Origin of the sequence: Henriciella marina (assembly GCF_027213945.1) — a bacterium.
Taxonomy (GTDB): Bacteria; Pseudomonadota; Alphaproteobacteria; order Caulobacterales; family Hyphomonadaceae; genus Henriciella; species Henriciella marina_A.
On record NZ_JAPWGW010000002.1, the window covers coordinates 229,479 to 342,745 of the forward strand.

111 protein-coding genes, 2 tRNA genes and 1 pseudogene (2 of these 114 cut by a window edge) are annotated in these 113,267 nt (G+C 58.6%); 47 read left to right on the forward strand and 67 right to left on the reverse strand.

Annotation, left to right across the window (positions count from 1 at the left end; all coding sequences use genetic code 11):
* Positions 1–941: the 5' portion of a circularly permuted type 2 ATP-grasp protein gene (locus O4G74_RS07495; RefSeq protein WP_269402015.1), read on the reverse strand. 487 nt of this gene lie to the left of the window's left edge; the window shows 941 of its 1,428 coding nt (coding positions 1–941); it begins with the start codon at positions 939–941; its stop codon lies beyond the left edge, outside the window.
* Between the two features lie 270 nt (positions 942–1,211).
* Between O4G74_RS07495 and O4G74_RS07500 the strand changes: the two genes are divergently transcribed.
* The 5 genes from O4G74_RS07500 (at position 1,212) to O4G74_RS07520 (ending at position 8,278) form a co-directional block, all read left to right on the forward strand.
* Complete coding sequence (locus O4G74_RS07500; protein ID WP_269402016.1) at positions 1,212–2,534, forward strand: glycosyltransferase family 4 protein; 1,323 nt, start codon at positions 1,212–1,214, stop codon at positions 2,532–2,534.
* Positions 2,535–2,753: 219 nt separating this feature from the next.
* Positions 2,754–3,434 carry a polysaccharide biosynthesis/export family protein gene (locus O4G74_RS07505; protein ID WP_269402017.1) on the forward strand — a complete coding sequence of 227 codons (681 nt, stop codon included), beginning with the start codon at positions 2,754–2,756 and terminating at the stop codon, positions 3,432–3,434.
* An 82-nt stretch (positions 3,435–3,516) separates the two neighbouring features.
* The gene (locus O4G74_RS07510) at positions 3,517–5,721 is read left to right on the forward strand and encodes a GumC family protein (RefSeq protein WP_269402018.1); all 2,205 of its coding nucleotides are present in this window, start codon (positions 3,517–3,519) and stop codon (positions 5,719–5,721) included.
* Positions 5,722–5,780: 59 nt separating this feature from the next.
* Complete coding sequence (locus O4G74_RS07515; RefSeq protein ID WP_269402019.1) at positions 5,781–6,875, forward strand: hypothetical protein; 1,095 nt, start codon at positions 5,781–5,783, stop codon at positions 6,873–6,875.
* A gap of 131 nt (positions 6,876–7,006) precedes the next feature.
* Entirely contained in the window at positions 7,007–8,278 is a 1,272-nt protein-coding gene (locus O4G74_RS07520; protein ID WP_269402020.1) for an O-antigen ligase family protein, read from the forward strand.
* A gap of 192 nt (positions 8,279–8,470) precedes the next feature.
* Here O4G74_RS07520 and O4G74_RS07525 read toward each other — a convergent pair whose 3' ends face one another.
* Together O4G74_RS07525 and nusG are read right to left on the reverse strand one after the other, a co-directional pair.
* A complete protein-coding gene (locus O4G74_RS07525) occupies positions 8,471–9,631 on the reverse strand; it encodes a sugar transferase (protein WP_269402021.1) in 1,161 nt (386 codons plus the stop codon).
* A gap of 172 nt (positions 9,632–9,803) precedes the next feature.
* Positions 9,804–10,310 carry a transcription termination/antitermination protein NusG gene (nusG, locus tag O4G74_RS07530; RefSeq protein ID WP_269402022.1) on the reverse strand — a complete coding sequence of 169 codons (507 nt, stop codon included), beginning with the start codon at positions 10,308–10,310 and terminating at the stop codon, positions 9,804–9,806.
* A gap of 283 nt (positions 10,311–10,593) precedes the next feature.
* Between nusG and O4G74_RS07535 the strand changes: the two genes are divergently transcribed.
* The 22 genes from O4G74_RS07535 to O4G74_RS07640 all read left to right on the forward strand — a co-directional run bounded on the left by O4G74_RS07535 (position 10,594) and on the right by O4G74_RS07640 (position 33,438).
* Entirely contained in the window at positions 10,594–11,361 is a 768-nt protein-coding gene (locus O4G74_RS07535) for a metallophosphoesterase (protein WP_269402023.1), read from the forward strand.
* Between the two features lie 114 nt (positions 11,362–11,475).
* On the forward strand, positions 11,476–11,970 hold the full coding sequence (locus tag O4G74_RS07540) for a hypothetical protein (RefSeq protein ID WP_269402024.1): 495 nt from the start codon (positions 11,476–11,478) through the stop codon (positions 11,968–11,970).
* A 289-nt stretch (positions 11,971–12,259) separates the two neighbouring features.
* Positions 12,260–13,132 (forward strand): hypothetical protein, encoded by an 873-nt coding sequence (locus tag O4G74_RS07545; RefSeq protein WP_269402025.1) that lies wholly within the window; start codon positions 12,260–12,262, stop codon positions 13,130–13,132.
* Positions 13,133–13,302: 170 nt separating this feature from the next.
* Entirely contained in the window at positions 13,303–14,415 is a 1,113-nt protein-coding gene (locus tag O4G74_RS07550; RefSeq protein ID WP_269402026.1) for a glycosyltransferase family 4 protein, read from the forward strand.
* 284 nt (positions 14,416–14,699) lie between these two features.
* On the forward strand, positions 14,700–15,065 hold the full coding sequence (locus tag O4G74_RS07555; RefSeq protein WP_269402027.1) for a MarR family EPS-associated transcriptional regulator: 366 nt from the start codon (positions 14,700–14,702) through the stop codon (positions 15,063–15,065).
* 28 nt (positions 15,066–15,093) lie between these two features.
* On the forward strand, positions 15,094–16,122 hold the full coding sequence (locus tag O4G74_RS07560) for an NAD-dependent epimerase/dehydratase family protein (RefSeq protein ID WP_269402028.1): 1,029 nt from the start codon (positions 15,094–15,096) through the stop codon (positions 16,120–16,122).
* A gap of 6 nt (positions 16,123–16,128) precedes the next feature.
* Positions 16,129–17,403, forward strand: a complete 1,275-nt coding sequence (gene tviB, locus O4G74_RS07565) for a Vi polysaccharide biosynthesis UDP-N-acetylglucosamine C-6 dehydrogenase TviB (protein WP_269402029.1) — start codon at positions 16,129–16,131, stop codon at positions 17,401–17,403.
* On the forward strand, positions 17,403–18,758 hold the full coding sequence (locus tag O4G74_RS07570; protein ID WP_269402030.1) for a flippase: 1,356 nt from the start codon (positions 17,403–17,405) through the stop codon (positions 18,756–18,758). The genes tviB and O4G74_RS07570 overlap by 1 nt, the downstream gene beginning before the upstream one ends.
* A 60-nt stretch (positions 18,759–18,818) precedes the next feature.
* Positions 18,819–19,511 (forward strand): FkbM family methyltransferase, encoded by a 693-nt coding sequence (locus tag O4G74_RS07575; RefSeq protein WP_269402031.1) that lies wholly within the window; start codon positions 18,819–18,821, stop codon positions 19,509–19,511.
* 61 nt (positions 19,512–19,572) lie between these two features.
* Complete coding sequence (locus O4G74_RS07580) at positions 19,573–20,448, forward strand: hypothetical protein (protein WP_269402032.1); 876 nt, start codon at positions 19,573–19,575, stop codon at positions 20,446–20,448.
* Positions 20,445–20,954: a class I SAM-dependent methyltransferase gene (locus O4G74_RS07585; RefSeq protein ID WP_269402033.1), complete on the forward strand. Its 510-nt coding sequence runs from the start codon at positions 20,445–20,447 to the stop codon at positions 20,952–20,954. The genes O4G74_RS07580 and O4G74_RS07585 overlap by 4 nt, the downstream gene beginning before the upstream one ends.
* A 6-nt stretch (positions 20,955–20,960) precedes the next feature.
* Entirely contained in the window at positions 20,961–22,088 is a 1,128-nt protein-coding gene (locus tag O4G74_RS07590) for a polysaccharide pyruvyl transferase family protein (protein ID WP_269402034.1), read from the forward strand.
* Positions 22,085–23,272: a glycosyltransferase family 9 protein gene (locus tag O4G74_RS07595; RefSeq protein ID WP_269402035.1), complete on the forward strand. Its 1,188-nt coding sequence runs from the start codon at positions 22,085–22,087 to the stop codon at positions 23,270–23,272. Before O4G74_RS07590 ends, O4G74_RS07595 begins: the two co-directional genes overlap by 4 nt.
* Entirely contained in the window at positions 23,269–24,327 is a 1,059-nt protein-coding gene (locus O4G74_RS07600) for an acyltransferase family protein (RefSeq protein WP_269402036.1), read from the forward strand. The genes O4G74_RS07595 and O4G74_RS07600 overlap by 4 nt, the downstream gene beginning before the upstream one ends.
* A gap of 30 nt (positions 24,328–24,357) precedes the next feature.
* Positions 24,358–25,167: a class I SAM-dependent methyltransferase gene (locus O4G74_RS07605; RefSeq protein WP_269402037.1), complete on the forward strand. Its 810-nt coding sequence runs from the start codon at positions 24,358–24,360 to the stop codon at positions 25,165–25,167.
* Positions 25,168–25,264: 97 nt separating this feature from the next.
* Positions 25,265–26,128, forward strand: a complete 864-nt coding sequence (locus tag O4G74_RS07610; RefSeq protein ID WP_269402038.1) for a glycosyltransferase — start codon at positions 25,265–25,267, stop codon at positions 26,126–26,128.
* Complete coding sequence (locus O4G74_RS07615) at positions 26,125–27,099, forward strand: glycosyltransferase family 2 protein (RefSeq protein WP_269402039.1); 975 nt, start codon at positions 26,125–26,127, stop codon at positions 27,097–27,099. Before O4G74_RS07610 ends, O4G74_RS07615 begins: the two co-directional genes overlap by 4 nt.
* Before the next feature lie 4 nt (positions 27,100–27,103).
* Complete coding sequence (locus O4G74_RS07620; protein WP_269402040.1) at positions 27,104–27,904, forward strand: hypothetical protein; 801 nt, start codon at positions 27,104–27,106, stop codon at positions 27,902–27,904.
* A complete protein-coding gene (locus O4G74_RS07625; protein WP_269402041.1) occupies positions 27,897–28,991 on the forward strand; it encodes a glycosyltransferase family 4 protein in 1,095 nt (364 codons plus the stop codon). Before O4G74_RS07620 ends, O4G74_RS07625 begins: the two co-directional genes overlap by 8 nt.
* Positions 28,988–30,157: a non-hydrolyzing UDP-N-acetylglucosamine 2-epimerase gene (gene wecB, locus O4G74_RS07630; RefSeq protein ID WP_269402042.1), complete on the forward strand. Its 1,170-nt coding sequence runs from the start codon at positions 28,988–28,990 to the stop codon at positions 30,155–30,157. Before O4G74_RS07625 ends, wecB begins: the two co-directional genes overlap by 4 nt.
* 111 nt (positions 30,158–30,268) lie before the next feature.
* Entirely contained in the window at positions 30,269–32,242 is a 1,974-nt protein-coding gene (asnB, locus tag O4G74_RS07635; protein WP_269402043.1) for an asparagine synthase (glutamine-hydrolyzing), read from the forward strand.
* A 119-nt stretch (positions 32,243–32,361) separates the two neighbouring features.
* Positions 32,362–33,438, forward strand: a complete 1,077-nt coding sequence (locus O4G74_RS07640) for an EpsG family protein (RefSeq protein ID WP_269402044.1) — start codon at positions 32,362–32,364, stop codon at positions 33,436–33,438.
* A gap of 47 nt (positions 33,439–33,485) precedes the next feature.
* On the opposite strand, the gene O4G74_RS07645 is transcribed toward O4G74_RS07640, so the two are convergent.
* A tRNA-Lys gene (locus tag O4G74_RS07645) sits at positions 33,486–33,561 on the reverse strand.
* 114 nt (positions 33,562–33,675) lie between these two features.
* On the opposite strand from O4G74_RS07645, the gene O4G74_RS07650 reads away from it, so the two are divergent.
* The gene (locus O4G74_RS07650; protein ID WP_269402045.1) at positions 33,676–34,395 is read left to right on the forward strand and encodes a hypothetical protein; all 720 of its coding nucleotides are present in this window, start codon (positions 33,676–33,678) and stop codon (positions 34,393–34,395) included.
* On the opposite strand, the gene tgt is transcribed toward O4G74_RS07650, so the two are convergent.
* The 6 genes from tgt to O4G74_RS07680 form a co-directional block, all read right to left on the reverse strand.
* Entirely contained in the window at positions 34,340–35,485 is a 1,146-nt protein-coding gene (tgt, locus tag O4G74_RS07655; RefSeq protein ID WP_269402046.1) for a tRNA guanosine(34) transglycosylase Tgt, read from the reverse strand. The two genes, O4G74_RS07650 and tgt, sit on opposite strands and share 56 nt — an antisense overlap.
* Positions 35,486–35,530: 45 nt before the next feature.
* Positions 35,531–36,583 carry a tRNA preQ1(34) S-adenosylmethionine ribosyltransferase-isomerase QueA gene (gene queA, locus O4G74_RS07660; RefSeq protein WP_269402047.1) on the reverse strand — a complete coding sequence of 351 codons (1,053 nt, stop codon included), beginning with the start codon at positions 36,581–36,583 and terminating at the stop codon, positions 35,531–35,533.
* 9 nt (positions 36,584–36,592) lie between these two features.
* Complete coding sequence (locus O4G74_RS07665; protein WP_269402048.1) at positions 36,593–37,489, reverse strand: peptidylprolyl isomerase; 897 nt, start codon at positions 37,487–37,489, stop codon at positions 36,593–36,595.
* A complete protein-coding gene (coaD, locus tag O4G74_RS07670; protein ID WP_269402049.1) occupies positions 37,486–37,980 on the reverse strand; it encodes a pantetheine-phosphate adenylyltransferase in 495 nt (164 codons plus the stop codon). Before coaD ends, O4G74_RS07665 begins: the two co-directional genes overlap by 4 nt.
* A 54-nt stretch (positions 37,981–38,034) precedes the next feature.
* On the reverse strand, positions 38,035–40,806 hold the full coding sequence (gene gyrA, locus O4G74_RS07675; protein WP_269402050.1) for a DNA gyrase subunit A: 2,772 nt from the start codon (positions 40,804–40,806) through the stop codon (positions 38,035–38,037).
* Positions 40,807–40,960: 154 nt separating this feature from the next.
* Positions 40,961–42,196, reverse strand: a complete 1,236-nt coding sequence (locus tag O4G74_RS07680) for an acyl-CoA dehydrogenase family protein (protein ID WP_269402051.1) — start codon at positions 42,194–42,196, stop codon at positions 40,961–40,963.
* 179 nt (positions 42,197–42,375) lie between these two features.
* Here O4G74_RS07680 and O4G74_RS07685 point away from each other — a divergent pair, with 179 nt between their 5' ends.
* Genes O4G74_RS07685 through O4G74_RS07695 form a run of 3 tightly spaced genes read left to right on the forward strand, consistent with a single transcriptional unit; the run spans position 42,376 to position 44,616 of the window.
* Positions 42,376–43,398: a Kelch repeat-containing protein gene (locus O4G74_RS07685; RefSeq protein WP_269402052.1), complete on the forward strand. Its 1,023-nt coding sequence runs from the start codon at positions 42,376–42,378 to the stop codon at positions 43,396–43,398.
* Between the two features lie 30 nt (positions 43,399–43,428).
* On the forward strand, positions 43,429–44,061 hold the full coding sequence (locus O4G74_RS07690) for a YitT family protein (RefSeq protein ID WP_269402053.1): 633 nt from the start codon (positions 43,429–43,431) through the stop codon (positions 44,059–44,061).
* A 27-nt stretch (positions 44,062–44,088) separates the two neighbouring features.
* Positions 44,089–44,616 carry a GrpB family protein gene (locus tag O4G74_RS07695; protein WP_269402054.1) on the forward strand — a complete coding sequence of 176 codons (528 nt, stop codon included), beginning with the start codon at positions 44,089–44,091 and terminating at the stop codon, positions 44,614–44,616.
* A gap of 3 nt (positions 44,617–44,619) precedes the next feature.
* Here O4G74_RS07695 and O4G74_RS07700 read toward each other — a convergent pair whose 3' ends face one another.
* The 3 genes from O4G74_RS07700 to ssb form a co-directional block, all read right to left on the reverse strand.
* On the reverse strand, positions 44,620–45,111 hold the full coding sequence (locus O4G74_RS07700; RefSeq protein ID WP_269402055.1) for a hypothetical protein: 492 nt from the start codon (positions 45,109–45,111) through the stop codon (positions 44,620–44,622).
* A 179-nt stretch (positions 45,112–45,290) separates the two neighbouring features.
* Complete coding sequence (locus O4G74_RS07705; protein ID WP_269402056.1) at positions 45,291–46,733, reverse strand: amidohydrolase family protein; 1,443 nt, start codon at positions 46,731–46,733, stop codon at positions 45,291–45,293.
* Position 46,734: 1 nt separating this feature from the next.
* Positions 46,735–47,220 carry a single-stranded DNA-binding protein gene (gene ssb / locus O4G74_RS07710; RefSeq protein ID WP_119380989.1) on the reverse strand — a complete coding sequence of 162 codons (486 nt, stop codon included), beginning with the start codon at positions 47,218–47,220 and terminating at the stop codon, positions 46,735–46,737.
* 213 nt (positions 47,221–47,433) lie between these two features.
* Here ssb and uvrA point away from each other — a divergent pair, with 213 nt between their 5' ends.
* Positions 47,434–50,349, forward strand: coding sequence for an excinuclease ABC subunit UvrA (uvrA, locus tag O4G74_RS07715; RefSeq protein ID WP_331283522.1), 2,916 nt, complete (start codon positions 47,434–47,436; stop codon positions 50,347–50,349).
* Positions 50,350–50,361: 12 nt separating this feature from the next.
* Here the strand turns inward: uvrA and O4G74_RS07720 are convergent, their stop codons facing one another.
* The 5 genes from O4G74_RS07720 to O4G74_RS07740 all read right to left on the reverse strand — a co-directional run bounded on the left by O4G74_RS07720 (position 50,362) and on the right by O4G74_RS07740 (position 53,808).
* Positions 50,362–51,330: a hypothetical protein gene (locus tag O4G74_RS07720; RefSeq protein ID WP_269402058.1), complete on the reverse strand. Its 969-nt coding sequence runs from the start codon at positions 51,328–51,330 to the stop codon at positions 50,362–50,364.
* Positions 51,331–51,364: 34 nt separating this feature from the next.
* On the reverse strand, positions 51,365–52,246 hold the full coding sequence (locus tag O4G74_RS07725; protein WP_269402059.1) for a hypothetical protein: 882 nt from the start codon (positions 52,244–52,246) through the stop codon (positions 51,365–51,367).
* A gap of 135 nt (positions 52,247–52,381) precedes the next feature.
* A complete protein-coding gene (locus O4G74_RS07730; protein WP_269402060.1) occupies positions 52,382–52,654 on the reverse strand; it encodes a hypothetical protein in 273 nt (90 codons plus the stop codon).
* A 32-nt stretch (positions 52,655–52,686) separates the two neighbouring features.
* The gene (locus O4G74_RS07735; RefSeq protein WP_269402061.1) at positions 52,687–52,995 is read right to left on the reverse strand and encodes a hypothetical protein; all 309 of its coding nucleotides are present in this window, start codon (positions 52,993–52,995) and stop codon (positions 52,687–52,689) included.
* 75 nt (positions 52,996–53,070) lie between these two features.
* The gene (locus O4G74_RS07740) at positions 53,071–53,808 is read right to left on the reverse strand and encodes a fused DSP-PTPase phosphatase/NAD kinase-like protein (protein ID WP_269402062.1); all 738 of its coding nucleotides are present in this window, start codon (positions 53,806–53,808) and stop codon (positions 53,071–53,073) included.
* Positions 53,809–53,944: 136 nt separating this feature from the next.
* On the opposite strand from O4G74_RS07740, the gene O4G74_RS07745 reads away from it, so the two are divergent.
* Positions 53,945–54,775, forward strand: a complete 831-nt coding sequence (locus tag O4G74_RS07745; RefSeq protein ID WP_269402063.1) for a hypothetical protein — start codon at positions 53,945–53,947, stop codon at positions 54,773–54,775.
* On the opposite strand, the gene O4G74_RS07750 is transcribed toward O4G74_RS07745, so the two are convergent.
* Complete coding sequence (locus O4G74_RS07750; RefSeq protein ID WP_419715376.1) at positions 54,736–55,344, reverse strand: Maf family protein; 609 nt, start codon at positions 55,342–55,344, stop codon at positions 54,736–54,738. The genes O4G74_RS07745 and O4G74_RS07750 overlap by 40 nt on opposite strands.
* 2 nt (positions 55,345–55,346) lie before the next feature.
* Positions 55,347–55,565, reverse strand: a complete 219-nt coding sequence (gene infA, locus O4G74_RS07755) for a translation initiation factor IF-1 (RefSeq protein ID WP_018147535.1) — start codon at positions 55,563–55,565, stop codon at positions 55,347–55,349.
* A gap of 191 nt (positions 55,566–55,756) precedes the next feature.
* On the opposite strand from infA, the gene O4G74_RS07760 reads away from it, so the two are divergent.
* Positions 55,757–56,797 (forward strand): HWE histidine kinase domain-containing protein, encoded by a 1,041-nt coding sequence (locus O4G74_RS07760; protein WP_269402065.1) that lies wholly within the window; start codon positions 55,757–55,759, stop codon positions 56,795–56,797.
* On the opposite strand, the gene O4G74_RS07765 is transcribed toward O4G74_RS07760, so the two are convergent.
* From O4G74_RS07765 to O4G74_RS07790, 6 genes are all read right to left on the reverse strand, one after another.
* Positions 56,794–57,279 carry a UPF0262 family protein gene (locus tag O4G74_RS07765; protein ID WP_269402066.1) on the reverse strand — a complete coding sequence of 162 codons (486 nt, stop codon included), beginning with the start codon at positions 57,277–57,279 and terminating at the stop codon, positions 56,794–56,796. The two genes, O4G74_RS07760 and O4G74_RS07765, sit on opposite strands and share 4 nt — an antisense overlap.
* The gene (hisD, locus tag O4G74_RS07770; protein ID WP_269402067.1) at positions 57,269–58,579 is read right to left on the reverse strand and encodes a histidinol dehydrogenase; all 1,311 of its coding nucleotides are present in this window, start codon (positions 58,577–58,579) and stop codon (positions 57,269–57,271) included. Before hisD ends, O4G74_RS07765 begins: the two co-directional genes overlap by 11 nt.
* Before the next feature lies 1 nt (position 58,580).
* Positions 58,581–59,039 carry a DUF2948 family protein gene (locus O4G74_RS07775; RefSeq protein WP_269402068.1) on the reverse strand — a complete coding sequence of 153 codons (459 nt, stop codon included), beginning with the start codon at positions 59,037–59,039 and terminating at the stop codon, positions 58,581–58,583.
* 14 nt (positions 59,040–59,053) lie between these two features.
* On the reverse strand, positions 59,054–60,337 hold the full coding sequence (gene murA, locus O4G74_RS07780) for a UDP-N-acetylglucosamine 1-carboxyvinyltransferase (RefSeq protein ID WP_269402069.1): 1,284 nt from the start codon (positions 60,335–60,337) through the stop codon (positions 59,054–59,056).
* A gap of 91 nt (positions 60,338–60,428) precedes the next feature.
* On the reverse strand, positions 60,429–61,631 hold the full coding sequence (locus tag O4G74_RS07785) for a cytochrome P450 (RefSeq protein WP_269402070.1): 1,203 nt from the start codon (positions 61,629–61,631) through the stop codon (positions 60,429–60,431).
* Entirely contained in the window at positions 61,631–61,774 is a 144-nt protein-coding gene (locus O4G74_RS07790) for a hypothetical protein (protein ID WP_269402071.1), read from the reverse strand. Before O4G74_RS07790 ends, O4G74_RS07785 begins: the two co-directional genes overlap by 1 nt.
* 77 nt (positions 61,775–61,851) lie before the next feature.
* Here O4G74_RS07790 and O4G74_RS07795 point away from each other — a divergent pair.
* Positions 61,852–61,926: transfer RNA gene (locus tag O4G74_RS07795), tRNA-Thr, on the forward strand.
* Positions 61,927–62,106: 180 nt separating this feature from the next.
* Here the strand turns inward: O4G74_RS07795 and O4G74_RS07800 are convergent.
* Positions 62,107–64,131: an alpha/beta hydrolase family protein gene (locus O4G74_RS07800; protein ID WP_269402072.1), complete on the reverse strand. Its 2,025-nt coding sequence runs from the start codon at positions 64,129–64,131 to the stop codon at positions 62,107–62,109.
* A gap of 271 nt (positions 64,132–64,402) precedes the next feature.
* Between O4G74_RS07800 and O4G74_RS07805 the strand changes: the two genes are divergently transcribed.
* Positions 64,403–67,321, forward strand: coding sequence for a TonB-dependent receptor plug domain-containing protein (locus O4G74_RS07805; protein WP_269402073.1), 2,919 nt, complete (start codon positions 64,403–64,405; stop codon positions 67,319–67,321).
* Positions 67,322–67,387: 66 nt separating this feature from the next.
* On the opposite strand, the gene O4G74_RS07810 is transcribed toward O4G74_RS07805, so the two are convergent.
* The 4 genes from O4G74_RS07810 to O4G74_RS07825 form a co-directional block, all read right to left on the reverse strand.
* Positions 67,388–67,858 carry a hypothetical protein gene (locus O4G74_RS07810; RefSeq protein WP_269402074.1) on the reverse strand — a complete coding sequence of 157 codons (471 nt, stop codon included), beginning with the start codon at positions 67,856–67,858 and terminating at the stop codon, positions 67,388–67,390.
* Positions 67,846–68,334, reverse strand: coding sequence for a D-Ala-D-Ala carboxypeptidase family metallohydrolase (locus tag O4G74_RS16435; RefSeq protein ID WP_419715371.1), 489 nt, complete (start codon positions 68,332–68,334; stop codon positions 67,846–67,848). Before O4G74_RS16435 ends, O4G74_RS07810 begins: the two co-directional genes overlap by 13 nt.
* A 72-nt stretch (positions 68,335–68,406) precedes the next feature.
* Positions 68,407–69,390, reverse strand: a complete 984-nt coding sequence (locus O4G74_RS07820) for an NAD(P)H-dependent flavin oxidoreductase (RefSeq protein WP_269402076.1) — start codon at positions 69,388–69,390, stop codon at positions 68,407–68,409.
* A gap of 95 nt (positions 69,391–69,485) precedes the next feature.
* Positions 69,486–70,232 (reverse strand): hypothetical protein, encoded by a 747-nt coding sequence (locus tag O4G74_RS07825; RefSeq protein ID WP_269402077.1) that lies wholly within the window; start codon positions 70,230–70,232, stop codon positions 69,486–69,488.
* Positions 70,233–70,317: 85 nt separating this feature from the next.
* Between O4G74_RS07825 and O4G74_RS07830 the strand changes: the two genes are divergently transcribed.
* Positions 70,318–71,136 carry an SDR family NAD(P)-dependent oxidoreductase gene (locus O4G74_RS07830; RefSeq protein WP_269402078.1) on the forward strand — a complete coding sequence of 273 codons (819 nt, stop codon included), beginning with the start codon at positions 70,318–70,320 and terminating at the stop codon, positions 71,134–71,136.
* Positions 71,137–71,230: 94 nt separating this feature from the next.
* Here the strand turns inward: O4G74_RS07830 and O4G74_RS07835 are convergent, their stop codons facing one another.
* A complete protein-coding gene (locus O4G74_RS07835; protein WP_269402079.1) occupies positions 71,231–72,523 on the reverse strand; it encodes an NADH:flavin oxidoreductase/NADH oxidase family protein in 1,293 nt (430 codons plus the stop codon).
* Positions 72,524–72,708: 185 nt separating this feature from the next.
* Between O4G74_RS07835 and O4G74_RS07840 the strand changes: the two genes are divergently transcribed.
* Positions 72,709–74,304, forward strand: coding sequence for an ABC-F family ATP-binding cassette domain-containing protein (locus O4G74_RS07840; RefSeq protein ID WP_269402080.1), 1,596 nt, complete (start codon positions 72,709–72,711; stop codon positions 74,302–74,304).
* A gap of 9 nt (positions 74,305–74,313) precedes the next feature.
* Positions 74,314–75,267 (forward strand): hypothetical protein, encoded by a 954-nt coding sequence (locus O4G74_RS07845; protein ID WP_269402081.1) that lies wholly within the window; start codon positions 74,314–74,316, stop codon positions 75,265–75,267.
* On the opposite strand, the gene O4G74_RS07850 is transcribed toward O4G74_RS07845, so the two are convergent.
* The gene (locus O4G74_RS07850; RefSeq protein ID WP_269402082.1) at positions 75,213–75,566 is read right to left on the reverse strand and encodes a HigA family addiction module antitoxin; all 354 of its coding nucleotides are present in this window, start codon (positions 75,564–75,566) and stop codon (positions 75,213–75,215) included. The genes O4G74_RS07845 and O4G74_RS07850 overlap by 55 nt on opposite strands.
* Positions 75,567–75,577: 11 nt before the next feature.
* Positions 75,578–76,147 (reverse strand): carboxymuconolactone decarboxylase family protein, encoded by a 570-nt coding sequence (locus O4G74_RS07855; protein ID WP_269402083.1) that lies wholly within the window; start codon positions 76,145–76,147, stop codon positions 75,578–75,580.
* A 177-nt stretch (positions 76,148–76,324) separates the two neighbouring features.
* Here O4G74_RS07855 and O4G74_RS07860 point away from each other — a divergent pair, with 177 nt between their 5' ends.
* Positions 76,325–77,074 (forward strand): pyridoxine 5'-phosphate synthase, encoded by a 750-nt coding sequence (locus O4G74_RS07860; RefSeq protein WP_269402084.1) that lies wholly within the window; start codon positions 76,325–76,327, stop codon positions 77,072–77,074.
* Positions 77,075–77,569: 495 nt separating this feature from the next.
* On the opposite strand, the gene O4G74_RS07865 is transcribed toward O4G74_RS07860, so the two are convergent.
* The 4 genes and pseudogenes from O4G74_RS07865 to O4G74_RS07880 form a co-directional block, all read right to left on the reverse strand.
* A complete protein-coding gene (locus tag O4G74_RS07865) occupies positions 77,570–77,926 on the reverse strand; it encodes a hypothetical protein (RefSeq protein WP_269402085.1) in 357 nt (118 codons plus the stop codon).
* Positions 77,923–78,570 (reverse strand): annotated as a pseudogene (locus tag O4G74_RS07870) (RHS repeat-associated core domain-containing protein); the annotation flags it as partial. The pseudogene O4G74_RS07870 and the gene O4G74_RS07865, both read right to left, overlap by 4 nt.
* 65 nt (positions 78,571–78,635) lie before the next feature.
* Positions 78,636–79,262 carry a hypothetical protein gene (locus O4G74_RS07875; protein ID WP_269402086.1) on the reverse strand — a complete coding sequence of 209 codons (627 nt, stop codon included), beginning with the start codon at positions 79,260–79,262 and terminating at the stop codon, positions 78,636–78,638.
* 224 nt (positions 79,263–79,486) lie between these two features.
* Positions 79,487–79,714, reverse strand: a complete 228-nt coding sequence (locus tag O4G74_RS07880; RefSeq protein WP_269402087.1) for a hypothetical protein — start codon at positions 79,712–79,714, stop codon at positions 79,487–79,489.
* Positions 79,715–79,892: 178 nt separating this feature from the next.
* Between O4G74_RS07880 and O4G74_RS07885 the strand changes: the two genes are divergently transcribed.
* Genes O4G74_RS07885 through O4G74_RS07900 form a run of 4 tightly spaced genes read left to right on the forward strand, consistent with a single transcriptional unit; the run spans position 79,893 to position 85,411 of the window.
* Positions 79,893–81,833, forward strand: a complete 1,941-nt coding sequence (locus tag O4G74_RS07885; protein ID WP_269402088.1) for a methylmalonyl-CoA mutase family protein — start codon at positions 79,893–79,895, stop codon at positions 81,831–81,833.
* The gene (scpA, locus tag O4G74_RS07890; protein WP_269402089.1) at positions 81,830–83,986 is read left to right on the forward strand and encodes a methylmalonyl-CoA mutase; all 2,157 of its coding nucleotides are present in this window, start codon (positions 81,830–81,832) and stop codon (positions 83,984–83,986) included. The genes O4G74_RS07885 and scpA overlap by 4 nt, the downstream gene beginning before the upstream one ends.
* Before the next feature lie 21 nt (positions 83,987–84,007).
* On the forward strand, positions 84,008–85,012 hold the full coding sequence (locus O4G74_RS07895) for an endonuclease/exonuclease/phosphatase family protein (protein ID WP_269402090.1): 1,005 nt from the start codon (positions 84,008–84,010) through the stop codon (positions 85,010–85,012).
* A gap of 45 nt (positions 85,013–85,057) precedes the next feature.
* Positions 85,058–85,411 (forward strand): metallopeptidase family protein, encoded by a 354-nt coding sequence (locus O4G74_RS07900; RefSeq protein WP_269402091.1) that lies wholly within the window; start codon positions 85,058–85,060, stop codon positions 85,409–85,411.
* Positions 85,412–85,431: 20 nt separating this feature from the next.
* Here O4G74_RS07900 and O4G74_RS07905 read toward each other — a convergent pair whose 3' ends face one another.
* Positions 85,432–86,133 carry a hypothetical protein gene (locus O4G74_RS07905; RefSeq protein WP_269402092.1) on the reverse strand — a complete coding sequence of 234 codons (702 nt, stop codon included), beginning with the start codon at positions 86,131–86,133 and terminating at the stop codon, positions 85,432–85,434.
* A gap of 191 nt (positions 86,134–86,324) precedes the next feature.
* Between O4G74_RS07905 and O4G74_RS07910 the strand changes: the two genes are divergently transcribed.
* Positions 86,325–87,758 carry an amidase gene (locus O4G74_RS07910; RefSeq protein ID WP_269402093.1) on the forward strand — a complete coding sequence of 478 codons (1,434 nt, stop codon included), beginning with the start codon at positions 86,325–86,327 and terminating at the stop codon, positions 87,756–87,758.
* Positions 87,759–87,765: 7 nt separating this feature from the next.
* The gene (locus O4G74_RS07915) at positions 87,766–88,158 is read left to right on the forward strand and encodes a GFA family protein (RefSeq protein ID WP_269402094.1); all 393 of its coding nucleotides are present in this window, start codon (positions 87,766–87,768) and stop codon (positions 88,156–88,158) included.
* Here the strand turns inward: O4G74_RS07915 and O4G74_RS07920 are convergent.
* The 12 genes from O4G74_RS07920 to O4G74_RS07975 all read right to left on the reverse strand — a co-directional run bounded on the left by O4G74_RS07920 (position 88,155) and on the right by O4G74_RS07975 (position 100,891).
* Positions 88,155–88,694 (reverse strand): periplasmic heavy metal sensor, encoded by a 540-nt coding sequence (locus O4G74_RS07920; protein ID WP_269402095.1) that lies wholly within the window; start codon positions 88,692–88,694, stop codon positions 88,155–88,157. The two genes, O4G74_RS07915 and O4G74_RS07920, sit on opposite strands and share 4 nt — an antisense overlap.
* A complete protein-coding gene (locus O4G74_RS07925; RefSeq protein WP_269402096.1) occupies positions 88,687–89,166 on the reverse strand; it encodes a hypothetical protein in 480 nt (159 codons plus the stop codon). The genes O4G74_RS07920 and O4G74_RS07925 overlap by 8 nt, the downstream gene beginning before the upstream one ends.
* A complete protein-coding gene (locus O4G74_RS07930; protein ID WP_269402097.1) occupies positions 89,163–89,783 on the reverse strand; it encodes a sigma-70 family RNA polymerase sigma factor in 621 nt (206 codons plus the stop codon). Before O4G74_RS07930 ends, O4G74_RS07925 begins: the two co-directional genes overlap by 4 nt.
* Before the next feature lie 20 nt (positions 89,784–89,803).
* Positions 89,804–90,310, reverse strand: a complete 507-nt coding sequence (locus tag O4G74_RS07935; RefSeq protein ID WP_269402098.1) for an EF-hand domain-containing protein — start codon at positions 90,308–90,310, stop codon at positions 89,804–89,806.
* 50 nt (positions 90,311–90,360) lie between these two features.
* Entirely contained in the window at positions 90,361–93,087 is a 2,727-nt protein-coding gene (locus tag O4G74_RS07940) for a bifunctional [glutamine synthetase] adenylyltransferase/[glutamine synthetase]-adenylyl-L-tyrosine phosphorylase (protein WP_269402099.1), read from the reverse strand.
* Between the two features lie 10 nt (positions 93,088–93,097).
* Positions 93,098–94,501, reverse strand: coding sequence for a sensor histidine kinase (locus O4G74_RS07945; protein WP_269402100.1), 1,404 nt, complete (start codon positions 94,499–94,501; stop codon positions 93,098–93,100).
* Positions 94,498–95,172, reverse strand: a complete 675-nt coding sequence (locus O4G74_RS07950; RefSeq protein ID WP_269402101.1) for a response regulator transcription factor — start codon at positions 95,170–95,172, stop codon at positions 94,498–94,500. Before O4G74_RS07950 ends, O4G74_RS07945 begins: the two co-directional genes overlap by 4 nt.
* 23 nt (positions 95,173–95,195) lie before the next feature.
* Positions 95,196–96,731, reverse strand: a complete 1,536-nt coding sequence (locus O4G74_RS07955) for a Do family serine endopeptidase (RefSeq protein WP_269402102.1) — start codon at positions 96,729–96,731, stop codon at positions 95,196–95,198.
* Positions 96,732–96,808: 77 nt separating this feature from the next.
* The gene (locus O4G74_RS07960; RefSeq protein ID WP_269402103.1) at positions 96,809–98,080 is read right to left on the reverse strand and encodes a bifunctional alpha/beta hydrolase/OsmC family protein; all 1,272 of its coding nucleotides are present in this window, start codon (positions 98,078–98,080) and stop codon (positions 96,809–96,811) included.
* An 80-nt stretch (positions 98,081–98,160) separates the two neighbouring features.
* The gene (locus tag O4G74_RS07965; protein WP_269402104.1) at positions 98,161–98,568 is read right to left on the reverse strand and encodes a cytochrome c-type biogenesis protein; all 408 of its coding nucleotides are present in this window, start codon (positions 98,566–98,568) and stop codon (positions 98,161–98,163) included.
* Positions 98,565–100,469: a heme lyase CcmF/NrfE family subunit gene (locus O4G74_RS07970; RefSeq protein ID WP_269402105.1), complete on the reverse strand. Its 1,905-nt coding sequence runs from the start codon at positions 100,467–100,469 to the stop codon at positions 98,565–98,567. Before O4G74_RS07970 ends, O4G74_RS07965 begins: the two co-directional genes overlap by 4 nt.
* Positions 100,466–100,891, reverse strand: a complete 426-nt coding sequence (locus O4G74_RS07975; RefSeq protein ID WP_269402106.1) for a cytochrome c maturation protein CcmE — start codon at positions 100,889–100,891, stop codon at positions 100,466–100,468. Before O4G74_RS07975 ends, O4G74_RS07970 begins: the two co-directional genes overlap by 4 nt.
* Positions 100,892–101,001: 110 nt before the next feature.
* Between O4G74_RS07975 and O4G74_RS07980 the strand changes: the two genes are divergently transcribed.
* Positions 101,002–101,346 carry a nuclear transport factor 2 family protein gene (locus O4G74_RS07980; protein ID WP_269402107.1) on the forward strand — a complete coding sequence of 115 codons (345 nt, stop codon included), beginning with the start codon at positions 101,002–101,004 and terminating at the stop codon, positions 101,344–101,346.
* Here O4G74_RS07980 and O4G74_RS07985 read toward each other — a convergent pair whose 3' ends face one another.
* The 16 genes from O4G74_RS07985 to O4G74_RS08060 form a co-directional block, all read right to left on the reverse strand.
* On the reverse strand, positions 101,347–101,940 hold the full coding sequence (locus tag O4G74_RS07985) for a tetratricopeptide repeat protein (protein WP_269402108.1): 594 nt from the start codon (positions 101,938–101,940) through the stop codon (positions 101,347–101,349).
* Positions 101,937–103,367, reverse strand: coding sequence for an ATP-binding protein (locus tag O4G74_RS07990; RefSeq protein WP_269402109.1), 1,431 nt, complete (start codon positions 103,365–103,367; stop codon positions 101,937–101,939). Before O4G74_RS07990 ends, O4G74_RS07985 begins: the two co-directional genes overlap by 4 nt.
* Positions 103,360–104,043: a response regulator transcription factor gene (locus O4G74_RS07995; protein WP_269402110.1), complete on the reverse strand. Its 684-nt coding sequence runs from the start codon at positions 104,041–104,043 to the stop codon at positions 103,360–103,362. Before O4G74_RS07995 ends, O4G74_RS07990 begins: the two co-directional genes overlap by 8 nt.
* A gap of 10 nt (positions 104,044–104,053) precedes the next feature.
* Positions 104,054–104,365 (reverse strand): PepSY domain-containing protein, encoded by a 312-nt coding sequence (locus O4G74_RS08000; RefSeq protein ID WP_269402111.1) that lies wholly within the window; start codon positions 104,363–104,365, stop codon positions 104,054–104,056.
* A 76-nt stretch (positions 104,366–104,441) separates the two neighbouring features.
* A complete protein-coding gene (locus O4G74_RS08005; protein ID WP_269402112.1) occupies positions 104,442–105,299 on the reverse strand; it encodes a J domain-containing protein in 858 nt (285 codons plus the stop codon).
* 42 nt (positions 105,300–105,341) lie between these two features.
* The gene (locus O4G74_RS08010) at positions 105,342–109,019 is read right to left on the reverse strand and encodes a baseplate multidomain protein megatron (protein ID WP_269402113.1); all 3,678 of its coding nucleotides are present in this window, start codon (positions 109,017–109,019) and stop codon (positions 105,342–105,344) included.
* A gap of 5 nt (positions 109,020–109,024) precedes the next feature.
* A complete protein-coding gene (locus O4G74_RS08015; protein WP_269402114.1) occupies positions 109,025–109,456 on the reverse strand; it encodes an NlpC/P60 family protein in 432 nt (143 codons plus the stop codon).
* On the reverse strand, positions 109,453–110,094 hold the full coding sequence (locus O4G74_RS08020) for a DUF2163 domain-containing protein (RefSeq protein ID WP_269402115.1): 642 nt from the start codon (positions 110,092–110,094) through the stop codon (positions 109,453–109,455). The genes O4G74_RS08015 and O4G74_RS08020 overlap by 4 nt, the downstream gene beginning before the upstream one ends.
* A 12-nt stretch (positions 110,095–110,106) precedes the next feature.
* Positions 110,107–110,727, reverse strand: a complete 621-nt coding sequence (locus O4G74_RS08025; protein WP_269402116.1) for a DUF2460 domain-containing protein — start codon at positions 110,725–110,727, stop codon at positions 110,107–110,109.
* Positions 110,724–111,095 (reverse strand): phage tail tape measure C-terminal domain-containing protein, encoded by a 372-nt coding sequence (locus O4G74_RS08030; RefSeq protein ID WP_269402117.1) that lies wholly within the window; start codon positions 111,093–111,095, stop codon positions 110,724–110,726. The genes O4G74_RS08025 and O4G74_RS08030 overlap by 4 nt, the downstream gene beginning before the upstream one ends.
* Positions 111,088–111,255, reverse strand: a complete 168-nt coding sequence (locus O4G74_RS08035) for a phage tail assembly chaperone (RefSeq protein ID WP_269402118.1) — start codon at positions 111,253–111,255, stop codon at positions 111,088–111,090. Before O4G74_RS08035 ends, O4G74_RS08030 begins: the two co-directional genes overlap by 8 nt.
* A 1-nt stretch (position 111,256) precedes the next feature.
* Complete coding sequence (locus O4G74_RS08040) at positions 111,257–111,547, reverse strand: GTA-gp10 family protein (RefSeq protein ID WP_269402119.1); 291 nt, start codon at positions 111,545–111,547, stop codon at positions 111,257–111,259.
* Entirely contained in the window at positions 111,544–111,963 is a 420-nt protein-coding gene (locus tag O4G74_RS08045; RefSeq protein ID WP_269402120.1) for a phage major tail protein, TP901-1 family, read from the reverse strand. Before O4G74_RS08045 ends, O4G74_RS08040 begins: the two co-directional genes overlap by 4 nt.
* The gene (locus tag O4G74_RS08050) at positions 111,960–112,394 is read right to left on the reverse strand and encodes a DUF3168 domain-containing protein (protein WP_269402121.1); all 435 of its coding nucleotides are present in this window, start codon (positions 112,392–112,394) and stop codon (positions 111,960–111,962) included. Before O4G74_RS08050 ends, O4G74_RS08045 begins: the two co-directional genes overlap by 4 nt.
* Complete coding sequence (locus O4G74_RS08055; RefSeq protein ID WP_269402122.1) at positions 112,391–112,939, reverse strand: head-tail connector protein; 549 nt, start codon at positions 112,937–112,939, stop codon at positions 112,391–112,393. The genes O4G74_RS08050 and O4G74_RS08055 overlap by 4 nt, the downstream gene beginning before the upstream one ends.
* Positions 112,940–113,048: 109 nt before the next feature.
* Positions 113,049–113,267, reverse strand: partial view of a phage major capsid protein gene (locus O4G74_RS08060; RefSeq protein ID WP_269402123.1) — the final stretch only. It continues 957 nt past the right edge of the window; 219 of the gene's 1,176 nt are visible here — the last part of the coding sequence; its start codon lies beyond the right edge, outside the window; its stop codon occupies positions 113,049–113,051.

Below are 113,267 nucleotides of genomic sequence, written 5' to 3' on the forward strand. Positions count from 1 at the left end.
CCCGGCGCATTGGCGATGGTGATCCCCCCTGCCCGGTAAACGTCCAGAATGCCCGGCACACCGAGCATGGATTCTGGATTGAAGTTCAGCGGATCGAGAAAGGCGTCGTCCACACGCCGATACAGAACATCGACCGGTGTGTAGCCTTGCGTCGTACGCATAGCGACACGGCCGTTTACGACGCGAAGATCATGTCCCTCAACCAGCTCGGCGCCCATCTCATCAGCCAGGAAGGCATGTTCAAAATAGGCGGAGTTGTGGATACCGGGCGTCAGAACAGCGATCACCGGCTTGCCGTCACAAGCTGGTGGCGCACAGGCAGCCAGTGAGCGGCGCAAGCGTTTTGGATAGGTTGAAACGGGGCAGACGCGGTTCTGGATGAACAGCTCAGGAAACATTTCGAACATCGTCTCGCGGTTTTCGAGCATGTACGAGACACCCGATGGCGTGCGGGCATTATCCTCCAGAACGAAAAACTCATCCTCGCCCGTACGGACGATGTCAGTGCCAACGATATGAGTGTAGATGCTGCCGGGCGGCTCCACGCCGATCATCTTAGGCAGGTACGCTTCATTATTGCTGATCATATGCGCGGGAATACGCCCCGCCTTCAGGATCTCCTGCCGATGATAGATATCATGCAGGAAGGCGTTCAGCGCGCGAACCCGTTGCTCGATACCTTCGGACAGCTTCTTCCATTCGCGGTTTGAAAGAACATGCGGGACAATATCGAACGGGATAAGACGCTCATTGGCCTCTTCGCGCCCATACACATTGAACGTAATACCCGTACGCCGGAACGCCTGCTCGGCTTCTTCGGCTTTCCTACGGAGGCGGGCATTCTGCTCACCTTCGAACCACTTATGATAGGACTTGTACGGTTCACGAGGCTCATCGCCTGTTCCGAACATCTCATCGAAGGGCAAGTTGTCTTTCGACATGCGTCTCGCTTCTACCTTTCCACAGTTCTCTATCACACCTAGCTGCCGCAAAATTCGGAGGCAATGGCACACGGGCTGACAAGACCGACTTAGATTGCGAGTGATACAAAACCAGTCACGAATCCAAGCCTTTAAGCTTCAAAGCTGAAAACCACGATCCTCCACCGGGAGGGCGTTCAGCGGGCACAACTGTGATTGGAAAGCAACACTGATCCCTACCACCTGCAAACACGAATGCAACCGTTAACCGCATTTCACGTTTCGGTCTGCATGAGACAGATGCAACACACCAATCCGATCGCGCCGGTTGAGGGGCCGGAAGAGAACCCACCCCTTGAGGTCGCGCTGCTGACTTGGGAGTATCCGCCCATTCCAACGGCGAAAGGCCGCGTTGCCTGCGAAGTCGCGCACGGTCTTGCACGTCACGGCGTAAACGTCCGTGTTTTCACGATGGACCGCGACGATGTCGTCCGCACCGATCATGAGCGCATTGAGGTCATTGGTTGCGCCGGCCGCATCACGGGCCTTCGCCGCCTGATGCGCAAGATCCCGGGCCTAGAGTTCGCGGCAACCGCCGCGGCCTTCCGCGAATGCGTACATGAAGAGCATGAGCGCCGCCCATTCGATCTGATCGAGGCATCGAATTGGGGCGCACCCGCCGCCATGCTGATGGATTGCGGCCTGCCGATCGTAATACGCAATTCCGCGCCGCACGGAATTGATGAGGCGAATGCCAGTACACTGGGTCAACGTATCTCCAACCGTATTGTCAGCGGCATGGAAGCGCGTTGTAACCATAGCGCCGATGCCATCATCTCCAACAGCCGCAGCCACGCGAACGCGATCCGCGACTGGTATGACATCACGCCGGGCCTGATTCACATGGTCACGCCGCTTTCAGTTGACCCTGTGATCCGGAAGGCCGGTATCTCTGCCCAGTTCCCTCCTGCCCACGCCCGGCTTCGCCTCGCCTATATGGGCGACGATAGCGAACGTAAGGGCTTCGACGAAATGCTCCTAGCCTTCCAGAAGGTCAGTGAGCAGCTCCGTGATCAGGGTGAGCCCCTGCCCGAGCTTCATCTGATGGGCTTGGAAAGCGGTGCCCTCGATGCCCGTGCCTCACAGCTTGGCGTGTCGACAAGCCTGCTCGAACAAGTATTCGACTATGGCCGCGTTACCGATGAGTCGATGACGCACATTCTGGCACGCTGCCAGGCCGTGCTCGCGCCATCGCGCTATCAGTCTTTCGGATCGGTGTATCACGAGGCCGCTGCATTCGGCCGCCCGCTCATCGCTTGCGCCGAAGATCCAGCGGCCGTCGAGCATATCCATCGCTACGGTTGCGGCCGATTGGCAGAAGCCTGCACGCCGGACGCGATCGCTGAAACCGTACTCGACCTCTTTAACGACCGCCACGCCATGCTCGAAATGCGCAAGGCTGGTCTCGAAGCGGCCAAATCCTGGACGCGCGAAGAACTCGGCGCCCGCACACTTCAGATATATCGCCGCGCCATGCGTCTGGAAGCGATCGACATCCCTGGCAGCCAGCTGGGCCGAGGCTATCAAGGCGCACTAGAGAAAATCCGCGTTTAAGTTCAACCGCATAGCAATTGTTGCCCCGCGTCCCATCCGGTCGCGGGGCTTTTTCTTGTCACACGCATAGATCCGTCCGTCTCAGAATTGGCATGGGAATTGCTCAAATCGATCCGAACCAGGCGAGCATTATTGCATATCAGTGCGAATCGCCCAGTTGCGCCAGAACGAGTAGACTGTAGAAGTTAATACGTATTGGCTGTTGAGAGGGATCGACGAATGAAACATTTTCTTTCCTGGCTCGCTGTGGCCTTCTCGATCGCAGCCACAGGTTGCGGCGGCAACCAGCCCGCCGCGGTATCTGGCCAGATGCTACCTGCCCCCGACCGGACAGTCGCGGCTGAGGTCGGTGAACTTGAGATTGCGCCTGGTGATAGCGTCCAAGTGAAGGTTTTTGGCGTAAACCAACTTAATGGTACTTACGAAGTCGACCATCGCGGACTCATCAAGATGCCTCTCATTGGGGAGGTGGACGCCCTCGGCAATACGGCACTCCAACTTGCAGCGGTGCTCGAGGAGAAGCTTGAGGATAACTACCTTCAAGATGCGGACGTAACTGTAACCCTGCAACAAAGCCGGATGGAACGGATCACTGTTGATGGCTCCATCAACAATCCTGGAATGATACAGGTCACCGGTGAATTGGGTCTCTTGCAGGCGGTGGCGATGGCTGGCGGCCCCACAGAGGGGGCCAACCCGAAGAATGTGATCGTGTTCCGCCAAGTGGGCGGCGAGCAGGTTGCTGCGAGCTACGACCTCACAGCTATTCGCAATGGGGAAGCAGAGAACCCACGCGTATTTGGAAATGACATAATCGTGGTCGATGGCTCGGAAACGCGTCGGGCTCGCAACGAACTCCTGCGAACTATTCCGCTCCTCAGCTTCTTCCTCATACTTTAGCCAGGACTGCCGGTGTCGAATTATGAATTACGACAGGTTTGAAAATCTCCCGAAACGACAATCGAGAAACGGGACTATCGGCATGCCGGGAGCCCCCTTTCAGGAGCGCTTCGAAGCTATAGACCGCGATGCCAATGGGTCTGGCGGCGGTGAAGATGCGATCAATGTCTGGGATTTGCTGCAGGTATTTCTGCGTCGCAAATGGATGATCCTTGCGATCACACTTCTTGGCGTCTCGATCGCCACAATCATGACTTTGCGTGTAACGCCGATGTACCGCGCAACCGCAACTGTCGAGGTTCAGCGTCAGGAGACCCAAATCATTGAAGGCGCCTCTGTGGATCCCGCCGTGGTCGCCGACGGTCAGTATATGGAAACCCAGTATGCTCTGCTGCGCAGCAGGTCATTGGCTGAGCGCGTCGCGGAAGTCCTGAATTTGCCATCTGATCAGCGCTATGCCGACCAATCCCTGCCACGCAATGAACGTCTGCAACAAGCCGCATCGAAGGTGGTAAATGGCGTTAGAGTAAATCCAGAGGGGCGCAGCCGCGTAATCAACGTTCAGTTCGTCAGCCCCTACCCAGGCGAGGCAGCTCGAATTGCAAACGCCTTGGTCGAGAACTTTATTCAGACGAACCTTGAGAGAAAATACAACACGACGGCCTATGCGCGCCAATTTGTTGAGGATCGACTGGAGACAACAAAAGAAGCGCTTGAGCAATCAGAGAGACGCCTAGTCGAATATGCCTCCAGCCAGAACATTCTTGAATTGGACTCTGAAAGCGGCGGGTCGCTCGACGCTACATCGATTGTCTCACTCAATTCAGAACTCGCTGCCGCAGAAAGCCAGCGCATTGCAGCAGAACAGCGTTTCCGTGAAGCGCAGAACAACCCAACGACCCGCGCCATGCTGGAAAGCGAAGACCTCCGTCGCCTTCGCACGCGACGCTCAGAGCTCAATGCCGAGTACCAGGAAAAGCTCGGCACGTTCAAACCTGGCTATCCAGAAATGGAGCAACTGCAAGCGCGCATGGAATCCCTCGACGCAGAGATAGAAGTCGAGCGGGCGGCGATCGTCGACGCCCTGGAAGCTGAGTATCGAGCCGCGCAGGCACGCGAAGCGTCATTGAGCGAACGTGTGGACGAACTTCGCGGCGAACTCCAGGATCTACGCGATCGACGCATTGACTACACGATTATACAACGTGAAGTGGATACGAACCGCACGCAATACGAGGCGCTGCTCCAGCGGATGAAAGAAATTTCAATCGCGAGCGGCGTTGGATCTAGCCAGGTTTCCGTAATCGATCAGGCCCAGGTGCCTGCCTATCCTTTCGAACCTAATCTACGCCGCACGCTGCTTATCGCTTTTGTGCTCAGCCTCGCTGGTGGGATGGGTCTGGCCTTCGCGCTGAACTATATAGATGACACCATCAAGACACCGGATGACGTCAAGAACAAGCTTGGCCTGGCCGCCGTAGGCGTGGTTCCGAAAGTGAAGAACAACAAGGACATTGTCTCAAGCGAACTGTCTGATCCTAAATCTGCTATTTCCGAGGCATTCTTTTCTGCCCGCACAGCCCTTCAATTCACGACGTCTAGCGGCGCTCCTCGAAGCCTGTTGATGACCTCGACGCGCCCCAGCGAGGGCAAGACGAGCTCGACGGTCGCACTCGCAATGGCATTTGCCAAAATTGGTCAGCGTGTGCTCATCATCGACGCAGACATGCGCAAACCTTCGTTCGTGGCCGACTCAGGCGTCTCGATCGGCCTTTCCGGTATGTTGACCCGAGAGTCGGAGCTCGAGAACAATATCGTAGCGTCGCGTCACGAAGGTCTCTGGTTGCTTCCAGCTGGCGTCATTCCGCCAAACCCTGCCGAGTTACTCTCGAACCCGCGCCTGAAGTCTATCATCGAAGAAGCCGAGCAGATGTTCGACCTTGTACTGGTCGACTCGCCCCCCGTACTCAGTTTCACGGATGCTCCCCTACTTGGCTCTATTTGCGAAGGTACTGTCGTAATTATTCAGTCCGGCGCCATCCGCACACCTCAAGTGGTCAGAACAATCGGACGCCTCATGGAAAGCCGCACGAATGTTCTGGGTGTAATTCTCACTAAGTTTGATGCGAAGAAGGTCGGCTACAACTCCGATTATTACTATTACCACTACGGCAAGGGCGCCTACGCTTACGATCAAAAGCAGCTGTCGGCCAAAGAAAGCCAGCAGCGCAAGATCCACCTTTTTTCAGCTCCGGAAAATCCGACCGATTATCGCGACGCAGGCTAGTTATGCGCTGGCTAGCGACTGTTATCTGCTGGCTAATCCTGATCTGGCTAGCCACCGGAATGCTCAACAGGCTGACTGAGGATGTGGGCTCTCACGGGCCCTCTTCAGATCCCAGGGTGGTGGACTCCAATGCCAATTCCATCAACCACAGTGCTCCGGCCAGCAAAGAGTCGGGCCAGACGATCAAACGGCATTTCCTTGCAGCCCCTCTTTCGAGCGGCCCGTTCGTAGAGTTGCTCAGCTCCACTTACTCAGGCGCGCAGGCGCGCACGCCCGGCAGACGCCGCGTTGCAGAACACTTGCTCAAAATCACTCCCAGGAGCACCTTTGCGAGGATCTCGCTCGCAGAAATCGATTTTCTGTCTGGGGACTATGCTGGTGCAACCCACCAAATATCGTATGCCCTCGCGCTAGGCGGCTCCAATTCCAGCGCGTTGCTCGACGCGTTGGTCGAGATGGCGAAAAATCCGGAAACCAGACCGTTTGTCGCAGATCTGATCGAGAGCAGACCCAGGTGGTCCTCGACGCTCCTTATGCGGCTCGCCCCTACATCGGCGCACAAAGCCTACCTGTGGGAGTGGGCAGAGGGTGATAAGCGCGGCGAAGCAGCAGTCGTGAGCGCTTTGCTCCGGCAAAACCGTATCGACCTCGCATATGACGCGTTTCTGACGTTTCTCACCCCGGAGTCGAGAGCCGCAATGACAGCACCCTTCGATGCACACTTTGAAGGGTTACCCGGCGCGGGACCGTTTACTTGGGATGTCGATGCTAGAGCCGCCAGCTTCGAGCCCAATGGGGGGCTTGCCGTCAGTTCCTATGGACAAACCCGGAAGTCCATCGCACGCCAGGTGACCAAGCTTCCATCAGGTCTGGCGCAGGCCAAAATCATGATGTCAGGCGATGTCTCTGAGGGCGGCAACAGTTTCGAATGGGCGATTTATTGCTACAGATCAAGAACTCCGTTTTGGACCTTGCCGGCGACAGAGCTGTCGACTGAGCCAGTAATCATTCAGGAAGACATCTCAGTTCCGGACGCTGACTGCGAATTCCAGAGGGTTGAGCTCGCAGGCCTGCCCGGCGATTTCCCGAGGACCGGACGCGCCCTCATTCAGACACTTGAAATCAGTCGGCTAGAAAGATCGTCTACTCAATGACTGTTCGATCAATTCTACGTAAAGCTCGACGGCTCGCTCTACCGGTATGCCTGTCTGTCGTTCTGTGCCTCGGTGGTTCGTCTCGCCCTGAATTGTCGCCGCGGATGTTGTTATCTCTGCTTTCGATACTCATGGCTGCTGCGTTGCTCCCGTTTGCTCTGCGGCAAAGCAAGACGCCACATGCACGGCTTTTGCTCTTGCTTATCTTTGTCTGGTCAGTCTGGAGCGTTCTTCAACTGGTGCCACTACCCGAATGGATTTGGGGCAAGCTTGGTGACCGTGCGGTCGTTCAAGAAGGAATTGCGATTGTCGGACTTCAAGCTGATCAGTTCATGCCGATCTCACTTGCGCCAGAAGCTGGAAGAATTTCCCTTTCCGGGGCTGTCCCGTTTCTGGCGGTTTTCTGCCTCGTTCTCGTACTCGGCCGACGAACTGCATCAGTGTTGAATTGGACCATTCCTGCGATGGGTGCGGCAACGGCATTTTTAGGTTTCGCTCAAATTTTCACTAATAATGATGAACGGCTCTACTTCTACGAAATCACTAATCCAAATTCGCCAGTGGGGTTCTTTGCGAACGCCAACCATCAGGCGTGTTTTCTGGCGCTGTGCCTACCTTTCGCTGCGGCCCTCCTACGAGATATCAAGCGCAGCTGGCAGTCACGCGATCTCGACGTCGCAAAGGCAATCAGCGTTCTAGCAATAGCGCTACCAATCTTCCTCTGCCTGCTCGCTGCCGGTTCGGTGGCTGGATATCTTCTACTCCTGCCAGCGCTCGCCGGGAGCTTCATGATATATAATGGAGCAACTTCACTTAGTCCGACCAAGCTCAAATACTCGCTGTTCACAGGCGCCGGTATCATGGCGGCGGGCGTGCTAATATTTTCCAGCCCTGTTCTGGGCGGCCTTGGTCTCATGTCCCTAAGCGGCTCCGAAATGTCTCGCCCGCATATCTGGAGCGTGACATTCGAGATTATACGAGACCACTGGTTATTCGGCACGGGCCTTGGCTCATTTGAAGATGTATTCAGGATGTATGAAGATCCCGATCAGGTAACCCGCACATACGCGAACAACGCGCACAATGATTTGCTCCAGTTCGTGCAGGAGACAGGCCTAATTGGCGCGCTGCTAATCGGGGCCGGTTTGCGGCTGTACTGGGGGCTGGTCAAAAAGGCCTGGAAACATGAAAGCGACGAAACGAGGCACACCAGCCGAGCCGCGACTGTCGCCTTGTTCGTCGTGATGCTCCACAGCCTCGTCGATTATCCACTGCGCACGCCAGCCATCGCCTGTGTCGCAGCTGCCTGTCTTGCACTGCTGATACAGGAAAAGACCCTGCGCAGGGATCGCCGGAAGCAAAAGGTGGAGGCTACCGAAGACGAGCGGAGTCTCGTGATCTAACCCGCGTGCCAGAAGCCCTACTCGTTTCCGCTTGAGCGCGTCACCCGGCGACTGCCTCCTACACACTTGGGGATGCCCACCGACGGGATCCATTGAATAAACGCGCCGTAGCGAACGAGCGCTAAATCCCAATCAATCGCTAATGACATCGATCAAGCAAAGGAGTTACAGGCTTTGCTAGCTGGCTCCACGCTATTTTGCGCCGTGGCCCGTTAACATCACCCGCAAGGTCTGGATGCCGATAAACAAATCGGTCCACATCGAGAAATGCTTCACATAGTAAAAGTCGAATTCGAGCTTGCGGCGCACGTCTTCAACGCTGGTGACATGGCCCTGATTGACCTGCGCCCAGCCCGTGATGCCCGGGCGAACGATATGGCGGTATCGATAGAAAGGGATTTCCTTCTCATACCAGTTCGACAGACTGAGTGTTTCAGGGCGCGGCCCAATCCAGCTCATCTCCCCAATAAAAATGTTCCAGAGCTGCGGCAGCTCATCAATTCTGGTCTTGCGAATGAACCGTCCTGGCGGGGTAATGCGGTGATCATTGCTTTGCGTCATGTCGAGATCGCGCGCATTGCCGGCATCTTCCTTCTGCACCGTCATCGAGCGAAATTTGAACATCGTGAAGGTCTTGCCGCGATATCCCATTCTCTTTTGGCGGAATATAACCGGACCTGGCGTGTCCAGTTTGATCCAAAGCGCGATCAGGACAAGAAACGGGAACAGCAAGATAAGTGCGACTGCAGCCGTCGCCGCGTCAATGTATCTTTTCGCTGGCGCGTAAATCGAGTCCGGCGCCAAATGTCCGAAAGAGTTCTCGGAAAGGTGGTCCACTCGAACACGGCCTTCCAGGGATTCAACAATCTGCTTTGTATTGTAGATCACGCGCCCAGCGATGGCTTCCTCGGCGAGGTAGCGCTCCCACTCCGGACTAAGTTTCGGGTCCTGAAGATTGACGACGAGTGGCAGGTGTCTCTGACGGGACGCGGCCTCTGGTGTTGCGAAATTTATCCAGCTAACCCCCGGGAGCGAGGCGAGGTCTTTCACTTTCTCGGACGATACAAGGCCTAACGTTGCTTCCCTGAAACGGGCGACATAGTAGGACAAGGCGATAAACCAGCCCGTCGTCAGGACAAAGCTCGCAAGAAACTGCGAGCGGCTATACTCTAGCCTTAGAACAAAAAAGATCGCGATGATGATGCCGTACGACGACAGAAATGCTGGGGTGATGCTGGTAAACGCGTTGGAACCAGGCAGCGCAGTCACTTTTCTGAAAACCATGTAGCCGATCAAGACAGCGCAAAGCGTTCCGAAAAGCGAATTGTCATAGCTGGCAATCTGATCGGGCAAGCGCTCAAATTTCCCTCTCAGAATAACGGGCGCCACAACTCCCAGAAGTATGGCCCCGATCAGTTGATAGCGGATCCGAAACAGCGCGTCCGCTAGACGTCGAGAAAACTTTTCCCGATGTTCAGTGCCAACGGCAAGATGGCTGAGAGTATTCATGACTTCGGCTCTCGCGCTAACCGGCTCTGGCAAGCTGATGCTTGGGCAGTGTGACCTCGACTTGTCGGGTCATCATTCCAAAAAGTACTTTCACACGATCGGTATCGGTCATCTCGATGATCCGTCCGAGCCAGTCTGAGAAAGCTCCGGACATCACGCGGATGTGGTCGCCCCGCTTCAGATCATAGTCGAAAACAACCGCGCCATCCTCGCCGATGTTCGAGGAAAGTGTCTGAATGAGTTCCAGCGGCAATGCTGCCGGTTTCTCACCGAAACGGACAAGCTTTGAGACACCGACGGTGCTATTGATCGCCCGCCACCTCATACGCTCCATGTCAACGTTGACGAAGACATAGCCGGGGAACATTGGCCTCAGCACGTTCACTGACTTTCGCGACCGGCGAACAGAACGCCAGAGCTGCGGAAAGAGAGTTTCGAAACCCTGACGACCCAAGTGCGCAGCTGCTAGTCGCTCTTTGCCAGCCTGGGTCTGTACGACGAACCACGAACTATCATTCAGCATCTACAAAATCCCCCCACAATCCACGCCTTGATCAATTTCAAGTGTGTACAGAACAATCATGCCCACCCAGCAAGCGCAACCGATATTAGGCTTTTGTTTACCTTATGGGGTTGACTGTTTGATGACTCATCAAAGCCTCCGCAAAATGCATGCCGGGCAATCGCGTTATCAATTAACAGTCCATGTTCGTTGTTCTTCAGCCTCTGAAGAGCTAAAGCGTAGACGTACCGATTAGCGAAAACAGCTTCTTAATCTGCCGTCTTTTGACTGGAGTAGAGCCAACATGCTGGGTTTCTTATCGAAAACAGCAAAAAAGCCGCAATCACTCCGGCCAACCGCAGGTCCGCCGGGAAAGCGAGCTTACGCAATCGGAGACATACACGGACGGCTTGACCTGCTGGAGAATCTTCTCAGCCAGATTGAGACCGACATAAGTGAGAGCGGCGCAAGTTCGAACCACATCATTTTTCTAGGTGATCTTATCGACCGGGGTCCATCGTCGCGGGGCGTCATTGAGAAATTGCTCGACTATCGCCCTGCCAATGCCAGCTGCCACTTTATCATGGGCAATCATGAGGAGGTGCTGGTGCGGGGTTTACGCGGCGAACCCACACAACTGGATGGGTGGCTCAGACACGGTGGCGATAAAACGGCTGAAAGCTATAATGTCGATCATGCCTATTACCGGCAGCAGGGAATCAGCGCTTTGGAGCACGCACTTCTATCGGCTATTCCGGAAAGCCATATTGCTTTCATGGCTGGCTTTCTCGATCGCATTCAATTCGGCGACTATCTATTGGTTCACGCCGGCGTGCGCCCCGGCATCCCCATCAACGATCAGCAGGCTTCGGATTTGCGGTGGATAAGACGGGAATTTCTTGAAAGTAACGAATACCACGGCATGGTCATCATCCATGGTCATTCCGTCGAAACGGAAATCGCTTTTCATCCCAACCGGATAGGTCTTGACACCGGCGCCTATAGAACTGGCCGCCTAAGTGCGGTTCGCCTAGAAGGAGAAGACGTTTGCTTTTTCCGGGCACATGAATAGCCTCAGCCATGCCCGCTTCGTTTGATTGTTAATTTTTTACGAATATTGACCGCGACTACGTATACAAGCATTCGTTGTCGAGATATGACAAGCTTAGGTTTCAGGAGAAGAGATATGCGTCTCATACTCAAAACAACTATGATCGCGACAGCGCTTGTCGCCGCCGCGCCTGTCGCGATGGCTCAGCAAGAGACGGCCGCAGCGGAGACTGTCAATGAGATGGGTTCCGTAACCAGCTTGTCCGGCGAGGTTGGTTCAGTTGTCGTAGTTCGGGATGGTGAACTTTATTCTCTTGCCGAAGGTGATGTCCTGATTGAAGGTGATATCGTTCAGACGTTGCCGGAGTCAGCTGCCAAACCAGGCACGACTACTTTAAATGTGAGCGGTTGCGAGCAGGTCTTGCAGCCCGGTCAGCAAATCGTTGTCAACGCAGCCTTTTGCAACACAACGCCCGTGGCACTTACTGGTGAGCAGATTACAGCGCTTGGCGGCCTTACTACAGCGCCTCCGGGTATCGGCGCAGCTGGCATCTTAGGTGGCGCCGTCGCCGCGGCGGGGGCAGCAGCAGCCGCCACGAACAATGATGACGGTAACTCGGCTAGTCCGTAATCACTTTCGAATTGCTGCGAGCAGTCAAAGCGTGCCTATTTGGCACGCTTTTTTTGTGGCGAACGCAGAAGCATCATTTGAAAGCGGCATTAAACGTTAATCAATTCGCCCAGCACATCCTTGTTTATTTGCGGTTTTCTGAAGTCTCGTTAATCGCCCCGGTAACACGAGACTAAAAGTTAACAAGCCCCGCGCAAAAACCGCAAAATTCGTAGACCAGTCTCAAACGGCCATTATGGCACAGTCTGTAGATGTTCCGTCACCAACTCAAAGAAGTGGGATGATGGATATGAGAAACAGATTTTCAAAACGCCTTACGATGATGAGCTCACTCTGCACATCGTCGCTTCTGGCGGGCTGCATGACCGTCGCCCCCCTAGAGCCGGTGAAGAACGCACCTCTCGAATACCGCGGCGACAATACCGTAGCCGTCGAATTCGTTTCCCCGATGCTTGTCGGCGCACGATGCGCACAACGTGGCGCACATATATTTGGCGTTCCGCAAATCAACTCCATGGGGTGCGGCGACGATCGGATGATTACCATGCCGAACCCTTGCCAGACGCTGACGTCTGGATGGTACGCTCGCCTTCTGTGCCACGAACTCGCACACGCGAATGGCTGGAGCCGCACGCACGAAGGCGGCAGTTTTCTGCCAGACGAATGGGCTGGGGTAGACCCGCAAGCTGTTGCCTTGTCAGAAACGACGATCAACCACTTTCGGCGCGGCGGCGCGCTGAAGCCCGCAAGTCAGTCTCCACAAGCACTGGCTCTCGCCGCCCAACGCGCGCGAGGCGATGAAAACGACGTAAACGATCAGGCTGCAGTGCAGGTCGCCGAGGTCGAAAAAGATCTGCTGACCCGCGCTGAAGCGGACGCTTCGGAATCGAGCTCATCCATAGTGCTCGCCAGCGTGTCGAACGAAGTTGAAGCTGTTACAGCGTTCAAGCTTCAAAGCGACGGGCCGGAAAGCTCCAGCACAGCCGGAGAAGAAAAAGCTGTCGCCGAAGTGTCCCTCCTGGACGAGGATGTCACACAGAGACCAGCACTGTCGTCGCAGGTATCCGTCGCAGCTGCCGATGCACACCTTTTCAAATCCATAAGCTTCCAGCAGCTTCCAGCGAGTACTAGCTTTGTTGTAGCCCCAGAGGCCCTTCACTAAGTCGATGCTGGGTTTCTAGGCCGGACGGGTCCACGCTTTAAGGCGCCTGCGTGCCACACAACTTCGATGCAATAATCGCCGACCACCCGAGCGCTCGCTTTGTAATGCGTTCATCAAGCTTGCGTCCCTCAATCAATACATAGAATAGCTATCGTGCTAAGGGGCACATCATGCGCATTCTGATGACGGTGAACGCGGCTTGGAACATCTGGAATTTCCGAAGACCTGTAGTAGAGGCACTGCTTGCTGACGGCCACCAGGTTATTATCGCTGCACCGGTCGATAACAGCGTAGCAGATCTCGAAGCGCTAGGATGTAAATTCATACCGTTGGAGATGAACGCAAAAGGCCTCAATCCGCTCGATGGGGTCTCGATGATTGGGCAATTCAGACGGATCATTCGGTCCGCAGGAATCGAGCTCGTTCTCAGCTATACAATCAAGAACAACCTGTTCGGGGCCATTGCCGCGAAGTCGCTCAGGATCCCTTTCATACCGAACGTGACAGGCTTGGGTACGGCATTCCTTTCTGGCAGGCTTTTGCAGTTTACCGCCGAACAGCTTTATCGGACAGCCTTCAGATCCTTACCTGTCGTATTCTTTCAGAATGAAGACGATCTTGCACTGTTTCTCGAGCGAGGCCTTGTACAAATCGATCAGGCAAAGATCTTGCCCGGTTCGGGAATAGACCTTGATCGCTTTCCAGCGACGCCATTTCCAATCGGTGATGAAACTAAAAAGTTTCTGATGATATCGCGGCTTCTCCGCGACAAAGGTGTGGTGGAATATGTAGATGCCGCCCGCATGATCCGGCAGAGGCACCCGGGTACGCAATTTCAATTGCTAGGCCCTCTAGGAAGCGAAAATCGCACTTCTCTTCATTTGGATAGGGTTAAAGCCTGGGTGGACGAAGGCATTATAGACTATTTGGGCACAACAGATGATGTGCGCCCGCTCATTGAAAGAGCTTCCTGCGTTGTGCTGCCCTCCTACCGCGAAGGGGCCCCGCGCACTCTAATCGAAGCAGCCGCAATGGCACGCCCTATCATCACCACCGACGTGCCAGGATGCCGGTCGGTGTTAGAATCGGGCATTTCAGGCTATCTGTGCAAAGCGCGAAGCGCCTCCAGCCTTGTGGCCTCGATCGAGCGGTTCCTCAGTTTATCCGACGAAGCGCAGGCTCAGATGGGGCTGTCAGGCCGCGAAAAAATGGTAAGCGAATTTGACCAGGCCATCGTCGTACAAGCGTATCGATCAGCAATCGCCGGAACTGCACGAAATTGAAACCACCCTGCTCGATCGGATGTGCGTCCTGCGCAGCATTGGGAAGGCGATCTGGCCCCTACCTTGCATCGCGGTCGCTGACACAACAACGTAACCTAATCTAGCTAGACACGCCTTGGATTTAGGTTGCCTAGAAGCGTCAGTCTCGTTATCGCTCACAATTGAGCGAACATGACTTGTCTGCTTCACATTGACGATTTCTGCCTACCAGGTCGCTCCAAAGCGAGTACCTGTGCGGTAGCCATAGAGAAGCTGGTCGGACCTTGACCTCCCAGCGAAACACTTTGCGCGAAGACGTCCACTTCAGACTTTTGCGACTACTCGAAACGAACCCTGAACTGAGCCAGCGCGACTTGGCGAAGGCACTCGGCGTGAGCACCGGCGGCATACACTATGTACTTAGTGCATTGATCCAGAAAGGATTGATCAAGCTTGGCAATTTCCGCGCAGCCTCAGACAAACGACGTTTTTCCTACGTGCTAACGCCGAAAGGAATTGCGGCAAAAACTGACCTGACGAGACGCTTTCTGTCCCGCAAGCTTGCTGAGTACGAGGTTCTGAAAGCCGAAATCGACGAAATCGGTCAGGACTTTTCTGAGAGCGAGCTAGCCGCCATGAAGGCTCGGCACCGCTCCCGAAATTCGTCTTGAATTCAGATCGCCGAATTGAAACACAAATATGATTGATCCCACACCGCAGAAACGCATTCTTGTAACCGGCACAGCCGGCTTCATCGGCTTCCATTTGGCAAAGCTTCTGCTCGCTTACGGACACACTGTGCACGGCTATGATGGCCTCACTGATTATTACGACGTCACTCTCAAAGAGCGACGCCATTCGATGCTGCTTGAGCATGACCAGTTCTCCGCAACGATTGGAATGCTCGAGGACCAGGAAAAACTGGATCGGCTGATTTCCACGTTCAAACCCCAAATCATCGTTCACCTCGCTGCCCAGGCGGGCGTACGCTACAGTTTTGAGAACCCTCGCGCCTATATCAGCTCGAATGTAACTGGCACGTTCAACGTTATGGATGCCGCCCAACGCATTGGTGTCGAACATCTTCTGATGGCCTCCACCTCTTCGGTGTACGGCGCAAACGCCGAAATGCCGTTCGACGAAACCGAGAAGGCCGACATGCAGTTGACGATGTATGCCGCCACGAAGAAGGCGAATGAAAGCATGGCTCATGCTTACGCTCATCTGCATGATCTGCCGATTACGATGTTCCGGTTCTTCTCAGTTTACGGAACCTGGGGGCGACCCGACCTCGCGCTCTACAAATTTGTTGATGCGATGCTCGATGACCGCCCGATCGACATCTACAACCACGGGGAGATGTACCGCGATTTCACATATGTGGACGATCTCGTGCGCGCCATTTCTCTACTGATGGGCGCGGTTCCCGAACGGCCATCGGAGGGAAAGGTTGAACATGGGGACAGTCTCTCTCCTGTAGCCCCTTTTCGCATCGTGAACATCGGAAACTCCGAGAAAATCAGGCTACTGGACTTTATAGATGCGATCGAAAAATGCCTCGGCATGGAAGCGAAGCGAAACCTTATGGGCATGCAGCTCGGCGATGTGCCAGCTACCTGGGCCGATACATCCCTGCTCCGTCGCCTCACCGGCTACCAGCCGCAGACCGATTTCAATGAGGGGATCGCGCGTTTTGTCGCCTGGTTCCGCGACTATTATGGCAAGTAGACCCAAATGATCGGGCCTGAGTCGAAACTTGCCATCATCGGCCTCGGATATGTCGGCCTCCCCTTGGCCGTTGAATTTGGCATGAAGCGTCCGACGCTCGGATTTGACATCAACCAGAAGCGCATAGACGAACTAAATCGCGGCCATGACCGGACGTTTGAAGTTGAAGCGAGTGACCTGAAGTCAGCCACCAAGCTCAGCTTCACGAGCGCGCTTGATGAAATTCGTGACGCCTCAGTCTTCATCGTTACGGTTCCCACACCGATCGACGCTCACAAACGCCCTGATCTGACGCCCCTACTCCGAGCATCAGAAACTGTCGGAAAGGTCCTGAAGCGGGGCGACATAGTCATCTATGAGAGCACCGTCTATCCAGGCGCGACTGAAGAAGATTGTGTCCCTGTGCTGGAGCATCATTCCGGCCTAAGGTTTAATGAGGATTTCTTCTGTGGTTATAGCCCAGAGCGGATCAATCCGGGCGACAAGGAACATCGCCTGACCACGATCACGAAGGTCACCTCGGGCTCGACGCCCGCAGTAGCCGACGCTGTAGATGCCCTCTATGCCTCCATTGTCACCGCAGGCACGCACAAGGCCGAATCGATCCGTGTCGCCGAAGCGGCGAAGGTCATTGAGAACACACAGCGTGATCTCAACATCGCGCTCGTCAACGAACTCGCGATGATCTTCAACCGGATGAATATAGACACCGAGGCCGTACTGAAAGCGGCCGGCACCAAATGGAACTTCCTTCCATTCCGCCCTGGGCTCGTGGGTGGCCACTGCATCGGCGTCGACCCCTACTACCTCACACACAAGGCCGAAGCTCTCGGACATCACCCGCAAATCATTCTGGCCGGCCGGCGCATCAATGATGGAATGGGAAAATACGTGGCCGCACAGCTGATCAAGGCGATGCTCCGCGCAGATCTCGCAATAAATGGCGCTCGTATCCTGATCCTTGGAATGACTTTCAAGGAAAACTGTCCGGACCTCCGCAACACGCGCGTCGTAGATGTCATCCGTGAACTTGAAGATTACGGCGCGCTGGTCGACGTTCACGACGCGTACGCTGACCCGGAGCAGGCAAAGGAAGAATACGACATAGAGCTCATTAAGGCCCTGTCGGACAACCAGTATGACGCCGTGCTGCTGGCCGTACCTCACGAGACATATCGCGACATGGGAGCAAGCACTGTCCGTAAGTTCGGGCACGCTCGATCAATATTCTTCGATCTAAAAAGCTGCTTTCCGACCAGCGACAGCCAGCTTCGCCTTTGATGACGTCGATACTTAACCGCATGCCTTCGTTGAAAAAGACATTGGCAGGACGACCAGGCCTCAAGAAAATCGTCGATAATATCGGCTGGCTTTTTCTCGACAGGATGTTGAGGCTCGTCATAGGTCTGTTTGTTGGGATTTGGGTAGCGAGATACCTTGGTCCAGAACAATACGGCATCCTCAATTATGCCCTATCGTTTGTCGCCCTCTTCGCGATTTTCGTTCAACTCGGATTACAGAGCGTGGTCGTCAGGGACTTGGTGAACCATCCAGAGGCGAGCGGCGAAACTCTTGGCTCTGCCGCCGCACTTCAGGTGATTGGGGGGCTAGTTGCTTACGGCGCACTTGTCTGGGCAGTGGTACAACTTCGAGACGATAGTAGCGTCGCCAGAGCGGCCGTCAGCATATTCGGCCTGACTTTACTCTTCAAAGCGTCGGAAACCGCCAAGTACTGGTTTGAGGCTCACGTAAATTCAAAATATGTGGTTTGGGTTTCAAACGTCGTATTTCTATTCTCCGCCATAGGCAAAATAGCGGTAATAACGCTGGGCGGAGACTTGCTGCTGTTTGTCTGGATTAACGCCCTTGATGCGATTTTCGTTGGCATGGGCATTATTACAGCCTTTTTCATTGTCAGCGGACCTTCCCGCCATTTAACGGTAAGCTGGAAACGGGTAAAAAGTCTATTTCATGATAGCTGGCCATTATTCTTGGCCGGCGCTGCCGTTATAATTTACATGAAAATAGACATCGTCATGTTATCTGAATACTCATCGGATACAGAGACAGGAATATATGCGGCGGCCACCAAGATTAGCGAAATCTGGTACTTCGTTCCGATGATAGTTATCTCTTCTATCTTCCCCGCGCTTTTGAACGCAAAGAAGAATAGTGAGGCCTTGTACTATAGGCGCCTTCAAACCTTGTTCGACGCATTGGTTTGGGTATCGATCGCATGCGCCGTCGTTCTAACTTTCTCGTCTGGTCTGGTTGTACAAACCCTTTTTGGAAATGAATACGCAAGCGCCTCGGACGTACTCTCCGCGCACATTTGGGCGGCCGTTTTCGTCTTCCTGGGGGTAGCTAGCGGCAGATGGTTCATCGCCGAAGGTCTTCAAATCCTGTCACTTTACAGGGCACTCGCCGGGGCAGCTATCAACGTGGCCCTGAACCTCTTCCTTATTCCTGAATTCGGCGCAATCGGCGCGGCTTGGGCGACAGTTCTTTCGTATGCCGTATCGGCTTTCTTGTTCGATCTTTTGCAGAAGCCTACACGCCACCTATTCAGAATGAAGCTGAAGTCTTTCGACCCGGTCGGGGCCTTTGGGCGCCTAGGGTCGTTGCGCCCTTCATGACATGCACGTGCCAATAAACTACGCAGCCTCACAATAGCGGTAATCCAGTACCAACGCCCGATGAACGCAAAGCTTATCCAGAAAATTTCACGACGCTTCGGTCAGCGCCGCTTTTCGCGCACCTCGTGGTCCCAGGAAGCAGAGGACCTGATCCTCGAGCGCTATTTCGGCGCGCGCCCGGCTGGTTTCTACGTTGATGTCGGCGCACACCACCCGTTTCGTTTTTCAAATACAGCGCTGTTCCACGCAAAGGGCTGGCGCGGCCTGAATATCGACGCACTGCCAGGGTGTATGAAGGAATTCAATCGCCATCGCCCTCACGACATCAATCTGCAGCTGGGGGTCGCCGCAGAGGAAGGCATGCTCACCTACTACAAATATGATGAGCCTGCCTTGAATGGATTCGTACGCAACGAAGAAATGTTGACACCAAATGCCGCCGGTCGTTCTTATAAGTTGATCGGTTCAGAGCAGACGCGTGTCGCCCCGCTTCAAAAAATCCTCAATGAATACCTACCAGACAGCCAAGAGATCCAGCTTCTCACCATAGATGTCGAGGGACTGGACTTTGAAGTCCTGAAGTCAAACGATTGGATCAAGTTCCGGCCCGAAGCCGTCGTGGTAGAGACAGACTGTCAAACGCTTGAAAGCCTGTTAGACGACGACTGCTATCTATTCCTGCGCGAACAGGGTTACAGGCTTTATGCCAGAACCGGAAAATCCGCTATATTTGTGAGCGACAGGTCCGCGTAGTTTCATGAACACTCCGGTTCTCTTTCTGGTCTTCAATAGGCCTGGCCCGACGCGCAGGGTCATGGATGCAATTCGCCAGGCCCGACCGCCTCGCCTGTACATCGCTGCCGATGGTCCGCGCACCAACAAAGAGGGTGAAGCAGCGCTGACGGCTGAGGTTCGAGGGATCGCAACTTCGGTTGACTGGCCTTGCGAAGTCCACACCTTTTTCAGAGATCGAAATCTCGGCTGCCGGACCGCGGTGAGCAGCGGCATAGACTGGTTCTTCGACCACGAAGAAGAAGGCATCATTCTGGAAGATGATTGCCTGCCTGCAGAGAGCTTCTTTCGTTTCTGCGAGGAGATGCTGTCTCGATATCGCCACGACGAACGCATTTGGCAGATATCCGGAACGGTTTTCTTTCCAGATGCCGTGACAGACTGCGGCGCCGACTATTTTTACTCGCGCTACGGCCCCGTATGGGGATGGGCGTCATGGCGCCGCGCTTGGTCAACTCATTACGACGTGAACTTGTCTCAATGGCAAAAAATGAGCGCCGAGAATAACCTCACGCTAGCCTATCCAAACCCGAATGAAGCGCGGTCCAAACTGAACATTGGCGAAGCTTTGTATCGGGATGGATTTGATACGTGGGATTATCAGTGGGCTATCATAAAGGCTTATAACGGTGCGCTCACAATACTCCCGGCAGCGAACATGATCGAGAATATCGGATTTGACGCTTCAGCCACCCATACCACCACCAGACCAGCCGATGCTCCAAAAAACCGCGCTTCTTTGAACGGCCCGATTGTTTCACCACCCTTCGTCCTGCGGGACTGGAAGCATGATGACTATTACGCCGACCAGAAATTCTCACGCGCCCCAAGTTACCAGTCTCGAGCATTGAGGCTGCTGAAACGTCTTATAACCGCAGGCCGGAGGACACGACATTGAAACTTAACATTGGGTGCGGGACGGACTATCGCGCCGGCTTTGTAAATGTCGATGGTAGTGACACCCTAAACAAGGTCGACAAGGTGATCGACATATCTTGCGAGAAACTTTCTGCGCATTTTGCCGAGGGCTCAGTCGAATTCATTTTGGCGAATGATATCATCGAGCACCACTTCCATTGGGAGGCTCAAGATATCCTTCGGCAGTTTTATTCCGTACTCGCCGACGGTGGCAGCGTTGAAATTCGAGTGCCTGATACTGAGTACATTATAAAGAGCTGGAGAATACCGCTCAAAAAAAAGATTGTTCTTCTTTATGGCGGCCAGGACATTCCGCAGGGCTCAGATGAAGAGATGAATTCGTCTCGAAAACAGTTCCCACAATATTTCTGCCACAAGTTTGGCTGGACTCGCGAAACGCTCTCAAAGGCGCTTCAGGACATTGGGTTTCGAGACGTTCGCACTGAGCGCGCCCAGACCAACTTTATTGCTTATGCGAAGAAATAACCGTCAGTGACGAAATCGTACAAAGTAACCTACATCACGACCGTCAATCATAATATTGGCGACGACTTCGTGCGCGAAGGATTGTCGGGCCTGGTGCGCGAAGCTTTGGCTCGTGAGCTACCGGCAGTCGAATACAAGCCGCTTCTCATTCATAAGCACTCTCCGGTCACCAACGTCTACGGCTTTGAGGCGATCCGTTCGCTCAGAGCATCAAGACTTATAGACCCCGCACTACGTACACTCGGTGCTCGCAACCGGCTTTCTGACGCAGAGTTGGTCATTCAGTCCGGTGCGCCCATTTACTGGTGCCATGAGAATGGGTCCAAATGCGAAAACAATGAGTGGTTCGATCCTCTCATCCGCAGGCGTTTCGTCCCAGATCGCAGAGACAGGAAGTTCTTCAATCTCGCGGGCGGAAGTTGTCAGCGCTACCATGACGACCCTCAAAACATACTCAACTTCCCATCGACGGCCGCATATATGCGCGAGTTCTTCGATGTGTGTGATCTAACCACGTTGAGAGACACCCACGCACAAGCGATGCTGAACGCGGTCGGTCGTGACGCCGCTGTTCTTCCATGCACGTCAATTTTCGCACGTGACGCTCTCGATATCTCGCCGGAAGATGGCGAATACATCGTTCTCAATTTCATGGAAAACGGTGGCCACTTCACATTTGGACAAGCCATCGATGCTCGCAAATGGCGCGAGAACTTCCGGCGCATATTCGTTCATTGCCTGAAACTTGGCCGCGTCGTTCTCGCCTGTCACAATCAAAAAGAGCAGGAACTTGCAAAGGAAGTCGTGCCCGAGGCCGAAACCTTCATAGTCCCGGACGATCACGTGGAGTTCATGCGGTTTTATGCCCGGGCTCGTTTTGGGATCGTCAACAGGGTGCACGCCGGGTTCATGTTGGCGTCCCTGGGTAAGCCGGTTGCAGTCATAGGCAATGACAGCCGTGCACGAATGATCTCCAACCTCAGTCTTCCTTCATACTATGTGGAAGATGTGAGCAATCCGGAGCAGATCGTTGATGATGCCGCCCAGAAAGAGCACTCCTACCGAAGTGAGATAGAGGCAATCATACAATCGGCCCGCGGCAAGTATGTGGAGCTTTTGAGAGCTTCGCTTTGATCTCAACAGTTCGCAAATTACATACGGCGCTGCAGTTCTTCGCGAAGTCAGTGCTCGATATCGTAGCGATGTCTTCTGTCAGGACTACCCGCACAAATACGGTGCTCATCGTTCAGACCGAAGCAATCGGCGATTTCGTTCTCTGGCAGTCATTCGCAAAGCAGCTGGTCGATTTCTACCGTCCCCGCCGCGTCGTCCTCGCAACCAATGCCATCGTGTCTGACCTCGCAAGTGCCACCGGCTATTTCGATGAGGTGATCGGCATCGATGTGCGTGCCATGAAGTATGGCTGGCATAAGCGCGCTCAACTCCTGCGACGCATCCGCCGCCTAGGGCCCTCCATAGCAATTCAGCCAACTTACTCGCGGAGCTTCTGGGTGGGCGACTCCCTCATCAGGGCCTCTAATGCGAGGACGCGAATTGGGTCTCAAGGCGATCACCACAACATCCGCCCTTGGCAAAAGCGTGTGTCCGACCACTGGTATACCGAACTTCTTCCAGCGACCCGGAAGCCGCTGCACGAAAGCCAGAGGCATGCAGAGTTCCTGGAGCGCCTGACGGGCGTTGCGGCGAGCACAAGGATCCAGCCGTTTCCTGAAACGACTGAAACGTGCAATCACGACATTCCTCCGGAACCTTACATGGTCTTCGTTCCTGGGGCGGGCACCGGCAAGAGGATGTGGCCTGTCGAACGCTTTGCTGAAACTGCCAGGCGGCTGCATCAGGAAACGGGCCTTCGACTTGTCATATGCGGAAGCAAATCAGAAACCGAACTGGCTGAGACGCTAGGTACGTCAAGCAGGGTTCCAAGCCCCATCATCCTCGCCGGCCGCACAAGCGTGCCAGACCTTGTTGATATCATTCACCGCGCGTCCCTCGTAATCGCCAATGACAGCTCGGCCATTCACATCGCCGCGGCGACTGAGACCCCATCTGTCTGCGTCCTGGGCGGGGGACATTTTGGACGTTTCCTCCCCTACCCGTCGGGCAGCACAAATGTGGAGCCTGAGACAGCATATGCCACGATGGAGTGTTTCGGCTGTAACTGGCAATGCACGCAGCCCTATAACGGCGTGGGCCCATTTCCCTGCATCGACGCAATTTCTGTTGATGGTGTAATGGACAAAGCCATGCGCCGCCTGGATGAAACGCGCACAGAAGTTTGCAATCAGGCGCTGAAGTGAAACCCGTAAGCCTGGCCAACCCGAATAGGATAGATGGCCTCGAAGCATGTCGAGCGGTCGCTGCCATGCTCGTAATGCTGTTTCATCTTGGAGAAAGTTATTCGGGAGAACCTTTATTCGATCTATTCAAACGGGGGTATGCGGGCGTTGATCTCTTTTTTGTCATCAGCGGTTTTATTATATTTCGTACACTGAAACCGGGTTCGAGTATAAAACGCTTCGCGGCCAAGCGCTTTCTTATTATTTTCCCGCCCTATTGGGTTATTCTTTCGCTATACGTTCTAACTTTCGGGCTAGCATCAATCTTCTTGCCTGGATTTGAAAGAGACCTTTCTCCTGACCGATTAGTCGTTTCTTATTTCTTGCTTCCCTCCTATGATCACATCATTTCTATCGCTTGGACTTTATCTTGCGAGATACTCTTTTACTTAGTTGCTGGCCTTACATACTTATGTCTTGGTCCGCGATATTGCGTGGCCACGATTTTTTTGTGGGGAGCTGTAAACTGGGTGCTGGCGTTAAACGGGATTGGGCGCGGCTGGCTACCTCTATCGCCGATTTTTCTGGAATTTCTGTTTGGTATTATTGCCGCGCTCGCATACGACAAAACACAGTATCAGCATCCGATAAGAGCAGCGCTAATTGCAATCGCAGGTACAGTTTCTCTTGCCTTCTCTCTATTTCTTGGATCGGATGCCATGATCGAGAATTGGGGCCGCGTCATTATATTCGGGGTCCCGTCGGCAGCTATTGTATACGGCATATCCGGCATTCCCCTACGCCTTTCAACGGTTGTTATTCAAATGGGCGGGGCCTCTTACATCCTTTATTTGTCTCATGTACTTATATTTTTGATATTTAGACGGTTGCTGGCCTACGTCGGCGCAAACAACGAATACTTTGAGATAATTATACTGTGCATCATATCCGTCGGAACAGCTCTAATTGCTCATGTGAAGCTCGAACTACCCTATCAAGAATGGTATCGAGCTAGATTACGGCGAAGCGAAGCATTTCATCTGAAAAATCAAAACCGAAAAGTAAACGGAAATTGATTTACGTTTCTTCGAAAGTAGGGGCTCAATATGCCGCAAGAGTTTAGAGATACGACGGAACCTTTTCCGTTCGAGCCTCAACTTGTTCCACTCACACTCAAAATGATTGAGGAGTTGGCGGGCAAGGATCCTCGCAAGATTACGGTCGTAGATGTTGGGTGCGGTTACGGACGTCTGGTGAATGAACTTCGAAACAACAGCGTGGATTGTCATGGCTGCGATGTGGACGAGTTTTGGGATGGAGATTGCAGCCCGTATTTGCGCCCAATTGAAATGTCGCCCTATCGTCTTCCCTATGACGACGAGTCCGTCGACGTGGTTATTTCGAACACGATCCTGGAACACGTCCACGACCACCCCGCCCTATACAGAGAGATAAAGAGAATTCTGAAGCCTGGTGGTGTTGCAATACATACATTGCCATCCAGGTGGTTTGTCCAGCCGGGCAAATGGTATCTGCCTGTAGAACCGCATATACGCGTTCCATTTGTACACTTTTTCTGGCCTCGGCCTGCCACAAAAAAGGTGCCTTACTGGTACTTCAAGTTATGGGCGAAACTTGGATTTCGCAGCCCGTATCAGAAGGATAAGCAGCCTGACGAAGTCGCACGATCAAATGCAGAATATTGCGCCACCAGTCTCTGCTATCTACCGCACTCTACCCATGTTCGTATGAGCAGAGAAATATTTGGTAATTGCGAATATCCAACGGATTGGTTTCTTCGAAATGCTTATGGGGGCGCGGCACGCCTCTACCAAAAATTACCGTTAAAGAAAGCAACCCGGTGGATTCTAAAGCAAACCCGGATCAGCTTGATGGTTCAGCGGAAGCCGGGCTGAGTTTGAGTCATATTAACCGATAGATGACCTTCAGACGCAATAGCTGCTCTTTGCGCAATATATCCAGCAGCGCATCGCTCTTCCAGCCAATGATTTCATGAAAGTCTTTACCCTAGCCTGCTCCCACAACCGGAAGTCTCAAACGCTACACGCCCTCGAAGATTTGCATCGGCAGAAAGTCGCAGCCAATGTGGAGCTTCGGCACGTATTGGTGGACGACGCATCTGGCGACGGCACTGCCGAAGACGTCAGAGCGAATTTTCCAGAAGTTGAAGTTCTGCGAGGCTCCGGCTCAATGTATTGGGCTGGCGGCATGCGTTTCGGCTGGGAAGAATTGCTATCCGAAAGGCAGTTAGACTATCTGTTTGTCTATAATGACGATGCTCGTTTCAATCACGACGCCCTCCAGCACCTGCTCGATAACGCTCCCGAGCCCAACGTGCCCGTAGCGATCGTTGGCAGCTTCACAGACTTGGCCGGCAAGAAAACGACTTATGGCGGGCGGCGGCGTAGCTCGGCCTGGCACCCCCTGAAGTTCAGCCACCTCGTTGTCCCCGACGGCACCGTGCAGAAAGCTGATACGCTCAACATGAACGGCGCCCTCATATCACGTGGAGCGCTGGCGAAAGTCGGCTTTCTTTCAGAGTACTTTATCCATTCGAATGCAGACTTTGAATACGGTCTGAAACTGAGACGCGCCGGCGGAAGGGTCCTGGTGGCGCCCCGGCACATCGGGGAATGTGACATGAATGCTTCGAGCGACTTATCGCCGACGGACGCACCTACGCTTCGAGGGGCGCTTCGTATGCTGAATGACCCGAAACGCGAACCCGTGCGCCAGCGGCTTAATATGTATCGCGAACATGGCGGCATCTTCTGGCCAGTACTATTCGCCGTGCCCTACATCACAATCTGGCTTCAACCCCTCAGACGGCGCTTTCGCCGTAGCGACCAACCATGAGCAACCGCAGCATTTGCATTGGCATTACAGCTTACAATGCCGCTGACAGCATCGCCGCTGCGATCAATTCCGCCTTGTCACAAGACACCGAAGTGGCCGAGATCATCATTGTTGACGACTGTTCGTCGGATGAGACCGTGGCCGTCATTCAAACCTTCCACGAGCAACATGAAAAAATTCGCCTTATTTGCCATGACAGAAATCAAGGAGTCGCCGCTGCCCGAAACACAATCATCAACGCGACAACAGCCGACTTCCTGGCATTTTTCGATGACGACGATATCAGCCTCCCGGACCGCGTAAGAAGGCAGCGCGACCACATCATTGAATATGAGCTTGCGCACGCGAAAGGCGCTCCCGTCGTTTGTCACACAGCACGCACACAAATTTACCCGGACGGAACGGAGCGCATAGAACCCGCAATGGGATCAAATGCGGGCGAAGCTCCAAACGGCCAGGAGGTTCTCAGGTTCACACTTATGGGAGCGAAGCTTCGAGACGGGGCGTTCGGTGCATGCGCGACCTGCTCTCAGATGGCCCGATTGAGTACTTACCGCGAGTTGGGTGGATTTGATGCATTCTTCAGGCGTTGCGAAGATAGTGACCTAGCGCTGCGCCTTGCAAAAACTGGCGGCCATTTCACAGGCATTGGAGCACCTTTGGTAACTCAATGGATGACTGGCACATCCGAAAAGGCGCTAGACACGCTGGTCCGCTATTCAACAGCGCTCTTGCAGAAGCATCAGGATGCGTTCGAGAGTGTTTCGGAATATCAATTTTCGAGCCGGTGGCTGAGCTTGAAGTATAAATGGCTCAGCGGCCACCGATGGGCATTTCTGTTTGGTATCGCTCAATTAGCCCTGACAAACCCTGTTCGAACCTCCGGTCGCCTGCTCGCCGCATATCCTAACAGGAAAGCAAACAGCGTCTTCGGGCGGTTCGCCCGCTCACATCGCTCTAGAGGTCAATAAGCAGTTGGCAAAAGCGATCTCAAACCTCAGACAGAATCTGGTCAAAGCGGCGCGCAATCCGGCCAAGGCTGCCTCCGTGATAACGCATAAAGTGCTAGCCCCAGTTGGACACCGCGATTACCGAAAGTTCGTCGTTCTCACGCGAGATCGAACAGGCTCGAATAGACTCATTCAGGCGCTGAACTCTCATCCGAAAATTGCGTCAGACTATGAGGTGTTCGGGAAAATCTACGACAGTTCTGAACGCGAAATCCTGGACCGGACTTTCGGCCGCCAGCCATTCTACATCGCTGCCAAGGGCTTCAAGATCTTCTATTATCATCCACAAGATCGAACAGACAGCCCCATCTGGGCGATGCTGAGAGATACTGAGAACCTGCACGTCATTCAGCTGCGGCGCGAAAACCTTCTGCACGCGCTCGTGTCGTCACGTATCGCCTATCAGACAGGCGTTTATGGCATTCGGACAGACGGGGACGCGAAATTCTATAACGTTGATGCCGCTAAAGTTCGCTTTACGCCCGAAGAATTGGAAGCGGATTTCGTACGCAACAAGGAATGGGAAGATTGGGGAAAGTCTTACTTCTCCAACAACCCGTTTCTTGATGTGACTTACGAAAACACGGTGATCGACTTTGCGCGTGAAACAGCGCGTATCTCAAACTTCTTAGGCTTGGTAGCGCATAGTCCAAAGACGGACTTTCGGAAGCAGCACAATCGTTCGTTGAGAGACACGGTTGAGAATTTCGACCAACTCAAAACGTACTTTGAGGGGTCAAAGTGGGGGTCATTTTTTGATGACTGAGGCTCGCTCTGCACGCGCAATTATATATTATGCCGGCTTTCGCCACAGAACCGGGGGTGCCTACAAACACGCAGTCGAAACGGCCGAGGAACTTGCGCGAACAGGCTGGTCTGTGGAGGTTATCGCCGCAGACGATCTGCCGATATTCGCGCGTTACATACCAACTATCCTGGGCAAAATCATCAACCTTTTCGCCTCTCCTCTAGGTTTTTACTATCGTGGCCGGGTATCTGCTTTTCTATTCCGACTTTTCTGCAAAAGAGGTGCTGAACTAACGATATTTGAGGAAATTTATATCAGTTGGAACTCAAAAACGCCTTCGGTGACCATGTTGCACGCCACTTGGAGCGACAATCTACAAGGCCTTAGATATCGGGAGCGATGGCGAGACCGCTTAATAGAGAAAGAAATCTCTATTCTGAATAGAATAGAACATGAGGTTATTACGGTATCTGACGAATATCTGCAGTTCCTCCGGTCCGACATTTTTGGCGCCAAGCTTAAGAAGCGGATCTCAGTCGTGCCTCTCGCTTTAGACGTGCCCGCAGAAGCTTGGAAAAATCCGTCCACCAACGCGAGAACCGGCCTGGTGGTCACAGCGCGCCTTGAACCACGCAAGAACCTCTTCTTCCTGATTGACGTTTTTACAGAGTTTAGTCGTCGCAATCCCAACGTCACTCTTACGATCATTGGGGACGGGCCCCAAGAGAATGCGCTTAAAGAACTCGTTGCCCAGAGAGCTATTCCGGTAGTTTTTACCGGGCGTCTTAATAAGGAAAACGTATTCGCCGAACTTCAAAAACACCGTGTGTATGTCCACACCTCCACCAAAGAGTCATTCTCGTTCTCGCTCCTAGAGGCGAAGCTAAACGGCCTCGCAACTTGCGCCTTCGGCGACCTCCAAGTTCCTCGTTTATTCATTGACTATCCAGTTCTAGACTTTGAAGTTGAAAATTGGGTCTCAAACTTGGAAGACGCTCTGCTAGAGGGCCCTCTGCATCAGGTGGATGCTTCCAATTACACACCTGCGCGGATGGTAAACAACACGCTGGCACTTGCTGGCCTTGCCTCAGAATTGAACGAATGAAAAAGATTCTAATGGTGTTCGGCACTCGGCCTGAAGCTATCAAAATGGCTCCACTGGTCCGCGAAATTCGACGATATCCAGGCGATATTGATCTAAAACTTTGTGTCACCGCACAGCATCGGGACATGCTCGATCAGGTATTAGACCTTTTCAGTATTCAACCAGACTACGATCTGGATGTGATGAGCCATGGTCAATCTCTACCAGACCTTGTCGCGAACATGCTAGCGAAGCTCAACGTCGTTCTCTCGGTGGAGAAACCGGATTGTGTTATGATACATGGCGATACCGCGACAGCACTCACCGCGGCGTTAGCCGCATTTCTGAGCCAGATTCCAATTGCACATGTTGAGGCAGGCCTGCGGACGCACGACGTCCACTCTCCCTGGCCGGAGGAGTTCTCAAGAACGGTGGCGGGCATCGCGGCGGAATTGCACTTTGCTCCAACTCAATCAGCCGCAAGAAACTTAGAAATCCACCAAGGAAAACAACGCGAAATATACGTAACTGGTAATACAGGTATCGATAGTTTACTGTATGTATCGCAAACGCTTCTACCCCAAGCTTCAACTACCGCATGTTTGAAAGCTAAATATTCATTCGTCGAAAAATTTTCGCGTTTCATCTTGGTGACAAATCATAGGCGGGAGAACTTTGGAAGCCGGATGGAAGGGATATTTACCGCAATTTCGGATCTTGCAGAACAGCACCCAGACGTAGGGTTTGTCTTCCCCGTTCATAAGAATCCAAAAGTACGCGACGCAGCACGAGACGCCTTGCTCAACCTACCCAACATTCACCTGATAGATCCCGTGGAATACGTCGATTTCGTATATCTCATGAGCAAATGTTATTTGATCATAACTGACTCTGGCGGAATACAGGAAGAAGCGCCCAGCTTAGGAAAACCGGTAATCCTGACCCGAGATACCAGTGAGCGACCAGAGGCCATTGAGGCCGGTACTGTTCGCATGGTTGGGTATGACGGTGACGCACTCAAAAAAAGCGTCAACAGCCTTCTTTTATCCGAGGTGCTGTACCAGGAGATGAGCTGCATCAAGAACCCTTATGGCAACGGAACAGCCGCGCTTCGAATCGTAGATGTGCTTCGCCGAACCAACTTTGCAGAGCTTCTAAAACGTCGGATGGTAGGCCGTGGACGATAGTCTGCATAACGCAGTAGCCTTATTCCCTCCCATCAAAATCTCGCTTCTCAGCGTCGTAAACGCCTCTTTTATGCTCAGCCTTCTTTTTTGCGATCGCCCTAAGTTTTTCTCATGTGTGGAATAACAGGGTTTTTTGATCCCGCTGGCCGTCTGGGTCGCGCTGAAGCTACTGAACGACTCGCAGCAATGGGTAAGGCGATCAGTTTCAGGGGACCAGACGCTGCAGATCAATGGGTACATGAAGGCTCGGTTGGTGAGGTCAGGCTAGGACTAGCTCACCGCCGTCTGTCGATTGTGGACCTCTCGCCTACGGGCGCCCAGCCAATGAAGTCCCACTGTGGACGCTTTGTAATCGCGTTCAACGGGGAAATTTACAATCACCAAGAGCTGAAGCGGGAGTTGGATCAGCGAGGTGGAAGAAGTTGGCGTGGTTCTTCCGACACTGAAGTGCTGCTTGAGCTATTGGCGGAAAAGGGTGTGCACGAGGCGCTCAACCTTTGCGATGGGATGTTTGCCTTCGCCTTGATCGACCGTAGCAAAGGAAAGCTGATACTCGCTCGCGATGCTTTCGGCGAAAAGCCGCTTTCATACGGAATTTGGGACGGCACTCTCCTATTCGGATCCGAACTTTCTGCTTTAAAAGCCTGGCCAGGTTTCGCGCCGCCTCAAGATCGATCGGCGCTCTCAGCGTATTTCGCCTACTCATGCATTCCCGCGCCAAAGACAATCTACGAGGGAATACTCAAACTTCCTCCGGGCCACACTCTTGAAATTTCCGCTGCAGACATCCACTCCCGACGGCTGCCCGAGGCAAAAGCATGGTTCGACCCAATTGAGCACGCGCTGGAGGCTCGCCGTCAGCCATTCCAGGGTGATTTCTCTGACGCCGTAAAAGCCACCCAGCAGGTTCTCTCCAGATCGGTAGCACGCCGTCAGGTCGCAGATGTTCCCCTCGGGGCCCTGCTATCCGGTGGTATAGACAGCACTTTAACTACCGCCTTGATGCAACAAACGTCTCACACTCCCGTCCAGACGTTCACGATCGGCTTTGAAGAGTCTGGTTATGATGAAAGTCCATATGCCGAAGCCGTAGCAGCTCATCTGGGAACGCAGCACCAAACTGCCATCTTGAACGAGTCGATCGTTCTCGATGCAATCCCAATGCTGGCGCGTCATTGCGACGAGCCATTCGCAGACTCATCGCTCGTCCCAACCTATTTGGTTTCACGAATGGCACGCCAGAACGTGAAGGTGGTTTTAACGGGCGACGGCGGTGATGAGATGTTTGCCGGCTACAACCGATATCTATTCGGTCCGAAACTTTGGGCACAGTTCTCAGCTATGCCCGCGTCAGTCAGGCGAGGACTTGCAACGACGCTTCAGTCAATTCCGCCACAAATGCTCACCGCATTTTTTGATCGTCTGCCTAAGACGCTTTCCGGTCAGTTGGGACAGGGGCGCGCAGGTGAACAACTTCATAAAGTTGCTCGCCTCCTAAAGGCAAGCGATCAAAATGGATTCGAGGATGCTCTGCTTCGGACGTGCGACCAGTCCGACATTTTGCGCACGGACGAAAAGTCAGAACTCAATGTATCCATAAATCAGAATCGCCTGAATGATCTGGATTTTTCAGAGATATTGATGATCAACGATCTCACCAACTATTTACACAATGATGTGCTTGCGAAAATAGATAGAGCAAGCATGGCCGTGAGCCTGGAAGCAAGAACGCCTTTTCTCAATAGGGAGGTCATGCAGCTTGCCTGGAGCATGCCCATGGCCCAAAAAGCCTCGGATGGAGTCGGAAAAAAGGTGCTACGGGAGTTGCTCAAAGAGTTCGTGCCAACGCACCTCATGGATCGACCAAAGGCAGGATTTGCTCTTCCCATCGGTCGCTGGTTGCGAGGCCCCCTGGCAGATTGGGCAGAGAGCCTTCTTAGCAAAGAATCCTTGGACAGATCCGACGCTCTGAACTCAAAGAAGGTTATGCAGGTCTGGTCCGAGCATCGGTCCGGTCGACGAGATCACGAGAGTCTTGTCTGGTCGATACTCATGTACCAATCATGGCGTGAAGACCCAATTTGACCGGGCTGACGAACGATCAAGGCGCAAGAAACAACTCCCGCGCTCAATCTGGACCGATTATTGCGTAGGCAACACTTCTTTGTTTCGACCGAACCGTCATCACAGATAACAAGCCTGCAATGTTACCTTACTGGGCCATTTTTATCCTGGCGTCGCTAGCTGCAATAGGCGCCAAGCCTCTTCGCCGGATACGGCGAGACGGCACTGTCCCCGTCAGGTTCAAACCGAGCTGGCTATTTGTCATATTCGCCATTACGCTTTTCGTAGGCCTGCGTTATCAGGTGGGCGGTGACTGGTATGCGTATGTCCGGATATTTGACCAGTCACAGTTTCTATCACCTGAAGAAGCCATTTCACGGGGCGATGCGGGATACTGGGCCCTAAATTACTTGGTGGGCCAGTCCGGTGGATCACTGGTTTGGGTGAATCTGGCAGCAGGGCTGCTATTTGCCGTCGGAACAACAATTTTCTGCCTGAGCCTGCCGCGCCCCTGGCTCGCTCTTGCCGCAGCCTTTCCTTACGTCATCATCGTTGTAGGCATGGGCTACGCGCGCCAAGGTGTTGCCTTGGGCTTCGTTATGACTGGTTTGGTCGCGCTCAGTCGAGAACGCTTCATCCGGTTTCTGGTCTGGGTCGCAATTGGCGCCCTTTTCCATAAGACAGCGATCGTCATGATCGCGCTTGGCGCGGCGTCGGTGAACAAAAATCGGTTTCTTTGGATCCCGATTATCGGCCTCGCCGGGGTCGGTGGCTACATGGTCTTCTTGGCAGATTATGCCGACCAGATGATTGCCGGCTACATTGGCGCAGACTACACTTCCTCAGGGGCGCTGATCAGAATATCGATGAACATGATCCCCGGCTTTCTATTCTTAATCTATAGAAAGCGCTTCGTCGTCTCTGAAGCGGCAAGTAAGTTCTGGACCGTGGCGGCGTTGCTTTCAAGCGCCCTGTTTGTAGCGATTTTTGCTGGCGTGCCTTCTACGGCTCTGGACAGGATGGCGCTTTACCTCCTGCCACTACAGTTGTTTGTATTTTCTCACCTGCCATATGTTCTCGGAAGGACTGGCCGACAGCAAACATCAGTGACCCTCGGCATCTTGGCCTACTACGCCATTGTACTATTTGTGTGGCTAAATTTCGCTGCTCACTCGCAATGGTGGATTCCCTATCGTATCTGGCCTGAAATAGCCTGAACTGCTCGCGTCAATGGCTGACGTTTCTCTGATCATTCGAGGATTTTTGGTACGCCCAACAGGATTCGAACCTGTGACCTACTGATTAAAAGTCAGTTGCTCTACCAACTGAGCTATGGGCGCGCCGAAGCGTGCTAACTAGTCGACTGCGGACCGCAGGTCAACGCGCTGCAACGCCCTAATTGCAGATGAAATTGCGCCACTTTTCTGCCGACTTGCTGGTGTCTTCTATGCGGCATGAGACAGGCCGCTTTTCTTGCCCTTTTTTCGACGTCGCTGATCCTGGCTGCCTGCGCCAGCAAACCGGCTGGCGAAGCCGTGTCGCAGACCCGTGCGGGCTTTACCGATGCGGCCCTTTCACCGCTTGAGGACCTCAATCTTCGCAAGGACGAAGTGCCGGAGGTCCTCGCGGCCATATCCAATCCATACAAGGTCGACCACACCGCATCCTGCGCGGACATTGCTGCAGAGATCGAGACCCTGGACGCGATCCTTCCACCAGACTGGGACGATGTGACCGAAGAGGAGCAGGCCACTCTGTCAGAGCGTGCCGCAGACACCGCTTCAGATGGGGTGCTTGGCGTGGTCGCGTCTGAAGCGCGCGGCCTGATCCCTTATCGCGGTTGGGTGAGACGCCTCAGCGGGGCCAACAGTCACGACAAGAAGCTGCGCGCAGCATTTGACCGCGGCCGCGCGCGCCGGACCTATCTGAAAGCGATTGGCCGTACCAAGAATTGCGAGGGGATCGCTGCGCCGGTCTTTGCTGAGGAAACTGAGCCACCCGTGGTCTACCGCGGTGACAAGCCGCTGAAGGCGCCGGCGCCTACCACGTCGTCACCTGCGCCGCCGCCACCCGCGACAGAGGCCCCAACACAGCCGCAGCAAGAGGGCCCCGTCGACCTCAGGCGTCCTTCGGCGCGCGCGCAGCCGACTTCGTTGCGGCCCACCGAAGACTGAGCTCTCTACGCAAGGCATCAAACCGGTTTTCTGCGATGGAGAGGCGTATCTCTGCCATCAGCGCCTGGAAGAAGGCGGTGTTGTGCCAAGAGAGGATCATGGAGCCGAGATATTCGCCGGACTTTATAAGATGATGCAGATAAGCCTTTGAATAATCCTGACTTGCAGGCGACGGCACTGCTTCGTCGATGGGTGACAAGTCCTCGGCAAACCGTGCATTCTTGAGGTTGATTGGCCCCTCCCATGTCCAGGCTTGACCGTGCCGTCCGGCGCGCGTCGGCAGGACACAATCGAACATGTCGATGCCGCGGGCGACACTCTCGACGAGATCGATCGGCTTGCCCACGCCCATTACATAGCGCGGCTTCTCATCCGGAAGGTGTGGGACCGTCATATCGATGGTCGCGCACATCTGATCATGCCCCTCCCCTACGGCTAGCCCGCCCAGCGCGATGCCGCCAAACCCCTGAGACACGACACCCTTGGCCGATTTCTCTCGGAGGTCGGGAAAGTTAGAGCCCTGAACGATGCCGAACAGCGTCTGGCTGTCCCGCTCCCCAAAGGCTTCAAGACTGCGTGCCCCCCAGTCCAGCGACAGGTTGAGGGAGCGCTCTGCCTCTTCATGCGTGCACGGAAAGTCTGTGCATTCGTCAAGTTGCATGGAGATGTCGGCACCCAGAAGGTCTGCCTGTATCTCGATACTCCGCGCCGGCGTCAGGCGATGTTCAGAGCCGTCAATATGACTTCTGAACGTCACGCCATCCGCGTCCATCTTGCGAAGTTGCGATAACGACCAGACCTGGAAGCCGCCGCTATCGGTCAGCATTGGGCCTTTCCAGCCCGAAAAGGAATGCAAACCGCCAAGCCGCTTCACCCGCTCTGCGCCCGGGCGCAGCATGAGGTGGTAGGTGTTACCGAGGATGATGTCGGCGCCAGCCTGTTCGACCTGATCCATATACATCGCCTTCACCGTCGCTGCCGTCCCGACTGGCATGAAGGCAGGTGTGCGAATATCGCCGTGCGGCGTTTTCAGGACACCGGTGCGGGCTTTGCCCTCGCGGGCCTTTATTTCAAACGGAAAAGTCGCCATGGCGGCGGCTCTAGCGATTATCGCCCACAAGGCAAGACTGACTGATCATGGCAGTAGCAGACAGGCATCCCCGTAAGAGTAGAAGCGGTACCCTTCTTTGATTGCGTGCGCATAGGCAGCCTGCATGATATCGGTCCCCATCAGGGCGCAGACCAGCATGAAAAGAGAGCTTTCCGGCAGGTGAAAATTGGTCACCAGCGCATCTGTGGCCTGTAGTCGGTCTCCCGGTTTAAGAAAGATGTCGGTCGGCCCGAGGGTGGGGATAATTTGTCCGCTCTCCGCGGAACTTTCCAGCGTACGCAGCGCCGTGGTGCCGACGGGAACGACGCGTCCACCTTTGCCGCGCACCGCGTTCAGCTTTTCGGCCACCTCAGGGCTGACTCGCCGCCATTCTTCATGCAGGCGCCCGCTTTCAAGCTGGCTTTCCTGCAACGGAGAGAACGTCCCAAGTCCGACATGCAGGCGCACCCATTCGCTGTGTATACCTGCGGCTGCGATCTCGTCCCGCAGGCGTGCCGTAAAATGCAGGCCCGCGGTCGGCGCCGCAACAGATTGCGCCTCATCACCGGCAAAGCTCGTCTGGTAGGTCTCGCGATCTTTCGCATCGGCCGCTCTGCGCCGCGCAATATAGGGCGGCAAGGGCATTGCGCCGAATGCGTCCAGCGCTTCATCAAGCGCGTCGCCTGACCTGTTAAAGACCAGCAACAGGTCCGCACCGTCGGCCTTCTCGCTGACGGTCGCCTCGAAGCTTTCCCCGAACATGATCGTATCGCCCGGCTTGAGGCGTTTACCCGGCCGGGCGAGCGCCCGCCAAGTGTCCGGACCTACACGTTCGACCAGATTGGCATCGACACCGACGTCAGCGCCCTTCTCATCTCGCGCTGGCCGAACGCCCTTCAACGCTGCCGGAATAACGCGAGTGTCATTGAAAACCAGCGTGTCGCCAGCTGATAGATAGCGCGGCAGGTCGCGTACGCCCGCATCCTCCAGCCGGCCATCGCCGTGCACCACAAGCAACCGCGCGGTATCCTGCGGCTCAACAGGCCGCAATGCGATCAGCTCTTCTGGAAGCTCGAAGGCAAAGGCGGATAGGTCCACCCTGCCCTCCTATTCTGCGACGACGGCCGGCACACGCATCACGTCGCAAATATCGGTATCGGTCTGGTCTGCTTCGGCGAGGCGCGCGGTCCATTCTTCAGTGTCGGTGCGCTGCACGAAGACCTGTGGCTGTTCACTCTCAGGCAGGTCGCTCACCATGTAGGCACGGGTCAGCTGGTCTGGACCGCTGATTGGCACACCTGTGCCAGCTGGGCCATGTTTGATCGCGCGCACAACGTCGAAGCCGTCCACCACGCGACCCCAGGCCGTATACTGCTTATCGAGGTGATCGCCCTGATGGCGCATGAGGAAGAACTGGCTGTTCGCAGAATTTGGATCGCTCGTCCGCGCGGTTGACACAACGCCAGCACAATGCGGGATCCAGCGTTCGACCGCGGCATCACCTGTGAGCTCAGCCAGGAACTGGGCCTGCGTCCTCATCGGGAAGCCCATATAGAGGCCTTGGGTCGCTGAATCCATTGGGCCGATAACATTCATCGGCATCTCGCTTGGACTGGCGCGGAAGGTGAACTCACCACTAATATTGGGAAGGCCGGAACCTTCGCCATTCATCGCCATGATGTCGCCGCCCTGCGCCATGAAGTCGTCGATGACGCGGTGGAAGACAGTGCCGTCCCACTTGCCTTCGCTCGCAATGGTACGGAACTGTTGGGCGTGCGCCGGCGCCACCTCTGGCAGCATTTCAATAATGATACGTCCCTTGGAGGTCTCCATGACCATCAGGTTCTCGGGATCGGCTAGTCGCCAGGCATCCGGCGACGCCTCGACATCCTGCACTGTGTAGACCGGGGGCTCAGGCGCCTCCGTTGTCCCCTGCGCACAGGCAGTTGCGCCCGCCATGCCTGCAAGAACCAGCGTGCTCACCGCAAATGTCGAAAATCTCACTTATACTTCTCCAGAAGCTTGGCCCGCACGCTTGGCGTGACGAACGATGAAATATCGCCTCCGAATTTCGCAATTTCCTTCACGAGACGCGAAGCCACAGCCTGATGCTGAACATCCGCCATAAGGAAGACGGTTTCAATCTCGCGGTTCAGCTGCTCGTTCATCGCGGTCATCTGAAATTCGTACTCAAAGTCCGAAACAGCGCGCAGCCCGCGGATGATAACGTGCGCGCCACAGGTTTCAGCAAAATGCATAAGCAGATTGTCGAACGAGCGGACTTCGATCTCAACATTCCGGGGATTATGCAGCTTAGCTGTCTCTTCCTCGACGATGGCAGTGCGCTCATCTAGCGAGAAGAGCGGCTTCTTCGCCTCATTCACGGCAACGCCGACGATCAGCTTGTCGACCAGTTTCAGCCCTCGGCCGATAATATCGAGATGTCCCGCAGTAATGGGGTCGAACGTCCCCGGATAAAGCCCGACACGTTGCATGGACACTCTCCTCGCCTTGTAATCTTTCTGGCGTCGCCCCCGGGCGGGGCTGACTTATTCTTCCTCTGTATCGTCTTCGCCGTCTTCTACAAGGCGTGCTACAGAGACAACCCGCTCACCCTCATTCGTGCGAAGCACCCAGACGCCCGACGTCGCGCGGCCTGCGATACGGATCTGGTCGACGCGCGTGCGGATCAGTTGCCCCGCATTTGTCACCAGCATGACCTGGTCATTGTCGTCGACGGTGAAGGACTGCGCGATCTGTTTAACCGGCCCCTTCTTCTTGTCAGCGCCCCAGATATTATGCGCGACAAGGCCTTTGCCGCCGCGGCCCGTGACCCGGTAGTCATAGGAAGACGAACGCTTGCCCATGCCATCATCGGCGACCGTCAGGATGAATTCTTCGGCTGCACCCATCTCTGCTATACGCTCCGGGCTCAGCGAGACATCGTCCTCGCCGCCATCGTCCTCATCGTCAGCAATGGCTTCGTCCTCATCGACCTCTTCGCCGGAGATGGCGCGCATCTTTGCGATCTCGTGTTTGCGATAGGCACGGGACTCTCCGGACGTGAAATCGATATGGTGCAGGATACCAAGCGAGATCACCTCATCGCCCTTGTCCAGACGGATGCCTCGTACACCGGTCGAATTACGGCCCGCAAAGACACGAACATCGTCGACACGGAAACGGATACACTTGCCCAGAACAGTGGTGAGCATGACATCATTCATGTCGGAACAGATCTTCACCGACACGATGCCATCGCCCTCGTCGAGCTTCATGGCAATCTTGCCGTTGCGGTTCACCCGCGTGAAATCGGACAGCTTGTTACGGCGCACATTACCCGACCGCGTCGCGAACATGAGGTCGAGTTCCTCGCGCGCTGCCTCGTCATCCGGCAACGGCATGACGCTCTCGATACGCTCATCCTTTGACAGCGGGAAGATGTTCACCAGCGCCTTGCCGCGCGCCTGCGGAGACCCGATTGGCAAACGCCACACCTTCTCCTTGTAGACCATGCCTTCAGAGCTGAAGAACAGGATCTCGGTGTGCGTATTGGCCGTAAACAGCCGCGTGACGAAATCCTCGTCTTTCATCGACATGCCAGAGCGGCCTTTGCCGCCGCGATGCTGTGTGCGGTAGGTGGAAAGCGGCACACGCTTCACATAACCGCCATGCGTCACGGTCACGACCATGTCTTCCCGCTCGATCAGGTCTTCATCATCGAGATCGGCATCGACGAAAGTGAATTCCGACCGGCGCGGCACAGCGAACTTCTCTTTCACTTCGCGAAGCTCAGCGCGGATAATGTCGAGGATACGCGGGCGCGAACGCAGGATGTCTAGAAAATCGGCGATCTTGTCGGACAGGCCTCTGGCTTCATTGCCGATCTCGTCTCGGCCAAGTCCGGTAAGGCGCGACAGCTGAAGTGCGAGGATGGAGCGGGCCTGCTCATCGGAAAGATAGATCGTGTCACCCTCAGCGCGGCGTGTCCGCTTGTCAGCAATCAGGTCGATCAGCGGCCCCATATCCATCATCGGCCAAGCCTTGGAGAGCAACTGCTCGCGCGCCGAATTAGGGTCCGGCGCGTTCCGGATAATGCGGATAACCTCGTCGATATTGGCAACGGCCAGCGCAAGACCGACCAAGACGTGCGCGCGATCGCGCGCCTTGTTCAGCTCGAACTTGGTGCGCCGGGCGACCACTTCCTCGCGGAACTGGATGAAGGCTTGCAAAACAGCGCGCAGGTTCAGCTGCTCAGGTCGCCCGCCATTCAGTGCCAGCATGTTGACCGGGAAAGAGGTCTGCAGCGGCGAGAAGCGGAAGAGCTGGTTCAGCACGACTTCGGCGCTCGCATCCTTCTTGATCTCGATGACGACGCGAATGCCGTGGCGGTCGGATTCATCACGCAGGTCAGCGATGCCTTCGATACGCTTGTCACGCACCAGCTCGGCAATCTTCTGGACCATTGAAGCCTTGTTCACCTGGTACGGGATCTCGGAAACAATGATCGCCTGGCGGCCTGACTTGACCTCTTCGATCTCCGTTCGCGCCCGCATCAGGACAGAGCCGCGCCCTTCGAGCAACGCCTTGCGCGAACCGGCATAGCCAAGGATCAGACCACCCGTCGGAAAATCCGGGCCGGGCACGATCTCAAGCAGAGCTTCGTCGTCAATCCCTGGCTCATCGATCATGGCCAGCGTCGCATCGACGACCTCACCCAGATTGTGCGGCGGGATGTTGGTCGCCATACCGACAGCGATACCGCCGCCACCGTTCACCAGAAGGTTCGGGTACTGCGCAGGCAGCACCATCGGCTCCTGCTGGACACCGTCATACGTATCCTGGAACTGGACCGTGTCCTTGTCGATGTCGGCGAGCAGATATTGCGCTGCCTTGGTCATCCGCGATTCGGTATAACGCATCGCAGCTGGCGGATCATTGTCGATCGAGCCGAAATTGCCCTGCCCGTCGACCAGTGTCAGACCCATGGAGAAAGGCTGCGCCATGCGCACAAGTGCATCATAGATCGCGCTGTCGCCATGCGGGTGGAAGTTACCCATCACGGCACCGACAATGTTGGCGGACTTCTTGTACGCCTTGTCCGGCGTATTGCCGTTGACATGCATCGCGTAAAGAATGCGCCGATGCACCGGCTTCAGGCCATCGCGAACATCGGGCAGCGCGCGGCTGACGATTACGCTCATGGCATAATCGAGATAGGACCGCTTTAGCTCATCCTCGATATCGACCGGATCGATACCATCCTCGTACGGGGTTTCTGGCGTTTCCGGCTCGTCCGGCGGAGTGGTCTCGTCGCTCACGGGCTTTAGCCTCTTTGTCTACTTTGCGCGCGGCGTCGAATCGCCCGCGATCACTTGCTGTCAGACTAGCAAACGCGGGCTGACGACACAAACTGGAGCGCCGCTTTTCAGCAGCGCTCCCCTTTGGCGAACAAGAGGCGTCAAAGCCTTGAAATTAAAGGAGGTCACCACCCGCTGCGGCGGCCGTGGTGCCATCCTTCTTGAAGGCACGGATAACGTTCTTGCCGGTGATCCACTTGTGGACCTCATCCGGGCCGTCAACGAGGCGTTGTGAGCGGATATGCGTGTACCAGGCAGCAAGCGGCGTATCGAGCGAATAGCCGAGCGCGCCATGCAGCTGGATGGCCGTGTCGACCACCTTGTGAACCATGTTTGCGAGGAAGACCTTGGCGATGCCGTTCTCCTGGCGAAGGTCCATGCCGTTCTCGGCCTTGTAGGCGATGTGCATCAGCATGAGACGCGCGATGTAAAGCTGGCTGGCGCACTCTGCCAGCATGAACTGGACGCCCTGACGGTCTTCCAGGCCCTTCCCGAAGGTCGTCCGGCTGGTGACGCGCTCAGTTGCGAGGTCCAGCGCCCGCTGCGCCATGGCGACATTGTGCATGCCGTGGCGCAGGCGCCCATAAGCGAGCCTGTGCTGACCCATGGCGAAGCCCTTGCCTTCGCCGCCGAGCAGATTTTCCTGCGGCACGCGAAGGTTCTCGATCTTCACCTCGGCATGACCACCGCCCATGATCTCATAGAGCGGCCCATGCACGGCCATGGTCGGGATATCGCGGACGATATTGTAGCCTTCGTTGGGCAGCTCGACGATGAAGGTGGAGAACTGCTCATGGCGCGGGGCTTCCGGATTGGTCTTCGCCATGACAACGGCGATGTCGGCGACACTCGCGGCAGACGAATACCACTTCTCACCGTTCAGAACGTAATGGCTGTTGCCGTCCTTCTCAGCGCGCGTCTGCATCCCCGTCGCGTCAGCACCCGCAGCCTTTTCCGTCATTGAATAGCAGACGCGCTTTTCACCGTTCAGGATCGGCTTGAGGAATTTCTCTTTCTGATAGTCGGTGCCGTGCGCGAGCAGCGTCAGCATGGTGGCATCGTCAGGCCCTTGCGAGTTCATCGACAGCGCGCCGAGATGGCTCTGTCCAAGCTCCATCTGAACCAGGGCGTTAGCCAGTGGGCCAAGGCCCATACCGCCATGTTCTTCTGGGATGAAGGGCAGCCACAGGCCTTGACTACGCGCCTTGGCGCGCAACTCGTTCAGGACCGTCTTGTAGTCCTCGCCGTCGGTCAGACGCTTCTCTGCCGGGATACACTCATCCTGCACCCACTGACGCACTTTTTCGCGGACCTTTTTTGCGTCTTCCGGAATGGTGAAATCGATAGCCATGTATTCTCTCCCTGATCGTTATCTGGAGACAGGCTAGGCAGGAATTATCAGGCTGCACAGGCCTGCCGCCGCGTCGCTCCGCCTAGCTACGGCCAAGAATTCTCCGCTCACGCGCCCCAGCTTTGCCAATGCTTCGCGCCAGCCTATTGTTACAGCGATGGGTAGAGAGGAATTCGTAGATGAAACTGACACCGACGCGCCGCCAGTCGCTTCAATGGCTCGGCGCAGGCCTGGCCGCAGCTTGCGCCGCCCGGCCCGCGAACAGTGAGCAGCCCCAAGCGACAAATGGCTGGCGCGATGGTCCATCGCTGCCCTTCCCCGTTCAGGAAATCTATCCCTGCCTGCATGCTGGACGCATCCACCTCGCGGGCGGGTTCATTGCCGAAGATGGCCACATCACCGGCCCCACGAGCGCTCACCACGCACTCGACTTTGAAACCGGAGAATGGACGCCGCTCGCTGACCTGCCCGTCGCCAGACACCACCCCCAACTCATCAGCCTGAACAATGCACTCTACTGCATTGGCGGGTTTGAATCCGGGCCGAAGGGCGGCTGGCAAATGCAGCATACAGCCTGGCGCTATGATGCCGCTGGCGATGTCTGGCTTCCGGCGCCTTCCCTGCCCGTCGTGAACGGCGAAAGCAGCGGCGGCATCATCCGCGGAAAGCTGTATCTTGCAGGCGGACGCCAGCCTTCAGGCACCCGCAATCTCGACTGGAACGACCATACCGATGTCGGAACGCTGCTCTGCTTTAACGGCGCGCACTGGGAAGAGCTTGCGCCGATGCCGACCGCCCGCAACAGCGCTATTTCCGGTGTGATTGATGGACGGCTTCATGTCGTCGCTGGCCGCACCGTGGAAGGTGGAAATACGACCGTTCATGAAGTCTATGATCCTGGAACCGATCGCTGGGAAACACTCGCCCCCATGCCTCGCGCTCAGGGCGGCCTTGCCAGCGGCATCGTCGACGGCAAACTCTACACCTTCGGCGGCGAATGGTTTGAGAATGGAGGCGGGGTCTATGAAGACGCATGGGTGTACAATCCACGCTCTGACCAATGGTCGGCCATCAAGGATATGCCCAAGCCCCGGCATGGACTGGGCGGCGTAACCGTCGGCAACGACATCTATCTAATCGGCGGTGCGCTGGAGCGTGGCGGCAGTCGCACAAGCGCTGCGGTGGAGATTTACACGCCTTGACGCAGCGACCGCCTCGCGCAATGAGCGCCCATGTCCGATGCACCTGAAACCGAAGCCGAAGCCGCCGTCGTTCCCCACAAATGGTACGAAGACGTACAGGCACTGATCCTTGGCACGCTGTTGCTAAGCTTTGGCGTCATTCTCTACAGCGAAGCCATGCTGATCACCGGCGGCGTTGCAGGTACTAGCCTCCTTGTCGAATTCGGCACATCACTAACCTTTGGCCCGGTCTTCTTCGTTCTCAACCTGCCCTTCTTCGCCCTTTCCATCCTGCGCATGGGGTGGGGTTTTACGCTCCGGACATTCGCGTCGGTGGCGCTTGTTTCGTTACAGACGCGCCTGCTTCCGCTTTGGGTAGACTTCAGCTTTCTCGCGCCGGCCTTCGCTGCTGTCGCTGGCGCTGCGATGATGGGGGTGGGCCTTGTCGTCCTGCTGCGCCATCGCGCGGGAATTGGCGGTGTGACAATCCTCTCCCAGTTCCTTCAGGACCGGGGCATCATTCGCGCCGGCCTGTTCCAGCTGATCATCGACCTGATTATCCTCGTCATTGCGCTTTTCATGCTGCCGCTAAAGCTTGTTGCGCTATCGATCGTTGGCGCGTTCGTGCTGAACCTGACCGTCGCGATCAATCACCGCCCCGGCCGCTATCGCGGGATGAGCTAAGCCTGCCTAAGTCTGGAATTCGCTCAAATGGATGAAATAGAGATCGCCGAGCACAATCCCGATTGGCCTGCGGCTTTCCAGCGCGAGCGCCAACGGATCCTTTCTGCACTTGCGGACCCTCCTATCATCGACATTGTGCATTTCGGAAGCACTGCGATCAAAGGGATGCCCGCCAAACCCATCATCGACATGCTACTCATCGTGCCGGACCTCAATTCAGCAAAAGCGGCGTTACCCGCAAAACTGGAAAGACTTGGCTACGACTATTGGGCCGACAATCCGAAGACAGACCGCCTCTTCTTCGTGCGGGGCATGCCGCCTCGAGGCGAGAAGCGAACACATCACATACATGTCTGCGAACCCGGCAGCGACCTCCATGGTCGCTTGGCCTTCATCGACTATCTTTACGCACACCCTGAAGAGGCCGAAGCCTACGCCCGTCTCAAGCGAAAGCTTGCTAAAACCTATGGCAATGACAGGGAAGCCTATACGCAGGCAAAAAGCGACTTCATCGATCGCGTCATGACGGTCGCCAGACCGGACAAGCCCCAGTAGCGCCTATTGAGTGCTGCCGGTTTCTTTGTCCACAGGCCTGGGTCGCAAATCACTCATCTCGATGTGCCATTTGCGCTCTTCGGTTGACGCACCCGGGACATCGTTGACGCGGCTAAGCAGGAGCGGGCCTTCCATCCGGTAAGCATCGCCATTTTCAAGTTCACCCGTCATGGTCACGGGCACTTCGTAATAGAGCGTTCCAGCCGTGCCTTCCTGCCGCGCTTCACCAAAGCCGATATCGATTGTCCGATACTTGCTGAAAGCGACCTCAAACTCTTCAGCGTCGAGGCCACTGGCCATGCCGCTTTCGCCCCAGGACAGGCGGGCCTTTTCCCAATCGCGCGCTTCGAGTGCGCTGGCCCAACGTTGCGCGATATCAGCAGGGTCTCCAGCATCAACCGGAGGCATCGACGCATCGACAGGCTGGTTTCGCCCGGCAAGCGTCGTGTCATCCTCGATCGCGTTGTCGACGAGCGAATTGGCATCGCTTCCCATGCGCGCTTCTTCTCGCGGGACGCCACCTGCGTCCGCACCCTGTCCCTCGGGACCACAGCCAGTCACTGCCATGCAGACAAAAGGTAATAGGGCGTATTTCATCATGGCCTGAAAGCTCCAAATAGATCGGTTGGAAACGGTCCGCACACGAAGGCGTTCCCGCGCCCGCTCAGTATGGCCTAGAAATCAGGAACAGGCGTTCCCTGCGCCGCCAGACCTGCCACGATGTTGGCTTGCGTGCGTTCGACATCGTGCTGTGTTGCCGCCCGGCGAAGTCCCTGAAGCCGCTCCTGCCCCAGCCATTCGCCGTTCCGCACAACACCTGACACCGACGCGGCGCAATCAATATCGGCCAGCGGGTCGCAGCTGTAGACAGTCAGATCAGCGGCGCAGCCCGCTTCCACGCATCCATTCGCATCGCTCTCACCCAGCACAAGCGCGGCGTTCCAGGTGGCGGTCTGCAAGGCCTCAAAGGGCGTAAGCCCAGCATCGACGAGAAGTCGGAGCTCGTCGATGAGCGACTGGCCGGGCACGTTGATGAAGGTGCCCGCATCGCTTCCCGCCAACAGCCTTACGCCTTCCTCCGCGAGGATCTTGGTCATGCGCGCCTGAAACGCATCCTCTTGCTGGAGGGGCACCCGATCTGCAGACGCCCAATAGGCTTTCACCTCTGCTTCCAGCCCCTGCACGAAGGGGTTGAGCAGCTCCACGCCTTCACGCTCAGCCGCGGCGCCCTCTGTTTCTGCCATACGAAGCAGATTGTGATGCGCGACGCGCGTCGGCGTCACGCCAACACCGTCATCCGCCAGCTGCCGCGCCAGCGCCCTCGCCGCAGCCTCGTCTTTTCGCGCCCGCAGGCCATGCCAGACAATTGTCTCAACATGTTCCAGCGTCTCGAAGCCATCGTCAATGATTTCGCCGAACGCAATATTGAAGGGTTCACTCTCCGGCACGCCAAGGGCGCGTATGCCCTCCGGGCTATGGCCGGTGACAGCCATACCGCGCAGACGCGCTTCATCCAGCGCCGCTTCATAGGCGTCGCGCGTGAGGTTCGAATACACCTTCAGGCGTGTGAAACCGGCCTCGGCCTGCCAGGCGACGGCCGCGCGTGCCTCCTCGGCTGTTTCGACAAGCTGATGGTTGTCCTGCTGGTTCGCCCCGGCGCTATTCAGGATTGGCCCAGATGTCAGCAGCCGGGGACCAAGACGCTCGCCGCGCGCAATTTCATCCTGAAGCACCAGATGAAATGGCATTCCAGAGAGGTTACGCACCGTCGTCACACCATATGACAGGTAAGCGTCGAGCTCAGTCTCATCCCAGACATGAACATGCATATCCACGAGGCCTGGCGTTACCGTACGGCCTTCGAGGTCAATGATTTGATCGGCGGTAAAGTTCGAAGTGGCATCGCCAATGGCGGCAATCTCGCCCCCGCGAACCAGCAAGAAGGCTGGCTCCTCGATCCGGGGCGCTTCACCCGAAAGGTCGATCAGCCGGGCATTGGTGAGAAGCAGCGCGCCTGTATCGCCTGGCTCTTGCTCCGCAACAGGGCTACCGGCGCAAGCCGAGAGGAGAAGCATCGCCAGCGCCAGCCCCGGCGCCCTGCCCCGGTTCGACGTCACGCTAGAACGGGATCTCGTCTTCAAAGTCCTGATTAAAGTCCTGCGGCGGACCATCGAGTTGGCGTGGGCCACCACCGCCGCCGCCATAGCTGCCACCGCCCGAGCGACCGCCACCGCCGCCGCCCTGGCCACCGCCAGCGCTATCCAGCATGGTCAGCGTACCGTCAAAGCCCTGCAGGACGACTTCGGTCGAATAGCGGTCAGCGCCGCTCTGGTCCTGCCATTTGCGGGTCTGCAGCTTGCCTTCGATGTAAACCTTGGAGCCTTTTTTGAGGTATTGCTGCGCGATCCGCACCAGCCCCTCGGAAAAGATGGCTACCTGATGCCACTCGGTCTTCTCGCGGCGTTCACCTGTATTCTTGTCCTTCCAGGTCTCCGACGTGGCGATCCGCAGATTGCAGACCTGGCCGCCATTCTGGAACTGACGCACTTCCGGGTCTGCTCCCAGATTGCCAATGAGAATGACCTTGTTCACTGAGCCTGCCATATCGCGCTCCATTCATTTCCGGTTCGAATCCAGCTTCCGGGTGTAATACGACACTTGGCGCATGTCGCCCTCGCACCCCATATTTCCACAATCGGCAGCTTAAATGGCTGCAGACGGCACAATGTTCATCTTTTGTTCTGGTCGTCAAGCTGGACTCCAGTTACACATGATACTTCAACGCTAGACGAGGCGCGGTCCCGAAAGGCTATGTCGATGACGTCACCCGATCTTCGCATGATACGCGTGCGCGGCGCGAAAGAACACAATCTGAAGAATGTCGATGTCGACATCCCCCGCGACAAGCTTGTCGTGCTGACGGGGCTGTCGGGCTCGGGCAAGTCCTCGCTCGCCTTCGACACCATCTATGCAGAAGGCCAGCGGCGCTATGTCGAGAGCCTCTCTGCCTATGCGCGGCAGTTCCTTGAGCTGATGCAGAAGCCGGATGTCGAGAGCATTGAGGGCCTCTCGCCTGCCATCTCGATTGAGCAGAAGACCACCTCGAAGAACCCGCGCTCGACTGTCGGCACCGTGACCGAGATCTACGACTATATGCGCCTCCTCTGGGCGCGTGTCGGCATCCCCTATTCGCCCGCTACCGGCCTGCCCATCCAGAGCCAGACCGTTTCCGAAATGGTCGACCGGACGATGGACCTGCCGGAGAAGACCCGGCTCTACCTGCTCGCGCCGATGATCCGCGGCCGCAAGGGCGAGTACAGGAAAGAGTTTGCCGAGCTCCTGAAGAACGGCTTCCAGCGCGTGAAGGTCGACGGCGAGTTCCACGATCTCGAAACCCCGCCGACGCTCGACAAGAAGTTCAAGCACGACATTGATGTCGTCGTTGACCGCGTCGTCATCCGCGAAGGCATGGAGCAGCGACTCGCAGAAAGTTTCGAGACGGCCCTCGGCCTCGCCAATGGTATCGCTGTGCTGGAATATGCAGACCTTGAAGACGGCGAGACACAAGCCAAGCGTATCACCTATTCGGCCAATTTCGCCTGTCCTGTCTCCGGCTTCACCATCCCGGAGATCGAGCCGCGCCTCTTTTCGTTCAACAATCCGTTCGGCGCCTGCCCGGCCTGTGACGGTCTTGGCCAACAGTCCAAGGTCGACCCTGAACTGGTCGTCCCCGACAAGGATCTGTCGCTCGCCAAAGGGGCTATCGCGCCCTGGGCCCGCGCTGCTTCTCCGTATCAGACCCAAACGCTTCAGGCGCTGGCCGACCATTACGACTTTGACCTCGACACAGCCTGGAACAAGTTGAAGCAGAATGTCCGCGACGTTGTGCTTCACGGCACGGACGATGAAGAAATCCAGTTTGTCTATGATGACGGCCTCCGCCGCTATGAGGTGAAGAAGACGTTTGAAGGCGTCATTCCGAACCTCAACCGCCGCTACCGCGAAACGGACAGCCAGTGGGCGCGCGATGAGATATCCAAGTTTCAGTCCGCCGCCCCCTGCCCGTCCTGCAATGGTAAAAGGCTAAAGCCCGAAGCGCTCGCGGTGAAGATTGACGGTCTCGATATTTCCGACAGCGCCGAATTCTCGATCAAGCAGGCCGGCGACTGGTTCGGCCAGGTCGTCGACACGCTGAACGACCAGCAAAAAGAGATCGCCTCGCGCATTTTGAAAGAGATCAACGACCGGCTAATCTTCCTTAATGCGGTCGGCCTCGAATACCTGTCCCTGTCACGCGCGTCCGGCACGCTGTCGGGCGGTGAGAGCCAGCGCATCCGTCTCGCCAGCCAGATCGGGTCTGGCCTGCAGGGCGTCCTCTATGTGCTTGATGAGCCAAGCATCGGGCTCCACCAGCGTGACAATGAACGCCTGCTGGAAACCCTCAAACGCCTGCGCGACCTCGGAAACTCCGTACTCGTGGTGGAGCATGATGAAGACGCCATCCTGACCGCTGACCACGTCATCGATATGGGGCCGCGCGCCGGTGTCCATGGCGGCCAGATCATCGCCGAGGGCACGCCAGAGGAAGTCATTTCTCATCCTGACAGCCTCACCGGCGCATTCCTGTCCGGCAAGGAAGAGATTGCGGTTCCAGCGAAGCGCCGCCTCAAGAAGAAGTCCCGCTCGCTCACCGTCAAAGGCGCGAGCGGCAACAACCTCAAGAATGTCGACGCGACCATACCGCTCGGCACGTTCACCGCCATTACGGGCGTGTCCGGCGGCGGCAAGTCCACACTGATCATCGAAACGCTTTACAAGGCGCTTGCCCGGAAGCTGAACGGTGCCTCACAGGCTCCATCGCCTTATGAGAGTCTCGAAGGCCTCAACCATCTCGACAAAGTCATCGACATTGACCAGTCACCGATCGGGCGCACGCCGCGCTCCAACCCGGCGACCTATACGGGTGCTTTCGGGCCGATCCGCGACTGGTTTGCCGGCCTGCCAGAAGCCAAGGCGCGTGGCTACAAGCCAGGTCGCTTCTCGTTCAACGTGAAAGGTGGGCGCTGCGAAGCCTGTCAGGGCGACGGCGTCATCAAGATCGAGATGCACTTCCTGCCAGATGTCTATGTCACCTGCGAGACCTGTAACGGCAAGCGCTACAACCGTGAAACGCTGGAAGTCCTCTACAAGGGCAAGTCCATCGCCGACGTGCTCGACATGACAGTGGAAGAGGCTGAAAAGTTCTTCCATGCCGTGCCGAGCATCCAGTCCAAGATGGAAACGCTGAGCCGGGTTGGCCTCACCTATATCAAGGTGGGGCAGCAGGCGACGACGCTCTCAGGTGGTGAGGCGCAGCGTGTCAAACTTGCAAAAGAGCTGTCGAAACGCGCGACCGGCCGGACCCTCTATATCCTTGATGAGCCGACGACCGGCCTCCACTTTGAGGATGTCCGCAAGCTTCTCGAAGTGCTGCATGAGCTGGTCGATGCTGGTAATACGGTCGTGGTGATCGAGCACAATCTCGACGTCATCAAGACGGCCGATCATCTCGTCGATATTGGTCCTGAAGGCGGTGATGGCGGCGGCAAGATTGTTGCTGTCGGCACACCGGAAGAAGTGGCCGCCATTGAAGAAAGCTGGACGGGCCGTTTCCTCGCAGAGACTTTCCGCCGGCAGGATGAGCGCCGCGCATCCTATGCCAGACAGCTGAAATCAAAACAGGCGGCCGAATAGCGCCGCCTGTTCTCAGGCAAAAACGTCTGGGGCCTGTGCGATACCGCCGCCGCGCGGATCAGTCTTCGCGGCCAGCGATGCCGGTCCCGCCCAGACATAGGCAAGCAATCCGTTGATCGTCAGAAGCACGGCATAGATGCCGACCACACTGGCGATAAAACGTCCTTGCAGGACAAAGAAGATCAGTTCTGCTGGGTTCGCTTCGATCTGCTCGATACTGCCAAAGTTCGCCATGAAGATAGAGAAGGTCGCTGCAGCCCCGCCCGAATAGAGCACCGTGAACACGATCCAGAAAATGATACCAAGGAACACATAAGCGAAGAAAAGCGGCAGGAACCGGCCACGGCTCGCACCCCAGGCATTCAGGAATTGCAGGCGTTTGTCCCGTACTGTCAGGCCAGCCGCTGGCGACAGGCGAACTGTGCAGTAAAGCCAGCCAAATGCCGCCAGCAGGAAGACGATGGGAACGCTGAAGCCAAGCGCATAGGTCTCCCCACCCCCGATGCTCATGATCATCGCCCCCAGTAATCCCGCAATGATCGCACTCGCGAGATAGCCAACTATGTTGAACAGGAACCACATCAGCGCCACGAGCAGTAGCCGGAATTCATCCGCGCCAATACCAATGCTGAACCCCTCTTCGCGGACATAGCGCCGCTGGATCGCCGCTTCAAACATGGACCAGACCAGCGCTGTCAGCAGCAATAGTCCGATATACGAAAAGACGATGCGGCCCGCCATGCCAGAGATCTCGCGCGTCAACACCACTTCGATGTCGTCGCCCGTCAACGCTTCGCGGGCGACTTGAAGCAACACATCAGTGAAGAGCCCGATAAGCGGCTGGAAAAGGACATAGGCCAGCCCGCCCATGAGGAGCACGGCGAGCAGATAGGCTAGCGCATACTTCCAGATAAAACCGCCTGGCCCGCGCGCCTGGGCAAAATGCAGCATGGCATTCGCGAAACTGAACCTGTGCTCCACCATGCCCTCCCCGGACGTGATACAGCTTCAGCACTCAGCCGAAAGTGGTCTCCGCGTCAACTCGGGTTGGCGCGAGCCGCTGATAAAGCGCAACCGCGAGACCATGCCCGAGCCAGTAGAACGGTGCGAGGATGAGAAAGGCAAGCGCTGCAAGCCCAGCAAACTCAAGATCACCGAGCGCTTCGGCCGATTCAGGCGGCGGCGCGTAAACGCTGATAACCGTTATGATCCCGCCAGAATGAAGCACAAACGACGCAATCAGGGACAAGACTAGCCACGGCAGAAGTTGCAGGCTGACCCAGAGAAGGGCGAGCTTCGAGACATGCTTCGACGTCCACGGCCAACTCCTGAAGATCGTGATGTGACGCTCCGCAATCGTGGCTGCGCCAAACAGAAAGAGGCGAAGCCCGAGCCAGATCAGCGCCCCTGCCGATACGACCAGCAACAGGTAAAGGATGATTGCTGCACCAGAACCCGATAACGCATCGATTGACCGCCAGACCTCGTCAGCGGCCTGCCCGCTTGCTGACGGGTCATAACCGGACGCGTCGATCAGCACGCCTGCAAAGATCGAGAAAAACAGCGTCATCAGGAAAATCAGGATGAAATAGAGCCCGTAGACGGCAAGGTTTGCAAGGAACAGCCTGCAGGCGTCTCCCAGAACACCAGACGTGCCGGCCTCCGGCAAAAGCTGGCGATACATCGTCGCCGACCAGAAGCTGCCGACGAAGATTACGAGCAGCCCCATAGCGAACCAGTAGAACACTGGCTCACCGCCTTCGCTTGCCAGGCGGTTCACATAACTTTGCGCGAAGACGGCCGACGCCATAAGCAGAAGGCCCGGCAGGGTCGGCAGCGCCACCTTGCGCGCATGGCTAAGAGCGTCTCTCGAGATGGAGGCGGTATGTAAGGCCAAGGCCGCTACCCTGCTTGCAAAGATACTGAATTCACGCCTCTAGGCTAAGCATGCAGGCCGGGTACAAGTCGACTGAAAATGGCCGTGGCAGGACATCGTGTCCCACCACGCCATTCAATTCAGAACTGGCGTCGTCTAGTTGTCGCGGCGTGCGTCTGGCAGACGGTCATTGATATCGTCGCGAATGTCGAGCACAGCCACGATAAGACCGCAGATGACGCTTGCAAGGATCCAGCCGGCAATCGTGAAACCGGCGATTTCTGCGACACGTGCCAGGTCACCGCTCAGGCCGTATTCTGCTGCGAACACCCCATCCTGATAGATGCCCAGCAAGACACCGCACACGATGATCGCCAAGTAGGCAACATAAACCATCGCCCGGAAACTGTTGATAATAAAGAATTTCACGTCACACCCCCAAAAATACCATGGCCGCTGGATTATTCCTGGCCAAATGCGCAGCGCGGTGCTGCCTCGAAGATGAAAGCGAAGATCTGTTCCTGCTCCCTTGCAGAGTTCCCCGGTATTGAAATCTCCTGCTCGCCACCATTCCTGGCGATGTCGGCAAATTTGGCAAAAAGCTCGTCATCGAGCGAATCTTCAGCCGCGTCGGTCAGGCACGCACATTCTGCTGCTTCCATGCCGACTTCCGTCTCGCAAAACTTCATGATGGCCCTGCGGTCACCAGAACTTCCGTCGCAGGCTACCAGGACGAAGCTGGCAAGCAGGACTGAGACTGGAAATTTCATTTTTGCTTCCTTCTGAGGCTTTCTAGCCAATAGGGTTCTGACGAACCCGGTAGAGATTCCAGGGAAAAACCGATCTTATTCCCGACGGAGAATACGGTCGAAGCTTATTCGGCCTCGCCGCTTCCGAAGGAAATCAGCCTTCACCGCATCGCGATCATAGTCGTCCTTAACCCACGCCATAAAGTCTTTTCCCGTCTCGCGCGAGCTGTCCAGATAGGCTTCGAAGAACGCGTCCAGCATTCCGGTCTTGCCGGATTTGACGTGCAGGTAGCGACCAGACAGCTGTTTGAGCGCCTTTTCGACCGGCATGCCCTGCCGGAATATCATGTAGAAGGCACTCATCAGACCGGCCCGGTCCGCACCCGATTTGCAGTGCATCAGCGCCGGATACTCAATCGTTTCAAAAAGGTTGCGTGCCGCCTCAATGCGCTCAACCGTCGGCGTATCGCGTGAAAAGACCTGAAAATCGACGAGTTTTATGCCGACCGCTTCGCAGGCTTCCTTCTCAAGGAGATAATACCCCTTGGTGCTCTCACCGCGCAGATTGATGATCGTCTTGATGCCTCGTGCGCGCGCATGTTCTGCCACCTGCCGAGGGTTCGGCTGGTTGGAACGCCACATTTCGGGGCTGATCTGATGCAGGTTCTGAAAGCCTTCCCGCAGAAAGCCATGATCACCGAGCACCATCTCCAGCTGGGCACGGCGCCGCCCCTCTGCCGTAGCCAGATCTGCCGCAATGTGAGGCGGCTTCTTGCGCTTCTTCTTTTTCTTCGGCGCGGCTTTGCGCTCAGGCTCTTGGTCAGGCTGGGTCATCGCTGTTTTGGCTAACCAAGCCCGGCGTCCGGCGCAAGCTTGGCGCGCACGACGTGTCTCTAAACCACCCGGTAACCGGGGCCACCTAGCTTCACCGTCATCGTACACCAATGCGTCCAATCAACTGGGACAGGACATGAAGCTCACCCGCTCAATTCGCGCAGCTCTTCTCCTGCTCGCCTGTCTGGCCGGACTCTCTATTCCAGCTCACGGCAGGCAGGTCTCGCTTGAGCCGACGTCGCTGGAACTGAGTGCCGCCCCCGGAGACCGCGAACGTGCCTTCGTCACTCTGCAGAATGACAGCCCGGATGAGACGGTCGAACTCACCATCGGTCTTACTGACTGGACCATTAGCGCCGAAGGTCAGCTCGAACTTGAACCGCCCGGTGATGCGCCGGACAGCATGGTAGACTGGGTCCGCTTCAGCCCAGCCTATATCTCACTCGCGCCCGGCGAATCCCGCGAAATCCTCGTAGACATCAAAATTCCTGACACGGCGGCACCTGCAGGCTCGCGCAGGATTGCCCTCCTCGCCTCAGCGATTGCACCTGTGACAACGTCAGACGGCGGCAGCCTTCTTCGAAAGATCGAGGAAACCAGCCTTATCTATCTCACCGGCCCGGACGCGAAGAGCCTGCCCGTCATTGAGGCCGTCACGCACGTTCTGCTCGCAGACGGCTCAACCGCGCTTCGTCTGGAGGTCTCAAATACAGGAACGGCCCATGCGCGCCTTCAGGGCACGATCCAGATGGACGCGAATGGCGACACCACATCTTTGCCCCTGGCAAGCCTCGTTGTGCTGCCAGAAACCCGCCGGGCATTCCTCATCCCGCTCGCTGAGCCGCTTTCAGAAAATGCGATGGTATCGGCCAGCCTGACCAACACTCACGCTCGGCAGCATGAAAGCGGACGAGCGGACCTCTTACGCTATTCCGCGCCGCTTGGTGAGGCCGCACCGCTCAGGTAGCCAAGCCCCTGCAACATCGACACCGCCTCATAAAGCGGAAGCCCAACGATCGCTGTGTAGGATCCGTTTATCCGCCGCACGAAAGGCGCCGCCTGCCCCTGTATCGCATAGCCGCCTGCCTTACCGACACCGTCGCCGTCATGCGCGTAGTGTTCGATCTCGTTAGTGGTGAGCCGTTTGAACAGGACGCGGGAGCGGACAGCCCGCAGAGATATCCGCCCATCTGGCGCACAGACGGCAAGGCCGGAAATGACCTGATGTGCGCGGCCAGACAGCATTTGCAGGCAATCGATCACTTCATCCGTGTCGCCCGCCTTGGGCAGGATGCGCCGCCCCATTGCGACGACTGTGTCACCCGCCAGCGTAAAACTTCCCGCCTGGTGCACGCGCAGCGCCTTTTCGCGCGCCAGGCGTTCGGCCAGCGCAGCGGGCGTCTCATCTTTTAGCGGAGTTTCGTCGATATCGGCCGGCCGGACCTCATCGGGCACAATTCCGGCCTGCGCCAGCAAGTCGAGCCGCCTTGGACTCGCGCTCGCCAGGATCAGGGGCGCGCGCGTCGCAGGCTTGATCACTATTTGAAGCGATAGGTGATCCGGCCCTTGGTCAGATCGTAAGGCGTCATTTCAACGAGGACCTTGTCGCCCGTCAGGATGCGGATGCGGTTCTTGCGCATCTTGCCAGCCGTATAGCCGATAATTTCGTGATCATTCTCCAGCTTCACGCGGAAAGTCGCGTTCGGCAGAAGCTCCATGATCGTTCCGTTGAACTCAATCAGTTCTTCTTTTGACATTGGCACTCCTTGTTTAGCCGCAGCGACTGTCAACCATCTCTGCGGGCCAGATATGGCGCGGTTCGTAACTTTCGTCACCTGTAAGGGCAAGCCGTAAAAGGCAACGCGGCTACACCGGCGCGTTGCGTCTGGTAACGGCTTGGAGAGGAATTTGGTGTCAGATTACGAAAATTCAATTCCTGGTGTGAATGATGCCGCATCGTCTCGCGACCCATAATGCCTTGCCAGCTGGCTCGGCCCTCTTGAATTTCCGCCATCTCGTTGACGGCATGCTGACCCCGTACATGATCATGGATCGAAGCCTGACCATCATGTATGCGAACCAGGCCTATCTCGACTCCGTTGAGCGCAAGCTGGCCGACATCGCGGGCAAGAATATCTTCCACGCCTTCCCCGACACAGATGACCGGACTGCACCGGTCCGCGAAAAATTCATCCGGACTTTGAACGGTGAGACGACGCGACTCGACCGGACCCATTACCATTTCCGACATGCCGACGGCACTGTCAGCACCAAATGCTGGCAATGCGTGCAGACCCCTTATTACGGCATTGATGGTGAGGTCGCCTATATCGTCCAGCACGCTGAGGACATTACAGAATCGGACAAGCTCCACGAAAGAAACGAGATAATCCAGCAGGAGCTTGATCACCGCGTAAAGAACATCTTCTCGGTGATACAGGCTGTTGCGATGCTCTCCGGCAACCAGGCCGAGAGTATCGAGGAATTCCGTAATGAATTCGCCTCCCGCCTTGCTGCCATGGGCCGCACACATGACCAGCTTCGCGACAATCAATGGGACGGGCTTGGCCTTCACGCCATCCTGAAAGATGGGCTGGATCAATTCTGTGGCCGCAATTGCGACCGCGTTACCATTTGTGGTCCTGACTTTCAGCTTGGTCCGCGCGGCGCCCAGCATGCCTCTCTTCTGGTGCATGAAATGGCGACGAATGCCGCAAAGTATGGCTGCTTTTCTGTCCCCGGCGGAACACTGCGCATCGAGACATCTCGCGGCGATGATGAGTACTGCTTCAAGGTCTGCTGGAAGGAAAGCGGCCTGTCTGGCGTGACCGCGCCTGAAACGACCGGTTTCGGCTCCCAGCTCTTCAGCTTCATGCCGAATGTGAGCTTTGAGCGTACATTTGAGGAAGATGGCCTTCGGCTGGAGCTGACAGCCCGGCTCCTTCACCCTCTGAAACAACCTGAAGAAATCGAATTTCCGAAAGCCTAGGTTGGCGACCGCGTCTGTCCGGCATGCAGCGCGCAGATCAGCGTGAACAGCCGCCGCGATGTATCGAAATCGACATCAATCTTGTTCTCCAGCCGCTCGGCCAGCAGCGTGGAGCCCTCATTGTGGATTCCGCGGCGGGCCATGTCGATCGCTTCAATCTGATGCGGGGACTGCGTCTTGATCGCCGAATAATAGTTCTCACAGATCATGAAGTAATCGCGGATGATCCCACGAAACGGAGAGACTGACAGGATGAACATGTGGACCTTGGTCTGGTCCTCCAGCCGGATATCAAAGACCAGCTTGCGCTCCATCATTGAGAGATGCAGCACATAGGGCCCGCGCTCATCGTCTCTTACACCGAACGAGTTTTCCTCGATCAGGTCAAAGATGGCCACCCGCCGCTCATGCTCAGCGTCAGGGCCGCTCGATGACAGCGTCTCTTCATCAATCTCGACGGCAACAAGGCGCTTATCTGCCATCACTCCCACCGCTATTGGTCCGAATGGAAACTGAGCGCGCATGGGCAGGCAGGCCCTCCGCCTCTGCAAGCCGCAGGACGGCTGGCGCCAACGCCGCAAACCCTTCCGGGCCCGCCCGCTGGACACTCATCCGTTTCATGAAATCCGTCAGGCCAAGGCCAGAGCTGAACCGAGCAGCGCGGCTGGTCGGCAGGACATGGTTCGATCCGGTGACATAGTCACCAAGCGCTTCTGGCGTATGATGGCCGAGGAAAACCGCGCCAGCATGCCGGATCTGCGGCAGCAGCATGTCCGGATCATCAATCGCAAGCTCCAGATGCTCTGCCGCAATCTCGTTCGCGATGTCTGCTGCCTGGTCCAGATCCCTGGCCAGGATGATCGCGCCATGCGTCTCCCAGGAGGTGCGTGCACGCACTTCTGTGGAGAGAGATTTCAACTGCTTTTCCACAGCTTCTTCCACAGACTTACCCACAGGCTTTTCCACAGTGATCAGGATCGACTGGGAAGACGTGTCATGCTCGCACTGGCTGAGCAGGTCAGCGGCAATCCAGTCCGGGTTTGCACTCTCGTCGGCAATGACGAGAATCTCTGATGGGCCAGCAATCGTATCGATGCCGACACGGCCAAAAACCTGCCGCTTGGCTTCAGCAACATAGGCATTTCCCGGCCCGACAATCTTGTCGACCGGCGTGAGATGGCCCGCACCGAAGGTCAGCGCGGCAACGGCCTGCGCGCCGCCAATCGGATAGTATTCGTCGACACCCGCCTTCAACGCCGCATAGGCAACGGCATTGGACAGCTGCCCACCCGGTGCGGGCGCAGTCATCACGACCCGCTTCACCCCGGCCAGCTTCGCCGGCACGGCATTCATCAGCACAGAGCTTGGATAAGACGCGAGACCACCCGGCACATAAACACCAACACTGTCGAGCGGCGTCCAGCGCCAGCCAAGCTCGACGCCTTCCGGGTCCTTGAAGAAATTATCCGAAGGCCGCTGGCGCTCATGATAGGCGGTGATCCTCTCAGCCGCATAATCAATAGCCTCGCGAAGGTCTGCCGGACATCCAGCTGCCAGCGCATGCAGGTCTACATTGTCCGACTGCAGCGTGACTGGGTCTAGCGTCAGCCGGTCAAACTTGGCGGTATAACGTGCCACGGCTTCGCCGCCCTTGACGCGCACGTCCGCCAGCACATCGGTCACGGTCTGCGCAACATCCTCGACCTCTCCGCGCGGCTCAGCGAGGAAAGCTGCGAGCTCGTCTGCGAAGTTGCCTTTTGTGCCGTCCAGCCATCTGGCCATACTAGCGTCTCCTGCGGTCATGTTGCGGCGTGTGCCGCGTTGTCCATTCATAGTCGCTGTCAAGCAGCGTCACATCGAGCACTTCGACCGCCAGCTCCACTTCGCCATCGCCAGCAAAGTGAAGCCGCACAGTACCGCCCGGCGGGTCTTGATCTGGTTCAAACGCGATGGCGAGCAAAGAATAGACCATGTCCGGATCGGAACGCGTGACACCGCGCGTCTTCACAGACAGCACGCCGTCGAAAGCCAGCAGTGATCGCACGCGGGTTTTCGGCGCCCTCTTGCCCTTATTGGCCGCGTCTTCCCAGCGGAAGCGGTTCACCTCGAGCGCAAAGCGCCTCTGGCTGCGTTCGAACCGTATATTCTCCGCCTTAATGACGCAGTCCTGCACAGCGGCTGAAATGATTTTCAGGTCTTCGCTATCCTCAGCGAGCAGGCGCAGCGGTGTATTCGTTGCCATGGCGTGTTCAGCCCCTAGCCTTCATCTTCTTCGCTTGTCCGGCGGATATTCGCCCCGACAGCGCTCAGCTTCTCTTCCAGCCGCTCAAAACCCCGGTCGAGGTGGTAGATACGGCTGACGGTCGTCTCACCTTGGGCAGCAAGACCGGCAATGACAAGAGAGACAGAGGCGCGCAGATCGGTCGCCATGACAGGTGCGCCTCTCAGCTTCTCAACCCCGGTCACGATTGCCTCTGAGCCGCGCACAGCAATGTTGGCGCCTAGGCGTGACAGTTCGGGAGCATGCATGAACCGGTTCTCGAAGATGTTTTCTCGAATGACCGACGTGCCGCGCGCGACTGACATGAGCGCCATGAACTGCGCCTGCAGGTCTGTGGGAAAACCCGGATGCGGCGCGGTATCGACATTCACCGGTGTGAGTGGCTGGCCCGTCGTCTCGATTTCGATCGTGCCGGCGTCCTTGTCAGCCTCGACCTTTACGCCTGCATTGCGCAGCGCATGGTTGATCGCGCTCAGCGCCCCGACGGGTGCATTGGTCAGCGTGACATGCCCACCAGCCGCGGCGACAGCCATGGCATAGGTGCCCGCCTCGATACGGTCCGACATGACCTTGTGGCTCGTGCCGTGCAATTCGTCGACGCCCTGGATCGTAATAGTCGAAGAGCCAGCGCCCTCGATCTTCGCGCCCATGGAAATCAAGCAATCGGCAAGGTCTGCAATCTCCGGCTCACGCGCGGCATTCTCAAGCACCGTCTCACCCTTGGCGAGCGTCGCCGCCAGCATGGCATGTTCTGTCGCGCCAACGGAGACGAATGGGAAGACGATCTGCGCGCCTTTCAGGCCGTGTATCGCGGCAGCTTTCACATAGCCCTGCTCGACCAGAAGGTCGGCGCCCATCGCCTCGAAGGCCTGGAGGTGCAGATCGACGGGGCGCGCACCGATGGCACAGCCACCCGGCAAGGAGACGGTCGCATGCCCATAACGCGCCAGCATCGGCCCCAGCACGTTGAAGCTCGCCCGCATCTTGCGCACCTGCTCATACGGCGCGATCGTAGATGTCAGCTTTTCGGCATTCAGCCGGCACTCCGAATCGCCCTTCGGCCAGTAGACTTCCACGCCCAGTGTCTGCAGCAATTGCGACAGGAAGCGCGTGTCCGCCAGGTTCGGCATGTTTGTCAGCGTCACTGGCTCTGCCGTCAGCAGGCAGGCCGCCATCAGCTTCAGCGCGGAGTTCTTCGCGCCAGAAATCGGTATTTCGCCGGAAAGCGGTTGTCCGCCAATGATTTTAAGACTGTCCATGCGCTGGACTTATAGTGCGCTCGCAGGCCGGGGAAAGGCACGAATGTGCGGGTTTCGTGGTAATGGCACCGACCAGGTAATGCTGGACCGTCTACTGCAGTCTGAGTGGTAGCGCTTTTAGTCCACGAAGGCCGGTTCGCTTGGTCCAACGCAGATTGTCGGGTGCCGTGTCGAGCGCCAGTTCCTGAAAACGATCAAAAAGCACGCTGAGCGCCTCCAGCACCTCGGTGCGGGCGAGATGCAGCCCAAGGCACATATGCGGGCCGCCACCCCAGCCAAGATGCCGGTTCGGACGGCGCGCAAGATCAAGCTGCGTCGGGTTTCTAAACACGCGGGAATCAAGATTTCCCGCCGCCAGCAAGCCCATCACCCGCTCCCCTTCTTTCAGTGACTGGCCATGAAACTCCATGTCCCGGCGCGCATGACGCGGCTTGGTCATCTGCACTGGTGAGCAATATCGCAGGAGTTCATCGATCGCGACCAGGCGGGCCTCACGGCCCAGCCTGCGGAATTGGTATGCTGCGCCCGGCTGCATCAGCAGGGTGTAGGTCGCCGTCGAGAGGAGATGGGATGTCGTCTCATGACCCGCAACGAAAAGCACAAAAACCATGGCGAGAAGCTCGTCATCGCTCATCTGCCCGCCATCGCCTCCTGCATTGGCCAACTCTGACACCAGTCCGGGACGAGGATGTGAGCGAACGTTTTCAAACTCTCGCCGAAGGGCCGCCTGGGCTGGCTTCAGACGAAAAATTGCCCGCACCACATCAAAAGCCGATCCGCCGCCTGCTACGCCCTTCATCACGTCATGAAGCTTGCCGCGAGTTTCATCGGAGAAGCCAAGCAGGTCGAATATGACTTGCAAGGGAAGTTCGCGGCATAGTCCGGCGACAATATCATTCTCGCCATCGCGGATCATGTCGTCGACAAGCTGGTCGGCTGTTTCCCGTATCGAGGGCGCCAGCTGTTCAATCTGAATCCGCCGAAAAGGACCATCAACCATATGCCGGAGTTCCCGATGACGTGGGTCATCCAGTGCCAACAGGTTGTCAGACAACACCCTCAGTGATGCTGGCAGGAACTTCATCCCGAAGGGAGAGGCGTGCCCGGCATTGCGCGCGTCTACCGCGAAACGTCCGCCATCCTTGAGCATATCCTGGATCTCCGGATGCCCAAGGACCAGCTTGACCTTGCCGAAAAGAATTATCCTCGTTTCAGCAAAACAGCTCCGGTCGAGTGCGCGAACCAGCTGCTCATGCGGCGCGCGCATGAATGACGGGGCTGTGAGGTCCAGCATCAAACGTCTGGATCCTCCTCGTTCTCTTTCGAGGTCGGGGCATCCTTCGCCTTGCGCGCCGCCTGCTTGCGCCTCTTGAGATTGTCCCTCAGGGCCGCCTTGAGGCGCGCGTCACGCTCGGCTGTAGTTTCCTTTGCTGCCATTTCTTCAGCTCCATGTCTGAAACGGTCTTTTCTTCACTGCCAGCTTAAGCTAAGGCCACCGCTCGCAAGCATCAATTGCCGCGGTAGCTCAGTGGTAGAGCGCGTCATTGGTAATGACGAGGTCGACAGTTCAATTCTGTCTCGCGGCACCATCCTCCCCCATTCCATCAAATCTTGAAACACCCTGCCCCGACAGGTCGGGGCGGTAGGCCCTGTGCATGCGGTCCGGTTAATCCCGTATGCTGGAAGGTACCTCTTGCCTGCTTTCGCAGTCTAACAAAAAAGGCCGCACCATTCGGCGCGGCCTCTTCCTGTCTCATTTTGCGTGAGCCTTAGCCGAAGCAGTTGTCGCTCTTCAGCCAGTCATCAATCGCCTTCAGCGACTGACGGTGGTGGTCAGGCCACCAAGGCAGGCTGTGTGGCATGTCCTTGATCTCGACGAACTTGGCATTCACGCGGCCTTTGACTGCGTTGTAGAAGCCACGTCCTTCCTCGATCGGCACGCGCACGTCGCGGTCACCGTGGTAGACGAGGATCGGGATGTTCGCCTTTGCAGTGTTCTTGCTCGGATCCATCCCCGCAAGCGTATTGCCTTGCAAGGCTCGCTGGACGCGGTTGGAGCTCCAGAGGCGATTGAACAGCGAAAGGTTCGACACGCCAGCACCCGAGATCGCACACTGATATGGGCTGTTCTCGCGGACGGTCGCGGCGAAGGCTGCGAAGCCACCATAGGAGTAGCCGAAGATCGCCAGCTTGTCCGGGTCGGCAATACCCTGGTCCACCAGGTATTGCGCGCCGTCATCCTTGTCGTCCTGCATCGCCTGGCCCCACTCCTTATCGCCAGCGAACCACAGCTCACGGCCAAAGCCGGTCGAGCCGCGATACTGGGGCTGAAGCACGGCATAGCCGCGCGAGGTCAGGAAAGGCACCCAGCCGGAGGCGTCCCAGCCTGCATAATCGCGCGCCCAAGGGCCGCCATGTGGCAGGATGATCGTCGGGATGCGGCCATCGGTGTTCTTGTTGTAGCTGTCCGGCAAGGACAGAAGGCCCGGAATGCTGAGGCCATCGCGCGCCGGATAGTAGATCAGCTCGGTCGTGCCGATGTCTGATTCGTCGATCCATGGACGGCTATCGCCAATCATCACCACCTTGTTCTTGTTAAGCAGCATATAATATGCTGGCGGCTGGTCGGAAGCTTCGGTCGAAAACAGAACGCGATTGCCATCTTTGGCCCCGTCGATGATATCGACGATCTGGCCCGGGAATGCCTGTTCCAGACCCTCCTGGATCGAACGCAGCTCCGGATCGAGCCAGTAAGTCTCGACGGTTGCCGCCGCGTAGCGGAAGCCGAGCGGTTCGTTCCAGTTCTCCTTGTCAGTGCCAAGCACAACGCCCGTCGCCGAGAAGTCCGGATGGGCAAAGACCGGCTCATTGCTGAACTGGTCGGTCTTCGGATCGTAGAAATAGACCGCCGCCTTGTCCGAGAACTTGTCGGTGATCATGTAGTACTGGCCGGACGCCTCGTCATAGCCAGCCACATCCATCTGGTAGCGATTTGAAATGAGGTAATCGAGCGGCTCTTCGCGCTCCATCGCACCCGTTTCTTCGTTGAGCATGTAGGTTTCAACGCGCTGGTCGCCCCCACCCGCAGGCTCAAGGCCCTGTCGGACGAGGATACGGCCATTGCGCGGATCAGTGAAGCTGATCGCCTGACGGCCTGAGCCATTGTAGAGGAAGGTTTTCTCCTCTGTGCGCATATTCACGCGGTAATACTCGGTCTCGCCGCTGGCGATGTTGTTATAGGTGACGATCACATTGTCTTCTTCCAGCGGAAGCGTGTTCGAGATGCCGGTTGTATTGTTGATATCGCGGCATTGCTCCAGCTGCTTGTCGCGAAGCCGCTCGGTCCCGAGACCGGCAATGCCCTCGTCAAGATCGTCAAGCTCCTTGGACCCGACATAGAATTTCGTCACGAAGGTTTTCGTGGCGCCAAAGCCACCGCCTTCGGTACAGAAGGTCTGGCCCGTCCAGGCCTGACGGCCTACGACGAACACCTTGTCGCCCGGAAGCGCCTGGATTGCGGCAAACCGCATCTTGTTGTTCGGTGGCGTGATGCGCGTCGGCACCAGTGCCTTGGACGTGTCGATCGTATCTGGCAGCTCCCAGCTGGCCATCGACAAGGTCTCATTGTCGTCGCCCGGGGTCGCAATGAGACCGACCATATAGGTGCCATCATTCGACATCGACAGGCTGCTGATATTTGGCTCTTTGGCAAAGGACTCAATAGGGACCGGGTCCGCCTGAGCTCCGAATGCCAGCCCGACAAGGCCGGCTGCCGCAATAATTTGCCGCTTCATAGATGCTCCCTTCCATCACGCATGAGTTAGGACAGTTGCCGAATGTACGGCATTGGTCAACTTCGCCTTGCAGGCGCATAATTGTCCCTCCAAGCGCGAATTCGGGGCAAGACATGCCCGTTCCCGTTACCGAAATGTCACACAATCTTCCAACGTCCAAAATCCGTGCAACTAGGGTTTGCGGAATTGTAATGATGGGTGCATTCGTTTGACCATCCCGGCACTCAGGGCGGGACTCAGGGAATTTATTCCGATTTTTGAAGGGGTATCCATGTCGATTAAAAACGATCTGAGGTATCTTGCGCTTGGCTCAGTAGCCTACAGCGTTTTCGCCTTTACCGGCGTTGCATATGCGCAAGAAACCGAAACTGACGAACCGGTCATCACGACCGAAACTCAGGACAACGAAGACGAAGCAGAATCGCGTCAGGAACGCGTTGTTGTCACCGGCTCGCTTCTGCGCCGTGACGAGTACAGCTCTTCGTCTCCGATCCAGGTGATCACCGCTGAAACCGCAACGGCTGAAGGTCTCATCGACGCGACCGATATCATCCAGTCGCAGTCGGTTGCTTCCGGTTCAACCCAGATCAACGGTAACTTCGGTGGCTTCGTTGTCGAAGGCGGTACCGGCGTTAACACGATCTCGCTGCGTGGCCTCGGCGCCCAGCGTACGCTGGTTATCTTCAACGGCCGTCGTATTGGTCCATCCGGTGTTCAGGGCCAGGTTGGCGCGGTTGACCTCAACGTCATCCCGACTTCCGCTGTCCAGCGCGTTGAAATCCTGAAGGACGGCGCTTCGTCCATCTACGGTTCCGACGCTGTTGCCGGTGTGGTCAACGTCATCACCCGTCGTTCGATCGACGCGCCAGAGATCAATGTCTCTTTCAACGTTCCTTACGAGGGCGGTGGTGAGCAGTGGTCTGTCGACGGTGCCTACGGCTTCAACTTCGACCGTGGTAACGCAGTCATCTCCGCTTCCTACCAGAAGCTCGAGCAGCTTTCGTTCCGTGACCGCGACTACTTCGACTGCCCGCAAGAGTATGTCTACGACAAGAAGGGTGGCAACCGCGTCGACACGATCGACCCGAACACCGGCCGTCCGATCTGTCTTCTGTCCATCACGGACGCGATCGACATCAACGCAGGCCCACGTCTCATCTATGACGAAGCGATCGGCGATTTCCGCCCGTCCGCTTTCGAAGAGCGTGAGTACTACAACGAGAAGTATCGCGACACGGCTGTGATTCCGGAAACGGAACGTACCAGCATCTTTGCAACCGCCGACTACAACTTCGGCTGGGCAGAGTTCTTCGGCGACGCGCTCTACTCCAACCGTAAGACTGAGCAGGAATACTTCCGTCAGTTCTTCCCATGGTCCTCACCAGCTGACCCGCAGAACCCGTACGGCAACTTCGCCCGTCCGATCACGATCGCTCCGTTCAGCACCGGCGTAGACATTGACTACTACTCCGTAACCGCTGGTCTTCGCGGCGACTTCGGCAACATGCTTCAGGACTGGACGTGGGAAACCGCGGCTGTCTACTCGAAGTCCGAAGGCGACTATACCCGTGAAACCTTCCCGCTGAACCGCGTCGTTGACCCGGTCCGCGGCGGTGGTGCGACCAATGTTGGCACGCCTGGCAACTATCAGTGTTTCTACATTGAAGATCAGGACTTCGCGAACAACGGCCTGAACGGCACCTACGTGCCTTGCCCAGTCACCTATGATTACTTCAGCCGTGATTTCGTCGAAGGTAACATCGCACCAGACGTTCTGGACTTCCTTATCCAGGACGACAGCGGTTCGACCTCTTACGAGCAGCTGACGCTTTCCGGCATCGTGACGGGTTCGCTCTTCACGCTGCCAGCTGGTGATGTCGGCGTGGCTCTCGGTGTTGAGTATCGTGACTACGAGCTTGACGACCAGCCAGGCTTCTACTCGCGCAACAACATGCAGTGGGGTCTTTCCTCTGCTGGTGTGACCGCCGGTAGCGACAACGTCATCGAAGCTTTCGGCGAAGTCGAAATCCCGATCCTCGCCGGCATGGCATTCGCAGAAGAGCTTACGCTCAACCTGTCCGGCCGTGTTTTCGAGTATGACTCCTACGGCTCTGACTCGGTCTACAAGGCTGGTCTGAACTATCAGATCACCCCGTCGGTCCGCGTCCGCGGTACCTACGGCACGTCGTACCGTACCCCGGCCCTTTACGAGCTCTTCTTGGGCAACCAGACCTCGTTCCTCGGCCAGGCTTCGATCGACCCGTGTGACTTCTCCGATCCGGCTAACCCACCAGCCAACCCGAACATCCGTCAGAACTGTCTGACGCAGGTTCCGGCTGACTATGATCCGTTCGGCTCGTCCGCTCTGATCACCACGGGCGGCGGCGCAGGCATCCTCGATGCTGAAACCTCCGAAGCCATCACGGTCGGTGCGATCTACACGCCAACCTTCGCGAACCTGTCGGTCGCCGTCGACTACTTCGAAATCGAAGTGAACGACCAGATCGCTCAGCTCGGTGCCGGTTCGATTGTTTCGGGTTGCTATGCATCCGACTCGTTCCCGAACGACGCACTCTGCCAGCTGTTCAACCGCGACCTTGATCCTGCAAGCCCAACCTACCTGCAGATCACGGACGTCAACGACAGCTACGTGAACATCAACAGCCAGACCAACCGCGGTCTCGACCTCACCGCTCGCTACGAGCACGAGTTTGACCTCGGTGACCTTATCGTCGATCTCCAGGGTACCTGGACGTTCGAAGACAATGTCGAGCTGTTCGGTGGCATCGACTCCGACGTCGACGAGAACAACGGCACGATTGGTGATCCGGACTTCACGGCGAACAGCCGTATCCAGTTCGTCACCGGCGACGTGACCCTTAACTGGTTCACCGACTTCGTCAGCCGTACCTCGAACGACGAGATCTTCGGTGGTTCGCTGTTCCCATACCGTGACGGTCAGGTTCGCTACTACAAGCAGTACACCGAGCCTTACTTCCTGCACTCGGTGTCGGCTCAGTACCGTGCTGACGACTGGCGCGTGACCTTCGGTGTGACGAACGTGTTCGACGAAGCTCCACCGATCGTTTCGACCGGTGCTGCAACCCGCCGTGGCTCTGTTGCCCTGGTTGGTACGCAGTACGACTATCGCGGCCGCAGCGTGTTCGCTCGCCTGCAGAAGTCGTTCTAAGCCAAGCGGCTTGAAACAAAATCAAGGAAGGCGGGCCGTTCATCGGCCCGCCTTTTTTCTTGCCTGCTACTCACCTGATCCACGACGCGGCCCACGGTCACCAAACCACCACAGGGTTGCCGCCGTCGCCGCAAACGTTGCCGTTTCAATAATAGAGGCGCGCCCCGCCCCGTCAGCGCCGATCCAGATCAGCCCTGCGATCAGCCAGAGCAGCAGCGTCAGCGCCGGCCGGGTCACGCCGCGCACCGCATTCACCCATTTATAACTTTCGCCAATCGCCGCCTCGGCCGCCATCGACGCAGACAGCCCCTCCCACCGGCCACTCGCCTCCGCCAGCGCGATCTCGCCTTCAGTCTCTTCCGCCCGCGCATACCTTTGCAGCTCAAGCAGCTTTGTTTCATGCGCCCAGCGCTCTGTTTCATGCTGCAGGCGTTGGCGCGTCTCGAAATATCCGGCCACACGGCCAAGCGCCGTCCCGATCAGGCCAAACAGCCCGCCACCTGCCGCACTCGCGGCAAGCCCCGTTATTGGATCCATAGTTTCTCGCTTCCTGGATAGTACCAGCGCGCTGGCCGCGCCCGCCTGTCGATATGAAGGAAGCTTCGCGCAAGTCCGAGCCCGGTAAACCCGGCACCGTTGGCCGCATAGAGCAATCGGTCTCGGCGATGCCCCGCAATGCGAATATCCGCAGCGATCTGCTTGTGACGCGACAGCGGCGCGCCGCCCACCGACGCATTCCAACCGGCACACCTGTGTCCAGACGTCAGCACAAGCGGCCCACCCGCCCGGGCCCGCATATCCTCCAGCGCATCCAGAAAGCCCGCATCATGCCAGTACTGCCCGCCGCAAAAGCGACCGCCACATCGACACGAAAGCTCGCGCGTACTGAAATGCGGCCAGCGCCACTGCTCTGACAGCGCGCGGTTGGCGGCAGTGGGATTTGGATAAAGCAACCGGGATCTCCTCCTTCGACAGAAGCAAGGATCCCTTAAAACAGAACCCCGTCTGACCAATCAGTCAGACGGGGCTATTAGTGTCGTATTATCAATGGATTACAACCTGTTCCGCATGCGGAACAAAGGAATTTATCCCGCAGGCGCGAACGCCCGGCCCGTCGACAGGGCCGCAATGGCTTCGTTGTATTCACGCTCCAGCTTGTCGACGAACTTCGCCGTCGACATACGCTCCTCAATGGCGCCGATGCCCTGGCCGCAGCCCCAGATATCTTTCCAGGCTTTGGACTTCTGGTTGCCGCCCGAGCCAAAATTCATCTTGCTCGGATCGCTTTCCGGCAGATCATTCGGGTCGAGGCCAGCGGCCGAGATGGACGGGGCGAGATAGTTGCCGTGCACACCGGTGAACAGGTTCGAATAGATGATGTCCTTCGACGCGCTGTCGACGATCATGTCTTTGTAGCCGTCCGCTGCGCGCGCTTCATCGCAAGAGATAAAGGCCGAGCCGATATAGGCAAAGTCAGCGCCCATGGCCTGCGCCGCCGCGATCGATCCGCCATGCGCGATAGAGCCAGACAGCGCCAGCGGGCCGTCGAAGAACTGGCGGATCTCCTGGATCAGGGCAAACGGCGACAACGTACCCGCATGGCCACCAGCGCCCGAGCACACCGCGATCAGGCCGTCTGCGCCCTTCTCCAGCGCCTTGTGCGCGAAGACGGTGTTGATGACGTCATGCATGACGATGCCGCCATAAGACTGGATCGCGTCATTCACTTCGGTACGCGCGCCCAGCGACGTGATCACGAAAGGCACCTTGTACTTCACGCAAAGCTCAAGGTCCTCTTCAAGGCGGTTATTCGTCTTGTGGACGATCTGGTTCACCGCAAACGGCGCGGCCGGGCGGTCCGGATTCGCCTTGTTATAGGCGTCCAGCTCAGACGTGATCTGGTCGAGCCACTCATCGAGCTGGCTGATCGGGCGCGCATTCAGCGACGGGAAAGAGCCGACAACACCCGCCTTGCACTGGGCAATGACAAGCTCTGGGCCCGAAATGATGAAAAGCGGCGAACCGATGACCGGCAGGCGCAGATTGGAAAAAATGGATGGCACGGACATTGGACGCTTCCCTCTAAAGCAAATTCCTCACTGCCGCAGACCTAACTTCGCGCGCGCGCGCGACAAGACATGACGTTGGGAAAATCCTCTTTCATTCAGTTGCGCGCGTCCAGCCAGTCGAGGTCTTCCTGGAATCGCTCGCCCAGTATCCGCCCCACAGCGGGCTGTGCGGCCTGCCAACGCTCCCAGGTGTAAAGATCCTTGATCAGCGCGTTGTCGGTGCATGCGACCGAGACGGGGACCATCAGTTCCAGCCGCCTGTTCACGCGCGAGAAGTCCTGCCCGAAATAGGTCGTTTCAATTGTGTCAGGCGCGCCAACCCGGATGAGGCGATTATCCTGCAGGCGCTTGTCGAGCGGTATGATTTCGATGAAGTCAGCCTCGCGCGAATAGACATCGACAATGTGCGCTGTGTCACTCAATCGGCGTCGTTCCTCGTCGGCCTTGAGCGCCAACAGACGCGGGGACATTGTGAGTTCGCGCAGGGCGCTATCACGCACCGATATACCAAATGTGCCCATGGAAAGATTGATGGCGCGGTTCACTGCCGCCCGCGCCTGTTCGCTATCCTCACACGATTGCAGCGCATCGAGCCCAGCCCCCACAACCTCAAGGCCGATCATGACGTTATCGTTCTCGGTCTCCAGCGTCTCCAGATTGACGGCCAGCTCTGCGCGGTAACGTTCGAGCGCATCTTCATAGGCCGCCCTGTCAGCACGCGCGCTGTTCCAGTTGCCGAGCTGCACACCAATGAACACACCAAGGACGACAATGAAGAAGTCCAGCACCACGGCGAACCAGTTCTGCTCGCCGATATGCCGGCTCAACCGACGAAGTAACATGGTTTTAATTGCCCCCTCTCGCCCATACCTTCATCCTTGCGCAAAGCATCTCGAAAATCGAGCGTGAATACGGGGGAAGCGCCACATGGCCACCAATATGGAGAACAGGACTGTCGTCATCACCGGCGGGGCAACCGGAATCGGCTTCGCGCTAGCAAGGCAGTTCGGGGCGGACGGCGCGAGGATCATCCTGGCCGAACCGCGGGAGAATCGGCTTCAGGAAGCGTGCGAAGCGCTCAAAGAGACGGGCACCGAAGCCAACTATAAAGTCTGCGACGTCACCGACCTCACTCAGGTCGAGGCGCTGGCCGATTATGCCTGGCAAACCTATGGCGGCTGCGATGTCCTTCTGAATAATGCTGGCGTCGGGAGCCGCGAAAAGCGCCTCCCCGACGTACCTATGGACGACGCGCACCACATCATGAACGTTAATTTCTGGGGCGTCTGGCATGGCTGCCGGGTTTTCGGCGAGCGCATGAAAGATCAGGGCACGCCCGCCATGATCTACAATACAGGCTCTGAAAACTCCTTCTTCTGCGCCACGAATGCTGCCGCCTATATCGCGTCCAAACACGCCGTCCTCGGCCTGACAGAGACCTTCCGCGAACAGATGCCCGACTTCATCACCGTCGGCATGATCATACCCGGCTGGGTCTCGACCGAGCTGACGCCCGGCTTTGAAGACGTCGCCATGCATGCCGATGAGTTCGCCGGCATCATCTATCCGCAGATCCTCGAAGGCGAACGCTTCGTGGTCTCCCACGCCTACAACACGGTCCGCATCGATGAACGCATGGAGGCCCTCAAACACGCCTACGCCCGCTATGCGCCGCGCCATGAGGGCGACGAGGAATACGATGTCCGCCTCTACATCCAGCGCATCCGCGAGCGCGGGAGTATCTAGTCGAAGAAGACGGGCCAGAGCCGCTCAAAAAGGCTCATCCTGAGCGAAGTCGAAGGACGAGCCGAGCGGATAACCAATCCCGATAGCGTCCCGACTAACGCTCCAACGCCTTCGCCTGCTTCTGCTGTCGCGCCTGATGCTTCATGAAACTTGAGAACAGCCCCTTCCCCTTCGGCGGTTCACGCCCTTCGGCCATCGCCTCGATCGCGAGATAGTTCCACGCCTGCTGGCCGAGCGCATTGACCATCTTCACCATGCCGATGCCGCTATTTGGGCCGAGGAAGCCGGGGCCGAGGCGCTTGGTCTTGGCATGGTTCTCAAGCCGCTCGACCTCATCGGCGAGCATTTTAGCTGTCCCATGAGGGTCAGAGCAGAGGGGCGCACCGATGCCAATCATGTCGGCCATATCGCCAGAAACCGTCTCCTCCATCGCCACTTTTGAACGAAACCCGCCCGTCGCCATGACCGGCATCTTCGCGCGCTCGCGGACCATGGCGGCATAGTCGACGAAATAGGCCTCGCGCGCCTTGCTGCTGGCGCGCACCGCCTGCTCCTCCCGCGCCTGCATGCCCTCGATGCCGAGTAGCGCCGGTTGCTCATAATTGCCGCCCGAAATCTCAAGCAGGTCGATGGACTTCTCGTTCAGCCACTCGACCACCTGGATACAGTCCTCAAAGCTGAAGCCGCCTTGCTGGAAGTCTGCCGAGTTGAGCTTCACACCAACGCCAAAATCCGGCCCCACCGCTGCGCGCACCGCGTCCACCGTCTCCAGCAGGAAACGCGCCCTGTTCTCCAGCGAACCACCATACTCATCATTGCGAATGTTGGAGCGCGGCGAGAGAAACTGGCTGATCAGATAGCCATGCGCGCCATGCACCTGCACCCCGTCAAAGCCCGTCTCCCTGGCGACCTTGGCGGCATGCGCAAAGGCCGCAATCGTGCCGTGTATCTCCTGCACCGTCATCGGGCGCGGCTTGCCGAACTGGTTGCCGGGCAGCGCCAGCTGGATATCGGAGGCCGAAACGGGCGTCTTGTTGACGATGGTTGGCGTCTGACGCCCGGCATGACTGATCTGCATCCACACCGCCGCGCCCTGCGATTTCGCCGCCGCGCTCCACGCCCTCAGCGCCGCGATGTGTTCCGGCGGCTGATCGCCCACGATCGCGACATTGCCGGGGCTTTCGAGATGCATCCGGTCGACCTGCACATTGCCCGTCAGCAGCAGGCCACAGCCACTTCCGGCCCATGTCTCATAAAGCTTTGAATGACGCTCATCGGCCCGGTTCAGCGGCCCGGCCAGCTGCTCGGTCATCGCCGCCTTGCACAGCCTGTTCGGCAGGCGCGCGCCGCATGGCAGGTCCAGAGGCTGTTCTAGAATACTCGTCATGGCGTGCCCTCCCGTGGCTTGCGCGCAGCATGGCCTAGCCTGCGCGGGGCGTCCACGGCTTTTCCTTGCGCCCCGCGCCACTGGCGCCTATCTTCGCAACTCAAGAGGCCGAAAGGAAACTAAAGACATGGATCAAGCACGCACCTTATTCGCGCTGCCTGTTTGCCTGACCCGAGAGGTCCCTCATGTCTTCCTTCCTCACAATCGATTCGCTGTCGCTCGCCACGCCTGAAGGCGACACGCTTTTCGACAATCTGACCCTGTCACTCGGACGCGAGGCTGTCGGCCTTGTTGGACGCAATGGCTGTGGCAAGTCCACGCTCCTGAAAGCTGTCGCGGGCGATCTCACCCCTGCGCGCGGCCAGATCGGCGTGCACGGCCGCACCGCCATGCTCCAGCAGAGCTTTAATGAGGCGGACACGGTCGCAAGGGCGATCGGTATCGATGAAGGGCTGGCCCGCCTCGCCCGCATCACCGCCGGAAACGGCACGGCCGAAGACTTCGACACCGCGGACTGGACGCTGGAAGCACGCCTCGAAAAGGCGCTCGCCGACATGGGCCTGGCTGGGGTCGATACGGATCGCCTGATCGCGACCTTCTCCGGCGGTGAGCGCACACGGATAGGCCTTGCCCGCCTCCTGCTCGCAGAGCCTGACCTCATCCTCCTCGATGAGCCAACCAATAATCTCGATGCTGAAGGCCGCGCCAGCGTCATGTCACTCATCGAAACCTGGTCCGGCGGGCTGCTGATCGCCAGCCATGACCGTGCCTTGCTGGAGCGGATGGACCGGATCGTGGAGCTGACGCCCGTCGGCTGCACCGTCTTCGGCAGCGGCTGGACAGAGTTTGAAGCGGCCCGCGACGCCGCCCGCGCCCGCGCAAGGGCCGAAGCGACCAGCGCCGCAAACCGCCTGAAAGCGACCGAACGAAAGACGCAGCAAGCAAAGGAACGCCAGGACCGCTCCGATGCGCGTGGCCGGGCCGTGCGCGCCCGCGGCGACCAGCCAAAGCTCGTCCTCGATGCCCGCACCCAGCGCGCCGAAGCGACCAGTGGGCGCGGCAACATGCTCGCCAATCGCCAGCTTGGTGAGGCGCAGGCCGCCCTCAGTGACGCAGACGCCCAGCTTGAACGCATCACCCCGCTGACCATTGAGCTTCCCGCCTGCGACCTTCCCACTTCGCGTCAGCTGCTCAGCGTACAGGACGCCGAAATGCGCTTTGCTGAGCGCCAGCTTTTCGGCCCCCTATCGTTGGAGGTTCGCGGGCCACAGCGCTTTGCCATCAAGGGGCCGAACGGCTCCGGCAAATCGACGCTTCTCAAGCTCGTTACAGGAGAGCTCGCCCCAACCTCTGGCGTCATAAGTCTGCATACTGATCGTATCGCCCTGCTCGACCAGCACAGCTCATCGCTCGATCCTGCCAGCTCGCTCATAGAAAATATGAGACGCCTCGCCCCCGCCCTCAGCGAGAATGAAGCGCGCGCCCAGCTCGCCCGCTTCGCATTTCGCGCTGATGATGCCCTGCAGCTCGCCGGCAGGCTCTCAGGTGGTGAACGCCTGCGCGCCGCCCTCGCCGCCGCCTTCGCTGCGCCGCAGCCGCCCGAACTCCTCCTCCTGGACGAGCCGACCAACCATCTCGACATGGACGCCGTCAGCCTGCTGGAGGCCGCCCTCCAATCCTATGACGGCGCCATCCTCGCCATCAGCCACGATGAGCGATTTCTGGAAGCGATCAGGATTGAGCGGCAAGTTTTGCTTTCGCCTTCTGGTTCAACCCTCTAGCATGTGGTGGTGAGGACGGCTCTAGTAAGACGAAAGAAGAGACAGACCGGGCTGGATCCGCTCGCCTGGAGCATCTTTCTTACGCTGATCTCCTCGCTTCTCTTCAAGCGCATCGTGGATATCTGGGGCAAGGTCGCCATTCCCGATTGCCAGGAATTGCCAGTCGCCTTTATGGGGGCAACCGACCGCTTCGACGGGCCGATGGAGTGGCTTCTGGTCATCGGAGTCAGCGCCGCCGCGCTCCTTATCGTCCAAGCCTTTCATGCGCTTCTGTCTCGAACCGCGCATCGCACTTTCTGGCTTCTCTGGTTGGTAAACATGGCGGCAGCCGCCTTGCTCATCTGGTCGTTCCTGTTGAGCTGGGCCTACTTCAATCCCACCGCCCGGTCAGCTGCGCCCATCTTCCAGTTCACGCAGACTTTCGCGCCGCGCCTTCTTTACATGGAGCCCCTTCCACTTGATCCGCTGCCACCAAGCGACATTCAGGACTGGATCTGGCACGAAGAGCTGAACGCATGGGTCAATGAGCCCATCGGTCTGATGTGGCGAAAGGAAGTCGTCCGTACATGCGAACCTGTCGAACTACGGCGCGCCCAGCTCAAACTCATCTATGGCGAACACGATCCCGACGGCCAAGTCATTGATAATATTGGTGTCGAGCAAATGCGCGCTCCGGTCGAAGGCGACGTCCTCTACGATCTGGATGGCAATTATCTGGTGACCATTGGTTCGCCCTATCACAAGAACTCGGACATCACCCGAGCACGTGATGCCGGGTACGATTCCAAGAAGGCAGCGATGACGCCAGCCGAAGCGGAAAGTCGCTTTTACGATTACTGGTGGAGCTATCCGGTCTCTGACCCACTGGCCCCAACCACTGTTCCTCGTATTCAGAAAGAGCAGATCGATCAGATCGTCGCCGAAAGCTGGGGCGACGACCGACCTTCGTGGCGTGAAGACTGACCCGTTCGCTGAGCTACGATAAGTGGCTCGATCTCTGATATATCGGCAGCAGGCTCATTGCACAGAAGATCGTAGTTGACCTGCAGATTGATCCAGAACTCAACGCTCGTGCCGAACGCCTTCGAAAGCCGCGTCGCGGTGTCCACCGTCATGGAGGTCTCTTCTTTCACCAGCCGCTCTATCCGCGTGCGAGGCACATGAATATGCCGGGCCAGCCTGCCAGCACTCAGGCCCAGCTCGTCCAGAAACTCATGCTTGAGAATTTCACCGGGATGGACCGGCATTTGAAGCAAAGTCATCTCAGTCCTTTCTAAACTCGCCCGTTCAGGTCCGGGTCCAGCGTCAGTCCTTTATCAAGCTGCACACCGAAGGAGTTCAGCATCATCGAAACCTGCGTGTACTGACCAACCGTCATCACAAGGTCCATCTTCTGCTTGTCGGTAAGGTCCGACAGCCGCGCCCAGGTCGCATCTGTGATGAAGGCGTCTGACGTCAGCTCATCGGTCGCCTGCAGCATGGCGGCATCGATCGCGCTCCAGCCATCTGCGTCCGGCCCGGCCTTGATCCGCTCGACCTCTTCATCTGTGAGGCCCGCTTCCTTGCCAATGACAACATGTTGGGCCCACTCATAACCGGACTTCCAGTTAAACCCCGCCCGCAGGATGACGAGCTCCCGGTCGCGCGCAGACAGGTCATTACGTTTGGACAGGATATAGCCGCCCCAATGCATGAAGGCTTTGTACGCCTTTGGCGCGCGGGCGATCGTGCGGAACACGTTGAAGATGGCATTGCGGTCAAACCGCTCGCCCATCATCTCTTTCTGCTCGTCGCTCATTTCCTCATTGGACAGAGGCGCGATGCGCGGGGCTTTCAGTCTCATTGGGTTTTCCTCGCCTTTGATTTTTATGTTTGAGACCATCCATACTGCGCGCCAGCGCGATTTGCGACACCGTCCTGACCGCCGTGAAAGTTTGCCCTTTCAGGATCGGCTATGGCGAAGCACGTGTTCCAGCCCTAAATGCCAAGCGTGTAACCCGAACGAATTTGCGGAGCGGCCATGACCGACCTCTCAGTCAATCTCAATGCCGTTGCCTTCCTGCGCAATCGCCGCGGCCTGCCTTGGCCGAACGTAGTTGACCTTGGCCGCATCGCGCTTGAGGCAGGCGCCGCTGGCCTCACCGTTCACCCACGCCCCGATGAGCGCCATATCACTCGCGCTGACGTGCCGGACCTGATGAGCCTCATCACGAGTGAATTTCCGGACCGCGAGTTCAATATCGAAGGCTATCCGAACGAAGCTTTCATGGCGCTGGTCGAGAAGATCCGGCCACATCAGATCACGCTCGTGCCTGACGCGCCGTCGCAGCCAACTTCAGATCATGGCTGGGACTTCAAGACGAACGGCCACCAGCTCCGGTCCATTGTCAGCCGGCTGAAACAAACCGGCGCACGCCTCTCCCTCTTTGCTGATCCCGATCCGGATCCGCAGCAACTCGAAGCGGCTGTTAGCACCGGCACCGACCGGATCGAGCTTTATACCGGCCCCTATGGCGGCGCCGTCAATGACCCGGTCGCCGAAGCGGCAGAACTTGAAAGGCTGGGCCAGACCGCAGACGCGGCCCGCAAGCTCGGCCTCGGCCTCAATGCCGGCCACGACCTTACCGTCGACAACCTCCCGGCCCTCGTCGCCCGCATCCCGGACCTCGCCGAAGTCTCCATCGGCCACGGCCTCACTGCCGACGCCCTCGAATACGGCATGGCCGAAACCGTCCGCCGGTTCCGCCGCGCCTGCGGCCAGGTGGTCTAGACGTCAGGCGCCTATCCCAGACCTGGCGACAGACCGCCGACGCACCGATCTACGGGATGGCAGAGACAGTGAAGCGGTTTCGGGCGGCGTATGGGGAGGGCTGACGCCCGCGCCCCAACACCCACCTTGAGCCCCGCATGGTGAGCGAAGTCGAACCACAGGGGCGGGCTAGAGCAACACGACCGCTGTCGCGCCGCGCCTGGAATGCTTAAACGACAAAATGCGAACCAACCAGCCCCCAAGCAGGACGCTGAAGATAAGTCGATCCTCGGCGGAGAGGCGATCATTTGATCCAGTAAATCGATTGAAGGCAAAGAAGGCCCCGATAGGGGCCGGCCGGAACCCGTCTGACATTGTACGTTCAGAGGGTGCCAAAAGGAAGTGAGTTCAGGGCAGAAGGCGCCCAAATGGCGCACAAGATAATTTTTTTAATTACAAGGTGCTACACGCGAGTTCGCCCCACAGGGGAAACTCGCTCTATCTTGCCATACATTCTCATGGTGCTCCGAGAACATAGTTCCAACCTATGCCTCGAACTGTTCCGTCGTCGATAGTTAGGCATACTATTCCACGTCGCCATCCAGTGTCCGAGTAGTATTCTACAGTTCTACCTTGTTGAGCTTGATCACCACAGCGACCATTAGGTTGTTGATACTTGTATTCGAAGCCATCTCCAATCAACAACTTGTGCGCTTCGTTATCTGAGCTTTCAATCTGAATGCCCCATTTGGAACCCGAAGAGGTGAATCCTTTTCCGCTAGTTAATGCGGTCCGGTTTCGGTCTGGCAACAAAAGGTAAATCGCCGCAATGGAGAGCAGCAATACTATGGAAAAAAGCACCCAACGTTTCATTGGCGGTCTACCTCATCCAAGACGTGGTCAGTCTGGCCCCAGCCAGGCGTGCGTGCTCCCGGCGGCAACGATTGAGTGGCCGCGCTTCCGTCATTTTGGAGTGCGCGTGTCGCAGTCCCATACGCACCACAGTTGCTGTTGCATCCATTAGAAACGGTTCCGGGGTTGGTGACCGGGTAATAAGCAATGTTTCCGGGATTATCCGGAGTTCCCAGAGCTTGCGTTACAGCCTGTCCAGCGTCAATGACTGGCTGATCATCGGCATTGATTGGCGTTATAGAAACACCATCAGCACCGCCATTTGCCAGGCTCTGCCAAGCAGCCATGTCGTCAGCGTTTGTTGGTGTTTCTGTACCCTGAAGAGCTACTAGCGAACCGAAAGCGCCTTGGTCACCCGTGAATGGGTTAAATCCATGCTCTGGTCCGAACAAAAACTGGTGCTGGACTTCGCCACCAAGCTCATCAGCGACGACCACAAACATGTGATCTGAATCTGCAAAGTTTAAAGCCCTTGCAACAAGCCACGCTTCCTCCCCCGTGGGATCCACCATATTCACCGGATCCTTGCCGACATAGGCATAGAGGTTAAGCTGGTCCTGATAGCCGATCGGATCGGTCGACCGGAACCTTGCCGCAACCGGGTCGTGATACCGCTCCGACGGGAAGGGTGCGGTCCGGCGGCGGTCAAAGGATCATGCTCTGATACGTCTCATAAAAGCGACAGCGCGCGTCCAACTTCCGCCTCCCATTCAGCGCTATCCACCACTGCCCAGGGGTCGCACGGCAGCCAGGCCGGCGTCTTAGGCAGCTCACCTTTCGGCGGGCCTTTCAACCAGCGCGCCTGCCCGTCGCCGAGCAGTGTCGCGCCCAGCGCCCGAAGCCCGCGATAATAACCCGCAACATGCCTGAAGACGTCATCCACCTCCGCTTCAGGGCCCAGCGCCGTGCGAACCTTCTCAACAAAGACAAGCGCCGGCTCTAACGGGTCAGGCCGCTCCGGGTCTTTCGCCGCCCGCTTGGACAGCCGTGACAGCAGCGCTTCGAGCTTGCGCGCCTCAGCCTCATAGCCTGCCGCCTCGTCCTGTCGGCCAAGGTCAGATAGCGCCAGCGCCCAGCTTGCATGGCGCGCAGCCTGTTCTTCTGCGGTTTCCTGATCCAGATCGCATTTGCGAAACCCGAACTCACGCGCCCAGACCTTGGACGAGCTGAGACAGATGCCGAGCCGTTTCGCTAGCGCCTCATATGTGTCGCCGCGCCGCAGGCCGACCTCCAGCTTCAGCAGGGTCAGCATCCGGCCCGCTGGCAGGCGGCCAAAGTCAGGAAGGCGTTTTCTCATCGCCCGCCAACTATCGCCGTAGCCGCCCGCTGTCGGATGAAATTCTGCAATCGGCCGTCACTATTGGGCCTTCATCGCTGAAAGTGGTTGGCGGCGTCGTTCGCGGGCTCTGCGTGCACCGCCCGGAAACACCGCCAGTACACCGTCACTGCACCATGGATTTGCAGGGAAACGAGCGCTTCGTCCTACAGTGCGTCCTTCACACTTTCCGACCGTGCTGAAATTCAGCTTCCGGCAAGGCGAGAGCGCATCATGTCGAGCCATGCCGCCTGACGGTGGATGAGGCTGATCATGTCGTCAGGGTCGCCCTCTGCGATGAGCTGGTCCAGCCAGATTCGGGTGACCTTCGCCTGGCTGTCGATCCAGTCCAAGAGCCTGCCCTGCCCTCGGGCGGGCGAGGTGGCCCCGGACATGGGCGCAATCGAATGATGGTCGCGGTCGAGATGATACATTGGCAAACTCCCTATTTGCGATTCATTCTCATTTGCACATGATCCCCTCCAGGAGTCAAATGAGGGAAAATACATAGTCAGAGGCCCGCCACTGCAGTTATGCCGCGATGGAAACTCTTGACCTTCAAAGCGGCGCAAACCCTATACAGCAGTGCAGGTAATTGGGTACGACAGAGATATGGCAGACGGATTTCTGAAACTGAGCAGCGCTTTCGACGAAGCGAACGAGGCAGACTGGCTGGACGCGGTCTCCAAGGCCCTCAAAGGCGGCGGGGTCGAGAAGCTCCAGCGCCAGACAGATGACGGCCTGACGATCCATCCGCTCTATCGCGAAAGCGATTTCGCCAGCGCCTCAGATCCGCGCGGCGCACCCGGCGAAGCGCCCTTCCTTCGCGGCGCGCGCGCAGAGCCGGATGCCTTCCTGCCATGGGACATCCGCCAGGCCTTCTCCCATCCCGATCCGGAAGTGACCAATGCCGAGATCCTGAGAGACCTTGAGCGCGGTGTATCTTCCGTCGAACTCTCTATCGATTGCACGGGTACTGACGGGGTTGCCATCAAGGATGCCGCGACGCTTTCCACAGCCCTGAACGGCGTGCGCGCCGACATCGCGACCATCGCGCTCGACCATCGCGGACAGGGCTCGGGCACCTCGGTTGCCGGTCTTCTCGCGCTCTGGGGAGAGCAGCAAGGCGGCGCGGGCGATCTAAGATTCGCCTTCAATATTGACCCGGTCGGCCTCCTCCTGCGCACCGGCGAAGTCGCCGGCGGTATCGATGCCGCTTTCGTGCGCACAGCTGAGCTCTCGCGCCTGCTCTGCCTTCGCTACCCAAAAGCGACCACGCTTCGCGCGGATGCCCGGCCGGTCCATGAGGCGGGCGGCTCTGAAGCCCAGGAACTTGGCGCGCTGATGGCGCACGCCGTGGACACGATGCGCCGCCTCGCTGCGGCTGGCTATGATATCAACGCTTATCCATCGCAGACTGTCTTCACGCTGGCGGCCGGCGCCAATTACGGCCTTGAGATCGCGAAGCTTCGCGCCGCCCGCCGTCTCTGGGCCCGCATCCTCGAAGCCATGGACCTCGAGATTGAGCCGATGACGCTCCAATCGGTCAGCTCTGCCCGGATGCTGACGCGCTACGACCCGTGGGTGAACATGCTCCGCAACACAGCGGCCTGTTTCGCAGGCGCTGTCGGCGGGGCCGATATCGTCACCGTGCGCGCCTTCAACGAAGCGCTCGGCGTACCGGAAGAGCTTGGCCGCCGCACGGCCCGCAACACGCAGATCATCGCCATGGAAGAGTCAGGCCTTGGAAAGATCGCCGACCCGGCTGGCGGTGCCTGGTTTGAGGAAACGCTTGCCGATGAGCTGGCAGAAGCGGCCTGGTCCGTCTTCCAGCAGATCGAGGCCGAAGGCGGTCTCGTGCAGAGCCTTGTCGATGGCAAGCTGCAGGCCCGCATCGCTGAAACGCGCGACGCCCGCTTTGCCGCTATCGCGAAACGCAAGCAGCCACTGACCGGTGTCAGCGAATTCCCGCTCCTCGACGGTGAGGCCGCACCGGTCGCCGAAATCAAGTTCGAAAGCCACGCGACCAGCGTTTCTGGCGAAGGCCTTCACAGCTTCCTGAAAGACCTGCCGGACAAGTCTGGCGCAGCGACGCAAGCCGAGCCGCTCGCGCCAATCCGCCTCGCCCGTGATTTCGAGACGCTGCGTGACCGCGCCTCCGCCCATGCAGACCGCAAGGGTAAGCCGCCAGCCATCTTCATCGCCACGCTGGGCCCGCTCGCCGAGCACAATGCCCGCGCCGACTTTGCCCGCAACCTCTTCGCCGCTGGCGGTGTGGTGGGCATCGACGCCGACAAGACGCCAGAAACGCCAGAGGTTCTGGCCGATGCATTCAAGGCGTCTGGCTGCCGGATCGCCGTCATCTGCGGCGCCGACAAACGCTATGAGGACGAAGCCGAGGCCGCCGCAAAAGCGCTCAAGGATGCAGGCGCGAGCCGCGTCTTCCTCGCTGGCAAGTTCGAAGCGCCCGGCATCGACAACAACATCTTCATGGGCTGCGACGCGGTAGACATGCTGCAGCTTGCCCAAGCCGAACTGGGAGTCGCGATATGACAACCTTCCCCGATTTCACCAAGATCGACCTTGCCACGCCTGACGCCAAAGCGCCGTCGAAGCCGCACGCGCGCACGCTGGAAACGCCGGAAGGTATCGACCTCGCCAAGGCCTACAGCGCCGCCGACACCAAGGGGCTCGACTTCCTTGATGACTATCCAGGTCTCGCGCCGTTTGGCCGGGGCCCCTACCCGACCATGTACACCCAGCGGCCCTGGACGGTTCGCCAATATGCCGGTTTCTCGACGGCGGAGGACTCCAACGCTTTCTATCGACGCAACCTCGCAGCCGGTCAGAAAGGCCTGTCTGTCGCCTTCGACCTCGCGACCCACCGCGGCTATGATTCCGATCATGTCCGCGTTTCGGGCGATGTCGGCATGGCCGGTGTGGCGATCGACAGCATATACGACATGCGCACGCTCTTTTCGGGCATTCCGCTCGACCAGATGTCGGTGTCGATGACGATGAATGGCGCAGTCCTGCCGATCCTCGCGCTCTATATCGCGGCCGCTCAGGAACAGGGCGTCAGCCCGGACAAGCTCGCCGGGACGATCCAGAACGACATCCTGAAAGAGTTCATGGTGCGGAACACCTATATCTATCCGCCCAAGCCATCGATGCGAATTATTTCGGACATTTTCGCCTACACGTCTGAAAACATGCCGAAATATAACTCCATCTCGATCTCCGGCTATCATATGCAGGAAGCCGGCGCGACGGCAGACCTCGAGCTTGCCTACACGCTGGCAGACGGCATCGAGTATATCCGGGCCGGGGTCGATGCAGGCCTCGACGTGGACAAGTTTGCGCCGCGCCTCTCCTTCTTCTGGGCCATCGGCATGAACACCTTCATGGAAGTCGCCAAGATGCGCGCCGCGCGTCTGCTCTGGGCAAAGCTGGTGAAGGAAAATTTCAATCCGAAGAACCCGAAATCGCTGAGCCTGCGCACACACAGCCAGACTTCTGGCTGGTCGCTGACGGCGCAGGACGTCTACAACAATGTGATCCGCACCTGCCTTGAAGGTATCGCAGCCGTAGGCGGACAGACCCAGTCACTGCACACCAACAGCTTCGATGAAGCACTTGCGCTGCCGACCGATTTCTCGGCGCGCATCTCGCGCAACACGCAGCTCTTCCTGCAGCAGGAAGGCGGCGCCTGCCAGACGATCGACCCATGGGGCGGCTCATATTATGTGGAGCGCCTGACCCATGACCTCGCCGCCAAGGCACTGGAGCATATCAAGGAAGTCGAGAAACTCGGCGGTATGCGCAAGGCCATCGAAGAAGGCGTGCCAAAGCTTCGGATCGAGGAAGCGGCCGCCAATACGCAGGCGCGCATCGATAGCGGCAAGCAGACTGTGGTCGGCGTCAACAAGTTCCAGCTCGACACGGACGAAGACGTTCCGGTGCTGAAAGTCGATAACGCCACGGTTCGCCGCATGCAGCTCGACAAGCTGAAACGCCTCAAGGCTGACCGTAACCAGGCAGAAGTCGATGCCAAACTGGACGCCATCGCGCTCGCCGCTGAGAATGGCAAAGGCAACCTCCTCGCCCTCGCGGTCGACGCGGCCGCCGCCAAGGCAACCGTCGGCGAAATCTCCGAAGCGGTCGAACGCAGCCAGGGCCGTCACCAGGCCGTGATCCGGTCGATCAAAGGCGTTTATGGCGGCTCCATCGGCAAGGATGAAAAAGCTGAGGAAGCCCGCCAGCTGGCCGAGGTGTTTGCTTCAAAGAATGGCCGCAAGCCACGGATATATATCGCAAAAATGGGTCAGGACGGCCATGACCGCGGCCAGAAGGTGGTCGCATCAGGCCTTATGGATCTTGGCTGGGATGTCGAGATCGGCCCCCTCTTCCAGACACCGGAAGAAGCCGCCCGTGACGCCCGCGCCGCCAACGTCGACATCGTTGCCGCCTCCTCGCTCGCCGCCGGTCACCTGACGCTCATTCCAGAGCTTCGCCGCGCCCTCGGCAATGAAGGCGCCGTCAGCACACAGATCATCGCAGGCGGCGTAATCCCGCCCGGTGACTATGATGCGCTGAAGGCGGCTGGCGCGTCGGCCATCTTCCCGCCGGGTACGGTGATCGCGGATGCCGCGCGAGCCATGCTGGAGTCGCTGGAAGACAATCCGGCGCCCGCTGCGGCCGAATAGGTTGAAATCGGAGCAGCCAGTATGAGACGTTTCGCGGGCCTGTTGACGGGTCTCAGCGCAATGGTTGTTGCTGGCTGCATCCTCGTAGTCCTAAGCGGGCATTATTCGTCGCTCCACTGGGTCTTGGACTTTATCGGCCAGTTCCAGTTGCCCGCGCTCTGGATCATGATGGCTGCGGCCATCGTGCTGGTGGCGATGATGCCATTCAGCAAGGGTCATCTGGTCAATCTGATCTTTGCCAATGCGGCCGTAATCGTCGCCGCGTTTGGCTGGTACTGGCTGCTACCAACGGCGCCAGACGTAGACGCGGACCAAAGTATCAGCGTCTATCAACACAATATGTGGGGCAATCATCCGGACCCGGCCCAAACGGTCGAAGGCGCCATCAAGGCCGACCGGGATATTACCGTGCTCATCGAAGCGTATGGCGACAGGCTAGGCCCGGTCGAGGAAAAGCTGGAAGAGCACTGGCCGTATTATTCGCTCAACAAGATTGAAGGCAGCGGACCATCGGGCCTGCGCGTCTATTCCCGCTATGAGATACTGAGCGCAGTGGGCCAGAACCCTGCCGGGTCGCCCGCGACGCTCGCCGTGCGGCTGCAGACGCCAGAAGGCGTGCTGACCGTGCTTGTCGTTCATTTCACGCGGCCGTGGCCCTTTGAGGAGCCAGAGGCCCAGTTGCGCCAGCTGGACGGTCTTATCGATGTGCTAGCTGATATTGAGGGGCCGGTGATTATGCTCGGCGACGTAAATTCCGCTGCCTGGGGCCGGATTGCGTCACCGCTCGTGAAAAGACACGGCTTCACACTCGTCAACGACCCACGCGCGGGCACATGGCCGTCTCGCTTGCCGCTCAAATTTGACGTTCCGAGCACCAGCCTCGCCCCCACATTCGCGATCCCCATCGACCTTGCATTCTGTCGCGGGGAGATTGCCTGCGGAGGACACAAGGTCGGACGGCATCTCGGCTCTGACCACCGCTCGACAAGCTTCCGCGTACGCCTTGAGACCGGCGACGGCCAATAGGAGGCGTTCCTGCCGCAGAAACCAGATCTCGACCAGTTTCAGGAGATGGCAGAAGCCGCCTATGCCGGCCTGCCTGAAAACTTTCGGCGGGCGGCTGGCCGGATCGAGATACATGTGCGCGACTTTGCTGAAGCGGACGTGTTAGCGGATCTTGGCATACATGACCGCTGGGAACTGACCGGCCTTTATCAAGGCATCCCGCTCATCCATGACAGCATCACCTTTCCAAGCCCGGACAGCCCGCGCATCTTTCTCTACCGCCAACCCCTGCTGGCTGAGATCAAGACGCGTCCGGATGTAACGCTGGAGGAACTGATTGAGCATGTCGTCATTCATGAGCTCGGCCATCATTTCGGTTGGTCTGACGAGGAAATGCACCAGCTTCTGGAGGAAGACTGAGCGCGCCAGTGGCCAGCCTGTCATCGCATTTTCAAAGCGGGCCGGGAGACCGGGCTGCGTGCCCGTAGCTCGCGGCCAACGAAAACGCGAATGAGCCAGAAAACCATGAGAGACAGCACCAGAAGCTCTGGCAGAGAGAGAAGACCAGTGTCGCGAATTGATTGAGGGAAGATACTGGAACCAGGCCCCGTGAAGAGCGACCCAACCGCAATGAATAGCGCCAGCGACATGCGCCAGAGGTGGCGCGCGGTACGTTGTCGGCCACGAATGCCTTTGCGCACAATAACTGAAAGGTCGCCAAGACCTGCAAGACCGGCAATCGCTGCGAAAACCAAGTAAGGTTCGGCGCTATATCCGGTCTTGAGCCCGTCCGAAGACGCCAGCGCTTCTGCCCCCCAAATGCCGCCAACAGTTGCGATGAGAACTGCCGGCACAAGGCAACCCCCTGCAACCACGCCGCCCCCCTGCCCCCAGCCCTGCATGGTCATCCAGGAGCTCAATACGAGATAGATCGTGAAAAAACCTGCCAGGAGGGTGATGAACTCTGGCTTCAGGCCCGCGAGAATTGTCCCGGCAAGCGCCGCAATGACCATCGAGACGACAAAGCCGAGACCGCTTGCCCGGTGCAGGGGGCTTCCCTTTCGCAGAGCGAGGGCCGCGCCACCCGCTGCGACGGCCGCGGTCCCAGCGATGATGTGCAGCAGCATAAGAATGGTCATCATGGTGGCCTCTGGTGAGCTCTAATGGGCCGAATTACCATACTGTTTATTGTTTTTCAATATTGTTTTATCGTTTTTCAGAACGATTTATCTTTACTTATGCGCGCAATGCTACGTCTTGCTCTGTAAGGACTTCCCCCCGACGCCTCCATCCGACAGAGTGGCGAGAGAACAGGTATTGGAGGGAATCGAGAGTGAAGGAACTTGGACACTGCGACGCGACTGAGCTGGCATCAATGGTACGCAAGAAAGAGGCCTCACCCAGCGAGCTTCTGGATCTCGCGCTCGAGAGCGCGCAGGAAGCCCAGGGTGAGCTCAATTGCTTCTCATCCTTCTTCGAGGATGCCGCCCGCAAGCAGATCAAGGACGGCCTGCCGGAAGGCCCGTTCACGGGCGTTCCGTTTGCGGTGAAGGACCTTGGCGCGAGGCTGAAAGGCCAACCCATCACAAGCGGCTCGCGCGCCTTCAAGGACACGATTGCGGACATGGACGCCGAACTCGTCAAACGCCAGCGCGAAGCGGGACTTGTGATCTTTGGCCAGACGACCAGCCCTGAATTTGGCCTCACCACGTCCACGGAAAGCGCGCTTTACGGCAAGACGCGCAACCCGTGGAATACGGAGCATACATCGGGCGGCTCATCGGGCGGCGCGTCGGCCTGTGTCGCGGCCGGCGTGATCCCGATGGCGCATGCGAGCGATGGTGGCGGCTCTATCCGTATCCCGGCGGCCTGTACGGGCCTTGTTGGCCTCAAACCTTCTCGCGGGCGCGTGCCGATGGGCCCGCCGCAATCAGAGAACTCGTTCGGCCTGTCGACCAATCACTGTGTGGCCCGCTCCGTGCGCGACAGTGCGACGCTGCTCGATGTCACTCACGGCCAGGAACCCGGCGCGCGCTATGTCGCGCCGCCGCCGGAAGGCAGCTTCCTCTCTGCGGTCGAACGAGAGCCCGATGCGCTCAAGATCGCCGTCTGGAACACAGCGCCAAACGGCGTGAAGCCGGACAAGGACGCGCAGGCAGGCCTCGATGCGACGGTGAAGCTTCTCGGCGCGCTGGGGCACCATGTCGAGGAGGCCGAACCCGTCCTCGATGGAGAGGCGCTCGGCAAGGGCATGATGATCATGGTGTCGTCCTTCATGGCATCGGTTGCAGATGAGCGGGCCGCCCATTTCGGGCGACCGGTGGGCGAAGAGGACTTCGAGCCTGTCTCTCTGCGTTTCATCGAGCTTGGCCGCACGATCCCGATGTCGGAACTGGTGAAGACCAACAATGCCTTCATGGAAGCGGCCTGGCAGATGGAGCGCTTTATGGATGAGGGCGGCTATGATCTCATCCTGGCCCCCACCTTGTCGCGGGCGCCGGTGAAACTTGGCGTTCTCAGCCTCGATCCGCCTGATTTCGACCAGTATGGCGGCGACATTTCAAGCTTTGCGGCCTGGTGCCCTGTCTTCAACCAAACTGGCTGGCCCGCCATCTCCCTACCCCTTCACTGGACCGATGACGGCCTGCCGCTCGGCATGATGTTCGGCGCGCGTCTCGGCAAGGAAGAGCTTCTCTACTCAATCGCTGGCCAGATCGAGCGCGCGCAGCCATGGGCGTCCCGGCGCCCGCCTGTCTGGGTTGGTTAGGACAGGTATGAAGCTTTCAACCCAGCAGGGCGGATGTCACTGCCGCGCCGTACGCTTCGAAGTGGAGCTGACGCCCCATGTCGAGGTGGAAGACTGCAACTGCTCCATCTGCGCGATGAGCGGCAATGATCATATCATCGTCCCGGCGAGCCGCTTCCGCCTGTTGCAGGGCGAGAGCGCGTTGACCGAATACCGCTTCAATACGGGCGCGGCGCGCCACCTCTTCTGCAAGGTCTGCGGGATCAAGAGCTTCTATGTGCCCCGCTCCAACCCTGACGGTTATGCGGTGACCTGGCGCTGCATCGACAACTGGCAGGCGCTGGACGCCGCCGTCGAGGTATTCGACGGCCAGAACTGGGAAGCGAACGCCGCCGCCCTGGCGCACAAGTCAAAGGATTAGCGCGGCGGCGGCCCGCGTCTGTCGCCGTCGCCGTCAGGACCGCCCCGGCGATCAGACCGGCCACGGCGCTCTGCGCGCCGGGCTTCGACTTCTTCCAGCCACTCGACCAGTTCCAGACGCTGGGCATCATCAAGCTCAGCAAGCTGGTCTGTGAGCGTGGTCTGGAAGTTTTCGTTTAGCAAAACGTCGGCTGCGCGCATGTCGGCAAAAGCCTGATCAACGGCGGCGCGGTCAAATGGCGTCTGCCGAAGTGCCTCAATGAGCCGGTCCCGCGCCATGCGCTTTTCCTGCCACTGGCCGCGTGCAGAGCGGAAAGCATCGCGGAAGGCGCTGCGAATCTCGCCGCGCTCTGTTTCAGGCACAATGGACTGGATACCGCGCGCGATCATGTGCTCGGTGCCGCGCGGGCCGCCGCGGCGATCGCGTTTTTGCTCACCTAGCTGGCCACCAATCAGAAAACCGATGAGCAGCGCGTTCGCCAAGAGCGAGACAATGAGCACGATCGAGGTTCTGGACAGGCGTTTGCGATCACTCATCTAAGGGCACCTCTTCAAGATAGGTGTCATATTGATCATAGCCGAGCGCGGCATAGACAACGGCTTCAGCCTCGGTTTCATAAGTTGCAGGCACCCTTGACGCAGACGCTGTGTAGCCAGCGAATAGCCCCATGCCGAGGCTGGCAAGCGCCGCGCCTGCTGGCCAGCGTTGACCATTTGGCATGAGGATGCGGGCGAGCCGGGCGCCCAGACTGTCTCGCGAAGTGCGCGGCTGTGGCGCGTCGGCAAGAAGACGTGCAGCAAGAGATGGGTCCGGCTCAGGCATCGGCTCTGCTTCGAAAGCCGCATCCAGAAGCCGGGCATCGGCCAGTGCGTCCGCAAAGCGCTCCGGATGCGCGGCAAGATGCGCCTCAGCCGCCTCACGCTCCTCCTCGGGCCAGGCCATTGGCCAGGCCCCATAGGTTTCCAGCAATTCAAGGACGCGCGCGTCAGTCATTCCTGTCTTTGTCATTCTTCCTGTCCTTCTGCCAAGGCCTGCCGGAGCGTTCTGCGCGCTCTCGATAACAGACTTTCCAGTGCCTCTACGCTGACCTGCATGGCTGCGGCCGCTTCCTTGTTTCCCATCCCCTCCAGGGCAGAGAGGGTGAGGGCTTCCTTCTGTCGTTCTGGCAGCGCATCTATCAGTGCGCTTATCCGGGCACCCGCCTGTTTCTGGTGAAGCGCCTGCTCTGGCGGCAGGTCTCCTGCTTCGCGCTCGGGCAGCGCCTCCATCAGGACGGGCGCTTTCTTCTTCATCCGGTCACGGCAGAGATTGATCGCGACCGTGCAGGCCCAGGTCGAGAACTTTGACCTGCCCTCCCAGTCGGGAAGCATTTTCCATGCCCGAAGGAAGGTCTCCTGCGTGACGTCTTCGGCCTCCTGACGATCGCGCAGCATGCGAAAGGCCACACGCCAGACGACCGGCATGTGGCGATTGACCAGCGCGGACTGGGCCATCCGGTCTCCGGCAGCTGCCCGCGCGATCTGATCTCTCTCGGAATGGTCCGACACAGTTTGAGCATAGCGGCGACCATGCGAGTTGCGAGGGAGGAAATCGTCAAACCTCGCTATGGCCGCCGCATCGCTCATTCCTGGCTAGTCCGCGCGGACTATTCCTGGACCGGGCGTTCGCCGCGGCGATGGCCGCCGCCGCGACGGTGGCCGCGATGGCCTTTCATCTCGGAGAGTTCAGCTTCCGTGATCTCTCCGTCGCCATCAGCATCGATCCGCTCGAACATTGGCATGCCGCGGGTCTCGAACTCATCGATCGAGATCACACCGTCACCATTGGCGTCATGCCGATCGAACATGCGTTGCATGCGCTTTTCGATGCGGCGCTCGCGCTCCGCTTCGCGGAAGGCTTCAATCTCGTCGAGGCTGAGCCCACCATCGCCGTTCGTATCGGCGGCAGCGAAACGCTCCGCCTTCATGGCATCGACTTCTGCGGTCGAGATCACGCCATCGGAGTTGGTGTCGAACCGCTCGAGCATACGCTCGGTGCGCATTTCGCGACGATCGGAGCGATCGCCGTCCTTGTGGTGGTCTGCAAAAGCGAGACCAGCAGCGGCCACGGACAGGATGCCGGTCATGGTTGCGGCAAATGCAAGTTTCTTCATATCGGGTCCTCTTATTTTTTGCGTTACCCGATAGGTGAGACGATGAGCCGTCAGGAATCCGTCGCAAGAGGCCCTATTTTTTTGCAGCGAATGTCAGCAACGGTGCGGCGCACCTCGCTGTAGCGGTGCTCCAGCACCTGAAAGCCCGGGCAATCTGCGGCCAGCGCCAGACGCTCTTTCAGCGCCCTTGAGAAGTCCTCAGACGACACTTCACTGCCAACCGCGACGCGCTGCACCTGCTGTAGCGATTGCAGGAGGCGGAATGCGTGGTCGAGTGACTGCGCCTCGTCGTCAGACATGAAACCATCCTCATGCAGGGTTTCGATCGCTTCGCTCGTGCTCGCGCGTATGACCTCCGGATTGCGGCTGAGGAGCATCCCTTGCTGGAGAACGAATTCGAGATCGACCAGCCCGCCTTCGGTAAGCTTGATATCCCATTCACCGCGCGGCGGCTTCTCACGCCAAAGGCGCTGGCGCATATCGAGAATGTCCGCCTTGCGCTCGTCATCGGACTTGCCGGACACGATGGCATCACAGGCAATCTTTTCCATGCGCTGGGCAAGCGCGTCATTGCCAGCGACAGTGCGAAGCCGGGTCAGCGCCATCAGCTCCCACGTCCAGGCGTCATTGTGCTGGTACTTGTCGAAGGCAGAAAGCGAGACGGCAACGGGACCTGACCGGCCCGACGGGCGCAGGCGCATGTCGGTCTCATAGAGGTTACCTTCAGCCGTATCGGCCGAGATTGCGGTGATCAGCCGCTGCGCAAACCGGGTAAACCAGCCGCCCGCCTCAAGTGCGCTTTCTTCGCTGGGCTCAAAGACGATGAGGAGATCAAGGTCAGACCCGGCTGTCAGTTCACGTCCGCCTAGCTTTCCAAGTGCCGCGACAACCCAGTGTCCCGGTTGCGGACCGTATTTACGTGCCGTCTCAATCGCGGCGGCGTCCGCCATGAGGCGCACGCATGTGTCAGCAAGGTCGCTCCAGGCGAGCGCGGCCTGCGAGGCCGGAAGGCGTGAATGGAGCAGCCTGTGGCCGATCAGGAAGGCGCGCTCATTCTTCCAGCGGCGGACCTCATCCATCCGGCTCTCGAAATCCATCGCCTTGTCGAATGAAGGCGGAAATTCCGGCGCGTTCTGAGACACAAGCGTCTCGAGCAAAACCGGGCGGCGGGCCAGCGTCTGGGAGAGGCGCGGCGCAATGGCCAGCGTCGTGACGAGGTCTTCCAGAAGATCTTCCTCAGCGACGAGCATGGAAAGCGTCTGGATGCCGGCGCGAAGACCTTCAAAGAACTGGGTAAAACGCAGGAATGCCGTATCCGGCTCGCCCGTTCGGCTCATATTGAGCAGGAGGTCGGGCAAGAGCGCGGTGAGCAGACCCCTGCCCCGCTCAGTACGGGTCGCTGGTGTCCTGCCGCGATGCCAGTTCTGGATGGTCGAAATCACGCGGGAAGGGTCTGAGAAGCCGAGCGAAGACAGGGTCGCAACTGTGCCCGGGTCCTCATCGACACCGGTAAAGACGAGGTTTCCCTCCGCAGCCGAGCGGGTCTTGCGCTCTTCTTCTGCAAACAGATTGCTATAGTGGCCCGATACAATGGTGCGGGTCGCTTGCAGGTCCTTATCGAATGCAATCAGGTCATCGTATCCGCAAAGACGGGCAACCTTGGTGCGGCGCTCCTCATCCTTCGGCATGCGGTGGGTCTGTTCATCCTGCAGCATCTGGACGCGGTGCTCTGCCCCGCGAAGAACAACGTAAGCTTCTGAAAGCTCTTCGGCTACCGGAGCTTCCACCGCCTTGGCTGCAACGAGCGCCTGAAGGCCGGAAAGCGTCTGGCGGCCCCGCAGATATTCATCACGCCCGCCAAGGATGATCTGCTGGGTCTGAACGAAAAACTCGATCTCACGTATGCCGCCGGGGCCGAGCTTTACATCAGGCGCTTCATCGGCGAGCACCGCGCCCGCCTTTGAGTTGATCATGCGCTTGACCGCCTGAACGTCGGCGATGGCCCAATAGTCCATGTGACGGCGCCAGACGAACGGCGCGAGCGTTTCGAGGAACTCTTCCGCGCAGCTCAGATCGCCCGCCACCGCGCGCGCCTTGATCCAGACCATACGCTCCCAGTTCTGGCCGACGCTTTCATAATAGAGGCTCGCCATGCGTGTAGAGACAGCTGGCGGGGTGGATGACGGGTCAGGCCGGAGGCGCAAGTCGGTGCGGAAGACATAACCATCGCCGGTCTGCTCCTGCAGGATACGCATTGTCTCCTGAATGACGCGGTTTGCCTTGTCCTGAGCCTCGCCAGAGCCCCCATCGAAAAGCTGAGCATCAAAAAAGGCAGCGACGTCGATATCGGACGAGTAGTTGAGCTCAAACGCGCCCATCTTGCCGAGCGCGAAAATGAAGAGGCCATCAGGTTTCAGCCCTTTGGCGTTCAATGCGGCCTTGAGGGCTGCTCTCAAGGCAGTATCTGCGAATGCGGTCAGCTTCGCGACAACATCTTCCAATGGCCATTTTCCGGCAAGGTCGCCCGCCGCGACAGCCATATGGTGCGCAAGCTTGGCACGGCGGAGAGCGGCCATTGTCTCTTCTATGGAGGGCGCGTCTGCCGCGGCTTCAGCTTGCCTGATTGCCTCGTTGTGGAGCGCGCCGGCGCCCTCACTCTTCAGAAGCTGCAGCGCTTCGGGTACGCGCCGTGCGAGCCGTGCGAGATATGGCGCAATGTCTGAACCGGTCTGAAAAGCTTCGGCTGCGGAATCGGCAAGGGGACGGATATTCAACATCCCCAGGGTTCTAGCGTTCGCGGGGCAGAGAAAAAACCGTTTTCAGTCCGAAAGGCTCTGGTTCTTCATGGGCCCAGAGAAGCTCGATCTCGCCCTTGTGTAAATCAGCCACTGAGTCGACCAGCGCCAGACCGAGGCCAGAGCCGCTTTGGGTCCGGGCCTCATCAAGGCGAAAGAAGCGTTCCTTGGCCCTTTCACGCATGTCCTCGGCGATACCGGGGCCCGTATCACTTACCTCAATGATGATCTCATCGGGGGTTCGCATTGCCTCGAGCGAGATGCTGCCATTTTCGGGTGTGTACTTGATGGCATTGTCGAGGAGGTTGGAGATGGCCTGCGCCAGAAGCTCACGGTCACCCAGTACAAATAGATTGTGCGCAATCTCACTCTCGAATTTGAGGCCCGCATCCTCACAAGCCGGTTCATAGAGATCGGCCAGTTCGAGCAGCATTTCGCGCATGTCAAAGCGGAGCAGCCGGCCTTCAGCGCCCGCGTCGAGGCGTGAGAGACGCAGGATGGCGTTGAAGGTCGCAAGGACGCGGTCGACTTCCTCGACCGTGTGGGCGAGCGTTTCGCGCGCGGTTTCCGTATTCATTTCACCCAGCAGCGCCGTCTCAAGCCGGTTGCGAAGACGCGATAGCGGCGAACGAAGGTCATGCGCGATGGAATCGCCCGTATGGCGACTGGAGGCCATGAGGCGCTCCAGCTTTTCGAGCATGGTGTTAAGATGGGTGGCGAGGCGATCGAACTCGTCGCCGGACCCCTGAACCGGAGCGCGCACATAGAGATTGCCTGCCACCACGGCCTCAGTGGTGCGGGTCAGCTGCTCTGCGCGGCGGGCTGCATAGCGCGAGATGAAAATGCCCCCGATCAGGGCGAGAAGGACGCCAATTGGGGCCGCCGTTGTCACCGCCTGCGTGATACGGCGCACGATCCGGCCACGCTCTCCTGTTTCGATCGCGACCAGAAGGACATTGCCATTCGGCAGGCGGACAATACGGCCTTCAGCTTCTGTCAGGCCGGGTTCTGCGCCGGGGCGCGGGATTTCGATGGTGAGGCTGACATTGCTGACATCGCCAACCGTTGCGGGCGGTGTCACGGGGAGGTTCGGGAAATCACCGATGAGGCGTTCGCCGTCCGGCGTCTCAAGCTGATAGCGAAACGGCGCGCCGGGCACGAGCGCGCGCTCGATCAGCGACTGCTCAAGCCGCTCCATGCCACCGGTATAATAGGCGAGCTCAAGCGCGCCCATTTCAGCTTCCAGACGTTGGTCGGCCTCTGCACGCAGAGAGCCGACCGTTGCCTGGAAAAGATAGGAAAGGAGAAGAAAGGAAAAGAGGCCGAACAGGACTGAATAGACCAGCGCAAGCCGGAACGTTGTCGTCCGGACAAATGCAAAACGGCCCGATTTCATCCCTGCAGGCAGTAACCTGCGCCGCGAACGGTCTGCAGGAGCGGCTCGTCGAAATCCTTGTCGATCTTTGCGCGGAGGCGCGAAACGTGGACGTCGATCACATTGGTCTGGGGGTCAAAATGATAGTCCCAGACCTTCTCAAGAAGCATGGTGCGGGTGACGACCTGGCCGGCATGGCGCATCAGGAATTCCAGAAGGCGGAACTCACGTGGTTGCAGGTCGATCTTCTGGCCCTGCCGCCAGACCTTGCGGGCAAGCAGATCCATTTCGAGATCGGCGACCTTCAGCTTGGTGACCGGCGGCTCACCGGTCGTCTGGCGCCGGCCGAGTGCTTCGACGCGGGCAGCAAGCTCCTGCGGCGCGAAAGGCTTCGCAAGATAGTCATCAGCGCCAGCCTTCAGGCCTTCGACGCGATTGTCGACGTCTGACAGCGCGGAAAGGAAGAGGGCCGGCGTCTGCCCGCCCCCGTTCCGGTATTCCTCGACGAGCTTGAGCCCGTCCTTCTCAGGGAGCATCCGGTCCACGACCAGTGCATCGAACTCGCCTTCCCGGGCCTGGATCAGGCCGTCTGCGCCATTTTCGGCGATTGCGACCTCATGACCAGCCTCTGAAAGGACCTGGTTGATGAACTTCGCATGCTCGCGATCATCTTCGATGACTAGAACCCGCATGAACCGGATCTCCTAACTAGGCGTCAGTCTGACGCTGCCTCACTAATGTCGGCAGTAACGAACAGTGTCCGCTGACCGTTCCGCACGGCGAGAAGCAGCTTGTCACGGCCCTTCTCTTTCATGTCGGCAATGGCCGTCTCAAGATCGCTGACAGAGCGCAGCGGCGCACCGGCAGCACTCAGGATCGCCATACCTGCACGAAGGTCGTACTGGGCAAGCGGGCTATCGCTGTCGACGCCGGAAATCATCAGACCGGCTTCGTCAGCATTGAGACCAAGCGTGCGACGGTCGGCATCCGTGAACGGGCGGAGCGACAGGCCGAGCGGGCCGTCTTTCGCCGAGTCCGACGTGCTCTTGTCAGTCGAGTCCGAGCTGGAGGACGCGATCTCGTTCGGGTTCTCTGGCCGTTCACCAACCGTGACGTTGACGGTCTGCTGCTCACCGCCGCGCAGGACGGTGAACGTGTTGTCAGACCCTGCCATAAGACCACCGACAAGACGCGTCACCGACGTCGCATCCGTCGTGTTCGTGCCATTTACCGACAGAATGATGTCGCCGCGCTGCAGTCCGCCGGACTGGGCCGGGCTGTCTGGATTGACGTCTGCGATGATCGCACCGCGGGCCTCTTCGAGCCCCTGAGCGTCCGCCATGTCCTCGGTGACATCCTGGATGGTAACACCGAGCCAGCCGCGAGAGACGCGACCATCACGGATCAGCGCGTCAGTGACGGTCACTGCGAGCTGTGCCGGAATAGCAAAGCCGATCCCGACCGAACCGCCCGTTGGCGAGAAGATTGCAGTGTTCACACCCACAACGCGGCCTTGAAGGTCAAAGGTTGGACCGCCGGAATTGCCGCGGTTGATAGCCGCGTCGATCTGAAGGAAGTCCGTGTACGGGTTGTTGCCACCAAGCTCACGGCCATCGGCAGAAAGAATGCCGGCGGTTGCCGTTCCGCCGAGGCCGAACGGGTTGCCCAGCGCCACGACCCAGTCGCCGCGGCGAAGTTGCGTATCTGTTTCAAATTCCACGAAGGGGAACGGACCGCTTTCAGTTACGCGAATGACGGCGAGGTCCGTCTGCGTATCAGTACCGACCAGTTCGGCAGCGAGCTCACGTCCATCTTCAAGGACGACTTCAATCTCTGTCGCGTCCTGAACGACGTGATTATTGGTGACGATGTAGCCTTCTTCGGAAATGAAGAAGCCAGAGCCGAGCGAACGCGCCTCACGGGTCTGCGGCTCATCCTCGAGCTCTTCCTCACGCTCGCGCATATAGTCGTCGAAGCCTGGGAGGCCACGGAAGCGCTCGAAGAACTCTTCCATATTGCCCATGCTGCCGACTTCACGTTCGGAAACGACGTTTACGCTGACAACAGCGGGGCTTACCTTCTCGATAAGGTCTGCAAAGCTCATCGGCGCGCCGGCTGGCGGCTCGATCGAAATCGGCTGTCTGGCATCAGCCTGCTGATAGAGAGCCGGGGCATAGACCAGAGCGCCTGCGCCAGCAGCACCAAAGACAGCGGCGACGAGGGCCTGTTTCGACATAGAGATCGCTTTCATATTCCTCACATACTCCTCAGAATTTATTGACTCGAATATTGTGCCTAATCCTCAGCGTGTACCAGTCCACAGACTGATTAAACATCGGTTAGACTTGAATTTTTCGGTTTTCCGGAAACCTTGTTTGCTCGCGACTTCCGCTCGATTGAACTGCGAACCCTGCTGCCAGACTCCAGTGTTCGGTGCACAGGACATTTATCCGCGATTTCAAGCAGACGCGCGATCTGGTCCTCATCCACCTCGCCTTCGATCGATACGGTGCGGGTAAAGGTGTCGATCTTGTCGGCTTCACCGCAGTCCGTGCAGTCTTCTGCATGTTCACGCGTATGGGAAACGGCGACGCCGATATGGTCGACAGGCCAGCCCTTTCGGTCTGCATACATGCGCAACGTGATCGAAGTGCAGCCGCCCAGCGCCGCAGAGAGCATGGAATAGGGGTCAGGACCCGTGTCGCTGCCGCCAAGCTTGCGCGGCTCGTCAATGATCTGGCGAAAGCCCCGGCTCAAGACTTCGTTCTGATAGGGACCGGGACCTTGCGTCTCGCGCACGAGAACGCCGTCGCCGCTGTAGGCATCACCATCGTCAACTTCAGGCGTCACATAGCGCTCGGCCCAGCCGGCGATGACGCTCGCGGCGAAATCAGTGTCAGCATCACGGTCGAGAAAATGCGTCGCGTCATCGAGGCTCACAAAGCTCTTGGGGTGGCGCGCTGCCATGAAGAGCGCGGTTGCATGATCTACGCTGACTTCCTGATCGCCTGGCGCGTGCAGTAAGAGGACTGGCAATCGCAAGCTGGAAAGCGCCTGCCCGACCCGCGCTTCGCGAAGGTCTTCGATAAGCTCTCTTGTAATGGTGAAGGGACGTCCACCGAGTTTCACCTGCGCAGAACCATCGGCTTCCGCCTTGCCGCCGCCATCCCCGAACTGGCTGATGACGTGTGCGGCTTCAGAAGGCGCTGCAATGCTTACAAGCGCCTTCAGTGTTTCAATACCGGAAGCGGCCACGATGGAAGCTGTGCCACCGAGTGAATGACCAGCCAGAAGGGAAACCGGGCGTCCCTGCCCTGCCATCCAAGCGGCGGCGGTATGAATATCGGCGACATTGCTCGAAAAATCAGTGTCGGCGAACTCGCCTTCCGATTCTCCGATTCCCGTAAAATCAAAACGCAGAACGCCGATGCCGTGTTGGGCGAGCGCCCGCGACAAGGCGACAGCCGCACGGGACTGTTTCGAACAGGTAAAACAGTGGGCAAAAATCGCCCATCCACCAAACCGGCCCACCGGATGCTCAAGTCTGCCTGAGATCGTCTGGCCGAGGCTGCCTTCAAAGCTCACTTTTTCGCTGTACATGCCGTCTCCCTCAAGACCAGTGCGTCTTGGACCGACATAGGCTCGCGGGGCGTGAGTTGCCAGCGATCAGGTCGAATGACTCATTCGCTATCTTCAGGCGCGACAGCTTCGACAATACCTGAAGGTCGCCGATTACGGCTGATCATGAAGGCGAGCAGGCCGCCCGCGAGGAGAAAGACAAAGGGCGCGCCCCAGAGCAGGAAGCCGCCAATACCCCGTGATGGCGGGCGGAACAGGACAAAGTCGCCATAACGTTCTGCAAACCAGGTCCGGATTTCCTGATTGCTCTGTCCGTCTGCGACCATGGCGCGGACACGCTCACGCATGTCGGCAGCAATGTCCGAACCCGAATTGGAAATTGGCTCATTCTCGCAGGCCACGCAGCGGATTTCGCGCATCAGATCCTGTGCCCGCGCCTCTTCCTGCGGATCCGCGAGGGGACCTTCAGCGGCAAACAACAGAATGATGGACGCCAGAACCGCCTTCATGCCTCCGCCTCCTTCACCCTCGTTTTGCGCCCGAACATGCTGAGGAACGCGCCTAGCCCAATCAGGATCGTTCCGAGATAGATGAGATCGATGAACGGGTTGAGGAAGACTTCAAACGTCCAGCGCGTCTCGCCCTGCGTGTTTCTGCGACCATCACCGAGCGCGACATAGAGGTCGGCAAGGCCTGTCTTGTGGATGGCGGTTTCAGTCGTCGGCATCTGGGCGGCCGGATAGAAGCGCTTGTGCGGTTGCAGCTCTGCGACCGTGCCGCCGCGCCGGGCCGTAACGGTGGCGCGTTCTGCGTACCAGTTCGGCCCCTCGATGCTCTCCACATCGTCAAGCGTAAGCTGCCAGCCTGCGACGCTGGTCGCCTGGCCTTCCTGTAGCGCGATTGTGGTGTGCGCACGGCCAGATGTTTCAAGCACGGCGCCCATGACGAAGAATCCAAGGCCCGCATGCGCCAAGGTCATCCCCCAGACGCGGGCCGGCATCTTGCCGAGACGCTTTGCCGTCTTTGCGCGGCGCCAGATCTCCATGGCCGCGCCCGCGATCAGCCAGACGGCGATGGCGAGGCCGATGCCTGCAAGGAGCGGGATGTCGAATGGGCCAATCCCGGCGAGCCAGAAGACGGCAACGATACCGGCAAATGCAGCGCCCCATTTCCACAGCGAAGACAGGTCCGCTTTGCCCCAACTCCACGCCTGCACGATTGGCAGCGCGACGAGGGCAAGCGACATGATCGGCGTGAAAGTCAGATTGAAGTAAGGTTCACCAACCGACATGGTCTGGCCTGCAGCTTCGGCGATAAGTGGGAACAGCGTGCCGAGAAGGACAGTCGCCGTCGCGACGATGAGGACAAGATTGTTGCCCATGAGCGCGCCCTCTCGGGAGGCGGTCGTCCAGTTAGGGCCCGCCTCCAGCTTGCCAGCACGCAGCGCAAAGAGGATGAGCGCCGCGCCGCCAAAGACGAGAAGCCCCGCAAGCAAGAGAGAGCCACGCAAGGGATCGACGGCAAAGGCATGAACCGAGGTCAGCACGCCGGAGCGAACGAGAAACGCGCCGAGCATGGAGAAGCAGAAGGCCAGAACAGCGAGGAGCGCCGTCCAGACGCCGAAGCTGCCGCGTTTCTCTGTGACAATGACTGAATGGAGCAAGGCCGCGCCGATCAGCCATGGCATGAGGCTCGCATTCTCAACCGGGTCCCAGAACCACCAGCCGCCCCAGCCAAGCTCGTAATAAGCCCAATAGCTGCCGAGCGCGATACCAAGGGTCAGGGGCATGAAAGCAGCAAGCGCCCAGAGGCGCGCAGTGCGTGCCCAGACCCTGTCGATCCGGCCCTCGATCAGACCGGCAGCAGCCAGCGCAAAGACGAAGGAATAGCCGACATAGCCAAGATACAGCATTGGCGGGTGAGCCGCGAGCGCCGGGTCCTGAAGCAACGGGTTGAGGCCTGCGCCCTGAAGCGGCGCAGGATCAAGGCGCGTGAAGGGCGATGATGCCAGCAGGAGGTAGAGAAGCGCGCCACCATTGAGCAGTCCCTGAACCCCAAGCGCACGCGCCTCGAATCTCGGCCTGCCTGTGGCGAGCAGCTTCGCAGCGACCGCGCCAAAGCCAATTCCGACGAGGCACCAGAGCGCCATGGAGCCTTCATGGTTTCCCCAAGTCCCGGCGATCTTGTATACGAAGGGTTTGAGCGTGTGGGAGTTGGCGGCAACAAGCTGGACCGAGAAATCCGACGTCGCAAAAGCGACGACCAGCGTGGCGAACGCAAACGTCATCGCGCCGAATGCGACGATCGCGGACAGCCCCGCCGCGCGGCGTTGACCCATGAGCCCCTGACCGGCCTGAAAGAAGCTGAGTATCAGGGCAAGGAAAGCCGCAAAGTGGCCTGCTTCAATCATGAAGTCGCCTGCCGGGCGTTCTTGAGTTCGCGCGGCTGATAGTTCTCATCATGCTTGGCGAGAATATTTTCGGCTATGAAGGCACCTGTCTCGTCGAATCGGCCAGTTGCAACGACGCCCTCACCTTCGCGGAAAAGGTCCGGGACGACACCGGTATAGCTGACTTCAAGCGTCTGACCCGACCCGTCTTCGATCAGGAAGATCATGTCTGCGCCTTCGCCATATTCGATCGAATCAATCTGGACCCAACCGCCTATGCGCACGCGTTTTCCGGCCTCAGGTTGCCCCTGTTCGGCCAGTAGCTGCGGCGTATAGAAGAGATCGGCATGCTGTTTCAGCGCCACAGCTGACAGTGTCACCGCGCTCACCAGAAGCACGCCAGCAATGGCAACACCCCAAAGTCTTTTTGATCTCGCTCTCATAATCCGCGGGTTTTAATCGAAACTGCAGGATTTGACACTGCGACCGAAACATCCAGACTGCTCGTGGGTTATCGCAAGCCTTGTGGAGTTCATGCGCTAAGAGGTTCGTCATGCCGAAATTTCCTCAACTCTGGGAAGTCGAGAAGCAGCTCTGGACCGGTCCAGCCGAAAACTACGACAGGCTGATGGCGCAAGATTGCGTGATGGTGTTTCCCTTGCCCGCAGGCATCCTGTCGCGCGACGCAATCATCGAGACGGTAAGACTGGCGCCGCGCTGGGACGACGTCGAACTCGATAGCGTCAGCGAAACCCAGTCGAACGATACGACCATCACGCTTGCCTATGTGGGTCGCGGACTGAAAGGCAGCGACACTTATGAGGCGTATTGCAGTTCGACCTACATCCTGGTCGATGGCGACTGGCGCATCGTCCAGCACCAGCAAACCCCAGCCTGATCAGTCAGCCGTGTCCTGAGCTGCCCTCGCCGCGTCGGCCTCGGCGCGCATGGCGTTCAGCATGGCGCGCCTCGGATCGTCTTCCGGCAGGTCTGCAAAGACACGTTCCCAATGAGCCTGCGCAGCGTCGAGGTCGCCCGCCAGATAGGCTGGCATGGCTGCGAGGATTCCGGCGCGTGTCTGCGAATTGTCGAGACGCCAGGCGCGGTCGTAAAGGCGCGCGGCCGGTTCGGTAATCGTGCCACCGTCGCGGGTCACCACCGCGTCTGCGAGCGCAATCAATGCTGGAATGTGCTCAGAGTCGCGCCGAAGAGCTGACTGAAACGCCCGAAGAGCATCATCTGTCCGGCCCTGCGCGCGCAAGAGGACGCCGATATAGTATTGCGGCTCTGCTTCATCGGGGCGTTCACGCGCCGTGCGCTGCAGGCGTGCCAGCATTTCCCCCGGAGACAGGTCTTCTGCCGGCCGAGACGCAATCTCAGCCTCGCGCTCAGCATAGGGTTGGTCTGCGAGCAGAGGCTGGCCCTTAAGAAGATAGGCTCCACCTGCGAGAAGGACCGCAGCCCCCATCCATATCAGCGTCGCGTGTTTCATTGGCCGCGCAGTGTAATTGTGGCGCGAAGACCACCGAGAGGACTTTCGGACAGGTCCAGCCGCCCGCCATTCATTTCAGAGATGTCGGCCACGATAGACAGGCCGAGCCCAGTCCCCGGCGCGGTTTCGTCGAGGCGCACGCCTCGCTGGAGCGCTGCTTCGCGGGCCTCGGGCGCAAGACCTTTCCCGTCATCATCAATGTGAATTTGCATGAAGCCGTTCTGGCCGCGGCTGCAGGAAACTTCAACGCGCGAATTGGCCCACTTGCAGGCATTCTCCATCAGGTTGCCCAGCATTTCTTCCAGATCCTGCTGCTCAATACGTGCGACCCGGTCTGCACTGATTTGCGTGCTCACACTGATACCCTGCGTCTCAAAAAGGCGGTTCAGGAGACGCGCAAGCCCGGCGGCGACGGGCGCGATCTCTGTGCGCACGCCAAGCGCTTCTGACCGCGCCGCCGCCTGCGCCCGCTTCAGATAATGCTCGACATTAGCGCGCATTGACTCGGTCTGGCGCCGGACGACATCGTCCAGCCCGGTTTCGCCAGTGGCTTCATTGCGCAGCACCGCCAGGGGCGTCTTCAATGCATGTGCGAGATTGCCGACATGGGTCTGCGAGCGCTCGACGATCTTGCGGTTGCTGTCGAGCAGCTTGTTCAGTTCGTCGGTGAGCGGCAGGACTTCTGCCGGGTATTCGCCATCGAGACGCGCCCTCTGACCGTCGCTGATCTCTGCAATGTGCGCCTGTACCCGGTCAAACGGGCGAAGCGCCATACGAAGGCCGATCCAGAGCGCGAGAAGCGTGCCGCCAGCCAGCGTCGCCATGGCTGTCAGCAGGATAAGCCGAAGCTGGTTTGCGCCTTCATCCGTCACGGCGCGGTCTGCGGCGGCCATCAGCAGGATCGGGTTTTCGCGATTGGGCACAGTGATGGAGCGGACGGCCACGCGCAGGCGCTCATCATTCGGGCCGTCAGTGTTCCCGTACTGGGTCACGCCAGGCGCCGCGAGCGCGGCATCGGCAAGTTCACGCGGCAAGGGTAAGGGGCCGTCCCAGACGCTCTGTGAGCGTATATCATTGCCGAAACTGCCGTCCGCCTGGACGGCAATCATCGCCCAGTACCGGCCTGACAAGGGGAGTTGAAAGCGCGAATCGCTCGGAAGCCGCTCAGGGATGTCCACGACCCGCCCGTCTGGCAGGATTTCTAGGGCGCGCGGCAGGGTTATGAGCGTCGAGTCGAGTTCCTGCTGAAGGATACGCACGGTCTGCGTGCGGTAAGCCGCCGTCATGGCAACCACACCGCCAACAACGACGATCAGGCTCCAGATGATCGCGCCGAGAAACAGGCGACGTGAGAGCGACAGGCTCGGCTTCGCAGGCTGCGTAGCCTCGCTTGGCCCTGTGTCACTGGTTACCGGCTGATCAGGCAAGGCCTGCTGTCTCACCGTCCGGAACGACCAGACGATAGCCAAGACCGCGCTCGGTCTGGATGCGGTCAGTGCCTATCTTCTTGCGAAGGCGGCCAATGAAGACCTCGATCGTGTTGGAGTCGCGATCAAAGTCCTGATCGTAGATGTGCTCGACCAGTTCGGTGCGTGGCACGACCCGGCCTTGATGGTGCATCAGATAGGACAGGACGCGGTATTCATGCGCGGTCAGCTTGACCGGTCGGCCGCTGACCGTGGCGCGGGCGGCGCGCGTATCGACCCGCAGGCTGCCCGCTTCGAGCGCGGCGGCAGAATGGCCGGTTGCCCGGCGCAGCAGCGCGCGAAGGCGCGCCAGAAGCTCTTCGGTATAGAAGGGCTTGGTCAGGTAATCATCGGCGCCAGCATCAAAGCCGGCGACCTTTTCACTCCAGCGGTCACGCGCAGTAAGGATCATGACGGGGAAGTCCTTGCCGTCATCGCGCCAGCGTTCAAGTATCGTCACACCGTCCATTTTCGGTAGGCCCAGATCGAGGATCACGGCGTCATAAGGCTCGGTGTCACCAAGGAAATGGCCGTCTTCACCATCCGCTGCCAGATCGACCGCATAGCCCGACTGGGTCAGTGCATCGGCAAGCTGCCGACGAAGATCTGCATCGTCTTCAACAACAAGAATTCGCATAAATGTTTACCTAGCTAACGCTTATGATCCGACCGGTCTGCGCGTTGATTGTGAACTGCACGAGTTCACCCTGACGCGTTGTCCAGTCAATGACATAGACTTTTTGTCCGTTCCTATCAAAGAGGCCGACGAAACGGCGCATTTCGCCTCCGTAGCGCGACTCGATCGGACGTAGAATATCCTTCAACGGAAGTATCTCTCCGCGCTCACGCGCAGTGCGCGCGTCATCGGCGGTAAAGGAATTGCTCCACTGGCCCTGCGCCGTGGCGCATGGCGAAATGGCAGCAAGGCCAACGCAGAGAGAAAGTATGATCCGTTTCATGAGACGGTTTATGCACCCTTCGCCCTGAATACATGCTGAATGACAGCACCGGAGTTTAGTCAGGTTTCCAATCGGCTCAACGCTGGCGGGCCCAGTCGCGAAGGCCTTCATCCTTTGGATCTTCCAGCGTCACTTCCAGCCGGACATAAAGATGCCCCGGCGTATCCTTGAACTGGACGCCCTTATTTCGCAGACGCAGGACCATCCCCGTATTGGCGCCTTCGGGCACTTTCAGCGTCACTGTGCCCGCGGGCGTCGCGACGTCGATATTGCCGCCAAGCACCGCTGTCTTCAGCGGGAGCGACACTGACATTCGCAGATCGGCGCCCTCACGCGTCCAGGTCTTGTTTGGGCGGACATGAAGCTCAAGCAGCGCATCGCCCGGTGGGCCACCGGTGTGGGAGGGCTCGCCCTGGCTTTTCAGGCGCAGGACCTGACCCGTCGTGACGCCGGGCGGAATCGAAACGTTTAGGCTCTTATTGTCCGCCATCGTCATCTGACGCTTTGCGCCAAGCACCGAGTCCTCAAACGAAATGTCGACGCGGTAGCGAATGTCCGCGCCCTTTCGCGGCCCGGCGCGGCGTCTCTGCCCGCCAAACATGCCTGACAGAATGTCCTCGAATGGGTCGCCCTGAAAGGAGCCGCCCTGGTTGCGGAATCCGCCAAAGCCGCCGCCATACCCCCCGCCTGCATGTGCAAAGCCCGTCGGATTGCCATCAGCATCGATCTCACCGCGGTCAAACTGCGCGCGCTTGGTCTCGTCACTCAGGATTTCAAAGGCGGCCGAGGCTTCCTTGAAAGCGTTGGCCTTCTGCTCGTCATTGGGGTGAAGATCGGGGTGAAACTCCTTGGCCTTCTTGCGATAGGCCTTCCTGATCTCCTCGGTCGAGGCAGATTTGGTCACACCGAGTGTCTGATAAGGGTCGCGGGTCAAGGACGTCTTTCTCTTTCTTCACGCTGAAATTCCAATGCCTAGTTAGAGTGCGCCCGCGCCGATTGAAACCCACCTGCCTAAACGTCCATCAGCTGCGACTTCCGCGACACGCACCTCATCGACGGAAACCTCCAGCGTGACAGCCGATTTCGGCGTCCTGAAATTCACGACCTCTCCCCCTTCAAGCAGGCCGACGACCTCGAACAGGCGCGAACCGGTTGGGTCCGGCAGGTCCCAGCTATCAGGGATATCCGGCGCGCAGGCGAGCCAGCTCACCTGCATTCCTCCAGCTGTCTGCTTCGCCCACAGCTGAGCGACCGGCCAAGGCAGCCCGGCCCTGTCTTGATGCCTGAAGACTTGCGGGTCAGACTCACCAGCCCGCCAGTGCATCTCGATACCGACTTCATCACGTTTGAACGCAGGTGGCTCAAGTGCATCATCGATGAGAACCACAAGCGCGCCCTGCTCTGCTTCGGCAGGTGCCGAGCCGTAGAGTCCCCGGAGCAGGCCAGAAAGACGCCAGCTTCCATCCTCCTGCAAGTCGGCCCTTTGAAAGGATAGCGCTTCCCACCCCTCCTCGCTCTGCACCAGCAGCGTGTTGGCACCGGCCAGCACGCTTTTAGGCTCGGCGCTGGAGACTTCACCGCCAAATAGCTCAAGCTCTATCTTGGAGCTGGTATCCCATCGGTGCACCGGTCCCGCGGCCAGCGGCGCAATCAGGCGCCCGATGGACGCCGGCGCTGGCACCCTTGCCCGAGTCTTCAGGCCGTTCAGGCTCCGACCGGCTTCGACGGCGATGGGTCCTACCCATGGCGATCCGGTCGCTGCGACCAGCGGGCCATTGGCTGACTTGCCTGGCAGCGCCGGTGCGTCGATCAGGATGAGTTCGGGCGCCGCCGGAACGAGCGCGGCGGTGCCCCTGTCCGGGACTGAACCAGCGAGCACAGACACAGCCTCTACCGGCCGCGACAGCTCTAGCCTGCGCGCGATGCCGTCATCGGTGATGTCGTCAATCACCCACTCCCCGGGCAGTGTTTCAACCGATATCCGGTCGCCCAGCTCCAGCGCCACGAAGTGCGGTGGCAGCGTCAGCGATGCACGCTCGCTTTCCACCGCCGCTTTCAGCAAGTCGCCCGCGACGCGGGTCGCCTCAGCCTCCGACATGAGAAGCGGCAGGCTGGTTTCGATCCGGTAGCGCGCGTCGCCTTCCGGAATGCGGGCATGCGCCACGGCAGGGGCATAGGCGTCATCGGCGCTAATATGGGTGAGCGTCAGATGCCCCGGCCGCTTGTCGAGCAATACATGCGTCATGGAAGGGCCGTCCCCGGCAATCTCACCGGCTGCGACGGTAAGCGCCACACCTCTGGATGCTGGCTGCAATGAAAGCCCAGCCTCACTCTCGCGGCAGCTGAACCGCTGCAGTGCGTGAAGTGGCTCCAGCACCGACCGGAGCGTGGAGGGCGCTGGCACGACAAAACCCTCCACCAAACCGTCGATTGCGCCTGCCTCCATCTCTACGCCGGAAAGCGCGGACAAGTCTTCGATCACGGAAGTCAGCGGAACAAGGCCCGACCGCCCGTTCAGCCAATGACCGAGCGACCAGTTCGGCCCATCGCTCCAGACCTCCTCACGAACAGGAAAGTCAGGCCACGGCCGCGCATCCCACGCCCAGGCGAAAGCGACATCGACGAATGGCTGCGCCTGCCAGTAGGTGAGCGAGACCTCCAGCGCCCGGCGTTGCAGCACGTCATTACGCGCGCCATCCGAGAAGTGCGGCAGCGCACTTTCCGAGCTTTTCGGGTCGTAGAAAATATTCGGCGCATTCGTGCCGCGGTCGACGGCTGGAAAGCCGATCTCCATGAGGCGGACAGGTTTCAGGCCGGGCGTCCAGCTGGTCGGCGTGGAGGACCGGATCCCGCCGACCCGCGGATAATGCGACTGGCCCCACCAATTCCCGATATCCTTCTGCCGGAAGACCCACGGCTCATCATGGGCTTCATCGCGTATCGGCGTTCGGTCCTGCGCCGCGCGCGCCTCCGCTGACGCGTAATACCAGTCATAGCCTTCTCCACCCTGAAGATTGGCGGCGAGATAGGCTGCGTCCGACGCCCCCTCGAAACCTGCAAGCGCATCAAGGTGATCAGACCCGTCGCGCCAGTCGCTGAGCGGCGGGTACCAGTCCACGCCGACGAAATCCAAATCCGGTGACGCCCAGAGCGGGTCGAGCGGAAAGAGCACGTCGCCGGATCCGTCCTGCGGGACGTAGGCGCCATATTCAGTCCAGTCCGCCGCATAGGAGATGAGCGTGTCCGGCCCGAGAATGTCCCTCGCCTCCGCCGCGATCTCGGTCAGCGCTTCAACGAATGGGAAGGCCCCGGTTTCATCGCGAAGACGCGTCAGGGCGACCATCTCGCTACCGATCAGGAAGGCATCTACACCGCCCGCTTCGGCCGCGAGCCGCGCATGATGGAGGATGAAATGACGATAGCCGAACGCGCCATCGGTGGCGACAAAGGCTTCGATCGCCGTGCGCACCGATGCCGCCCTGTCCGGCAACGAAGTGATCCGTCCGCGCCACGGAAAAGCGCCCTGCTCTTCCGCGCCATAAGGGTCGGGCAATCCGTTCCCGGCCGGAATGTCCATCAAGAGGAAGGGCGACAGCGTCACCTCAAGTCCGTCCGCTTTCATCTGCGCAATCGCCTGCAGGACTGACTTGTCAGACGGCGTCCCGCCATAATTCGCCTTTCCGTTCGACTGGCTGACCAGTCGCGCCTGCGCCCTCAAAAGGCCAGCGACCTCCCAAGCGAAGGGCACGCTCGTGCGCTCACGCGTCTCGACGCCCGGCCGAATACGGCAGCTGCCTGCGCGAAGATCATCCCCGAACCAGGCGACCGTCAGGGCGACGCGCTGAAGCTGTGGAAAATCGTCTTGTGCCTGCGCCAATGACTGGGTGAAATTGGCCGCGCCAGCCGGGTTATTCATGTTGAGCGGTGTCTCTATACCCGGAAAGCGCCGTTCGCGGACGATATCTGTCGCATAGGCGAACTCACCCGTCGCCGGGATGATATTCAACCCTTTCACGACGCGCCGCAGACTTCCGTCACCTTCGAGCGCGCGGAATACCTCAAAGCTAAGCTGCGGCAGGCGGTTGCCGAAGCGGTCGAGCGGCAGGTCCTCGAAGATGATATAGGCCGTGCCGCGATAGGCTGGCGCATTGCCTGCGCCCTCGACTGCCTCGATGAGCGGATCAGGAAGCTGGCTCTCATCGCCGCGATAGAAGCGGTGATTGAAGTCGGCGACCGCCAGCACTTCGCCGTTCGCCCAGACGCGCCCGACCCGGGTGACGGGGCCCTGCGCAATCGCAACCGCAAAGCTCACCGAATAACTGTAGTCATTGAGCTTCGGACCGCCCTTGCCTGCAGACCGCTCGCGGCGCTTCTCCTTGAACCGGGCCGCCCAGATCACCTGTCCGCCGACACGCGCGCGCCCATAGACGAGCGGCAAGCCCGCGCCCTCGCGGCTTTCCATCAGGTGCAGCGCGCTCATCCGTGGGCCGTGAACGTCGCTGGCGAAAGCGCTGTCCACGGCCCGGCCCGCAAGCCCGCCCAGTGCGCCGCCAAGTGCCGCGCCCGAGACGTCTGCCCCCAACAGGTTTAGACCGCCTGGCAGAACCGCGCTGCCAAGGGCCTGACCGGCTTGCGATAGAATGATCTGTCCCATGAGTATCAGTCCTCCAGACCGGGAAATGAGAAAGCGCCCGCGATACGCCGCCGCCACCAGGGCACCAACCGGGTCGCGCATACGCTGCGCCCCCAATAGGCGTGAATGATCGTGTCAGGACTGGTCGCGATGGCGCAGTGCTTGGCCGCGCAGCCCGTGCCCATGCGAAACATCAGAACGTCGCCCGCATTGGCCGCACCGACCGGAATTTCCCGCAACCAGATGCGCCCAGCCTCCAGCAGCTTGTCCTCACTGCTGAGGTCAGCCCAGTCCGGCGTATGGGGCGGCACAGGTTGCGGCTCCGCCCCGACAACTTCGCGCCAGACGCCGCGTACGAGGCCGAGACAATCGGTCCCTGCGCCCCGTCGGCTTGCTTGATGCTGATAGGGCGTGCCGAGCCAGCCGCGCGCGGCCTTGACGATATCGGCGCGCCTCATCGACGGCCTCCGTCATTGCCCGCCGCCGCAGGGCCAGACAGTACAAAGTCCTGACCGGGCAAGTGAGGGAAGCCCCGATAGTTTTCCGCATTCGAGAAGACATCGCGGCACGTCTCAAAACGCTTGTCGCAGCTCTGCCCATCGACACCCGTAAGACCGCACCTTGCATCGCCTAGCGCGGCATCGCAGAGACGCGAGACGCGGCGCCCAACTGGTCGTTCCAGCTCCGCCTTCAGAGAAATCAACTCCGCCTCGAACTGGTCACCGCGTTGCGTGATCTCGCTCAGAAAGCCCGTCCAGATGAGGATGCGATCATCGGTCGACTGCCAGTCGACTCGGTAGACATGCACCCGCGCCCGCGTCCACAGACCCGCAGCAAGGTCGGCCTCTGTCAGAGCCTCGGTGATGATCGCGCCGTTGCCGCTTGCCCGACCGGGCCGCAGACCACTGGCAGTTTCGAATCTTGCTGCCGACAGGGCTGCACCGGGGCTATAGGTCACGCCGCCAAACGTCAGTGCACGGTCATGGTCCGTCATTCCAATGGTGACCCCGTCTCGCCGCTCCAACCGCCAGCAGAGGCAGGTGGTCGCTGCGCCGCTTGTAAGCCTCGTCTCAAACGCTTCGCTGATCTGTTTCATGATGCGCCTCCTTCAAAAAATCTCGACCAGAGGCAAGCTCACCACCCGCCCGGATCCGGCCGTCTCGAAGCTCACTTCCAGGGCGTCCGTGTCGAAGCGCACCGGCCAGTCGTATTCAAAGCCTGCTGTGAGGATGGCGCCAGCTTCAGGGGCCACATCGAAGGCGACCTCGCCCGTCACTTGGTCCACCTCCCATCCGCTGAGAAGTTCAGCGCCATTCACGCCAATGCGCACGCTGTTCGCTGCAGGTTTAAGGACCGGGCGCTCAAGGCCGCCATCAGCCACAACCAGCTGGAATACGGTGCGGGTCCCGTCACCCGTGCCCAGCACTTCATCGGTGGGCGACACCGCCATGTCGGGCGCCGCGCTCGAGAAGGCGGCAGGGTCGCGAAACCGAAACCCGGACAATCGCCCACGCCGCGCATTGAAGAAGCTGACCAGACTGTCGAAAGCCTCGACACTGAGCGGGGGCGTCACCACTTCCCAGTGCCGCTGTGGCCGCGACCAGCGGGCATTGCGGACTTCCTTGCCGCTGGACAGCACCAGCGTCTCGGTCTGCCAGACAGGCCCGCTGGTAGAGCCAAACCCTGGCGGCACCGGCAGGCGCCCCTCGTGGAAACCAGCAAGGCTCATGTGAACCTCCGTCCGATTGCGGCGGCTTTCGCCACGGCCTTGGAAAGTTCGCGTGTCGAGGTGGCTTGTGTGGCGCCCACGCCCGATCGTGGAAGGTTGAAGGTGACCGATGTGCCCCCCGCGCCAATGCCAGCTCGCGCGAGCGCAGCCTCTGCCGCAATACTTGCCAAGTCCGCCAGCACCGCCCGCGTCATCTGCGAAAAGTCGAGCTCGCCGGACCGCGCGGCGCGCGACAGGGCTGCCTCGATGCCTGCCCCTGCCTCACTGAAGGCCGCCTCAAGCGATGCTGCCGCGGCCTTTCCCGGCCCGTCCGCGAGCGCGGCGAGCGCATCGCCCGCGCGGTCCAGCTCTGTCGTAAAATCATCCATTCTCCGCTGTCCTTTCATCCGGACGTGTCTTCATCATCAGGTCGAATTCCTTGCGCGGCAGCGCCGGCCCGGAAGGGGTCGTCAGCGCGCGCCATTCGCGCAGGCTCAGTTTCCAGAATTGCGCGGGCGCGATGCCCATCAGGGCTGCCGCGCGCAGCATTTCATTCCACGCCAGCACGGAACGCCTCCGCTACGGCCGCCGCCGCGGCGGCTGGCTGAATATTGAGCTGTGCCAGCTCGCCCGGCTCGACGCGCTCACCGCCGCCTTTCATCAGTATGGATACAAGCTGCAGAAGCTCCGCTGCCGACAGACGCCTCATGCGAGCCTGGAGGTCTGCCAGAGACGCACATCCGAATGCGCTTTCGATGTCGGCCAGCGCACCGAGCGTCAGGCAGAGAACCCGTTTCTGGCCAGCCACATCCAGGATCACCTCTCCCCGCGCGCCATTCATGCGCTTGCCTCAAACGTGATCTGCCCGGCGCTTTGTAGATCGATCGAGAAGGTCGCCTCGCCATTAAAGCTACCCGCCCAGCCAAGCTGCGCGATCTGGAATGGCCCGATGAAGTCTCCAAAACCCGGCACGCAGAGCTTGAAGCTGCATAGCTCACCTGACAGAAAAACCGACCGAAGCCGGGCATCACTAGCCGCGTCCTTGAAAAGCCCTCGTCCTCGCACGCGCATGGAACGCAGCCCTGCCTCGCCGAGCAGTTCACGCCAGCCACCTGGGCTGTCCATGCTCGTCGCGTCGACACTCTTCTGTTCGAGATCGAAACTACTTGTGCGGATGCCCGCCACTGTCGTGAACACCTCCGGCACGGCGCCGACAGAGATCTTGATCAGGACGTCGCGTCCTCTTTGTCCGCTCATTCGCCCGCCCCTTCCAAAATAATCCGCATCCGGACGACGCCACGAAACTCCCGAAGGTCTGGCGTGCGCATCACGTCGCAATAGATCGTCTGGGACAGCACGCTTCGACGCCCGTCATCGGCACAGGAAAACGCGTCCAGCACCCGGCGCAGCTCGCTCAGGATGCGCATCGCCTCGGCGCGCCCACCCATTCGGGTTCGCAGGCCAAAGCTCAGCGTATGAGCGCTGCCTGCATGGCCTGCGCTCCCATTGGGGCGCACATCGTGGCGCTCCAGTTCGACGCAGGGAAAGACGGGCTCATCGCTGTCACCATCGAAGACCCGCGCAGGATTTCCGAGATAGGCCTGAACGCCGGTGTCACAGCGTAGGGCCTCCATCACGGCAAGCTGAAGCTCTGCCTCAACGCCTGAAGGGAATGACGGCGCGCTCATAACCGCACCTCACGACGCGCCGTAATGAGAGCCGCTGCCGCTTCGGACACGACGACATCGGTGCTGCCGCGCCGATAGGCAGCGTCCGCCATGACTAGCAGCGCGAGTGACAGGTCCTCTGGTACATCCGCCGCGCTGCCGAACCCGGCAACAAAATCGACCTCCACCCGCGCGCCGGTCTCTATCGCTGGCAACCAGCTACCCGGGCGCAGGCACAGCCGCTGGCCGTCCAGTAGGAAGCGGCTGGTCAGGTCGGTCTCCACCTCCCCGGCCAGGCTTCGAACAGACACGAGCTCGCTGACTGGCCCGGCGGGCAGCCTGCCCCCTGACCTCGCTATCAGGTCGCGCGGCCAGACCGCAAAACTCCAACGCAGCGTGCGGCTGACCAGGCACAGCCCTGCCTGCGTTTCCAGCGCGGCCCGCGCCCCGGCGATGAGCGAGATCACCAGCTCATCTTCGCCGTCATGCCCGATGCGCAGATAGGATTTTGCCTTTGAAAGAGACACAGGCTCTTCGTCTGGCGGTGTGAGAACCGTCAGTGTCATATTCGTTATCCATCTATTGAAAGCTGCCTGCCCGACGGGCGACACGAGCGGTCGCCTTGCGGGGCGGTATCAGCCTGCGTCCCCTCGCAGGCTGACTTTGCTGACCGCGCTAGAAGACCATGGCCTTGATGGCGTCGAAGTTCTGGACGCCGCCTCCCACACGTTTGGTCGTGTAGAACAGGACATATGGCTTGGCCGAATAAGGATCGCGCAGCACCTGCGCGCCCTGCCGGTCAACGATCAGATAGCCACGCCGGAAGTCGCCAAACGCGATCGCAGCGTTGCCCGTGCCGATGTCCGGCATGTCTTCCAGTTCGGTGACTGGATA

What these genes read in the sequence shown, in the direction of transcription:
- O4G74_RS07500 (WP_269402016.1), top strand. Translation starts at nt 1,212, where the DNA reads ATGAGACAGATGCAACACACCAATCCGATCGCGCCGGTTGAGGGGCCG.
- O4G74_RS07505 (WP_269402017.1), top strand. Translation starts at nt 2,754, where the DNA reads ATGAAACATTTTCTTTCCTGGCTCGCTGTGGCCTTCTCGATCGCAGCC.
- O4G74_RS07510 (WP_269402018.1), top strand. Translation starts at nt 3,517, where the DNA reads ATGCCGGGAGCCCCCTTTCAGGAGCGCTTCGAAGCTATAGACCGCGAT.
- O4G74_RS07515 (WP_269402019.1), top strand. Translation starts at nt 5,781, where the DNA reads ATGCTCAACAGGCTGACTGAGGATGTGGGCTCTCACGGGCCCTCTTCA.
- O4G74_RS07520 (WP_269402020.1), top strand. Translation starts at nt 7,007, where the DNA reads ATGGCTGCTGCGTTGCTCCCGTTTGCTCTGCGGCAAAGCAAGACGCCA.
- nusG (WP_269402022.1), bottom strand. Translation starts at nt 10,310, where the DNA reads ATGCTGAATGATAGTTCGTGGTTCGTCGTACAGACCCAGGCTGGCAAA.
- O4G74_RS07535 (WP_269402023.1), top strand. Translation starts at nt 10,594, where the DNA reads ATGCTGGGTTTCTTATCGAAAACAGCAAAAAAGCCGCAATCACTCCGG.
- O4G74_RS07540 (WP_269402024.1), top strand. Translation starts at nt 11,476, where the DNA reads ATGCGTCTCATACTCAAAACAACTATGATCGCGACAGCGCTTGTCGCC.
- O4G74_RS07545 (WP_269402025.1), top strand. Translation starts at nt 12,260, where the DNA reads ATGAGAAACAGATTTTCAAAACGCCTTACGATGATGAGCTCACTCTGC.
- O4G74_RS07550 (WP_269402026.1), top strand. Translation starts at nt 13,303, where the DNA reads ATGCGCATTCTGATGACGGTGAACGCGGCTTGGAACATCTGGAATTTC.
- O4G74_RS07560 (WP_269402028.1), top strand. Translation starts at nt 15,094, where the DNA reads ATGATTGATCCCACACCGCAGAAACGCATTCTTGTAACCGGCACAGCC.
- tviB (WP_269402029.1), top strand. Translation starts at nt 16,129, where the DNA reads ATGATCGGGCCTGAGTCGAAACTTGCCATCATCGGCCTCGGATATGTC.
- O4G74_RS07570 (WP_269402030.1), top strand. Translation starts at nt 17,403, where the DNA reads ATGACGTCGATACTTAACCGCATGCCTTCGTTGAAAAAGACATTGGCA.
- O4G74_RS07575 (WP_269402031.1), top strand. Translation starts at nt 18,819, where the DNA reads ATGAACGCAAAGCTTATCCAGAAAATTTCACGACGCTTCGGTCAGCGC.
- O4G74_RS07580 (WP_269402032.1), top strand. Translation starts at nt 19,573, where the DNA reads ATGGATGCAATTCGCCAGGCCCGACCGCCTCGCCTGTACATCGCTGCC.
- O4G74_RS07605 (WP_269402037.1), top strand. Translation starts at nt 24,358, where the DNA reads ATGCCGCAAGAGTTTAGAGATACGACGGAACCTTTTCCGTTCGAGCCT.
- O4G74_RS07610 (WP_269402038.1), top strand. Translation starts at nt 25,265, where the DNA reads ATGAAAGTCTTTACCCTAGCCTGCTCCCACAACCGGAAGTCTCAAACG.
- O4G74_RS07615 (WP_269402039.1), top strand. Translation starts at nt 26,125, where the DNA reads ATGAGCAACCGCAGCATTTGCATTGGCATTACAGCTTACAATGCCGCT.
- O4G74_RS07625 (WP_269402041.1), top strand. Translation starts at nt 27,897, where the DNA reads ATGACTGAGGCTCGCTCTGCACGCGCAATTATATATTATGCCGGCTTT.
- wecB (WP_269402042.1), top strand. Translation starts at nt 28,988, where the DNA reads ATGAAAAAGATTCTAATGGTGTTCGGCACTCGGCCTGAAGCTATCAAA.
- asnB (WP_269402043.1), top strand. Translation starts at nt 30,269, where the DNA reads ATGTGTGGAATAACAGGGTTTTTTGATCCCGCTGGCCGTCTGGGTCGC.
- O4G74_RS07640 (WP_269402044.1), top strand. Translation starts at nt 32,362, where the DNA reads ATGTTACCTTACTGGGCCATTTTTATCCTGGCGTCGCTAGCTGCAATA.
- O4G74_RS07650 (WP_269402045.1), top strand. Translation starts at nt 33,676, where the DNA reads ATGAGACAGGCCGCTTTTCTTGCCCTTTTTTCGACGTCGCTGATCCTG.
- tgt (WP_269402046.1), bottom strand. Translation starts at nt 35,485, where the DNA reads ATGGCGACTTTTCCGTTTGAAATAAAGGCCCGCGAGGGCAAAGCCCGC.
- coaD (WP_269402049.1), bottom strand. Translation starts at nt 37,980, where the DNA reads ATGCAACGTGTCGGGCTTTATCCGGGGACGTTCGACCCCATTACTGCG.
- O4G74_RS07680 (WP_269402051.1), bottom strand. Translation starts at nt 42,196, where the DNA reads ATGGCTATCGATTTCACCATTCCGGAAGACGCAAAAAAGGTCCGCGAA.
- O4G74_RS07685 (WP_269402052.1), top strand. Translation starts at nt 42,376, where the DNA reads ATGAAACTGACACCGACGCGCCGCCAGTCGCTTCAATGGCTCGGCGCA.
- O4G74_RS07690 (WP_269402053.1), top strand. Translation starts at nt 43,429, where the DNA reads ATGTCCGATGCACCTGAAACCGAAGCCGAAGCCGCCGTCGTTCCCCAC.
- O4G74_RS07695 (WP_269402054.1), top strand. Translation starts at nt 44,089, where the DNA reads ATGGATGAAATAGAGATCGCCGAGCACAATCCCGATTGGCCTGCGGCT.
- O4G74_RS07700 (WP_269402055.1), bottom strand. Translation starts at nt 45,111, where the DNA reads ATGGGAAGCGATGCCAATTCGCTCGTCGACAACGCGATCGAGGATGAC.
- ssb (WP_119380989.1), bottom strand. Translation starts at nt 47,220, where the DNA reads ATGGCAGGCTCAGTGAACAAGGTCATTCTCATTGGCAATCTGGGAGCA.
- uvrA (WP_331283522.1), top strand. Translation starts at nt 47,434, where the DNA reads ATGACGTCACCCGATCTTCGCATGATACGCGTGCGCGGCGCGAAAGAA.
- O4G74_RS07735 (WP_269402061.1), bottom strand. Translation starts at nt 52,995, where the DNA reads ATGAAATTTCCAGTCTCAGTCCTGCTTGCCAGCTTCGTCCTGGTAGCC.
- O4G74_RS07740 (WP_269402062.1), bottom strand. Translation starts at nt 53,808, where the DNA reads ATGACCCAGCCTGACCAAGAGCCTGAGCGCAAAGCCGCGCCGAAGAAA.
- O4G74_RS07745 (WP_269402063.1), top strand. Translation starts at nt 53,945, where the DNA reads ATGAAGCTCACCCGCTCAATTCGCGCAGCTCTTCTCCTGCTCGCCTGT.
- infA (WP_018147535.1), bottom strand. Translation starts at nt 55,565, where the DNA reads ATGTCAAAAGAAGAACTGATTGAGTTCAACGGAACGATCATGGAGCTT.
- O4G74_RS07760 (WP_269402065.1), top strand. Translation starts at nt 55,757, where the DNA reads ATGCCGCATCGTCTCGCGACCCATAATGCCTTGCCAGCTGGCTCGGCC.
- O4G74_RS07765 (WP_269402066.1), bottom strand. Translation starts at nt 57,279, where the DNA reads ATGGCAGATAAGCGCCTTGTTGCCGTCGAGATTGATGAAGAGACGCTG.
- hisD (WP_269402067.1), bottom strand. Translation starts at nt 58,579, where the DNA reads ATGGCCAGATGGCTGGACGGCACAAAAGGCAACTTCGCAGACGAGCTC.
- O4G74_RS07775 (WP_269402068.1), bottom strand. Translation starts at nt 59,039, where the DNA reads ATGGCAACGAATACACCGCTGCGCCTGCTCGCTGAGGATAGCGAAGAC.
- murA (WP_269402069.1), bottom strand. Translation starts at nt 60,337, where the DNA reads ATGGACAGTCTTAAAATCATTGGCGGACAACCGCTTTCCGGCGAAATA.
- O4G74_RS07785 (WP_269402070.1), bottom strand. Translation starts at nt 61,631, where the DNA reads ATGCTGGACCTCACAGCCCCGTCATTCATGCGCGCGCCGCATGAGCAG.
- O4G74_RS07790 (WP_269402071.1), bottom strand. Translation starts at nt 61,774, where the DNA reads ATGGCAGCAAAGGAAACTACAGCCGAGCGTGACGCGCGCCTCAAGGCG.
- O4G74_RS07800 (WP_269402072.1), bottom strand. Translation starts at nt 64,131, where the DNA reads ATGAAGCGGCAAATTATTGCGGCAGCCGGCCTTGTCGGGCTGGCATTC.
- O4G74_RS07805 (WP_269402073.1), top strand. Translation starts at nt 64,403, where the DNA reads ATGTCGATTAAAAACGATCTGAGGTATCTTGCGCTTGGCTCAGTAGCC.
- O4G74_RS07810 (WP_269402074.1), bottom strand. Translation starts at nt 67,858, where the DNA reads ATGGATCCAATAACGGGGCTTGCCGCGAGTGCGGCAGGTGGCGGGCTG.
- O4G74_RS07820 (WP_269402076.1), bottom strand. Translation starts at nt 69,390, where the DNA reads ATGTCCGTGCCATCCATTTTTTCCAATCTGCGCCTGCCGGTCATCGGT.
- O4G74_RS07825 (WP_269402077.1), bottom strand. Translation starts at nt 70,232, where the DNA reads ATGTTACTTCGTCGGTTGAGCCGGCATATCGGCGAGCAGAACTGGTTC.
- O4G74_RS07830 (WP_269402078.1), top strand. Translation starts at nt 70,318, where the DNA reads ATGGCCACCAATATGGAGAACAGGACTGTCGTCATCACCGGCGGGGCA.
- O4G74_RS07835 (WP_269402079.1), bottom strand. Translation starts at nt 72,523, where the DNA reads ATGACGAGTATTCTAGAACAGCCTCTGGACCTGCCATGCGGCGCGCGC.
- O4G74_RS07840 (WP_269402080.1), top strand. Translation starts at nt 72,709, where the DNA reads ATGTCTTCCTTCCTCACAATCGATTCGCTGTCGCTCGCCACGCCTGAA.
- O4G74_RS07850 (WP_269402082.1), bottom strand. Translation starts at nt 75,566, where the DNA reads ATGACTTTGCTTCAAATGCCGGTCCATCCCGGTGAAATTCTCAAGCAT.
- O4G74_RS07855 (WP_269402083.1), bottom strand. Translation starts at nt 76,147, where the DNA reads ATGAGACTGAAAGCCCCGCGCATCGCGCCTCTGTCCAATGAGGAAATG.
- O4G74_RS07860 (WP_269402084.1), top strand. Translation starts at nt 76,325, where the DNA reads ATGACCGACCTCTCAGTCAATCTCAATGCCGTTGCCTTCCTGCGCAAT.
- O4G74_RS07865 (WP_269402085.1), bottom strand. Translation starts at nt 77,926, where the DNA reads ATGAAACGTTGGGTGCTTTTTTCCATAGTATTGCTGCTCTCCATTGCG.
- O4G74_RS07875 (WP_269402086.1), bottom strand. Translation starts at nt 79,262, where the DNA reads ATGAGAAAACGCCTTCCTGACTTTGGCCGCCTGCCAGCGGGCCGGATG.
- O4G74_RS07880 (WP_269402087.1), bottom strand. Translation starts at nt 79,714, where the DNA reads ATGTATCATCTCGACCGCGACCATCATTCGATTGCGCCCATGTCCGGG.
- O4G74_RS07885 (WP_269402088.1), top strand. Translation starts at nt 79,893, where the DNA reads ATGGCAGACGGATTTCTGAAACTGAGCAGCGCTTTCGACGAAGCGAAC.
- scpA (WP_269402089.1), top strand. Translation starts at nt 81,830, where the DNA reads ATGACAACCTTCCCCGATTTCACCAAGATCGACCTTGCCACGCCTGAC.
- O4G74_RS07895 (WP_269402090.1), top strand. Translation starts at nt 84,008, where the DNA reads ATGAGACGTTTCGCGGGCCTGTTGACGGGTCTCAGCGCAATGGTTGTT.
- O4G74_RS07900 (WP_269402091.1), top strand. Translation starts at nt 85,058, where the DNA reads ATGGCAGAAGCCGCCTATGCCGGCCTGCCTGAAAACTTTCGGCGGGCG.
- O4G74_RS07905 (WP_269402092.1), bottom strand. Translation starts at nt 86,133, where the DNA reads ATGATGACCATTCTTATGCTGCTGCACATCATCGCTGGGACCGCGGCC.
- O4G74_RS07915 (WP_269402094.1), top strand. Translation starts at nt 87,766, where the DNA reads ATGAAGCTTTCAACCCAGCAGGGCGGATGTCACTGCCGCGCCGTACGC.
- O4G74_RS07920 (WP_269402095.1), bottom strand. Translation starts at nt 88,694, where the DNA reads ATGAGTGATCGCAAACGCCTGTCCAGAACCTCGATCGTGCTCATTGTC.
- O4G74_RS07925 (WP_269402096.1), bottom strand. Translation starts at nt 89,166, where the DNA reads ATGACAAAGACAGGAATGACTGACGCGCGCGTCCTTGAATTGCTGGAA.
- O4G74_RS07930 (WP_269402097.1), bottom strand. Translation starts at nt 89,783, where the DNA reads ATGAGCGATGCGGCGGCCATAGCGAGGTTTGACGATTTCCTCCCTCGC.
- O4G74_RS07935 (WP_269402098.1), bottom strand. Translation starts at nt 90,310, where the DNA reads ATGAAGAAACTTGCATTTGCCGCAACCATGACCGGCATCCTGTCCGTG.
- O4G74_RS07940 (WP_269402099.1), bottom strand. Translation starts at nt 93,087, where the DNA reads ATGTTGAATATCCGTCCCCTTGCCGATTCCGCAGCCGAAGCTTTTCAG.
- O4G74_RS07945 (WP_269402100.1), bottom strand. Translation starts at nt 94,501, where the DNA reads ATGAAATCGGGCCGTTTTGCATTTGTCCGGACGACAACGTTCCGGCTT.
- O4G74_RS07950 (WP_269402101.1), bottom strand. Translation starts at nt 95,172, where the DNA reads ATGCGGGTTCTAGTCATCGAAGATGATCGCGAGCATGCGAAGTTCATC.
- O4G74_RS07955 (WP_269402102.1), bottom strand. Translation starts at nt 96,731, where the DNA reads ATGAAAGCGATCTCTATGTCGAAACAGGCCCTCGTCGCCGCTGTCTTT.
- O4G74_RS07960 (WP_269402103.1), bottom strand. Translation starts at nt 98,080, where the DNA reads ATGTACAGCGAAAAAGTGAGCTTTGAAGGCAGCCTCGGCCAGACGATC.
- O4G74_RS07965 (WP_269402104.1), bottom strand. Translation starts at nt 98,568, where the DNA reads ATGAAGGCGGTTCTGGCGTCCATCATTCTGTTGTTTGCCGCTGAAGGT.
- O4G74_RS07970 (WP_269402105.1), bottom strand. Translation starts at nt 100,469, where the DNA reads ATGATTGAAGCAGGCCACTTTGCGGCTTTCCTTGCCCTGATACTCAGC.
- O4G74_RS07975 (WP_269402106.1), bottom strand. Translation starts at nt 100,891, where the DNA reads ATGAGAGCGAGATCAAAAAGACTTTGGGGTGTTGCCATTGCTGGCGTG.
- O4G74_RS07980 (WP_269402107.1), top strand. Translation starts at nt 101,002, where the DNA reads ATGCCGAAATTTCCTCAACTCTGGGAAGTCGAGAAGCAGCTCTGGACC.
- O4G74_RS07985 (WP_269402108.1), bottom strand. Translation starts at nt 101,940, where the DNA reads ATGAAACACGCGACGCTGATATGGATGGGGGCTGCGGTCCTTCTCGCA.
- O4G74_RS07995 (WP_269402110.1), bottom strand. Translation starts at nt 104,043, where the DNA reads ATGCGAATTCTTGTTGTTGAAGACGATGCAGATCTTCGTCGGCAGCTT.
- O4G74_RS08000 (WP_269402111.1), bottom strand. Translation starts at nt 104,365, where the DNA reads ATGAAACGGATCATACTTTCTCTCTGCGTTGGCCTTGCTGCCATTTCG.
- O4G74_RS08010 (WP_269402113.1), bottom strand. Translation starts at nt 109,019, where the DNA reads ATGGGACAGATCATTCTATCGCAAGCCGGTCAGGCCCTTGGCAGCGCG.
- O4G74_RS08015 (WP_269402114.1), bottom strand. Translation starts at nt 109,456, where the DNA reads ATGAGGCGCGCCGATATCGTCAAGGCCGCGCGCGGCTGGCTCGGCACG.
- O4G74_RS08020 (WP_269402115.1), bottom strand. Translation starts at nt 110,094, where the DNA reads ATGAAACAGATCAGCGAAGCGTTTGAGACGAGGCTTACAAGCGGCGCA.
- O4G74_RS08025 (WP_269402116.1), bottom strand. Translation starts at nt 110,727, where the DNA reads ATGAGCCTTGCTGGTTTCCACGAGGGGCGCCTGCCGGTGCCGCCAGGG.
- O4G74_RS08030 (WP_269402117.1), bottom strand. Translation starts at nt 111,095, where the DNA reads ATGGATGATTTTACGACAGAGCTGGACCGCGCGGGCGATGCGCTCGCC.
- O4G74_RS08035 (WP_269402118.1), bottom strand. Translation starts at nt 111,255, where the DNA reads ATGCTGCGCGCGGCAGCCCTGATGGGCATCGCGCCCGCGCAATTCTGG.
- O4G74_RS08040 (WP_269402119.1), bottom strand. Translation starts at nt 111,547, where the DNA reads ATGAATGGCGCGCGGGGAGAGGTGATCCTGGATGTGGCTGGCCAGAAA.
- O4G74_RS08045 (WP_269402120.1), bottom strand. Translation starts at nt 111,963, where the DNA reads ATGAGCGGACAAAGAGGACGCGACGTCCTGATCAAGATCTCTGTCGGC.
- O4G74_RS08050 (WP_269402121.1), bottom strand. Translation starts at nt 112,394, where the DNA reads ATGAGCGCGCCGTCATTCCCTTCAGGCGTTGAGGCAGAGCTTCAGCTT.
- O4G74_RS08055 (WP_269402122.1), bottom strand. Translation starts at nt 112,939, where the DNA reads ATGACACTGACGGTTCTCACACCGCCAGACGAAGAGCCTGTGTCTCTT.